General features: G+C 62.2%; 67 protein-coding genes and 1 tRNA gene (1 of these 68 running past the window's edge). 33 read left to right on the top strand and 35 right to left on the bottom strand.

The window, feature by feature from the left end; genetic code table 11:
• A partial coding sequence (locus tag BN1143_RS11400; RefSeq protein WP_042050697.1) for a cation:proton antiporter domain-containing protein occupies nucleotides 1-1,035 on the bottom strand: 1,035 nt, incomplete at its 3' end.
• 56 nt (nucleotides 1,036-1,091) lie between these two features.
• Nucleotides 1,092-1,841, bottom strand: a complete 750-nt coding sequence (locus BN1143_RS11395; RefSeq protein WP_005302324.1) for an HAD-IIA family hydrolase — start codon at nucleotides 1,839-1,841, stop codon at nucleotides 1,092-1,094.
• Nucleotides 1,842-2,053: 212 nt separating this feature from the next.
• Between BN1143_RS11395 and BN1143_RS11390 the strand changes: the two genes are divergently transcribed.
• Complete coding sequence (locus tag BN1143_RS11390) at nucleotides 2,054-3,073, top strand: adenosine deaminase (RefSeq protein WP_042050696.1); 1,020 nt, start codon at nucleotides 2,054-2,056, stop codon at nucleotides 3,071-3,073.
• 80 nt (nucleotides 3,074-3,153) lie between these two features.
• On the opposite strand, the gene BN1143_RS11385 is transcribed toward BN1143_RS11390, so the two are convergent.
• The 3 genes from BN1143_RS11385 to BN1143_RS11375 all read right to left on the bottom strand — a co-directional run bounded on the left by BN1143_RS11385 (nucleotide 3,154) and on the right by BN1143_RS11375 (nucleotide 7,221).
• Entirely contained in the window at nucleotides 3,154-4,275 is a 1,122-nt protein-coding gene (locus BN1143_RS11385; protein ID WP_042050695.1) for an alkene reductase, read from the bottom strand.
• Between the two features lie 186 nt (nucleotides 4,276-4,461).
• Nucleotides 4,462-5,997: a TerC family protein gene (locus BN1143_RS11380; protein WP_042050694.1), complete on the bottom strand. Its 1,536-nt coding sequence runs from the start codon at nucleotides 5,995-5,997 to the stop codon at nucleotides 4,462-4,464.
• 297 nt (nucleotides 5,998-6,294) lie between these two features.
• A complete protein-coding gene (locus BN1143_RS11375) occupies nucleotides 6,295-7,221 on the bottom strand; it encodes a cation diffusion facilitator family transporter (protein WP_010633622.1) in 927 nt (308 codons plus the stop codon).
• 169 nt (nucleotides 7,222-7,390) lie between these two features.
• On the opposite strand from BN1143_RS11375, the gene ydiJ reads away from it, so the two are divergent.
• The 4 genes from ydiJ (at nucleotide 7,391) to BN1143_RS11355 (ending at nucleotide 13,613) form a co-directional block, all read left to right on the top strand.
• Nucleotides 7,391-10,447, top strand: coding sequence for a D-2-hydroxyglutarate dehydrogenase YdiJ (ydiJ, locus tag BN1143_RS11370; protein ID WP_042050693.1), 3,057 nt, complete (start codon nucleotides 7,391-7,393; stop codon nucleotides 10,445-10,447).
• A complete protein-coding gene (locus tag BN1143_RS11365; protein ID WP_042050692.1) occupies nucleotides 10,447-10,935 on the top strand; it encodes a hypothetical protein in 489 nt (162 codons plus the stop codon). The genes ydiJ and BN1143_RS11365 overlap by 1 nt, the downstream gene beginning before the upstream one ends.
• Before the next feature lie 140 nt (nucleotides 10,936-11,075).
• A complete protein-coding gene (locus BN1143_RS11360) occupies nucleotides 11,076-11,537 on the top strand; it encodes a hotdog fold thioesterase (RefSeq protein WP_042050691.1) in 462 nt (153 codons plus the stop codon).
• A gap of 180 nt (nucleotides 11,538-11,717) precedes the next feature.
• Nucleotides 11,718-13,613 carry a DEAD/DEAH box helicase gene (locus BN1143_RS11355; RefSeq protein WP_005302298.1) on the top strand — a complete coding sequence of 632 codons (1,896 nt, stop codon included), beginning with the start codon at nucleotides 11,718-11,720 and terminating at the stop codon, nucleotides 13,611-13,613.
• A 385-nt stretch (nucleotides 13,614-13,998) separates the two neighbouring features.
• Here BN1143_RS11355 and BN1143_RS11350 read toward each other — a convergent pair whose 3' ends face one another.
• Both BN1143_RS11350 and rnt read right to left on the bottom strand, forming a co-directional pair.
• A complete protein-coding gene (locus tag BN1143_RS11350; RefSeq protein ID WP_005302295.1) occupies nucleotides 13,999-15,321 on the bottom strand; it encodes a Na+/H+ antiporter family protein in 1,323 nt (440 codons plus the stop codon).
• Nucleotides 15,322-15,591: 270 nt separating this feature from the next.
• Nucleotides 15,592-16,251, bottom strand: a complete 660-nt coding sequence (gene rnt, locus BN1143_RS11345) for a ribonuclease T (protein ID WP_017764203.1) — start codon at nucleotides 16,249-16,251, stop codon at nucleotides 15,592-15,594.
• Between the two features lie 148 nt (nucleotides 16,252-16,399).
• Between rnt and BN1143_RS11340 the strand changes: the two genes are divergently transcribed.
• Nucleotides 16,400-18,373, top strand: coding sequence for a methyl-accepting chemotaxis protein (locus tag BN1143_RS11340; RefSeq protein WP_042050687.1), 1,974 nt, complete (start codon nucleotides 16,400-16,402; stop codon nucleotides 18,371-18,373).
• A 68-nt stretch (nucleotides 18,374-18,441) separates the two neighbouring features.
• Complete coding sequence (locus BN1143_RS11335) at nucleotides 18,442-19,317, top strand: flagellar protein MotY (protein WP_005302285.1); 876 nt, start codon at nucleotides 18,442-18,444, stop codon at nucleotides 19,315-19,317.
• A gap of 67 nt (nucleotides 19,318-19,384) precedes the next feature.
• On the opposite strand, the gene gloA is transcribed toward BN1143_RS11335, so the two are convergent.
• The 8 genes from gloA to rsxA form a co-directional block, all read right to left on the bottom strand.
• Nucleotides 19,385-19,798, bottom strand: a complete 414-nt coding sequence (gene gloA, locus BN1143_RS11330) for a lactoylglutathione lyase (protein ID WP_017764205.1) — start codon at nucleotides 19,796-19,798, stop codon at nucleotides 19,385-19,387.
• A 96-nt stretch (nucleotides 19,799-19,894) separates the two neighbouring features.
• Nucleotides 19,895-20,536, bottom strand: a complete 642-nt coding sequence (gene nth / locus BN1143_RS11325) for an endonuclease III (RefSeq protein ID WP_017778817.1) — start codon at nucleotides 20,534-20,536, stop codon at nucleotides 19,895-19,897.
• A 14-nt stretch (nucleotides 20,537-20,550) separates the two neighbouring features.
• Nucleotides 20,551-21,309 (bottom strand): electron transport complex subunit E, encoded by a 759-nt coding sequence (locus BN1143_RS11320; RefSeq protein WP_017764207.1) that lies wholly within the window; start codon nucleotides 21,307-21,309, stop codon nucleotides 20,551-20,553.
• Nucleotides 21,310-21,325: 16 nt separating this feature from the next.
• Complete coding sequence (gene rsxG / locus BN1143_RS11315) at nucleotides 21,326-21,958, bottom strand: electron transport complex subunit RsxG (RefSeq protein WP_042008975.1); 633 nt, start codon at nucleotides 21,956-21,958, stop codon at nucleotides 21,326-21,328.
• Nucleotides 21,959-21,992: 34 nt separating this feature from the next.
• Nucleotides 21,993-23,045: an electron transport complex subunit RsxD gene (gene rsxD, locus BN1143_RS11310; protein ID WP_005302270.1), complete on the bottom strand. Its 1,053-nt coding sequence runs from the start codon at nucleotides 23,043-23,045 to the stop codon at nucleotides 21,993-21,995.
• A gap of 3 nt (nucleotides 23,046-23,048) precedes the next feature.
• Nucleotides 23,049-25,739 (bottom strand): electron transport complex subunit RsxC, encoded by a 2,691-nt coding sequence (rsxC, locus tag BN1143_RS11305; protein WP_042050685.1) that lies wholly within the window; start codon nucleotides 25,737-25,739, stop codon nucleotides 23,049-23,051.
• A 2-nt stretch (nucleotides 25,740-25,741) separates the two neighbouring features.
• The gene (gene rsxB / locus BN1143_RS11300; RefSeq protein WP_005302265.1) at nucleotides 25,742-26,305 is read right to left on the bottom strand and encodes an electron transport complex subunit RsxB; all 564 of its coding nucleotides are present in this window, start codon (nucleotides 26,303-26,305) and stop codon (nucleotides 25,742-25,744) included.
• Between the two features lie 4 nt (nucleotides 26,306-26,309).
• Nucleotides 26,310-26,891: an electron transport complex subunit RsxA gene (gene rsxA / locus BN1143_RS11295; protein ID WP_005302262.1), complete on the bottom strand. Its 582-nt coding sequence runs from the start codon at nucleotides 26,889-26,891 to the stop codon at nucleotides 26,310-26,312.
• A gap of 112 nt (nucleotides 26,892-27,003) precedes the next feature.
• On the opposite strand from rsxA, the gene BN1143_RS11290 reads away from it, so the two are divergent.
• Nucleotides 27,004-27,900, top strand: coding sequence for a DMT family transporter (locus BN1143_RS11290; protein WP_042050683.1), 897 nt, complete (start codon nucleotides 27,004-27,006; stop codon nucleotides 27,898-27,900).
• A gap of 95 nt (nucleotides 27,901-27,995) precedes the next feature.
• Here BN1143_RS11290 and BN1143_RS22855 read toward each other — a convergent pair whose 3' ends face one another.
• Nucleotides 27,996-29,294 (bottom strand): methyl-accepting chemotaxis protein, encoded by a 1,299-nt coding sequence (locus tag BN1143_RS22855; protein ID WP_005302254.1) that lies wholly within the window; start codon nucleotides 29,292-29,294, stop codon nucleotides 27,996-27,998.
• Nucleotides 29,295-29,620: 326 nt separating this feature from the next.
• Here BN1143_RS22855 and fabV point away from each other — a divergent pair, with 326 nt between their 5' ends.
• From fabV to BN1143_RS11265, 3 genes are all read left to right on the top strand, one after another.
• Entirely contained in the window at nucleotides 29,621-30,814 is a 1,194-nt protein-coding gene (gene fabV, locus BN1143_RS11275) for an enoyl-ACP reductase FabV (protein ID WP_005302251.1), read from the top strand.
• Nucleotides 30,815-30,977: 163 nt separating this feature from the next.
• A complete protein-coding gene (locus BN1143_RS11270; protein WP_042050680.1) occupies nucleotides 30,978-32,453 on the top strand; it encodes a YfcC family protein in 1,476 nt (491 codons plus the stop codon).
• A gap of 430 nt (nucleotides 32,454-32,883) precedes the next feature.
• Nucleotides 32,884-34,515, top strand: coding sequence for a mechanosensitive ion channel family protein (locus BN1143_RS11265; protein WP_017764214.1), 1,632 nt, complete (start codon nucleotides 32,884-32,886; stop codon nucleotides 34,513-34,515).
• Between the two features lie 120 nt (nucleotides 34,516-34,635).
• Here BN1143_RS11265 and BN1143_RS11260 read toward each other — a convergent pair whose 3' ends face one another.
• Entirely contained in the window at nucleotides 34,636-35,850 is a 1,215-nt protein-coding gene (locus BN1143_RS11260) for a pyridoxal phosphate-dependent aminotransferase (RefSeq protein WP_005302243.1), read from the bottom strand.
• 380 nt (nucleotides 35,851-36,230) lie between these two features.
• On the opposite strand from BN1143_RS11260, the gene BN1143_RS11255 reads away from it, so the two are divergent.
• Entirely contained in the window at nucleotides 36,231-36,443 is a 213-nt protein-coding gene (locus BN1143_RS11255) for a DUF1653 domain-containing protein (protein ID WP_010633639.1), read from the top strand.
• A 57-nt stretch (nucleotides 36,444-36,500) separates the two neighbouring features.
• On the opposite strand, the gene BN1143_RS11250 is transcribed toward BN1143_RS11255, so the two are convergent.
• The 11 genes from BN1143_RS11250 to BN1143_RS11200 form a co-directional block, all read right to left on the bottom strand.
• A complete protein-coding gene (locus BN1143_RS11250; RefSeq protein ID WP_010633640.1) occupies nucleotides 36,501-36,764 on the bottom strand; it encodes a GrxA family glutaredoxin in 264 nt (87 codons plus the stop codon).
• Between the two features lie 142 nt (nucleotides 36,765-36,906).
• Nucleotides 36,907-38,343: a D-alanyl-D-alanine carboxypeptidase/D-alanyl-D-alanine endopeptidase gene (gene dacB, locus BN1143_RS11245; protein ID WP_042050678.1), complete on the bottom strand. Its 1,437-nt coding sequence runs from the start codon at nucleotides 38,341-38,343 to the stop codon at nucleotides 36,907-36,909.
• A gap of 124 nt (nucleotides 38,344-38,467) precedes the next feature.
• Nucleotides 38,468-40,228 carry a DNA repair helicase RadD gene (locus tag BN1143_RS11240; protein ID WP_042050677.1) on the bottom strand — a complete coding sequence of 587 codons (1,761 nt, stop codon included), beginning with the start codon at nucleotides 40,226-40,228 and terminating at the stop codon, nucleotides 38,468-38,470.
• 113 nt (nucleotides 40,229-40,341) lie between these two features.
• Complete coding sequence (locus tag BN1143_RS11235) at nucleotides 40,342-41,379, bottom strand: HlyD family secretion protein (protein ID WP_005302227.1); 1,038 nt, start codon at nucleotides 41,377-41,379, stop codon at nucleotides 40,342-40,344.
• A gap of 2 nt (nucleotides 41,380-41,381) precedes the next feature.
• Nucleotides 41,382-41,714 carry a DUF3302 domain-containing protein gene (locus BN1143_RS11230; protein WP_005302225.1) on the bottom strand — a complete coding sequence of 111 codons (333 nt, stop codon included), beginning with the start codon at nucleotides 41,712-41,714 and terminating at the stop codon, nucleotides 41,382-41,384.
• Between the two features lie 288 nt (nucleotides 41,715-42,002).
• Nucleotides 42,003-43,424 carry a carbon starvation CstA family protein gene (locus tag BN1143_RS11225; RefSeq protein ID WP_010633644.1) on the bottom strand — a complete coding sequence of 474 codons (1,422 nt, stop codon included), beginning with the start codon at nucleotides 43,422-43,424 and terminating at the stop codon, nucleotides 42,003-42,005.
• Nucleotides 43,425-43,564: 140 nt separating this feature from the next.
• The gene (gene btsR / locus BN1143_RS11220) at nucleotides 43,565-44,269 is read right to left on the bottom strand and encodes a two-component system response regulator BtsR (RefSeq protein WP_017778828.1); all 705 of its coding nucleotides are present in this window, start codon (nucleotides 44,267-44,269) and stop codon (nucleotides 43,565-43,567) included.
• A 52-nt stretch (nucleotides 44,270-44,321) separates the two neighbouring features.
• On the bottom strand, nucleotides 44,322-45,992 hold the full coding sequence (locus tag BN1143_RS11215; RefSeq protein WP_005302216.1) for a sensor histidine kinase: 1,671 nt from the start codon (nucleotides 45,990-45,992) through the stop codon (nucleotides 44,322-44,324).
• A 353-nt stretch (nucleotides 45,993-46,345) separates the two neighbouring features.
• Nucleotides 46,346-47,581 carry a cyclic di-GMP phosphodiesterase gene (locus BN1143_RS11210; RefSeq protein WP_042050674.1) on the bottom strand — a complete coding sequence of 412 codons (1,236 nt, stop codon included), beginning with the start codon at nucleotides 47,579-47,581 and terminating at the stop codon, nucleotides 46,346-46,348.
• 109 nt (nucleotides 47,582-47,690) lie between these two features.
• The gene (adhE, locus tag BN1143_RS11205) at nucleotides 47,691-50,354 is read right to left on the bottom strand and encodes a bifunctional acetaldehyde-CoA/alcohol dehydrogenase (protein WP_017784052.1); all 2,664 of its coding nucleotides are present in this window, start codon (nucleotides 50,352-50,354) and stop codon (nucleotides 47,691-47,693) included.
• A 295-nt stretch (nucleotides 50,355-50,649) separates the two neighbouring features.
• Nucleotides 50,650-51,282, bottom strand: a complete 633-nt coding sequence (locus BN1143_RS11200; protein ID WP_042050669.1) for a 2OG-Fe dioxygenase family protein — start codon at nucleotides 51,280-51,282, stop codon at nucleotides 50,650-50,652.
• Nucleotides 51,283-51,551: 269 nt separating this feature from the next.
• Here BN1143_RS11200 and BN1143_RS11195 point away from each other — a divergent pair, with 269 nt between their 5' ends.
• The 7 genes from BN1143_RS11195 (at nucleotide 51,552) to BN1143_RS11165 (ending at nucleotide 59,371) form a co-directional block, all read left to right on the top strand.
• Nucleotides 51,552-52,187, top strand: a complete 636-nt coding sequence (locus BN1143_RS11195) for a YchE family NAAT transporter (RefSeq protein ID WP_005302204.1) — start codon at nucleotides 51,552-51,554, stop codon at nucleotides 52,185-52,187.
• A gap of 279 nt (nucleotides 52,188-52,466) precedes the next feature.
• On the top strand, nucleotides 52,467-54,086 hold the full coding sequence (locus BN1143_RS11190) for an ABC transporter substrate-binding protein (RefSeq protein ID WP_017764221.1): 1,620 nt from the start codon (nucleotides 52,467-52,469) through the stop codon (nucleotides 54,084-54,086).
• A 97-nt stretch (nucleotides 54,087-54,183) separates the two neighbouring features.
• Complete coding sequence (gene oppB / locus BN1143_RS11185) at nucleotides 54,184-55,104, top strand: oligopeptide ABC transporter permease OppB (protein ID WP_005302198.1); 921 nt, start codon at nucleotides 54,184-54,186, stop codon at nucleotides 55,102-55,104.
• 14 nt (nucleotides 55,105-55,118) lie between these two features.
• Nucleotides 55,119-56,030, top strand: coding sequence for an oligopeptide ABC transporter permease OppC (gene oppC, locus BN1143_RS11180; RefSeq protein WP_005302192.1), 912 nt, complete (start codon nucleotides 55,119-55,121; stop codon nucleotides 56,028-56,030).
• A 118-nt stretch (nucleotides 56,031-56,148) separates the two neighbouring features.
• Nucleotides 56,149-57,129, top strand: a complete 981-nt coding sequence (oppD, locus tag BN1143_RS11175) for an ABC transporter ATP-binding protein (protein ID WP_017786762.1) — start codon at nucleotides 56,149-56,151, stop codon at nucleotides 57,127-57,129.
• A complete protein-coding gene (oppF, locus tag BN1143_RS11170) occupies nucleotides 57,130-58,125 on the top strand; it encodes a murein tripeptide/oligopeptide ABC transporter ATP binding protein OppF (protein WP_005302185.1) in 996 nt (331 codons plus the stop codon).
• Between the two features lie 301 nt (nucleotides 58,126-58,426).
• Nucleotides 58,427-59,371, top strand: coding sequence for a TerC family protein (locus tag BN1143_RS11165; protein WP_042050666.1), 945 nt, complete (start codon nucleotides 58,427-58,429; stop codon nucleotides 59,369-59,371).
• A 56-nt stretch (nucleotides 59,372-59,427) separates the two neighbouring features.
• Here BN1143_RS11165 and alr read toward each other — a convergent pair whose 3' ends face one another.
• On the bottom strand, nucleotides 59,428-60,654 hold the full coding sequence (gene alr / locus BN1143_RS11160; RefSeq protein WP_042050663.1) for an alanine racemase: 1,227 nt from the start codon (nucleotides 60,652-60,654) through the stop codon (nucleotides 59,428-59,430).
• Between the two features lie 189 nt (nucleotides 60,655-60,843).
• Here alr and BN1143_RS11155 point away from each other — a divergent pair, with 189 nt between their 5' ends.
• Nucleotides 60,844-61,290 carry a methyltransferase family protein gene (locus BN1143_RS11155; protein WP_042050661.1) on the top strand — a complete coding sequence of 149 codons (447 nt, stop codon included), beginning with the start codon at nucleotides 60,844-60,846 and terminating at the stop codon, nucleotides 61,288-61,290.
• A gap of 72 nt (nucleotides 61,291-61,362) precedes the next feature.
• Here BN1143_RS11155 and BN1143_RS11150 read toward each other — a convergent pair whose 3' ends face one another.
• From BN1143_RS11150 to BN1143_RS11135, 4 genes are all read right to left on the bottom strand, one after another.
• The gene (locus BN1143_RS11150) at nucleotides 61,363-62,622 is read right to left on the bottom strand and encodes a dicarboxylate/amino acid:cation symporter (RefSeq protein ID WP_042050658.1); all 1,260 of its coding nucleotides are present in this window, start codon (nucleotides 62,620-62,622) and stop codon (nucleotides 61,363-61,365) included.
• 205 nt (nucleotides 62,623-62,827) lie between these two features.
• Nucleotides 62,828-63,352, bottom strand: a complete 525-nt coding sequence (locus tag BN1143_RS11145) for a CC0125/CC1285 family lipoprotein (protein ID WP_082038523.1) — start codon at nucleotides 63,350-63,352, stop codon at nucleotides 62,828-62,830.
• A gap of 90 nt (nucleotides 63,353-63,442) precedes the next feature.
• A tRNA-Pro gene (locus tag BN1143_RS11140) sits at nucleotides 63,443-63,519 on the bottom strand.
• Between the two features lie 234 nt (nucleotides 63,520-63,753).
• Nucleotides 63,754-65,097, bottom strand: a complete 1,344-nt coding sequence (locus BN1143_RS11135; protein WP_017782966.1) for a dihydroorotase — start codon at nucleotides 65,095-65,097, stop codon at nucleotides 63,754-63,756.
• Between the two features lie 79 nt (nucleotides 65,098-65,176).
• On the opposite strand from BN1143_RS11135, the gene BN1143_RS11130 reads away from it, so the two are divergent.
• Nucleotides 65,177-66,061 carry a 6-carboxytetrahydropterin synthase gene (locus BN1143_RS11130; RefSeq protein ID WP_039214534.1) on the top strand — a complete coding sequence of 295 codons (885 nt, stop codon included), beginning with the start codon at nucleotides 65,177-65,179 and terminating at the stop codon, nucleotides 66,059-66,061.
• Between the two features lie 75 nt (nucleotides 66,062-66,136).
• Here the strand turns inward: BN1143_RS11130 and BN1143_RS11125 are convergent, their stop codons facing one another.
• The gene (locus tag BN1143_RS11125) at nucleotides 66,137-68,137 is read right to left on the bottom strand and encodes a methyl-accepting chemotaxis protein (RefSeq protein WP_231555555.1); all 2,001 of its coding nucleotides are present in this window, start codon (nucleotides 68,135-68,137) and stop codon (nucleotides 66,137-66,139) included.
• A gap of 262 nt (nucleotides 68,138-68,399) precedes the next feature.
• On the opposite strand from BN1143_RS11125, the gene hinT reads away from it, so the two are divergent.
• The 10 genes from hinT to BN1143_RS11075 all read left to right on the top strand — a co-directional run bounded on the left by hinT (nucleotide 68,400) and on the right by BN1143_RS11075 (nucleotide 78,495).
• On the top strand, nucleotides 68,400-68,750 hold the full coding sequence (gene hinT / locus BN1143_RS11120) for a purine nucleoside phosphoramidase (protein ID WP_010633658.1): 351 nt from the start codon (nucleotides 68,400-68,402) through the stop codon (nucleotides 68,748-68,750).
• Nucleotides 68,750-70,183, top strand: a complete 1,434-nt coding sequence (locus tag BN1143_RS11115) for a COG3014 family protein (protein WP_042050657.1) — start codon at nucleotides 68,750-68,752, stop codon at nucleotides 70,181-70,183. The genes hinT and BN1143_RS11115 overlap by 1 nt, the downstream gene beginning before the upstream one ends.
• A gap of 68 nt (nucleotides 70,184-70,251) precedes the next feature.
• Nucleotides 70,252-70,650 carry a YcfL family putative periplasmic lipoprotein gene (locus BN1143_RS11110; protein WP_042050656.1) on the top strand — a complete coding sequence of 133 codons (399 nt, stop codon included), beginning with the start codon at nucleotides 70,252-70,254 and terminating at the stop codon, nucleotides 70,648-70,650.
• Nucleotides 70,650-71,246, top strand: coding sequence for a penicillin-binding protein activator LpoB (gene lpoB, locus BN1143_RS11105; RefSeq protein ID WP_005302153.1), 597 nt, complete (start codon nucleotides 70,650-70,652; stop codon nucleotides 71,244-71,246). Before BN1143_RS11110 ends, lpoB begins: the two co-directional genes overlap by 1 nt.
• Nucleotides 71,236-72,090, top strand: a complete 855-nt coding sequence (locus BN1143_RS11100) for a phosphotransferase (protein WP_156141301.1) — start codon at nucleotides 71,236-71,238, stop codon at nucleotides 72,088-72,090. The genes lpoB and BN1143_RS11100 overlap by 11 nt, the downstream gene beginning before the upstream one ends.
• A gap of 62 nt (nucleotides 72,091-72,152) precedes the next feature.
• Complete coding sequence (locus tag BN1143_RS11095) at nucleotides 72,153-73,010, top strand: DUF6279 family lipoprotein (protein WP_042050654.1); 858 nt, start codon at nucleotides 72,153-72,155, stop codon at nucleotides 73,008-73,010.
• 67 nt (nucleotides 73,011-73,077) lie between these two features.
• Nucleotides 73,078-73,584: a hypothetical protein gene (locus tag BN1143_RS11090; RefSeq protein WP_082038522.1), complete on the top strand. Its 507-nt coding sequence runs from the start codon at nucleotides 73,078-73,080 to the stop codon at nucleotides 73,582-73,584.
• Between the two features lie 146 nt (nucleotides 73,585-73,730).
• Complete coding sequence (gene secD / locus BN1143_RS11085) at nucleotides 73,731-75,533, top strand: protein translocase subunit SecD (protein ID WP_042050651.1); 1,803 nt, start codon at nucleotides 73,731-73,733, stop codon at nucleotides 75,531-75,533.
• A gap of 112 nt (nucleotides 75,534-75,645) precedes the next feature.
• Entirely contained in the window at nucleotides 75,646-76,560 is a 915-nt protein-coding gene (secF, locus tag BN1143_RS11080; protein ID WP_005302136.1) for a protein translocase subunit SecF, read from the top strand.
• Between the two features lie 315 nt (nucleotides 76,561-76,875).
• Complete coding sequence (locus tag BN1143_RS11075) at nucleotides 76,876-78,495, top strand: methyl-accepting chemotaxis protein (protein WP_017784064.1); 1,620 nt, start codon at nucleotides 76,876-76,878, stop codon at nucleotides 78,493-78,495.
• A 49-nt stretch (nucleotides 78,496-78,544) separates the two neighbouring features.
• On the opposite strand, the gene BN1143_RS11070 is transcribed toward BN1143_RS11075, so the two are convergent.
• Nucleotides 78,545-79,147, bottom strand: a complete 603-nt coding sequence (locus tag BN1143_RS11070) for a DUF924 family protein (RefSeq protein ID WP_042050649.1) — start codon at nucleotides 79,145-79,147, stop codon at nucleotides 78,545-78,547.
• 204 nt (nucleotides 79,148-79,351) lie between these two features.
• Here BN1143_RS11070 and BN1143_RS11065 point away from each other — a divergent pair, with 204 nt between their 5' ends.
• Together BN1143_RS11065 and BN1143_RS11060 are read left to right on the top strand one after the other, a co-directional pair.
• Complete coding sequence (locus BN1143_RS11065) at nucleotides 79,352-80,269, top strand: DUF808 domain-containing protein (RefSeq protein ID WP_042050648.1); 918 nt, start codon at nucleotides 79,352-79,354, stop codon at nucleotides 80,267-80,269.
• 182 nt (nucleotides 80,270-80,451) lie between these two features.
• A protein-coding gene (locus tag BN1143_RS11060; protein ID WP_042050647.1) for a M3 family oligoendopeptidase crosses the window boundary here: on the top strand, nucleotides 80,452-81,983 show its 5' portion. 247 nt of this gene lie beyond the right edge of the window; only the first 1,532 of its 1,779 coding nucleotides appear in the window; its start codon is at nucleotides 80,452-80,454; the stop codon falls past the right edge of the window.

The raw sequence follows: 81,983 nt of genomic DNA, 5'->3' as shown, positions 1-81,983 counted from the left end.
GAAGCTGGCCGCCAGCGCCAGAGAGAGCGCAACCAGCCACTCGTGGGAGATCCAGCCCGCCTTGGCGGCGATGGCCGCGACGATGAGGCCGAACTCCGAGAAGTTGGTGAGCGCCAGGGTGGAGAGCAGGGCGGTGCGCACCCGCAGGTGGGCGCCGCTGTAGACCAGGTAGTAGAGCGCGCTCTTGAGCGGCAGGGCCAGCACCAGTGCCAGCGCCAGCAACATGGTGTCGTGGGTCGGCAGGCCGTTGAGGCCGATGGTGAGAAAGAAGCAGATGAGAAACAGGTCTTTGAGGTTGAACAGCGACTTGGCCAGCCCTGCAGAGGCGGGGTGGGAGGCGATCAGCATGCCGATGATGAGTGCCCCCAGATCCGGTTTGAGCCCCACCACCTCGAAGCCGGCGGCCCCCACCACCAGCGCCAGGAAGATCCCGAACAGCACCTGCAGCTCGCCGTGGCCGGCCCGCTCCAGCAGTTTCAGCAGCAAGGGGCGCAGCAGCGGCAGCCCCAGGATCCAGAGCGCCCAGATGCTGGGCCACTCGCCGCTGGAGACCGCCAGGAAGGCCACCGCGAACAGATCCTGCATCACCAGCACGCCGATGGCGAGACGGGCATAGAGGGCGTTCATGTCGCTGCGCTCTTCCAGCACCTTGACCGCAAATACGGTACTGGAGAAGGAGAGGGCGAAGCCCAGCAGCAGCGCCAGCTTCCAGTCCAGCGACATGGCCAGTGCCAGCCCGAGCCCCTTGCACACCAGCAGCACCACGGTAAACAGCAGGGTGGAGAGCAGCAGGTGCAAACTGGTGGTGCCCCAGACGTCACGCCGCATAAGGATCTTGACGTTGAGCTTGAGGCCGATGGTGAACAGCAGCAGGGTGACGCCGAGATCGGCCACTTCGCTGAGGGCCGGGGTGTTGTGATAGCCCATGGCGTTGAGGATGAAGCCGGCGGCCAGAAAGCCCAGCAGGGGCGGCAGGCCGATGAGGTTGACCAGCATGCCGCAGCCGAAGGCCACGGCGATAAGAATGGGTTCCATGTTGTTTCCTGCGAGGGCAGGGCCGGCCTGCCCTCTTCTCTATCCTGGGTAGCGGGTCAGACGATGTCGATGTCCACTACTGAGTCAAAGATGTGGTTCGGCCGAAATGGCATGCGGTCGATGTCGGCCACCTTGCTCACCCCGGAGAGCACCAGCACCGTCTCGAGGCCGGCCTGGAAGCCCGCCAGAATGTCGGTGCGCAGGTTGTCGCCGATGATGATGGTGTCGTCGGAGTGGGCCTCCATCCGGTTGAGCGCCGCGCGGATGATCCAGGCGCTCGGCTTGCCCACATAGAACGGCTTCTTGCCGGTCATCCGCTCGATGGGGGCGCACAGGGCGCCGCAGGCCGGGTGCATCATGGGGCCGTGGGTATCCGGGTTGGTGGCGATGAAGCGAGCTCCCTGATCGACGAACTTGGCCCCCAGCTGCATCATGGTCCAGTTGTAGTTGCGGGTCTCGCCCACCACCACGAAGTCGGGGTCGATGTCGGTGATGGTGAAGCCGGCCTTGTAGAGCTCGTGGGTCAGCGCCCCTTCGCCGATCACATAGGCCTTCTTGCCATCCTGGCGCTTGAGAAAGTCGGCGGTACCCATGGCGGAGGTGTAGAAGCACTCCTCCGGCACCTCGATCCCGGCGGAGCGGAAGCGGTTTTGCAGATCTTTCTGGGTTTGGGCCGGGTAGTTGGTCAGAAACAGCAGCTTGCTGCCCTGCTCCAGCAGGCGGTGGACGAAGCGGTCGGCGCCCGGCACCAGATCGTTGTTGTGCAGGATGACGCCGTCGATGTCGCAGATGACGCTTTTCTTCATGGGGACTCCTTGTGTAGGCGCAAGAGGCGGCGGAAAGTTGCGCCAACTCTCAAGATCTTCAAATAGTTATGTTGTTTTTGTGACGCCATTATAAGTCTGTTTGATGACAAGTCTCCCCCATAAACAGAGATAGGTGCACAATCAATTGCAGGGGAGGGAGCCGCTCTGCCACTGGCGGGTCCCGCTGTCTGTGCACTGATGGAGCCGTCATCATGGATAACTTTATTGCCGGTCTGCCCAAACTGGAGTTGCACCTCCATATCGAAGGCTCGCTCGAGCCGGAACTGATGTTTGCCCTGGGCCAGCGCAACGGCGTGGCCCTGCCCTGGCCAGACGTGGCCAGCGTGCGCGCCGCCTACGAGTTCGACTGCCTGCAATCCTTCCTCGATCTCTACTACCTGGGGGCCAGCGTACTGGTCACCGAGCAGGACTTCTTTGATCTAACCTGGGCCTATCTCGTGCGCTGCGCCGCCGACAAGGTGGTGCACGTGGAGATCTTCTTCGACCCCCAGACCCACACCGCTCGCGGCATTCCCTTTGCCACCGTGCTGGGCGGCATCGAGCGGGCATTGCAGGCAGGGGAGAAGGAATTTGGCATCAGCTGGCGGCTCATCATGAGCTTCTTGCGCCACCTGAGCGAAGAGGAGGCCTTCGCCACGTTGGCAGAGGCAGAGCCCTTCCTGTCGCGCATTCACGGCATCGGTCTCGACTCGGGGGAGCTGGGCAATCCGCCCGGCAAGTTTGCCCGGGTCTTTGCCCGCTGCCGCGAGCTGGGGTTGCCGGTGGTGGCCCACGCCGGCGAGGAGGGGCCGGCGGACTACATCTGGCAGGCCATCCGGGAGCTGGAGGTGCGGCGCATCGATCACGGGGTACGCTGCGTCGACGATCCCGAGCTGCTGCGCTATCTGGCCGATACCCGGCTGCCGCTCACCGTCTGTCCCCTCTCCAACACCCGCCTCAAGGTGTTTGACCAGATGGCCCACCACAACGTACTGAATTTGCTGGAGCAAGGGCTGTGCGTCACCATCAACTCGGACGACCCCGCCTATTTCGGCGGCTACATGAACGCCAACTTCCACGCTCTGGCCCATGAGCTGGGGGCCAGCATGAACCAGCTCTGCCGCTTGTCACTCAATGCCGTCGAGGCGAGCTGGCTGAGCCTGGCCGACAAGGCGCGGCTGACCCGGGAGATCAGAAGCTACGCCGCCTGCTACGGGGTCAGCCTCTACTGAGCGTTGGCTCGCATGAAAAGTAAAAACGGTGCGCCCACCAGTGATGGTGGGCGCGTTTTTTATGCCTGGGCGGGTTTGATTCAGGCCGAGTGGGGCTGGGCGGCCGCCTGATAGGTCGGGTAGTCGGTCAGGCCCTTCTCGCCACCGCCGAACAGGGTGGCCGGATCGTGAGGGGCCAGCGGATAGCCGTGGCGCAGCCGCTCGGGCAGGTCTGGGTTGGCCACGAAGGGGCGACCGAAGCCTATCATGTCGGCCCAGCCCGCCTCGAGCGCCGCCCGGGCGCGCTCGCCGTCATACTTGCCTGCGTAGATGAGGGTGTTGGGGAAGGCATCGCGCAGCCCCTGCTTGAAGCTCTCAGCCATCAGCGGGGCGTCGTCCCAGTCCGCCTCGGCAACGTGCAGGTAGACCACGTCGAGCCGGCCCAGCAGGCGGGCGGCGGCCAGGTAGGTCTCCTGCGGGTTGGCATCCACGGTGCCGTTCAAGGTGGTGAGCGGCGCGAGGCGCACCCCGACCCGGTCGGCCCCGATCTCGCTGCAGACCGCCTCTGTCACCTCCTTGAGGAAACGCAGCCGGTTCTCCAGCGAGCCGCCGTAGCCATCGGTGCGGGTATTGGACTCGGAGTCGAGGAACTGGTTGATGAGGTAGCCGTTGGCGGCGTGCAGCTCGATGCCGTCAAAGCCGGCCAGCATGGCGTTGCGGGCCGCCTGACGAAACTGCCCCACCACCTGGTCGATGTCGGCCTGGGTCATGGCGCGCGGGGTGACGGTCTCGACAAACCCGGGGGCGTCGCTGCCGTTGTCGACGAACACCTTGACCCCATTGGCCTGAATGGCGGAGGAGGAGATGGGCTGGGCACCGCCGAGGTTGTCAGGGTGAGTGACCCGGCCCACGTGCCAGAGCTGGGAGAACATGGTGCCGCCCTTGGCGTGCACGGCGTCGGTCACCAGCTTCCAGCCGGCCACTTGTTCGGCGCTGTGGATCCCCGGCGTCCAGGCGTAGCCCTTGCCCATGGGGTCAATCTGGGTGCCTTCGCTGATGATGAGACCGGCCCCTGCGCGCTGGGCGTAGTAGGTGGCCATCATGGCGTTGGCCACGTCACCGGGCTGGCTGGCGCGGGAGCGGGTCATGGGGGGCATGACGATGCGATTGTTGAGGTGCAGCTGGCCGAGGCGCAGGGGGCAGAACAGGTGATCGTGGTGCATGGTGAATTCCTCATGGTGATGATGGACTCACTCTAGTGCCGGCATCCCTTGCGAAAAAGAGGGGTAATTGCAGAAAAGAATTGCGCTGATGACAGCAATGGCGACATGAGAGAGGAGAAAGGGGGAGGATAAATAGAAAAGGGGACCGACAAGGTCCCCTTTTACAGCAGGGTTCACGAGATGGCGTCAGGCCGCCAGCGGCATGACGCGCACCCGCTCGATGCGCCGCTCGCTCACCTCGACTACCTCGAAGCAGAGCTGCTGCAGTTGCAGCTGCTGGCCCGGGGCGGGCAGGGTGCCGAAGTGGGAGAGCAGCATGCCGGCGAGAGTCACGTACTCGTCGCTCTCGCTCACCAGCCCTTCGTGTTCCAGCACCTGCTCCACGTGGTGGATGTTGGTGCTGCCATTGATGAGCCAGCCAGCCCCGTCGCGGATCATGTCCGGCGTTTCATCTTCATCGGGCAGCTCGCCGACGATGGCCTCCAGCAGGTCGTGGGTGGTCACCAGCCCCTGGATGATGCCGAACTCGTCGGCCACCAGGATGAGGCTGCCTTTGGCCTGGCGCAGCTCCGCCAGCAACCTGATCACGTTGATGGTCTGCGGCACGATAATGGGGTCGTTCTGTTTGGCCAGTGCGCTCAGGGACTGCCCCTCGTTGAGGGCAAACAGCAGGTCGCGCGCCTTGACCACCCCGATCACCTCGTCCAGATCGCCGTCACAGACCGGGAACAGGCTGTGGGGCTCCTGCTTCAGCAGGGCGCGGATCTCGTCATCGGTGTCGTTGACGTCGATCCAGGCCATTTCGGAGCGCGGGGTCATGATGGTACGGATGGAGCGATCGGCCAGCGACAGCACCCCGGTCACCATGTAGCGCTCCTCCTCGCCAAAGCTCACCGGCTCGGGGGCGGGGGCATCCAGGTCGTCGTCCGGTTTGTCCTGATACGCCTTGCTGCCCATCAGCTTGAAGATGGCGGCGGTGGTGCGCTCACGCAGGGGCAGCTTGGCCTCGTGGCGCTCGGCACTGCGCTGGGAGAGCTGGTTGAAGAATTCGATCAGCACCGAGAAGCCGATGGCCGCATAGAGGTAGCCCTTCGGAATATGGAAACCGAACCCTTCCGCCACCAGGCTGAAGCCGATCATCAAGAGGAAGCTCAGACAGAGCACCACCACTGTGGGATGGGCGTTGACGAAGCGGGTCAGCGGCTTGGAGGCGAGCACCATCACCACCATGGCGATGGTCACGGCCGCCATCATGACGCCGAGCTGTTCCACCATGCCGACGGCGGTGATGATGGAGTCCAGCGAGAAGATGGCATCCAGCACCAGGATCTGGGTGATCACCACGCCGAAGCTGGCGTAGACGCCGACCGGTCCCTCTTCGGGCGGCTTGGCCTCCAGCCGCTCGTGCAGCTCGGAGGTGGCCTTGAACAGCAGGAACAGGCCGCCCCCCATCAGGATCAGGTCCCGCCCGGAGAAGGGGTGATCCCAGATGTGCAGTATGGGGGTGGTCAGGGTGACCAGCCAGGACATGACGCTCAGGAGCCCCAGGCGCATCAACAGGGCCAGCGACAGGCCGATGATGCGGGCCTTGTCCCGCTGGGCGGGGGGCAGTTTTTTCACCAGGATGGCGATGAAGACCAGGTTGTCGATCCCGAGCACGATTTCCAGAACGATCAGGGTAAACAGACCGATCCAGATGTGGGGATCCAGCAGCAATTCCATGTAGTGACCTCAATAAAAACAGACAGAGCAAAGAGTGATCACGGCGCACGACGGCCGTAGTGACAGCAAGGCTATGACGTTATTCAGAGGCGCTGATTAAGCAGATAGAGATAGGTTTTGACGGGAAGAAACGAAGGGCAACTTCGGGGATTGTCCATGATGGGCAATAAAACCTCGGGTTAAAAGTGAGCCCTGATGATAGCGGTTGGCGCCGTTTTGGCAAGAGGGAAGCCATGAAGATGTGATGACAGGGGGAGGCGGCGGCTGGCCTCCCCCAAACGGCAGTTCAAGCGGCGGTTACAGCCAGCGCTTTTCGCGGGTGAAGCAGACCGACAGCCAGGCGTCTCCCAGGGTATCGCCGAGGCGGGACCAGAGCTCCTGGCGCAGGGCATCCTGGCGCTCAATGGGCCACTCCTGACCCGGGGCCACCAGAATGTTGAGTTCGAGATCGAAGCGGCGGCCGCTTTTCGCCAGATGGCTGTAGCACTCGACGCCATGGCGCAGGCGCAGGGCCTCGACTTCGTTTGCCACCAGCCGGGAGACGTCCCCCTTGGGAGCGATCTTCAACACTTCCCGCAGGTTGCGACCGAGCACCTTGATGGGGATGAGGGTGGCGCACAGGGCCAAGAGAGAGACCAGCAGCGGGTCTATGTAGCGGTTGTAGTGGCCGTAGCCGATGGCATCGAGGCCGATGGCGACCACGAAGCCGATGAGCAGGGTGGTGCTGAGCAGGGTGTCCACCAGCCATTCCTTGGAATCCACCCGCACCAGCTCGGAGTTGACCCGCTCGGCCACGTTGGCCTCGACCAGGTAGATGATGCCGCAGAAGAAGGTGGAGACGACGGCATAGATGAGGGCGTGGCCGAGATCGATCTCCCGTCCCCCTGCCAGCAGGGTGGTCAGGCCGTTGTAGAGCGCAGCCAGACAGAGCAGCAGAATGATGGTGCCGTTGATGACGTTGGCGATGGGTTCGAAGTGGGCGTAGCCGTATTGAAAACGGGCGTCGGAGGGGCGGGTGACCAGGTAGGCGGTGATGAGCCCGAGGCCCGTCATGCCCATGCTGAACAGGGTGAAGATGCCGTCGAGCATGATGGCGTTGGATCCGACGAAGAGGCCATAGCCGATTCCGAAGATGGCAAAGGTGATGCAACCAAACAGCGACAGGGTCAGTGCCTGTTTTTCGGTGCGGATAAGCGTACTGATAACATGGCTGTAGTGAGCCATAAAAGTCCTCCTTTCAAATGGTGAAGATTGCGCGCGCAAGCGGTTTTCTAGCTGATATACTGCCCGCTCACATGTGAGCGGACTGGTTCGGGGGCCCGCGAAGAGGCTGGCCCGAACGGTCGTTGTCGCCGGAATGCCGGCATCAAGCAAAGGATGGGAACAAGGATTCATGATCCCGAGACTCGATTACCAGGACAGTTTGTCACCTACAACCCTGCAGTTTCTTGAGTTGCTGGCGCGATCAGCATTTCGTGGTGATATCGAAAAGTCTTATGCAAGCCGGTTGGCGATGGCGACGGATAACAGCGTCTATCAGGTCGTACCTCAGGCGGTTCTCTATCCGCGCAGCGCGGACGATATTGCGGTGATGCTCAAGCTGGCCCAGGGGCCCGAGTACGCAGCCTTGAGTTTCTTCCCTCGCGGCGGCGGTACCGGCACCAATGGTCAATCCTTGGGCGGCGGCATTATCGTCGATCTCTCGCGCCATATGAACCAGATCATGGAAATTAATCTGGAAGAGGGTTGGGTGCGAGCCCAGGCCGGGGTGGTGAAGGACCAGCTCAACGCCTATTTGAAGCCTCATGGCTACTTCTTCTCGCCGGATCTCTCCACCTCCAACCGCGCCACCCTGGGGGGCATGGTCAACACCGACGCCTCCGGGCAGGGGTCGCTGGTGTACGGCAAGACCTCGGATCACGTGCTGGGTCTCAAGGCCGTGTTGGAAAACGGCGAGCTCATGGCCACCGAGCCGGTGACCGGTGAGCGACTGGCTGACAAGCTGGCGCTGGAGAGTCGTGAAGGGGAGATCTATCGCACCCTCTATCGCATAGGCCGCGAGCGGCGCGCCGACATCGAGGCTACCTTCCCCAAACTCAACCGCTTTCTGACCGGATACGATCTCAAGCACCTTTATATCCCGGAGAGCGACACCCTGGACGTGAGCCGGGTGCTGTGCGGCTCGGAAGGCTCCTTGGGCTTTATCACCGAAGCCAGGCTCAACATCACCCCCATCCCGCGCTACCGCACGCTCGTCAACGTCAAGTACGACAGCTTCCCCTCGGCCCTGCGCAACGCCCCCTTTATGGTGGAGGCCCACGCCCTGTCGGTGGAGACGGTGGACTCCCGGGTGCTGGGGCTGGCCCGCGCCGACATCATCTGGCACTCGGTGAAGGATCTCATCCAGGACGTACCCGGCAAGGATCTGCAGGGGCTCAACATCGTCGAGTTTGCCGACACCGACGAGGATGCGCACAAGGCCAAGGTGGCCGAGCTGTGCCGGCGCATCGACGGCCTGCTGGCGCGTGGTGAAGCCGGGGTCATCGGCTATCAGGTGTGCGACCACCTGCCGAGCATCGAGACCATCTACGGCATGCGCAAGAAGTCGGTAGGGCTGCTCGGCAACGCCGAGGGGCGCAAGAAGCCGGTGGCCTTCACCGAAGACACTGCCGTGCCGCCGGAATCCTTGGCCGATTTCATCATGGAGTTTCGTGCCCTGCTGGACGCCCATGGCCTCGACTACGGCATGTTCGGCCACGTCGATGCCGGGGTGCTGCACGTGCGCCCGGCGCTGGATCTGTGCGACCCCGAGCAGGAGGTGTTGCTGCGGCGCATCTCCGATCAGGTGGTGGCGCTCACCGCCAAATATGGCGGCCTGATGTGGGGGGAGCACGGCAAGGGCTTTCGCTCCGAATACAGCCCCGCCTTCTTCGGCGAGCTGTGGGAGGAGCTGCAACGGGTCAAGGGGGCGTTCGACCCGGCCAATCGCATCAACCCGGGCAAGATCTGCATGCCTTACGGCAGCGGTGCCGAGCTTGTCTCGGTGGATGGACCCAAGCGCGGCAAGTTTGACCGTCAGATCCCGCTGGCGGTGCGCACCAGCTATACTCGGGCGCTCGATTGCAACGGCAACGGTCTCTGTTTCACCTTCGAGACCGACTCCCCCATGTGCCCCTCGGTCAAGATCAGCCGCGATCGCCGCCACTCCCCCAAGGGGCGGGCCGGCCTGATGCGCGAATGGCTGCGCCAGCTGGCGGAGCAGGGTTTCGACCCTCTTGCCGAAGAGGTGGCGCTGCAAAGCGGCGGTCTGCGCTTCAAGCAGATTGTCGACAAGTTCCGCAATACGGTGGCCCGCGCCCGGGGCCAGTATGACTTCTCCCACGAGGTGATGGAGGCGATGGAGGGGTGCCTGGCGTGCAAGGCGTGCACCAGCCAGTGCCCCATCAAGGTGGATGTGCCCACCTTCCGAGCCCGCTTCATGCAGCTCTACCACAGCCGTTATCTGCGCGGCCCCAAGGATTACTTCGTCGGCACGGTGGAGAGCTACGCCCCCCTGCTGGCCAAGGCGCCGAAACTGGTCAACTTCTTCCTCGAGAAAGAGTGGGCCCAGAAGGCGACCGAGAAGAGCATCGGCATGGTGGACGTGCCGCTCTTGAGCGTACCGACCCTGGCCGAGGAGCTGCGCGACCATCGCGCCCGCTATTTCGATCTGCCGGGCCTGGAGGCCATGAGCCCAGAGCAGCGTCAAAAAGTGGTGCTCATCGTGCAGGATCCCTTCACCAGCTACTACGACGCCCCCGTGGTGCGTGACCTGGTGAAACTGGCCAGCAAGCTCGGCCTGCAGCCCTATCTGCTGCCGTTCAAGCCCAACGGCAAGCCCCAGCACGTGAAGGGTTTCCTGCGCGCCTTTGCCCGTACCGCGGCCAGCAGCGCCCAGTTCCTCAACAAGGTGGCGGCGCTTGGCATCCCCATGGTGGGGGTCGATCCCTCCCTGGTGCTCTGCTATCGGGATGAATACGTGAAGGCGCTCGGCCCCGCTCGCGGCGACTTCCAGGTGATGTTACCCCAGGAGTGGTTGCTCTCCCTGCCGGCCGAGGCGCTGCCGGTGCGGGAAGAGGCCGGCAGCGAACCTTGGTATCTGTTCGCTCACTGCACCGAGAAGACCGCCAAGCCCACCACCCACGGTGACTGGAGCACCCTGTTCCGCCGCTTCGGTGCCACCCTGCAACCGGTCTCGGTGGGCTGCTGCGGCATGGCCGGTACCTATGGCCACGACGCCAAACAGGTGGAGAACTCCAAAGGCATCTATGGTCTGAGCTGGGCCGAGCCCCTCGCGCGCCTGCCCAAGGAGCGCTGCCTGGCCACCGGTTATTCGTGCCGCAGCCAGGTCAAGCGGATGGAAGGGGAGAAGCTCAAGCACCCGTTGCAGGCCCTGCTGGAACTGCTCTGATGCTGACCCTGCCCAAGCGGTTTCGGGTGCCGCAAGCCTATCGGCACCCGCACTTCCTGCTGCTGCCGGTCAGCCCGGCCCAGGCGGTGGTGGAGTTCGTCGCCATGCTGCGCGAGCGCGAGCAGCTCCATCAGCTGTTTCGCCCGGATGATGTGTGGCCTTCCGCCAATTTCAGCTTGAGCCAGCACGAGGCCGATCTGGAGTGGCAGCGCTCCGAATTCCTGGCCAAGCGCTCCTTTGCCTATGGCCTCTGGAGCCCGGCGCGGGAACCCGAGTTCTGGGGCGGGGTTTACCTCTACCCCTCGGTGCTGCCGGAGGTGGCGGTGGAGCTCTTCTTCTGGAAGGTGGCCGAGGCGCCGCTCACCGATGTCGAACTGGAGGCCGAACTGCGCGCCTGGCTTGGCAAGGTGTGGCAATGGCCCGCGCCGAGCCTGCCTGGGCGGGACGTCCCCTGGGCCGAATGGCCCGGGGTGACCTACCCCTGGTGACAGAGTCTGGCCAGCCGGCCAGCCCTGAAGATGCCCCCTCAAGCGGGGCATCTTTTTTTTTATGCCTTTTTCGCCGACACTGCTGGTTTGCCGCTACGGCGCAGCGATAACCCATTGATCACAGAAGGAGTCAGCTTGTCATGAGTCAAGAGAACGCCCCTATCTGGCGCAAGCCCATGAGCCTTGAGGGGCTCAACGCCAGCTCCCGCAACACCCTGATGGCCCACCTCGACATCGTCTACACCGCCTTTGGTCCTGACTGGCTGGAGGCCACCATGCCGGTGGATCACCGCACCCATCAGCCGCTCGGCATGCTGCACGGCGGCGCCTCCGTGGTGCTGGCGGAGACGCTGGGTTCCTTGGCGGCCAACATGGCGGTCGGGGCGGACAGTTACTGCGTGGGGCTGGAGGTCAATGCCAACCACTTGAGGGCCAAGCGGGAAGGGGTGGTGACGGGGCGCTGCGTGCCGTTGCATCTGGGGGCGACCACTCAGGTGTGGCAGATAGAAATTCGCGATGAACGTGGTCGTTTATTGTGCACCAGCCGGTTGACCATGGCGGTGCTCAAGCACAAGCGGGACAAGGACTCTGGCGAAGCGTGATCCGCAATCACGCACCATGAGTGAAAAATAAGCAAGCCATAGTCGTCAGATCCCTCTATAATTGCCAACGTCTTGAGAGGCCTATCACATTTTTCAAGACAGCAGAACAAAGTGGCGCTATAATCGCCGCCTTTTTGCTATTCCGCGGTGTTAGCCGCCTGCCTTAATCTGGAAGAATCTATGTCTGATACCGAACAACTGCCCCTTTTTAGTGAGCTTGGACTGGCCGCGCCTGTACTGAAAGCGCTGCAGGACGTGGGCTATGAGCGCCCGTCCCCCATCCAGGCCGCAGCAATTCCCCACCTGATGGCGGGCCACGATCTGCTGGGGCAGGCGCAAACCGGTACAGGGAAGACCGCTGCTTTTGCCTTGCCTCTGTTGTCTCGTCTGGAAGCTGGTAACCGCAACACCCAGATCCTGGTGCTGGCGCCTACCCGCGAACTGGCCCTGCAGGTGGCTGAAGCGTGCCAACGCTATGCCCACCACATGCCTGATTTCCACGTGCTGCCCATCTACGGCGGCGCCTCCTACGAAACCCAGACCCGCGCCCTGCGTCGCGGTGCTCAGGTTGTCGTGGGTACTCCGGGCCGAGTGATGGACCTGATCCGTCGCAAGAACCTGGACCTCTCCGGTCTGAAAGCCCTGGTGCTGGACGAAGCGGACGAAATGCTGCGCATGGGCTTCATCGACGACGTGGACTGGATCATGGATCAGTGCCCGGCCGGTCGTCAGGTTGCCCTGTTCTCTGCCACCATGCCGGAGCAGATCCGTCGCGTGGCCCAGAAGCACCTGAAGCAGCCCAAAGAGATCAAGATCGCCTCCAAGACTGCTACCGCCACCACTATTCGCCAGCGCTACTGGCAGGTGACCGGTCTGCACAAACTGGACGCCATGACCCGTCTGCTGGAAGTGGAACCCTACGAAGCCCTGCTGGTGTTCGTGCGTACCAAGAACGCCGCCGAAGAGCTGGCCGGCAAGCTGGCTGCTCGTGGTCACGCCTGTGAAGCGCTGCACGGCGACATCCCGCAGAAGCTGCGTGAGCGTACCGTCGACAAGCTGCGTCAGGGCCAGCTGGACATCCTGATTGCCACCGACGTGGTTGCTCGTGGTCTGGACGTTGAGCGCATCACCCACGTAGTGAACTACGACATTCCGTACGACACCGAATCCTACGTTCACCGTATCGGCCGTACCGGCCGTGCCGGTCGCAAGGGCGAGGCCATCCTGTTCGTGGCACCGCGCGAGCGCCGCATGCTGCGCGCCATCGAGCACGCTACCCGTCAGGCCATCGAGCCGATGAAGATGCCGAGCACCGAGGACATCAACCAGCACCGTCTGGCCAAGTTCAAGGAGCGCATCCGCGAAACCATGATGGGTGAAGAGCTCGAGATCTACGTGAACCTGGTGAACGAGCTGATCGAAGAAGATTCAGCCGATCCGCTGGAGCTGGCTGCCGCTCTGGCCAAGCTGGTACAGGGTGATCAGCCGCTGCTGCTGGATGACTCCATCCCGGATCCGCTGTTCAGCAACAACAACGATCGCGGTGGTTTCGAGCGTCGTGAGTTCAACGACCGCGGTGGTCGTGACTTCGGTGACCGTGGCGATCGTCCGGCCCGTCGCATGCCGTCTCTGGAGCCGCGTCCGCTCAAAGACAACCCGGACGTGGAGATGGAGCGTTACCGCGTAGACGTGGGTGCCCATCACGGCGTCAAGCCGGGCCAGATCGTGGGCGCCATCGCCAACGAAGCGAACATCGAGAGCCGTTTCATCGGCAACATCGACATCGCTGACGACTTCTCCACCGTGGATCTGCCCAAGGGCATCAGCCCTGACGTGCTGGAAGTGATCAAGAAGGCCCGTGTCTGCCAGCGTCCGCTGCAGATCAGCCGCTACACCGAGGTGCCGGCCGGTGGCAACACCAGCAGCCGTCCGCCGCGCGGTGATCGTCCGTTCCGTGGCGACCGTCCTTTCAACAAGGATCGCCGTCCGCAGGGTGACCGTCCCTTCAACAAGGATCGTCGTGAAGGCGGTTTCGACAAGGGTCGCAAGTTCGGTGGCAAGCGCCGCGACAGCTAAGCCCTGATGGTTATCTAAAAAGGCCGCTCATCGAGCGGCCTTTTTGTTGCCTGAGGTTTACCAATGCTGTGCTGGTGGGGCTCACCCATTGAGTGCCGTTGATATCGCCGACAGGCTGCCCGGCATCGGCATCGGCATCGGCATCGGCATCGGCTGCAAGGTGCAGGATGGTAACTAAGGTTGCCAGCCCAGGAGCCGCCTTGTGCCGTTGCGAGCAGAACCTGCGCGAAGGGGAGAGCGAACAGAACAAGAGAGGGCCGACAGCGCAGCCAGGAAGGAAAAGTACCTCGCCTGTCCGCTCGTATATTCCGGCGTATACAGGCACGAGGCAACAAAAGGCGACCCGTAGGTCGCCTTTTTGTTGTCTTGTCTCTTGCTGCCCGGCTTAGAGCACCATGGCGGCAATCCAGCCGAAGAGGATGAGCGGGATGTTGTAGTGGATGAAGGTCGGCACCACGCTGTCCCAGATATGGTCGTGCTGGCCGTCGGCGTTGAGGCCCGAGGTGGGGCCCAGGGTCGAATCCGAGGCGGGCGAGCCCGCGTCCCCCAGCGCGCCGGCTGCCCCCACCAGGGCGATGGTGGCCATGGGCGAGAAGCCGAGCTGGATGCACAGCGGCACATAGATGGTGGCGATGATGGGCACGGTGGAGAAGGAGGAGCCGATCCCCATGGTGATGAGCAGGCCCACCAGCAGCATCAGGAGGGCGGCCAGCCCCTTGTGGCCGGTCATCATGCCGGCTACGGACTGCACCAGGCTGTCGACCCCGTGGGTCTCCTTCATCACGGCGGCAAAGCCGGCGGCGGAGATCATGATGAAACCGATGAGGGACATCATGCGCACGCCCTGGGTGAAAGCATCCTGACTCTCGCGAAACTTGATGACACCGCCACAGGTGAAGATGACGAAACCCGCCAGGGCCCCCAGCACTATGCTGTTGGTCATCAGTTGCAGCCCCAGCGCCACGGCGATGGCCAGCAGGGCCACCCAGATGTGACTGAGGTTGAGCTCGACCGTTTCCGGCTCGGCGGCCAGGATCTTCTCCAGATCGTACTGGCGCGGTTTGCGGTAGCTGAAGAAGACGGCGATGAGCAGGCCGCAGAACATGCCCAGCACCGGGATGGCCATCGCCATCGGCAGTTGGCTGAGCTCGACCGGCACGCCGTTGTCGATCAGGTTCTTGGCCAGGATGTTGTTGAGGAAGATGCCGCCAAAGCCTACCGGCAGCAGCATGTAGGTCGCGGTCAGGCCGAAGGTGATGACGCAGGCCACCTGACGACGGTCGATCTGCATCTGGGCCATGACGTGCAGCAGCGGCGGGATCAGGATGGGAATGAAGGCGATATGGACCGGGATCAGGTTCTGGGAAGAGACGGAGACCGCGAGCACGGAGGCGAGCAGCAGGCTCTTGACCCAGAGAATGCGGGTGCTGCTGGCATCCTTGCCGAGCTGGCTGATCACCTTGCGGGCCAGCAGATCGGTGATGCCGGAGCGGGAGATGGCGACGGCGAAGGCACCCAGCATGGCGTAGGAGAGGGCGATCTCGGCGCCGCCACCCAGGCCACCGGTAAAGGTGGAGAGCGTCTGCTCAAGGGTGAGCCCCCCGATCAGGCCGCCCGCGATGGCGCCGATGGCGAGGGAGACCACCACATTGATCCGCAGCAGGCTGAGCACCAGCATCAGCGCCACTGCGATAACAACAGGATTCATTTGATTTCCTTATGGTTTGTGTTGCTGTCTGTCGTGTGAAAGGCAGTTAGTTTGCGAAAAATGTGACAAATGTCGAGTAAAAAATCAGGCTGATGGCCTATCTGCAGCATTCACGGCGCTCTGCTGCCGACAACGGGGTCGGAGGCGTGAAAAAAGGCGCTGGATGGCACTTTATTATCTATTCTGGTCAAACCAGATCAGGAATAAACCAGCAGAGGCAAACCGTGCAAAGAAAAGCGGCTGCCGTGGCAGCCTGCTTGAGAGCGGGGTTTATTCGCCCGCATCGTCACTCTCGTTGTCCGGGTGAGCGGGTGGCCAGCCACCCAGGCTCTTCCAGCGGTTGACGATGTGGCAGAACAGCTCTGTGGTGCGTTCGGTGTCATAGAGGGCGGAGTGTGCCTCTTTGTTGTCGAACGGGATGCGGGCACTCTGGCACGCCTTGGCCAGCACAGTCTGACCCAGGGCCAGGCCGGAGAGTGCCGCAGTATCGAACGTGGCAAACGGATGGAACGGATTGCGCTTGAGGCCGGCCCGCTCGGCGGCGGCCATCACGAAGCCGTGATCGAAGGTAGCGTTGTGGGCCACTATGATGGCGCGGCCGCAATCCTGCTCCTTCATCCCCTTGCGAATGCCCTTGAAGATCTCGGTCAGCGCCTCTTTCTCGCTGACGGCGCCACGCAGGGGATTGAAGGGGTCGATGCCGGTGAAGTCGAGCGCCGCCTTTTCCAGGTTGGCGCCCTCGAACGGTTCGACATGAAAATGGAAGATCTGATCGGGCACGAGCCAGCCCTGCTCGTCCATCTTGAGGGTATGGGCAGCGATCTCCAGCAAAGCGTCGGTTCTGGCATTGAACCCAGCGGTTTCAACATCGATGACGACGGGGTAAAAGCCACGAAAACGGCCCTTGAGGGTGTGAACTGCGTCGGTCATGGTATCTCGGTCGGCGTGAAATGAGGCGGCATTATGGCAAAAAAGCGGGCTCTTGTCCCATCTCCGCCGCCCCGCAGGCGCTAGCCGATTCTATTATCGACACGCGAGCTTATAATTGACCACTCAATCAATGGAATGGAGAGCGAGGATGAAGAAGCTGGGATTGGCGCACAAGATGTTGCTGGTTGTCTGCCTGCCACTGCTGGCCCTGCTGTTTTTCTCCGGCCGGTACGTGTACGAGCGCTATCGGGTCGAACAGGAGATGAGCCAGGCCCAGGCCGCACTGGATGTGGTTCGGGAAGCGGCGCAACTGGCCCACGAGCTGCAAAAAGAGCGCGGCATGTCGGCCGGCTTCCTCGGCTCCGGCGGCAACAAGTTCCGCGATGCCCTGCCGGCCCAGCGCAAGGTGGTGGATGGCCTGTTGCAGCGTTTTGCACAAGATCCGGCCCTGTTGGCGCTCAGCGAGGTGCAGCAGGAGCTGGCCGGGCTGACGGCCATGCGCGAGCGGGTCAGTGCGCTGGGGGTGGAGGTGGCGGAGCAGGTCGGCGTCTACAGCCGGATCATCTCCCGCCTGCTGGCGGTGGTGGATCAGATCAGCATCCACAGCCGGGATGCCACCATAGCGCTGCAGACCAACGCCTATGCCGCCTTCTTGCAGAGCAAGGAGCGGATGGGGCTGGAGCGGGCGACTTTAAGCAACGTGTTCGGCCGAGACAGCTTCACGCCAGCGCTGCTGCAGCAGTTCATCTCGCTGCTGGCGGCCCAGAATACCTATCTTGAGCGCTTCCAGGCGGTGGCGAGCCCCACCCAGCGCCAGCTGCTGGCCGACAGCCTGGCCTCGCCCGTGGTAGCCAAGGTGGCCGCCATGGAGAAACTGGCGCTCGACAAGGCGGCCAGCGGTGGTTTCGGGGTGGATGCCGAAGCCTGGTTTGCCTTGAGTACCGACAAGATAGGCCTGCTCAAACAGAGTGAGGATCGCCTCTATCAACAGCTGTCCGAGCGGGTCGACCAGATGCGGGCCCAGAGTGCCAGCGACTTCTGGTGGGCTGCCATCGGGGTCTTGCTGTGCGTGGCACTGACCACCTTCGTCTGCTGGCGGGTGGTGCGGGATCTGCACCTGGGCTTCACGGCGCTGCATCAGACCTTCAAGCGGCTGGTGAAGGAGAACGACCTGACGGTGCGGGTCAACTGGCAATCCGGTGATGAGCTGGGGGCGCTGGCGCGGGATCTGAACCACTTTCTCGAACACCTGGAAGGCTTGCTGCTGGCGGTGCGCCGCTCCTGCGAGGTGTTGACCCGCAGCGCCGCTGCCTCGGCCAACGTCATCACCGAGGTGAACGCCGGGGTGGCCAGGGGCTTTGGTCAGGTGGACCTGGTGGCGACCGCTGCCACCGAGATGGCCTCGACGGTGGCGGAGATCGCGCGCAACGCGACCCAGACCTCGTTGGCGACCCAGCAGGCCATCGGCCGGGCCCGGCAGGGGGACAAGGAGGTGGATCAGACCATAGACGCCATCCAGCTGGTGGCGGGTACCCTGAGCGATACCCAGCAACTGGTGGACAGCCTGCATCAGGATACCGAGTCGGTGGGGGAGGCCCTCAACCTCATCAAGCAGATCTCGGATCGCACCAACCTGCTGGCCCTCAACGCGGCCATCGAGGCGGCCCGTGCCGGCGAATCCGGTCGCGGCTTTGCGGTGGTGGCGGAAGAGGTGCGGGCGCTGGCATCGCGCACCCAGCAGGCCGCCGACGACATCGAGCGGATGCTGGCGCGTCTGCGCCAGGGGGCCAATCAGGCGGTGACTGCCATGCACCTGGGGACCGAGCAGGCGGGGCTGAGCGTGACCGAAGCCAAGCGGGCGGGCAGCGAGCTGACCGACATCGTCAACGAGGTGCGCAAGGTGAGCGACATGACGGCCCAGGTGGCCACCGCCACCGAGGAGCAGCGCTACGTCACCGACGATATCCAGCACAACGTGATGACCATCCGCGAGGTGTACGAGGCGCATCGCCAGCACTCGGAGACCCTGCAGCAGAACAGCGTTGAGCTGGATCAGCTGGCACGAGAGCTGGCAGGCCGCATCGCCAGCTTCAAGCTGATGGGCGGATCTTCACCCCATTGAGCGCTTTGACCTAAAGCTTGTCCTGCCCCTGCCGATACCTAACCAGAGATCGTGTGGAGGGCAGGCAGTTGAACGCTTGGGTATTGGGGTTGGTCAGCATATCAGTGAGTATGCAGTTGCAGGCGGGGGTCACCGAATTCGGTGCCGGCCTGGATCAATCCGTCTGGCGGTTGACCTCCGACACCCAGGTGGAGTGCCGGCTCGAGCATCCCATCCCCAGCTGGGGCACGGGGGCCTTCGTCAGCCGCGCTGGTCGCAAGATCAATCTGGATTTCGAGCTCAAGGGGCTGCGCCAGCAGGCCCAGACCCAGACGGTGAGTCTTGGCATCATGCCGCCCATCTGGCGCCCTGGTCTGGCCGGTCGGGAGATAAGCCAGCTGCGTTTTTACCAGCAGTTTGATGGCCTGGTGGAGGGGCAGACCGCCTGGACCATGCTGGACGAGCTGGAGGGGGGGCGCATGCCGACCTTCCAGTATCGCGACTGGTACCGCCAGAACCGGCCGGTGCGGGTCTCCCTCTCCTCGGTCAACTTCCGGGTCAAGTACCAGGCCTTCATGGACTGCGTGAACGGCCTGCTGCCCTACAGTTTCAACGACATCGCCTTCAGCGTGCTCACCTATGACAAGAACAGCGATCAGCTGTCGCTGGCCTCCAAGCGGCGGCTGGCGATGATCGGCGAGTACGTGAAGGTGGACAAGAGCATCGACGTGGTGGTGATCGACGCCTACAGCGACAGCTACGGCGGCCGCTGGCCGAACCAGAAGCTCTCGGAGAAGCGGGCCGATGCCATCAAGAAGGTGTTTGTGGATCTGGGCATCGATCCCGGCAAGATCTCGGTGGAAGGGCACGGCGAGAAGCAGCACGTCGCCTCCAACGAGACCGAGGGTGGCCGTGCCAAGAACCGGCGGGTGGTGATCAACATGGGCCGCAACGGCGCCATCTGAGCGATATCTTCGCCATAAAAAAGAGCGCCTCGGCGCTCTTTTTGGTTCTTTCGGGGACAAGCCTGGATCAGAAGCTCTCACCAAGGCCGCTGCCGGCATCTTTCTTGGCGATCAGTTCAATCTTGTAACCGTCCGGATCCTCGACGAAGGCGATGACGGTGGTACCGCCCTTGACCGGACCCGGTTCGCGGGTGATCTTGGCACCAGCGGCGCGCAGCGCCTCGCAGGTGGCATAGATGTCGTCCGCTTCCAGCGCGATGTGGCCGTAGGCCGAGCCCAGCTCGTACTCGCTCACGCCCCAGTTGTAGGTGAGCTCGATGACGGCCTCATCCTTCTCGTCGCCGTAGCCGACGAAAGCTAGGGTGTACTTGTATTCGCTGTTCTCGCTCTTGCGCAGCAGTTTCATGCCCAGCACACGGGTGTAGAAGTCGATGGAACGTTGCAGATCGCCGACGCGCAACATGGTATGCAGAATTCTCATTGCTCAATTCTCCGGGTTGGTGATTGGTACTGCCTTGAATCCATGGCCCTCGGCCTGGGTCCGCAGACGCCTGTGAGCCAGGCCTCGCCCTGCGGATCAGCTCTCGGGGTAGACTTTTTCTTTGTACTCACACAAATCTTCGATGATGCAGGAGCCACAGCGCGGCTTGCGGGCCAGACAGGTGTAGCGCCCGTGCAGGATCAGCCAGTGGTGCACATCCAGCTTGAACTCGGCCGGGACCACCTTGAGCAGCTTCTCCTCCACCTGATCGACGTTCTTGCCCACCGCAAAACCGGTGCGGTTGGAGACCCGGAAGATATGGGTATCGACGGCGATGGTGGGCCAGCCAAAGGCGGTGTTGAGCACCACGTTGGCAGTCTTGCGGCCGACCCCGGGCAGGGCCTCGAGGGCCTCGCGATTCTCCGGCACCTCGCCGCCGTGGCGCTCCAGCAGGATGGCGCAGGTCTTGATGACGTTCTCGGCCTTGGTGTTGAACAGGCCAATGGTCTTGATGTACTCCTTGAGCCCGTCCACCCCCAGATCCAGCATGGCCTGCGGGGTGTTGGCCACCGGATAGAGCTTGTCGGTGGCCTTGTTGACGCTCACGTCGGTGGCCTGGGCCGACAGCAGCACGGCGATCAGCAGCTCGAACGGCGTGGTGAAGTTGAGCTCTGTGGTGGGGTGGGGATTGTCGTCCCGCAGTCGCTCCAGGATCAGTCTGCGTTTCTGGTTGTTCATGGCTCCCTCTTGGCTCAGAGCTGGGTCGCGCGGGCACCCGCGGCCGGCACGCTGCAATGGGCCTTCTCGGCGCTTTGCTTGCGGCCCATCCAGTCGTTGATGGCGTTCTTGCCGGCGATCATCAGGCCGAGGCCGATGAAGCCGCCAGGGGGCAGGATCGCCAGCAGCAGGCTGGCGTCGGCATGGAACAGCTCGATGCGCAGGGACTTGGCCCACTCACCCAGCAGCAGGTCGGCACCGTCAAACAGGGTGCCCATGCCGATGATCTCGCGAAGCCCCCCCAGCACCAGCAGCACCAGGGTAAAGCCCAGTCCCATCATGAAGCCGTCGATGGCCGCCAGCAGCGGCGGGTTCTTGGAGGCATAGGCCTCGGCCCGGCCTATGATGACGCAGTTGGTGACGATGAGGGCGATGAAGATGCCGAGCGCCTGATAGAGGCCGTAGGTGTAGGCGTTCATCAACAGCTGCACGCTGGTCACCAGGGCCGCGATGATCATCACGTAGACCGGGATGCGGATATCCTTGGGCACCCAGTTGCGCACCAGGGAGATGGCGAGGTTGGAGCTGACCAGCACCGCCATGGTGGCAAGGCCGAGCCCCAGCGCATTGGTGAAGGTGGAGGAGACCGCCAGGGTGGGGCAGAGCCCCAGCACCTGCACCAGGGAGGGGTTGTTCTTCCACAGCCCCTGCAGCATCAGCTCCTTGAGCTCTTCACGGCGGCCATTGCTCTCGCTGATCGGGCTCTGCCCGTCAATCACATCAACTTGTTCCATAGCTTGTGCTCCGGCGTTAGGGGGTGGCGTCACAGGCGGGGGCGTCCCGCAGCAGCTCGGGGTGCTCCTGTTGCAGCAACAGCAGGTTCTTCACCGCCTTGACCACGGCCCTGGGGGTGATGGTGGCGCCGGTGAAGGCGTCGAACTCGCCGCCATCCTTCTTCACGGCCCAGCTGGATTCGTTGTTGCGGTTGAGGAACTTGCCGACGAAGCTGTTGATCCAGCCAGATTTTTTCAACTCTATCTTGTCGCCAAGACCGGGCGTCTCGTTGTGGGTCAACACCCGCACCGCGCTGACGGTGCCCTTAGCGTCGGTGCCGACGATCAGGCGAATGGCCCCACTGTAGCCGTCGGGGGCCACGGTTTCCAGCGCATAGCCGGTGGTGGTGCCCTGCAGGGTCGCGGTGTAGAGGGGCATCGGCTGATCGCTGCCCAGGTAGCGTTTGCTCTGCACCAGCTTGCAGCTGGCCACCAGATCGTTGTCATAGCTCCCCTCCGGCAGCAGGGCGGAGAGGGTGCGCAGCTTCTCCAGCTGCTGTTGATGGGCGATCCGGCCCTGGGTCAATTCGTTGGTCAGCACCACCAGGGCGGTACAGGCCAGGGCGAACATGGCCAGGGTGACGCCGTTTTTGCGCATGCTCTTTAACATTGCATCGTTCCTGAGAGTGAGGTGTGCGCGAGGGTCATTTTCGACGGGCTCCGTAGACTTTCGGGCGTGTCAGGCTGTCGATCAGCGGCACGCACAGGTTGGCCAGCAGCACGGCGAAGGCGAAGGCATCCGGGTAGCCGCCAAAACGGCGGATGAGGTAGACCAGCACCCCGATGAGCACGCCATAGACCAGGCGGCCGCGCGGTGTGGTGCTGGCACTCACCGGATCCGTGGCGATGAAGAAGGCCCCCAGCATGGTGGCGCCGCTGAACAGGTGGAACATGGGGGTGGCGGTGGCATCCGGCGTCACCAGATAACCCAGGGTGGCAGCCAGCAGCAGGGCGCCGAGGATGGCCCCCGGGATGCGCCAGTTGATCACCTTCTGTTGCAGCAGGAACAGACCGCCCAGCAGGTAGCCGAGGTTGACCCAGCTCCAGCCGATGCCGCCCCAGCCCTCGAACACCTTGTGGGTCATCACTTCGCCGGCGGTGAGGCCCTGGGTCAGCCCGGTTTTCAGGGTATCCAGCGGTGTGGCCATGGTCAGTCCGTCCACTCCCTGCTTGAGCTGGGCCATGCTGTAGCCATCCAGGCTGAAGCCGGTGAAGATCACCGAGGCCGCATCACCAAAGCCGATGTCGTAGGCGGCGATGCTCGACGGTGGCAGCCAGCTGGTCATCTGCACCGGGAAGGAGACCAGCAGCAGCACGTAGGCCACCATGGCAGGGTTGAACAGGTTCTGGCCCAGTCCGCCGTAGAGGTGCTTGGCGATGATGATGGCAAACGCGGTGCCCAGCACCAGCATCCACCAGGGCAGCAGCGGCGGTAGGGAGAGACCGATCAGCACGGCGGTGAGCGCCGCACTGCCATCCAGCAGGGCTGGCTTGACGGGGCGTTGGCGCAGGCGCAGCACCAGGGCTTCGGAGGCCAGCGCCGTGACCAGGGCCAGCAGGATCTGGATCAGGGTGCCCCAGCCAAAGAACCAGCTCTGCGCCAGAAAACCGGGCAGACAGGCCAGCATCACCAGCAACATCAGGGTTTGGGTCTGTCTGCGGTTATGGGCAAACGGCGCACTCGCGATATTGAACATGGATCAGTGGCTCTTGTCGGTCGATGGAGAAGGGGAGGCCTGGGCTGCCGCCTCGGCCGCCAGTTTGCGGGCCTTGGCACGGGCCACGGCGGCAGCGATGGCCGCCTTCTTGGGATCTGCGTCGGCAGCATCAGGCTGCGGGGCGGTAGCAGGGGCCGCCGCAACAGCCTCTTCACCCTCGCTCACGGCTGCGTCACCTTGCGCCTGGACGGCTTTCTTGGCCTTAGCGCGGGCGATGGCGGCGGCAATGGCCGCCTTTTTGGGATCCGCCTCGGCAGCATCAGGTTGCGGGGCGGTAGCAGGGGCGGCTGCAACGGCCTCTTCACCCTCGCTCACGGCGGTGTCGCCTTGCGCCTGAGCCGCGGCCTTCTTGGCCTTGGCGCGGGCGATGGCGGCGGCGATGGCTGCCTTCTTGGGATCCGCGTCGGCAGCGTCAGGTTGCGGGGCGGTAGCAGGGGCCGCCGCGACGGCCTCTTCACCCTCGCTCACGGCGGTGTCGCCTTGCGCCTGAGCCGCGGCCTTCTTGGCCTTGGCCCGAGCGATAGCTGCGGCGATGGCTGCCTTCTTGGGATCCGCGTCGGCAGCGTCAGGTTGCGAGACGGCTGCAGGGGCTGCCGCGACGGCCTCTTCATCCTCGGTTACGACAGTGTCACCTTGCGCCTGAGCAGCGGCCTTCTTGGCTTTGGCGCGGGCGATGGCGGCAGCAATGGCCGCCTTCTTGGGATCGTCCCCCGCGCCGGTCGGCTCGGCTGTTGCCGCACGGCTGCCAGCGTTTGGTTCGGTGGCATCAGCCTCGCTGCCAGCTTGCGCTTTCTTCGCCTTGGCACGGGCAATGGCTGCCGCGATGGCGGCCTTCTTGGGATCGCTCTGGGCAGCAGCACTGGTTGACGCTGTGGCATCCGCTGGGGTGGCCTGTGCCGCCTCGGCGTCACCGCTCTGGGCTGCCTTCTTGGCCTTGGCTCGCGCCAGTGCGGCGGCGATGGCCGCTTTTTTCGGATCCGCCTCTGTGGTGGCAGTGGCATCGCCCGGCATGGCTGGTGCCGTGTCGAGCGCCTTGGCGGCGCGGCGGGCTTCCGCCTCCCGCTTGCGGGCCTCACGGGCGGCGATCACCGCGCTGTTGTCGGGCACACCTTCGGCAGTGGCGGCAACGGCCGTGACGGGAGCCTCCTGCTTGGCCTTGAGACGGGCCAGGGCCGCGGCTACCGGATCTTCTCCGCCGGCCGCCGTCATGGCCTGGCGCCGCTGGGCAGCCGCCTCGGCATGGCGGGCTTCGCGGGCGGCTTTCTCCCGCTCGAAACGGGCCTGCTTGGCCTCGAAGCGCTGCTTGGCGCGCTCGGCCTTCTCGGCCTCGGCGCGGGCCTCGCGAATGTCATCCTTGGCAATCTTGTAGTACTGCACCAGCGGGATCTCGCTCGGGCAGACCCAGGCGCAGGCGCCGCATTCGATGCAGTCGAACAGGTTGAGCCCTTCGGCCTTGTCGTACTCCTTGGCCCGGCTGTACCAGTAGAGCTCCTGCGGTAGCAGGTTGGCCGGACAAGCGTCGGCACAGGCGCTGCAGCGAATGCAGGCCTGCTCCGGACCGGGCGGCGGCAGCTCGGCCCGGGTGGGGGAGAGCAGACAGTTGGTGGCCTTGACCACGGGGACCATGGCGTGGGGCAGGGTGAAGCCCATCATGGGCCCCCCCATGATCACCCGCTGATCCGCCTCGGGCTGCAGCTCGAAGCGCTGCAGCAGCCAGCGTACCGGCGTGCCCAGCAGCACCCAGGCGTTGCCCGGCTTCTTGAAGGCGTCGCCGGTGAGGGTGACGATGCGGGAGATGAGCGGTTCGCCGTCGATGATGGCGCGCTTGATGGCAAACACGGTGGCCACGTTGAGCACCATGATGCCCATGTCCACCGCGCGGCCCCCCTTGGGTACCTGACGACCGGTGAGCAGCTCTATGGTCTGCTTGGCGCCGCCCGAGGGGTACTTGGTGGGTACCGTCTTGACCAGTACGTCTTCGTCGGTGGCGTGACGGGTCAGCTCGCCGATGGCGGCTGGCTTGTTGTCTTCCACCCCGATCAGGGTCAGCTTGGGTTTGAGCAGGTGCTTGAGCACCCGGATGCCGTCCATGATTTCGTCGGCGTACTCCTGCATCAGCCGGTCATCGGTGGTGATGTAGGGTTCGCACTCCAGCCCGTTGACGATCAGGATCTCGGTCAGCTGACCGCGGCCATCAAGCTTGCTGTGGGTCGGGAACACGGCGCCGCCGAGGCCAGCGATACCGGCCTGCTGAATGCGCTCGAGCAGCTCGCCCCGCTCCAGATTCCAGTAGTCGGCTTGGCCCTTGCGCTCGCCCCAGGCATCTTCGCCATCCGGGGTGAGGGTGATGCAGAGATCGTCGAGACCGGAGGGGTGGGCCACCGTATGGTGGCCGATGGCGGTGATGGTGCCGGAGGTGGAGGCGTGCACCGGTACGATCCGCCCCTTGTCATGACGGGTGAGTGGCTGACCCTTCTTGACCCGGTCGCCGACCCGCACCAGCAGATCGCCGGCCGGGCCCGCGTGCTGGCGTACCGGAATGATGAGCTGGGGCGGCAGGCCCGCGTCCACCACCGGGGTGAGGCTGGACTGCTCCTTGTTCTCGGGAGGATGAATGCCGCCGTGAAAATCCCACAGGGTGCCGGCTTTGATGCGTTCGAGTAAGGACTGCATGGTTACTCCACTATCTTGACCGGAATGGTGACGTTGTTGAGATCCCACTTCCAGTTGTCGACCGTGGTGGGCACCGGGATCATCTCGATACAGTCGGTCGGGCAGGGATCGACGCAGAGATCGCAGCCGGTGCACTCGTCCTTGATCACGGTGTGCATCGCCTTGGTGGCACCGACGATGGCATCGACCGGGCAGGCCTGGATGCACTTGGTGCAGCCGATGCACTGATCTTCATGGATGAAGGCGACTTTCTTGACCGGTACGGCGGCTTCTGCGCCGCCCAGCGGCTGGGGTTCGACCCCCATCAGATCGGCAATCTTGCGCATGGTGGCATCGCCACCGGGCACGCACTTGTTGATCTGATCGCCGTTGGCCAGTGCCTCGGCGTAGGGTTTGCAGCCAGGGTAGCCGCACTGGCCGCACTGGGTTTGCGGCAGCAGGGCGTCGAGCTGATCGACGATGGGATCAGCTTCCACATGAAACTTGACGGCGGCAAAGCCCAGAATGATGCCGAAAGCCAGGGCCAGCAGAGCCAACACCAGAACGGCAAAAAGAATGTGAATCATAGCGCTATATCTTGATGAGGCCGGTAAAGCCCATAAAGGCCAGCGACATCAGGCCGGCGGTGATCATGGCGATGGAGACGCCGCGAAACGGGGTGGGAACATCGGCGGCCACCAGGCGCTCACGCATGGCGGCAAACAGGATCAGTACCAGCGAGAAGCCGGTGGCGGCACCAAAGCCGTAGATGATGCTCTGGATGAAGTTGTGGTGCTCGTTGATGCTGAGCAGCGCCACCCCCAGCACGGCACAGTTGGTGGTGATGAGCGGCAGGAAGATGCCAAGCAGACGGTAGAGGGTGGGGCTGCTCTTGCGGATAACCATCTCGGTAAACTGAACCACGACGGCGATCACAAGAATGAAGGCGAGCGTGCGCAGGTAGGCGATGTTCAGCGGGATCAGGATATAGTGTTCCATCAGATAGGAACAGGCGCTGGCCAGGGTCATCACAAAGGTGGTCGCCAACCCCATGCCGATGGCGGTTTCCAGCTTGCCGGAGACGCCCATGAAGGGGCACAGGCCAAGAAACTTCACCAGCACGAAGTTGTTGATCAGCACGGTGCCGACCAGTAAAAGCAGGTACTCAGTCATTGCAGGTTGGTTATCCGGTTTGAAGGCGGCGGTATTATCTGATTTTAGGTGCCTTTTAACAACCGCAAGGCCGCATGGTTATTATTCAAATAGCCAATTTCATGGAGGAAACGTGCGCCCTTTACCCATTTTTACCCTGACTCTGGCGATGCTGCTCTGGTCCAGCTCCTTCATCGCGCTCAAGCACGTGCTGGCGGTCTGGGGCTTCGGTCAGGTGCTCTTCATGCGCATGAGCGTGGCGGCCCTTTGCTGGCTGTGCTGCTACCGCTATCTCGGCAATTTTCGCTACCAGCCAGGGGATTGGCGCTGGCTGGCCTTGATGGGGGCACTGGAGCCCTGCCTCTATTTTCTGCTGGAGGTCAACGCCCTGCGCTACACCAGCGCCGGCCAGGCGGGCATGGTCTGCGCCCTGCTGCCGCTGGTGGTGGCCCTGGTCGCCTTTTTGCTGATCGGGGAGCGGGTGAGTCGCCGCCAGCTGCTCGGCTTTGCCGTGGCCATCTTCGGCATCGCCCTGCTCGGTTTTGGCAGCGGAGCCGATGAGTCTGCCCCCAACGCCCTGCTTGGCAACAGCCTGGAGATGGCGGCCATGTTCTGCGCCGCCACCTACTCGGTGGTGTTCAAGAAGCTCTGCAGCCGCTACAGCGTGCTGACCCTGACCGCCCTGCAGGCCTTCGTCGGCACCCTCTTTTTTGCCCCCTTCGCCTTCAGCGAGCCCTGGCCTGCAGACTGGGCCTGGCAGGACATGGTGGTCATCGTCTTTCTCGGTGCCTGCGTGACGCTCGGGGCCTACCTGCTCTACAACTGGTCGGTGACCCAGGTGAAGGTGACGCTGGCGGCAGCCTACGTCAATCTCATCCCGGTGTTTACCCTGCTGCTGGCCTACCTGCTGTTGGGGGAGACCCTCAATGCCCTGCAATGGGTGGCCTGCGGCGCCGTGCTGCTGGGCATCGCGCTGGGGCAACTGCCGGCCAGGCGCAAGGGGGCGCAGGCCGTCACCGCCGAGGGGTAACGGGCGGAGCACCCCATCGAATGCAGGCGGGTAACACAGGAGACAAAGCAAACAGGCGACGCACCGGCGTCGCCTGTCTGTTGTGGGCGAAATGGCTAGATTGAGAGCCCTTTGACCGTCTCCGAGACGGAGTTGGCGTCCTCGATGATCTCCTGAATGACGCCGGCGATGATGTCGGCCTGGGCCTGACCTGCCATCGCCTTGTCCGATACCACAGAGACGGTCTGGGTGATCCTGGAGGTGATGTCAGAGTTAAGCCGGATGACGGAGACGATCTCGCCGGTGGAGGTGGAGGTTCTGGCCGCCAGCTGGCGCACTTCATCGGCCACCACCGCAAATCCGCGCCCCTGCTCGCCGGCGCGGGCCGCCTCGATGGCGGCGTTGAGCGCCAGCAGGTTGGTCTGATCCGCGATGCTGCTGATGGTGGAGATGATGGACTCTATGCTTCTCGACTGCTGGTTGAGGTTCTCTATCTGCCGGGTGACCTCGCTGACCGAACTGTTGATGTGGGCCGAGGTTTCCAGCACCTTGTCGATCACCTCCCGTCCTTTGGCGGCGCTCGAAACGGTCTCACCGGCGATGGCGCAGGCTTTCTGGGCCGCCTCGCGCACCGAGATGGATTTCTCCACCCGCTCGCTGATGTCGCTCGCCAGCTTGATGATCTTCACCACCTTGCGCTCGTGGTTGAAGATGGGGTTGTAGGTGGCCTCCAGCCAGATCTTCTCGCCGTGGCGGCCGCGGCGCATGAAGAGCCCGGACTGGATGGCGCCGGATCCGAGATCCCGCCAGAAGTTGGGATTCTGCTGATAAAACTCCTCGTCACAGAACATGCGGTGGGGCTGACCCACCACCTCGTCCAGCCGGTAGCCAAAACAGTGCAGGAAGTTCTGGTTGGCGGTGATGACGGTGCCATCGGGCTGGAAGTCGATGACGGCCAGTGACTTGTCCAGTGCCGTCAGCAGCGCCTGGGTGCGCTCCAGGGTGGATTGTTGCTCGCTGACGTTGGAGGCGACCTTGGCCACCTTGCTCACCTTGCCATCGAGGAGGATCGGGAAGTAACTGGCTTCGAGCCAGACCGCCTTGCCCGATTTGGCCTGACGAATGAAGCGGCCGCTGCGCGACTCTCCCCGCCGCAGCTCCTGCCATAGCTGCTCGTATTCCCGGGTGTTGACATCGTCGGGGAAGCAGAGAGAGCTGTGGTGCTTGCCGATCACCTCCTCCCGGCCGTAGCCCACGATGGCGAGAAAGCGATCGTTGACGAAGGTGATGACCCCCTCCGGGGTGAATTCGATATAGGGCAGCCGTGACTGGATGGCCTGCTCAAAGGCGCCGAGTGCTGCGATCTTTGCCGCTTGTTCACTCTTGTCGTGATTTCCCGTGCGATTCCAAAACATGGCGGAGCTCCTTGTTAAGACCCTTGTGAGGCTCTTCATGACAATAACCGACCGTCTGAATACTAGTACAGGTTCTTTGGCCATCGCCTTGGCCATTGGGGGGAACTGCTTGTTTTGTCGTTATTTATTGTTCCATGCGGGGGAGCGGCAACAGGGGGGAATGGGGCAAGTCCGCCTGAGGGCGTGACGGTAGGAGGGGCGGCGGCGGTTTTTGTCCCTCCATTTGCTCATTTTCCCTGCGATTCAACACATCAGAGCACCTTATCGCGGCAAGATGAGGTATCTTATGCCCCGATTTCATCCATCAAACGGATAAGAGACAACACATGATCATCAAACCCAAGGTTCGCGGCTTTATCTGCACCACCACTCACCCGGTCGGTTGCGAAGCCAATGTTCGTCGTCAGATTGCCTATACCCAGGCCAAGGGCACCATCGAGAATGGCCCCAAGAAGGTGCTGGTGATCGGCGCCTCCACAGGTTATGGCCTGGCGTCTCGCATTGCCGCCGCCTTCGGCTCCGGCGCCGCCACCCTCGGCGTCTTCTTTGAAAAAGCGGGCAGCGAAACCAAGACCGGTACCGCCGGCTGGTACAACTCCGCCGCCTTCGACAAGGCCGCCAAAGAGGCAGGTCTGTACGCGAAAAGCGTCAACGGCGATGCCTTTTCCAACGAATGCCGCGCCAAGGTGATCGAGCTCATCAAGCAGGATCTGGGTCAGATTGACCTGGTGGTCTACTCCCTGGCCTCGCCGGTGCGCAAGATGCCGGAAACCGGTGAAGTGGTGCGCTCCGCCCTCAAACCCATCGGCGAGGTCTACACCACCACCGCCATCGACACCAACAAGGATCAGATCATCACCGCCACCGTCGAGCCGGCGAATGAGGAAGAGATCCAGAACACCATCACCGTCATGGGCGGTCAGGATTGGGAGCTGTGGATGGCTGCCCTGCGCGATGCGGGCGTGCTGGCCGACGGCGCCAAGTCCGTGGCCTACTCCTACATCGGTACCGATCTGACTTGGCCCATCTACTGGCATGGCACCCTGGGCCGCGCCAAGGAAGATCTGGACCGCGCCGCCGCCGCCATCCGTGGCGATCTGGCCGCCAAGGGCGGCACCGCCCACGTGGCCGTGCTGAAATCCGTGGTGACCCAGGCATCAAGCGCCATTCCTGTGATGCCGCTCTACATCTCCATGGCCTTCAAGATCATGAAGGAGAAGGGCATTCACGAGGGCTGCATGGAGCAGGTGGATCGCATGATGCGCACCCGTCTGTACGGCGCCGATCTGGCGCTGGACGAGCAGGCCCGCATCCGCATGGATGACTGGGAGCTGCGCGAAGACGTACAGCAGACCTGCCGCGACCTGTGGCCGTCCATCACCAGCGAAAACCTCTCCGAGCTGACCGATTACACCGGCTACAAGCAGGAGTTCCTGCGCCTGTTCGGTTTCGGGCTGGACGAGGTGGATTACGACGCGGACGTGAATCCGGACGTGCAGTTCGACGTGGTCGAACTCTGAGTCTGACCCAAGTGAAAACGGGGCCCTGCGGGGCCCTGTTTTTTTGGCAAAAATCCCGCCAGGTTGCGAAATTTTATTATCCGCGATCACCTTTTTCCCATATCAAACCCGCTAGTCTGGCGGTGATCGGATCACATGACGGCATTGCCGAGGTACGGAAGCTATGACCACTCCAAATGATGCGCCCAAGAAGCGCCAACTCCCCACGGTTTACACCCTGCTTTTCATCATCATCGCCCTGATGGCGGCCCTCACCTGGGTGCTGCCGGCGGGCAAATACAACTATGTGACCGCCAAGAGCCAGCAGCCGGTGGCGGCGGCGGCCGTGGCCGATTACAGCGGCGACGAGCGGCTGTTACCGGTGCCAGGCAGCTACACCGAGCTCCCCTCCCAGCCACAGGGGCTATTCGATGTGCTCAAGGCACCCATTCAGGGCTTTCACAAGGCGGCGGACGTGGCGCTGTTCGTGCTCATCATCGGCGGCTTTCTGGCGGTGACCATGCAGAGCGGGGCGCTGGATGCTGGGGTGGGGGCCATCGTCCGTGCCTTTGCCGGGCGCGAGCGGCTGCTCATTCCGGTGCTCATCGCCCTGTTTGCCCTCGGCGGCTCCACCTTCGGCATGGCGGAGGAGACGGTGGCCTTCTGGGCGCTGATCGTGCCGGTGATGATGGCGGCGGGCTTCGATCGCATGGTGGCGGCGGGGATCATCCTGCTCGGCTCCGGGGTCGGGGTGCTCGCCTCCACCGTCAACCCGTTTGCCACCGGCATCGCCTCCGGTTTTGCCGGCATCCCCATCGGTGAGGGGATTGGCCTGCGGGTCGTGCAATGGCTGCTGCTGGTGATCTTCGCCTCCTGGTTCGTGATGCGCTACGCCAAGCAGGTGCAGCAGGATAAGTCCCGCTCCGTGCTGGCCGACATCGCCTATGACGACGAGTTCTCCCAGATGAAGAGCGGCAACCTCGCCTTCAGCGGCAAGCAGAAGCTCACCATGCTGGTCTTCTTCGGCACCTTCTTGCTGATGATCTATGCGGTGGTGCCCTGGTCCGATCTGGGCATCGACCTGCTGCCCACCCTGGGCTGGTGGTTCGACGAGCTCTCCACCCTCTTCTTCAGCGCCTCCATCCTGATTGCGCTGATCAACCGGATGCCGGAGTCCAACTATGTGGCAACCTTCCTCAACGGGGCGCGGGATCTCATCGGGGTGGCGCTGGTGGTGGCGGTGGCGCGCGGCATCTATGTGGTGATGGAGCACGGCGTCATCATCGACACTATCTTGCACTGGGCCGAGGGGCTGGTGAGCGGGCTGTCATCATCGGTGTTCATCCTGATGGCCTATCTGGTACACATCATTCTAAGCTTCTTCATCCCCTCCACCTCGGGGCTGGCGACTGTCTCCATGCCGCTGATGGGGCCGCTGGCTGACTTCTCCGGCATATCGCGGGATCTGGTGATCACCGCCTATCAGTCCGCCTCCGGCTGGATCAACCTGTTCGCCCCCACCGCCGCCCACCTGGTGGCGGGGCTGGCGCTCGCCAGGATCCCCTACGATCGCTTCGTGCGCTGGGTGTTGCCCTTCATCATAGGGGTGGCCCTCATCACCATGGCGGTGCTGGTGTCCGGGGCCCTGCTGCAGGGGTGATAAGCAGACCACCGTCTCGATGAAACAGGGCCGCTCAGCCAGGGTTGAGCGGCCCTGTTGTTTACTCATGTCGCGCAGAGCAGAGAGAGGCAGCCGCTGGCTCGCCACCTTGACGCGCGATGGATCAGGAAGAGGATGCCATGGCATTCATTTTTATGCGTGCCTCTGGCAGCATACCAATATGAGTCCTGACTGAGGCGCCAGACAGGCGAAGTGAGCACAGTGGCAGAATGCGATGTCGCCCCTTTCGCCGCCGCGACGGCAGTGCTATTACTGCTGGTGATCTTTGTTATGACTCGATTTTTTGCAAGCGAGGGCGATGAGCCCTATGTGTCATGGATGACGCCAGGAGAGGGATAGGGGGCCGTTGCCCCGTCCGTTGCCGAACGTGGTCATCATGATGAAACCTGACGGTCACGAGGGAGAGGTTATGGGGCACAGAGGGATCATCAGGCTGGCAGGGATGCTGCTGGCCCTGCTCATGGTCGATAGCGGGTGGGCGGCGGAGCCGAGACTGGAGCCGACCGAGCAGGAGCAGGCCCAGACCCTGACCCTGTTTCACGAACCCATAGTGATGCTGCAGGCGAAGTTTGGTCGCCTGGACGGGGCGGCCCGGGTGCGGATCGTCAAGGAGCGGGTAAGGCAACTGCAGCCCGAGGATCTGACCCATCCGGTGACCGTGGTCAGCTCGACCCGCCTCGGTCAGGAGGCCAGAGAGTTCAGACTCAATGACAAGCACCTGCTGGTGTTGTTGGAAAAAGATCTGGAGTGGCTCGATGAGCTGACCCTGGATCAGGCCGCAGAGCGGGTGCGGCTGCGGCTGGAAAATGTGCGGGTCAAGGTGCTGGAGCTGCACTCCAACACCTACCTGCTCAAGGCGGCGGGCAAGACGCTGCTGGTGACCCTGCTGTTTCTGATGGTGGTGCAGCTGCTGCGACGGGGGCACCAGCGGGCACGTCGCTGGTTCGCCAACAACCTGCTGCAACAGAAGGGGCTGATCCCCCATCAATGGCGCCAGGTGCTCGGCAACCTGGAGATCCGCGTCATCGGCGTGTTCACCTGGCTGGTGATCCTGCTGCTCACCTATGGCTGGCTCACCTATGTGCTGGGGCTGTTCCCGCATACCCGGATCTGGAGCGATCAGCTGGGCTCCTCCCTGCTGGAGCTGTGCAGCAACATCCTGGGCGGGATCGTCGCCGCCATGCCGGGGCTGGCGACCGTGCTGGTCATCTTCGTGCTGACCAAGCTGTTCATCCGCATGCTGGCGGTCATCTTCGCGCGCATCGAGCGCGGCCATTTCCGGGTGCAGGGGCTGCACTCCGAGACGATAGGGGCGACCCGCCGTCTGCTCTCGGTGGTGATCTGGCTGTTTGCCCTGACCGTCGCCTATCCCTATCTGCCGGGGGCGGATTCGGACGCCTTCAAGGGGGTGAGTGTCTTCTTCGGTCTGATGGTGACCCTGGGCTCGGCCGGGATCATGAACCATGCCATGAGCGGCCTGGTGCTGATCTACTCGCGGGCCCTGCGGCCGGGGGATCTGGTGCAGATAGGGGAGGTGGAGGGGGTCGTCACCGAGCTGAGCGCCCTCTCGACCAAGCTGGTGACGCGCCACGATCACGAGGTGACCCTGCCCAACGCCGTGGTGGTGGGGGGCAAGGTGACCAACCTGAGCCGACTGGCAAGCGACAAGGGCATTGCCCTGCTCACCAAGGTCACCATCGGCTATGACACTCCCTGGCGTCAGGTGCACGCCATGCTGGAGCTGGCGGCCAGGCGCTGCCAGCTGATCAATCAGGAGCAGGCCCCGCTGGTGCGCCAGCTCAATCTGCAGGACTGGTACGTGGAGTACGAGCTGCAGGTGCGGATGAAAGAGGGGCTGTTGCCCGGTCCGGTCAGAACCGAGCTGCACGGCCACATCCAGGATGTGTTCAACGAGTTCGGGGTGCAGATCATGTCCCCCAATTTCGTGGCTCAGCCGGAGCAGGCCGTGCTGGTGCCCCGCGAGCAGTGGTATCAGGCTCCTGCCGTGCCGCCTGCCGAAGTGGCCACCGGGGAGAAATAGTCCACAACGCGGGCCTTGCGACGGGACTCTCTCGCCATAAAAAAATCCGAAGCGGTGCAGACCGCTTCGGATTTTTTTATGGTCGGCCTGCCGCTGGCCAGGGCAGACGCCGTGTTGCGGTTACTGCTTGTAGCCCTTGAGGAAGCGGGCGAGGCGGCCGATGGCCTCTTCCAGCTCCTCTTCGCGGGGCAGGAACACCAGTCGGAAGTGATCCGGCGCCGGCCAGTTGAAGCCGGTGCCCTGCACCAGCAAGAGCTTCTCCTGCTGCAGCAGGTCGAACACCATCTTCTGGTCGTCGCGAATGTCGTACACCTTGGGATCGAGGCGCGGGAACATGTAGAGCGCCCCCTTGGGCTTGACGCAGGAGACCCCGGGGATCTCGTTCAAAAGCTCCCAGGCCTTGTCACGCTGGCGGCGCAGGCGCCCGCCCGGCAGGATCAGCTCGTTGATGCTCTGGTAGCCGCCAAGGGCGGTCTGGATGGCGTGCTGCATCGGCACGTTGGCACACAGGCGCATGGAGGCCAGCATCTCCAGCCCCTCGATATAGCCTTTGGCACGGCCCTTGGGCCCGGTGATGACCATCCAGCCCTGGCGGAAGCCGCAGGCGCGGTAGGCCTTGGAGAGGCCGTTGAAGGTCACCACCATCACATCGTCGCACAGGGTGCAGACGCTGGTGTGGGAGATGTCGTCGTAGAGGATCTTGTCGTAAATTTCGTCGGCGAAGATGATGAGGTTGTGCTGGCGCGCGATCTCGATCACCTCCAGCAAAAACTCGCTGCCGTAGACGGCGCCGGTCGGGTTGTTGGGGTTGATCAGCACCAGGCCGCGGGTGCGCGGGGTGATGCGGGCGCGGATGTCGTCGAGATCCGGATACCAGTCGGCCCCTTCGTCGCAGCGGTAGTGCACCGCATGGCCGCCGGAGAGGGTCACTGCCGCGGTCCAGAGCGGGTAGTCAGGGGAGGGCACCAGCATCTCGTCGCCGTTGTTGAGCAGCGCCTGCATCGCCATCACGATGAGCTCGCTGGCGCCGTTGCCGATGTAGATGTCGTCGATGTCGACCTTGCGCATTCCCTTCTGCTGGTAGTACTGCATCACCGCCTTGCGGGCGGAGAAGAGCCCCTTGGAGTCGCAGTAGCCCTGGCTCTGGGGCATGTTGAGGATCACATCCTTGATGATCTCTTCCGGCGCTTCGAAGCCGAACGGAGCCGGGTTGCCGATGTTGAGCTTGATGATGCGGTGGCCTTCGTCTTCGAGACGGCGAGCTTCTTTATGCACCGGGCCGCGGATGTCATAGCAGACATCGTCGAGCTTGTGCGACTTGTCGATTGTGAACATGGTGACTGTGATTCCTTCCCCATGGGGACGCGTTGGCGAAAAAGGCGGTTTTTAGTATCAAATTTCTTTTCCCCTATTCTTCACAGAATTGAATGCTAGAACAATCCTCTTTTTAGTAGAATTCCCTGATTTTTAGCCCTGAAACAGGGTTGCCAAAACGTTAAATTCAGCACGATCGTTTGTGTGAACCAAGGTTATCCAGTGAAAGATGAGGGGCTCATTAACAAAGCTACCCGACTGTGTTGAAATATTCACGCTCGCTGGCACGATTAGCTTGCGTGAAAAATGCCGTTCTTTTTGCCCACGGCGGCCAAAAACAGGAGCTGACGCGTGCTGTCAGGTTTGTCCGGGCCCCGTACCCACACCATGGAGAAGTCATCATGCAAGCCCCCGCCGCCGGTCGTTATCGTCACTTCAAGGGTGGTTATTATCAGGTGCTGACCCTGGCCTTGCACACCGAGACCGGGGAGCAGCTGGTGGTCTATCAATCGGAGCAGGATGGCGCCGTCTATGCCCGTCCCGTGGTCATGTTCATGGAGTGGATCGAGCATCAGGGTCAGGTGGTGAGCCGCTTCAGCCCGGTGGCGGAGTGACGCCGGGGAACGACCATGAAAAAAGGCGCCTGATGGCGCCTTTTTTACAACGTGAACTTACTGGTAGAGACCCAGGTTCTCTTTGGCATAGGCTTCGAAATCGGTGCAGCCACCGATGTGCTGCTCGTCCAGGAAGATTTGCGGCACGGTATTGACCGGCTTGCCGGCGCTCTTGGCCAGATCTTCCTTGGTGATGCCCTCGGCGTGGATGTCCACGTAGCGGAATTTGAAATCGTCACGCTGTTCGACCAGTTGCTCGGCAATCTGCTTGGCACGGACACAATAGGGGCAACCGGGACGACCAAAAATTACTGCAAACATGTTCTCTCTCCATTCATTTGAGGCTGGGCACAGGATAGCCCCGCCTCGTGACTAGTCATAGTGGAAATTGTCGATACGGCCGTTCGCCATCTTCGATAAGGCGCACTGCGCCGGCCGTCATCGTCACTCATCTCGCAGCGGATCAACCCTCATCGGCGATCTGGATCGGCTGCTGCTGGTAGATGCTCTCCAGCACCCCTTTCTCGAACACGGTCCAGGGCCAGGGGGCCTTGCTGGCGCGGTAACGCTCGTGGGTGGCCGGATCCTGCGACAGGCCGCGCTGGAACATCACGAACGCCTTGCGCTGGCCGCCGGCGGTGTCGATGAAGCCCACCAGGTTGGAGGTGCCGGTGATGGTGCCGGTCTTGGCGTGCACCTTGTTCTTCATCATGGGGGCGGTGACGCTGCGCCGCCAGGCCAGGGTGCCGTCCACCTGGGAGCTTGGCAGCAGCTTGATGAGACCGAGTTCGGCGTCATTTTTCTGGATGAAGTTCAGCACCGACAGCATCTGGCGGGCGCTGATGAGGTTGTGGGCGGAGAGGCCCGAGCCGTCGGCCAGGGTGGCGTTGCCCAGATCGATGCCGTTCTTGGTCAGGATGGCGCGCACCGCCATGGTGCCGCTGCGATAGCTGCCCGGCTTGTTGTAGTAGTGGCGGCCGACGGTCTTGAGGAAGGTATCGGCGTAGAGGTTGTCCGATTTCTTCAGCATTTTGGCCAGCATCACCGGCAGGGAGACCGAGTAGTGGGTCCCCAGGGTCTCGGCATTGTCCGGCGACTTGTGGGTAACACGCAGCAGGCCGTCATGCTTGATGCCGGCCCGGTCCATGGCCCAGCGGATGTTGTCCCAGCCCCAGGCTTCCACGTCATGGATGGCGAAACGCAGCCCCTGCGGATCCTTGTTCGGGGTGATGCAGCCCTTGAGCTCGTAGAAGTTGCCCTTGGCCATGTCCACTTCCAGTGCGCAGAACTGGCGTGCCATGTCGGCGTAGCTCATCACTTCGACGTTGTCGGCACCGACCCCGATGGGGACCCCGGTGGCCACGTTGCCCACCGCCGGCTTGCCGATCTGGGTGGCGGTGATGGTGGCGTAGGCGCAGTTCTTGTCGATGATGACCGAGGAGACGGGCGCGGCGAAGCAGAGGGTCTGATCCCCCCAGGACCAGCCGTTGCCGCGCTCGTAGCCGTTGTAGGCGCCGGTGTTGACGTAGACGTTGCTCTTGATCTGGTTGACCCCGAGCTGCTTGAACAAGGCCAGCAGATCCATCCGTGACAGGGTGGGGTCGCCGACGAAGTTGATCCAGATATCACCGTTGATGACATTGCCCTGCTTGGCGCCAGGCTGGGCCTGGATGTCGGTGGCGAAGCGGAAGTCGGCGCCGAGCTCGAGACGGGCCGCCAGCGCGGTGAGCACCTTCATGGTGGAGGCGGGGGCAATCATCTGATCCGCATGGCGGGCAAACTCGATGCCGTTGTTGCCCTGCACCACGATGGCGTACTGGCCCCCCTGGGGGGGCGTCAGCGGGGCGGCCTGGGCCGCCAGGGAAAAGAGAGCACAAAAACCAATCAACAGCCGCTGCATAACATCCTCTAACGTGACGAAGGGGCCCGGCAGTGGGCCGGCCCTGATAACTCAAACCTTGTTGTACCCGCCGATGCCGGAACGGCCGTGGCAAAGCAATTCATACGCCTTATGCCGGTCGCCATCACGCCAGTGAATTGGCGGTGCGATAGCGACCCTCATAATCAAAAATCTTCTCTTTTATCTGCCAGAAGCGCCCTGACTTGCGGGCGATGACAAAATCGGGGTGGCGAAACTGATGTTCCACCGCCAGCACGCTCGCCAGGGTGGCAAATTCGGGCTCCAGCCCCGGGGCGGGCCAATGATGACGCACAAAGTGCTGTTGAAACAAGCGCCGTGCGCCTGCCGAGTGAAATCCGAAGTACTCATTGAGGGTGAGACCATCCTCGTCGTGATAGACAACCTCCAGCCGCTCCCCCTGTTTGCCGCGCCCGGCCGTCAAGGTCAGCCCTGCGCAGCGGATCACCATGCAGTCCTTGAGATTGAGTGCCTCCTTGAGCTTGTCGTCAGGGTCCACCAGCAGTTGATCGCAGCTCTGGCAGCGGCGGGCGGCGATGTCGTTTTCACTGCCGCAGGCGGGGCAGATCTTGGCGCGAAAGCGGTAGTCGCACTCCTCGCGGTTGCCCTCGTCATCTTCAAACAGCCCCTGACAGCGGCGGCCGTAGTGCTCGATCACCTTGCCATCCTCGTCGGTCTTGCCCCAGAAGGTGTTGGCAAAGCCGCAGGCGGGGCAGGGCACCTGCACCGGCTCGGTGCCGGCATGGGGTCTGGGCTCCCCCACTTCGGGAGCGAACAGGTTGAAGTTGTTGCCGGCGTAGTCGAGCACCAGACAATCAGTCTTGCCGGGCGACAGGCGCAGGCCCCTGCCCACGATCTGCTGGTAGAGCGAGACCGACTCGGTGGGGCGCAGCATCACGATGAGGTCGACGTGGGGGGCGTCGAAGCCGGTGGTGAGCACCGCCACGTTGACCAGGAATTTGAGCTCGCGCGCCTTGAAGGCGCTGATAAGGGCATCGCGCTCCGGCCCCGGGGTGTCACCTGTGATGAGGGCCGCCTGCTCCCCTCTGGCACCCAGCAGGCCGTGAATTTCCCGGGCATGCTCGACGGTGGCGGCGAAGATCATCACCCCCTGCCGCTCGCGGGCATACTCCAGTACCTGGCTCAGGATATGGGGGGTGACCCGCTCCTGACGCTTGAGCTCGCCGTTGAGATCCGCCTCGCTGAAGAGGCCATTCTCCCGCGGTACCAGCCGGCTGAAGTCGTAGTGGACGATGGGGGCATCCACCATGCGCGGCGGCGTCAGATAGCCATTTTTGACCATGAAGCGCAGCGGCAGCTCGAACACGCAGTCGCCGAACAGCCGCTCGCCGTGGCTCTTGACCATGCCGTGGTAGTGGCGCCGGTAGATCCAGCCCAGACCGAGCCGATAGGGGGTGGCGGTGAGGCCGAGGATCTTGAGGGCCTGATTGGCGGCCTTGAGGTGGCCTAACACCTGATGGTACTGGCTGTCATCATCGAGCGAGACCCGGTGGCACTCGTCGATGATGAGCAGCGAAAAAGCGCCGTCGAAGGCGTCCAGATTGCGCGCCACCGACTGCACCGAGCCGAACACCACCTGGGCGCTGGCCTCCTTGCGATTGAGCCCGGCGGCGAAAATGTCGGCCTGGAGGCCCCAAGCCTCGTACTTGGCGTGGTTCTGCTCCACCAGCTCCTTGACGTGGGCCAGCACCAGCACCCGGCCGCGCGCCTTGCGGGCCAGCTCGGCGATCACCAGACTCTTGCCGGCCCCGGTGGGCAGCACCACCACGGCGGGATCTGGGTGCTTGCGAAAGTGGCTGATGACGGCGTTGACGGCGTCGGTCTGGTAGGGTCTGAGAACGAACATGCAGGCTGGGTACATCGACGAGGGGCGGAGCAGGGTGGCGCCATTATAGGGAACTTGGCGCCAAAAAACAGCGGGCCGGCATGGTGCCGGCCCGCTGGCTGCGTCGTTGCGGCTTAGTGGAAGGGGAAGATGTAGTTCATCCAGCTGGCCATGCGCAGCAGTACCTTGCGCATGATGGCCACGTGATGGAAATGCTTGGTGTAGATGGCAGCCTGACCGCTGGAGCCGGCTATCACCTGATACTCCTGCCAGCGTGGGTCGGTGATCTTGATGCGCACCGGCAGGCGGCCGGGGATCACCGCCGAGCTCTGGTCGATCAGCGCGGCATTGGCCTGCACGTTACCGGAGGCGATGGCGGGGATCACCGCTTCTACTTCACCCTTGAAGATCTTGCCGGGGATGCCGTCGATGACTACTTCGGCCTCGTCCCCCACCGCCAGGCGCTGCATGCTGTTTTGCCAGAACCAGCCGACGTAGGCGTTGTCGTCCTCGTGGATGAAGGTCATCACAGGGCGATACATGAAGGGAGTGGCGATCATGCCCGGGCGCAGGGCCAGCTGTACCACATGGCCGTCGCTCGGGGCATAGACCACGGTCTGGTCGAGCTGATACTTGGCTTCGCGCAGTTGGGCCCGTACATCGTCCAGGGTGGCTTGTTGCTGATCGAGCTGGGCGACCAGATCGTCGACATTGGCCTGGGTCACGTCCAGATCGCGCTGCTTGCCGATGCCGCGGCGCATCAGCTCGGCGGCGCGATCCCGGTCGAGCTTGGCCGAGCGCATGCGCGCCTCGATGGATTTGAGGTGCTCCTCGTTGGAGCTGACCCTGGCCTCCAGGCTCGCGGCGCGCTGGCGGAACGGCTCGTCGTCGATACGAAACAGCACGTCACCCTTCTTCACCTTCTGGTCCGGCTTGACCGCGACCTCGCTGACCCGGCCCTTGACCAAGGGAACGATGGGGGTGGAGACGTAGTAGTTGCGCGCCATCTCGGAGTAGGGGTGGTTGTAGTTCATCAGCATGATGAGGGTGCCGATGAGCAGCACGCCGCCGAGCACGGCGGTGGGCACGGTCCACTTGTTGAGCGGGATGCGGAAGATTTTGAAGACAGCTACACAGATGGCGGTGTAGGTGAGTACCAGCAAGAGATCCATGATCACTCCTTCTCTTGGGTCAGCTGATCGAGGCGGCTGCGCAGGGCGGCGACCTCATCCTTGAGCTCGGCGAGATGCTTCTCGTCGCGCTCGATACGCTGGGTAAAGCCCCAGCCCCGATCCTCCCGGTAGAGGGTCGCCCAGATCCAGAGGAAGGGCCACAGCACGTGCAGGGTAAACAGGCTGACCCAGCCGGCCACGTGAATGGCATCCTGATGGGGATGCTGACGATGCTTGGCTATTTCATAGGGAATGTCGTGAATGACGATGACCCCGTAAAAGATGACCAAACCCACAAAAAAAAGCAGACCAAGAGCAAAATAATCGAGTGTCATTTATGCCTCCACCGGCGTGACGCACAGCATTGTCATTGGAGCCCGGGTTCTGCAACACAACCAGCAACCGGGTTTCCATCCTGTTGGGCCCGAAATCTTAAGCAATCTTGTTGTACTGAAGCTTAAGTGGCTTCGAAATCGTCAAGATAGATGACGGTATTATTGGGGCGAGTCCATAAAGTCGTATCCATGACAAGGACTTACGCAGGGAGTATGGCATCAGTGAGGGGAAATTAGCAGCAAAAAAAGGAGCCTTTATGGCTCCTTTTCTGACATGTTTGGCGTGGATCAGCTTTCGCTGGCCTTGCCGATCAGGGCGGGTCTGAACTTCATCAGGAAGGCGACGGTCACCACCAGGGTGCTGGCCAGACCGATGAGGGTGGAGACGCCCATCTCCAGTCCGAACCCGATGGGGGCGTTGGCCAGATAGGTGAACACCACGGCGGTCATGAACATGGCCGGCAGGGTGCAGACCCAGTGCAGCTTGCCCTCTTTGGCGAGGTAGGCGGCGGCGGCCCACAGCATCATCACGGCGGTGGTCTGGTTGGCCCAGCCGAAGTAGCGCCAGATCACCCCGAATTCGGCCTTGGAGATGATGAAACCGAGGATGAACATGGGGATGGCGATCAGCAGTCGCTTGGCCATCGGCTTCTGGGTCAGGTTCAGGAAGTCCGCCACGATGAGGCGGGCGCTGCGAAACGCGGTATCACCGGAGGTGATGGGCAGGATCACCACGCCCAGGATGGCCAGGATGCCACCGACGGTGCCGAGCAGGCTGGTGGAGACCTCGTGCACCACGGCAGAGGGGCCGCCGCTTGCCAGGGTGGCGTTGAGCGCTTCTGTGCTGTCGTAGAAGGAGAGCCCCAGGGTGCACCAGATGAGGGCGATGATCCCTTCACCGATCATGGCCCCGTAGAAGATGAAGCGGCCGGATTTCTCGTTCTGCATGCAGCGCGCCATCAGCGGGGACTGGGTGGCGTGAAAGCCGGACACGGCGCCGCAGGCGATGGTGATGAACAGCAGCGGCCAGAGCGGCAGCTCGGTCGGGTGCAGGTTGGAGAAGTCCATCCCGGTGTTGTAGAAGCCTTTGCCGGAGACGATGAGGCCGATGATGAGGCCGACCGACATGAACACCAGCAGGGCGCCGAAGATGGGGTAGAAGCGGCCGATGATCTTGTCGATGGGGACTATGGTCGCCAGGATGTAGTAGGCGAAGATGGCCACAATCCAGTAGACCAGGTCGGTGGAGGTGAGGTTGGCCAAGAGGCCCGCCGGGCTCAGCACGAACACTACGCCCACCAGCATCAACAGCACCACGGCAAACAGGTTCATGAAGTGCTTGGCGGCGGTGCCCAGGTGCTCACCGACCACGGTCGGCACAGAGGCACCCTTGGCGCGTACCGACAGCATGCCGGAGAAGTAGTCGTGAACCGCGCCGGCGAAGATGCAGCCAAACACGATCCACAGCATGGCGACCGGGCCGTAGAGGGCACCCAGGATGGGGCCGAAGATGGGGCCGACGCCGGCGATGTTGAGCAGCTGCACCAGGTAGACCTTCTTGTCCGACATGGGGACATAGTCCACCCCGTCCGCCATGGTGATGGCGGGGGTTTTCAGCTCGGGTTTTGGCCCGAATATCCGCTCGATGAATTTGCCGTATACGAAGTAGCCGGCTATTAACAAGCCGACACAGAGGAAGAACCAGATCATTGCTACGCTCCTGCTTTGTTATTTTTTGGTGTGCGCGGCCAGTGTAGGGGCTTGCACTGTTAACGGCAGGTAAAAAGGGGCGAGCGGCCGTATGGCGACCCGAGCGGTTGGCGCTCGTGATCCGGCTCACACCGCGCGGCTCACTCCAGCCCGAGCTGCTCCTTCAACTCCTTCAGGTAGCGGCGGCTGACCGGTACCTGGGCACCGCTCGGGGTCACTATCTCCGCCAGCTGATTCTCCAGCAGCCGGATTTCGAAGATGGCGGTCGGGGCCACCAGATACTGGCGGTGGCAGCGCAGCAGCGGGGTCTTCTCTTCCAGTGATTTGAGGGTGAGCTGGGTGTGAAACAGCTCGCCCTGGCTGGCGACGTGCACGCCGCCGAGATCGGAGAAAGCGTACTCCACCTGTTCGATGGGCAGCAGCCGCACCCGGTTATGCAGGTAGCCCGGAATGTGGCGAATGGCGGGGGCGATCGCCGTCATGGGCTGCGGGCTGAGATCCTGTCTCAGCCGTGCCAGCGTCTTGGCGAGGCGGGCCGGCTCCACCGGCTTGAGCAGGTAGTCGAAGGCGTTCTCCTCGAACGCCTGGATGGCGTAGTCGTCAAACGCGGTGACGAACACGATGCGGGGCAGGGGATCGAGCATGGCCACCAGCTCCATGCCGCTCAGCTTTGGCATCTGGATGTCGAGAAACACCACGTCGGGTCTGAGCCGCTGAATGAGCAGCAGCGCCTCGATGGCGTTGGCGGCCGTCCCCAGCAGCTCGATATCGGGCTCGGCGGCCAGCTGCTGCATCAGCTCCTCGCGGGCATACGGCTCGTCATCGACGATGAGGGTGCGGATCATGGGGTTCTCCTGCATGGCTGGGGGGCAAAACTGGCGTGGTGTGACGGCCGGATCATGGCGCCTCCCTGGGCAGGGTGACGGAAACCCGGGTCCAGCAGTCGGGCTCGCAGCTGACGCTCAGGCCGTAGCGGTTGCCAAAAGCGCTCTTGAGGCGCCGATCCACCAGGGTCATGCCGAGCCCGTCACCGGCCGGTTTCTCCTGCCAGGTGCCGGCATTGTCTTCGACGTGAATGGTAACCCGATCCGCCGTCTGCTCGGTGTAGAGGCGAATGCGCCCCTGCTCCAGCAGGGTGGAGATGCCGTGCTTGATGGCATTTTCAATCAGTGGCTGCAGGGTGAAGCTCGGCAGCTTGAGGCCGGCGAGGTCGGGTGGAATGTCGTTTTGCACCGTCAGCCGGTCGCCAAAGCGGGCCAGCTCGATCTCCAGATAGGATTGGCAGTGCTCCTGCTCCTCCTGCAGGGTGGCCAGCCCGCTCTGGCGCTTGAGGTTCTTGCGAAAGAACAGGGAGAGGTGGAGCAGCAGCTGGCGCGCCCGCTCGGGCTCGCGCCGGGTGATGGCACTGATGGTGTTGAGGGTGTTGAACAGAAAATGGGGGTTGATCTGGGCCTGCACCAGCTTGAGTTCGGACTGAACCAGCAGTCGCTGCTGCTGCTCCAGCCGGCCGGTCAGCAGCTGCTGGGAGAGCAGGTTGGCGATCCCTTCCCCCAGGGTGTGGTTGATCTTGAGAAACAGCCGCTTCTTGGGTTCATAGAGCTTGATGGTGCCGATCACCCCCTCGTCGCCGTGCAGCGGGATCACCAGCACAGAGCCGAGCTGGCACTGAGGCGAGATGCTGCAGCGGTAGGGCTGGCTGTTGCCGTCGGCAAACAGCACCTTGTTCTGGGCGATGGCCTGCATGGTGATGGCGGAGGTGATGGGGGTACCCGGCTTGTGGTGATCCTCGCCGATGCCGATGAAGGCGAGGATCTTGTCGGTATCCGTGATGGCGACCGCTCCGACCCCGGTCTCCTCCTGCACTATCTGGGCGATGCGGGTGCTGGCCTCGGGGGTAAACCCCTGGCTCATGATCCCCACGGTGCGGTTGGCGATGGTGAGCGCCTTGGCGGAGAAGACCCGGGAGAACTTCTCGTACATTCGCTGCTGGTCGCGGATCATGCTGATGAAGAGGGCCGCACCGCAGGAGTTGGCGAGGATCATGGGGGTGGCGATGGTGCGCACCAGCAGCAGGGACTTGTCGAACGGGCTGGCTACCAGCAGGATGATCACCATCTGCATGATCTCGGCGTAGAGGGTGGTGAAGAAGGCAATGCGCGGTTCGAACAGCGCATCCATCTTGCCTGCCCGCATCAGTCGCCAGTGCACCAGCCCGCCCAGCAAGCCTTCGCAGGTGGTGGAGATGGCGCAGGCGAGATCGGTGAATCCCCCCAGGGTATAACGGTGTATCCCGCCGGTCAGTCCCACCAGAAATCCCACCAGCGGGCCTCCCAGCAGCCCCCCCAGCACGGCGCCCACGGCGCGGGTATTGGCGATGGCATCGTCGATATCCAGTCCCACATAGGTACCCAGAATACAGAAGCAGGAGAAGATGAGGTAAATCAGCACCTTGTGGGGCAGCCTGACCGAATAGTTGGTCAGTGGGCGCAGCAGCGGACTCTTGGAAAAGAGGTAGGCGATGACCAGACTGACGCTCATCTGTTGAAGCAGGGAGAGGACCAACTGCATAAAAAACGTTCCTCAGAGTCCGTGCCGAAAAAAGCGGCAGTCTTGAATAAATGTGATCAGGATCTTGTTCTGTGGGCCATTCTGGCCAGAACGCCGGCGAAGTGTGCCAGAAACGCGGAATAAAACCATATCAAATCAGCATGTTAAATTGATATTTGTGTAATTGCCCAAGGATTGATATTGCTGAATTGAGCATGAATGTATCCGTTGGATACGCCACACGGAGGTGGCATGCTCCGCCCGACCAGCAGGTCGGGCGTTTTTTATCCAGGGGACGCGGCAAACTATTTTGAGGGTAATCGGGCAATTATTCAGGTTTGTCCAATGAGTTATCCCCAGCTTCTGGGGATAACTCAGAATGCAAAATAGTAACAGAAGCGTCGGGTCAGGTTGAAAAACAGCCGCTGCCCTTCGTCCAGATCTTCCTGCTTGAGAAAGGATTTGATGGTGCGCTCATCCTCCCGCAGGTCGACCATGGCCACCCCTTCCGGTCGTTGTGCCTTGATGTAGGGCAACACCTTGGGCTTGAGGGGCATGGTGGGTTCGGTGGAGAGCACCAGGGCCACCGAGTCGTCGGAGAGCTGCACCAGCGAGCCCGGCGGATAGACCCCCAGTACCTTGATCAGCAGCTTGACCAGATCCTGGTCGAATTTCTTTTGTGACAGCTTGTAGAGCTGGCTGATGGCCTGGCTCGGCGCCGCCGGTGTCGCGCTGTTGCGCGGGTGCAGCAGCTCGTCATAGTAATCCACCAACCCGATGATCCGTGCCAGCGGCGGGATCTCCCCCCCCTTGATGCCAAGGGGAAAGCCACTGCCGTCGAGCCGCTCGTGATGCAGGTGGGCCACCTGACGGATCTTGGGCTCGAAGGCCTGCAACTGGGTCAGCATCTCCAGTCCGTACTGGGGGTGCATCTTGAGGAAGTTCTGCTCCGACTTGTTGAGTTCCCCCCGCTTCTGGGTGATCTGGGTCGGGATCTTCAGCTCGCCAATGTCGTGCACCAACCCGGCCAGCCCGGTCTCCTCGATCTCGATGGGAGTCATGCCCAGCTCCCGTGCCATCAACATGGCGATGAAGGCCACGTTCAGGCTGTGCTGCAGCAGGATGTCGGTATGGGGGCTGCGAATGAGGTGCAGCCCGAGGGGGCCCTCGTGGGCGCTGATGCGGGCGGCGGCGTTGCGCACTATCTGCGCCGTGTTGGCGAGCCCTTCGTCCGGCTTGAGGTTGAGGGCGCCCAAGGCATCGCGCAGCTCGGACATGGACTGGCCGAAGGCCTTGTCGGCGGCGCGCAGGGAACGGCGAAATGCCTTTTCGTCAAACGGGGGAGGGCCGCTATCCTCCGGCTCTTCGACAACGGAGAGATCGGGGCCTGGGCTCGGAATATCGCCACGCAACAGGGGCTCGAGAGGGAGGTCGCTCTTGTCGGGGTCGACCATCAGCAGATTGAGGTCAAGGTGGCGGATGATGTCGAGTTGCTGTTGATCCTTGATCTTGAAGGCATTGAACATAAAAGGGTGATTGGTCCATCCCGTGGGAAGATGGATATAGTGACCGACCCGCAACTGTTCTATGGATGCCTGTATCAGCGCCATACGCTCGCTCGCATTTCATGAATGCCTATGAACAAGCTAGCAAAATTAAGCAGATAGACAAACAAAAAAGCCCGCGCATGTGCGCGGGCTCTCGAGTCGGCTCAGCTTATCAGGCTTTGGACTTCTTCTTGCCTTCTACTTTGGCATCAACCTTGGCGGCAGCCTGGGCCTCCTCGGTGAACGGACGGCCGTAGTAGGTGTCCAGCAGGATGGCTTTCAGCTCGCTGATCAGCGGGTAGCGCGGGTTGGCGCCGGTGCACTGGTCATCGAAGGCTTCCACGGCCAGCTGGTCAACCTTGGCCAGGAAGTCGGCCTCGGCGACGCCAGCTTCACGGATGGAGGCTGGGATACCCAGGGTTGCCTTCAGCTCGTCCAGCCATACCAGCAGCTTCTCGATCTTGGCGGCGGTACGGTCACCGGCGGCAGTCAGACCCAGGTGGTCGGCCACTTCGGCGTAGCGACGACGAGCCTGCGGACGGTCGTACTGGGAGAACGCGGTCTGCTTGGTCGGGTTGTCGTTCGCGTTGTAGCGGATGACGTTGCTGATCAGCAGGGCGTTGGCCAGGCCGTGCGGGATGTGGAACTCGGCACCCAGCTTGTGGGCCATGGAGTGGCACACACCCAGGAAGGCGTTGGCGAACGCGATACCGGCGATGGTGGCCGCGTTGTGTACCTTCTCACGAGCGATCGGGTCGTTGGCACCGTTCAGGTAGCTGGAGGGCAGGTAGTCCTTCAGCAGTTTCAGGGCTTGCAGTGCCTGACCGTCGGAGTACTCGTTGGCCAGCACGGAAACATAGGCTTCCATGGCGTGGGTCACGGCATCGATACCACCGAAGGCGCACAGGGACTTGGGCATGCCCATCACCAGGTTGGCGTCGACGATGGCCATGTTCGGGGTCAGCTCGTAGTCGGCCAGCGGGTATTTCACGCCGGTGGCGTCGTCGGTCACGACCGCAAACGGGGTCACTTCAGAACCTGTACCGGACGTGGTGGTGATGCAGACCAGTTCGGCCTTCACGCCCATTTTCGGGAACTTGTAGATACGCTTGCGGATGTCCATGAAGCGCATGGCCAGATCTTCGAACGCGGTGTTCGGGTGCTCGTACATCACCCACATGATCTTGGCCGCATCCATCGGTGAACCACCGCCCAGGGCGACGATCACGTCCGGCTTGAAGGAGTTGGCCATTTCGGCACCCTTGCGCACTACGGACAGGGTCGGGTCGGCTTCGACTTCGTAGAATACTTCCACTTCCATCTTCAGGCCCTTGAGCAGACGAACCACTTCGTCGGCGTAGCCGTTGTTGAACAGGAAGCGGTCGGTCACGATCATGGCGCGTTTCTTACCTTCCAGGTCGCCCAGGGCGATCGGCAGGGAGCCACGACGGAAGTAGATGGATTTCGGAAGTTTGTGCCACAGCATGTTTTCTGCCCGTTTTGCGACTGTCTTCTTGTTGATCAGGTGCTTGGGACCCACGTTTTCGGAGATGGAGTTGCCACCCCAGGAGCCGCAGCCCAGCGTCAGAGACGGTGCCATCGCGAAGTTGTACAGGTCACCGATACCACCCTGGGTAGTCGGGGTGTTGATCAGAATACGGGCAGTCTTCATCTTGTCGCCGAAATACTTGATGCGGTCGGCGTTGCGATCCTGGTCGGTATAGAGACCGGAGGTGTGGCCGATACCACCCAGGTTGACCATGTCGCAGGCCATCTCGACGGCTTCTTCGAAGTTCTTGGCACGGAACAGACCTAGGGTCGGGGAGAGCTTCTCGTGAGCGAACTCTTCCTCTTCACAGATCTTCACGCCTTCACCGATCAGGATCTTGGTGTTGGCAGGCACGGTGACGCCAGACATTTCAGCGATCTTGACCGCAGGCTGACCCACGATGTTGGCGTTCATGGCGCCGTTGATCAGGATGACCTTGCGGACCTTGTCGGCTTCTTCCTTGGACAGCACATAACCATTGTGGGTGGCGAAACGCTCTTTCACCTGGTCGTAGACGGAGTCGACCACGATGGCGGCTTGCTCGGAGGCACAGACCACGCCGTTGTCGAAGGTCTTGGACATCAGGATGGAGGCGACGGCACGCTTCACATCGGCGGTTTCGTCGATGACGACCGGTACGTTACCGGCACCTACGCCGATGGCGGGTTTTCCGGAGGAGTAGGCGGCCTTCACCATGCCCGGGCCACCGGTGGCCAGGATCAGGTTGATGTCGTTGTGCTTCATCAGGGCGTTGGAGAGCTCAACAGAGGGTTGGTCAATCCAGCCGATGATGTCTTTCGGGGCACCGGCGGCAATGGCTGCATCCAGTACCAGCTTGGCTGCGGTATTGGTGGAGTTCTTGGCACGGGGGTGCGGGGAGAAGATGATGGCGTTGCGGGTCTTCAGAGAGATCAGAGACTTGAAGATCGCGGTGGAGGTCGGGTTGGTGGTCGGTACGATACCGCAGATGATGCCTACCGGCTCGGCGATGGTGATGGTACCCATCTCGTCATCTTCGCTGAGGATGCCGCAGGTCTTCTCTTCTTTGTACTTGTTGTAGATGTATTCGGAGGCGAAGTGGTTCTTGATAACCTTGTCTTCGATGATGCCCATACCGGACTCTTCCACGGCCATCTGGGCCAGGGGGATACGGGCGTTGTTGGCGGCCAGGGCGGCGGCACGGAAGATCTTGTCTACCTGCTCTTGCGAGAAGCTGGCGAATTCACGCTGCGCTTCTTTGACGCGGGCAACCAGTGCATCCAGTTCAGCCAAATTGGTTACTGCCATGTTTATCTCCTGATGATTTGAAAACTGTTTAGTAAGACCTTGGCAATGCCCGGCAATTATAGATGCCCTGTCAAGAACAGAATCACCACAACGGGGTATTTACATGCCTTACTAAATCGCTTTCTGAGTCGATTATAGAGCGGGGCTGACTCAGAAAAACTTGATCTGGATCATGTGTAACAAAAGAACAAAAGAAATTTTGTTTCACAATACATGTTTGCCAGATGTTGCGCAGTTGTTTAGTGAGCCAGAGGCGGGATGAATGGTGCGTGAACAGGGGCTCACGCGCCATTTTTCAAGCAGTTAGCACGATCACATCCCAATGTCCCCGGTCCGTGCCCAGGGGCAGAATGGGGGCGGCATTGTGATAGAAACGGCGATCATCCAGGATCAGATACTCACCGACGTTTAATTGTTGTTGGAAAAATGGTTGTTCTTTTAATCCATGATAGAGCTGCAAGGCGCCGCCGCTGACCCCTTCACTGCCACAGAAGAAGACCCCGATGAAGTCAAAGCCATCCTGGTGCACCCCCTCCGGCGCGGGGGGGACGCTCTCTCCTTCACCGGTGACGATGCGCATCTGGTGAATGCCGATGGCCTGACCGTCTTCCAGCCGGGTGTGGCGGGCGAACAGTTTCAGCAGCTGTATAAAGGAGGGGTGAGTGACGAAGGCAGGCTCCAGCTCGGCATAGGTTCTGGGCACATCCCCCAGAAACTTGTTGATGGCGGCCGCCTGAAAGAAGACGCCGTTGTCGAGAGGCTGAAAGCGGGAGCCCTCCTTCTCTACCCGGCCGTAGCGGCGCTGGCGAAAGCTACCCTGAATGTAGGGATCAACCGGCAGTCGCCCGAAGAAGCCCTGCAATGGGGTCAGGGTGCCTGCGGGCAGTGTATCCAGGTGCCACTGCAACTTGATGTCCGTATCAATCATCACGAAATCCTTGTTTGCTGAGATGAAATGTTGCGGCCAAACTCCATGGCCGGATAAAACTCGAAGCGATTTTATCAGAGTGTTAAATCGCGACAATCTTTATTAACAACTCAATCTGTCGAATTTTGTCGATGCATTAGAGGAACTAACTGAAAAGCCACGGAAAGGGTGAGATTATTTGATTGGTGAAGGTTTCGGGCATGATGTAAATTTACGCTCGGTTTATCGGGGTGGCCCACAGGGCCTCGTACTACTTCTGGATGGCGCCTATGGCAGCGATTGACGTCTCTTTATATCTGAAGTTTTTCATCGGTTTGTTTGCGATCATCAACCCGCTCGGTTTGCTGCCGGTGTTCGTCAGCCTGACCAGCCATCAGACGCCGGAAGAGCGGATGAAGACCAACACCACCGCCAACATTGCGGTGATGATCATCCTGCTGGTCTCCATGTCCATGGGGCAACTGATCCTGGACGGGTTCGGCATCTCGCTGGCCTCCTTTCGCATCGCCGGCGGCTCGCTCATCACCCTGATCGCCTGGTCCATGCTGCAGGGCAAGCTGGGGGAGGTGAAGCACAACAAACAGGAGAAAGGGGAACTGGCCGCGCGGGAATCTGTCGCTGTGGTGCCGCTGGCGCTGCCGTTGATGGCGGGCCCCGGTGCCATCTCCTCTTCCATCGTATACGCCAGCCAGAGCACCTGGTCCCAGATGCTGGGCATGTCGCTGGTGGTGATGGTGTTTGCCTTCTGCTCCTGGCTGATATTCCGCGCCGCCCCCCTGCTGTTCAAGGTGATGGGTAACACCGGCATCAACGTGGTGACCCGGATCATGGGTCTCATCATGATGTCGCTGGGTATCGAGATCATGGTGGCGGGGATCAAGGGGGTCTTCCCCGGATTGATGTGATTCAGGTCTGTTTTGTTGGAGCCGGTCCTTGTGACCGGCTTTTTATTGTTTCTTTTTTGTTGGTCATTTCCTAGAATCGAGCGGGTTTGTATAAAAAACGTCCATCACGGGATATTTAAATTCTGAATAATTGGTCAAAAGCTGCTTTTTTGACCATGAAGTCCAGTCCTGCCTGACGATATCTATTGCATTATCAGAAATGTCAGGGAATTATGCTGGCAGCGGGGTACTTATCTCGTTGATGGAAAAATGCATGGAATGTTCTTGTGGAGTATGGAAATGACTCATAAAAAAACAATGATTAATACCCTATTGGTGGCAGCTCTGTTTGGCGGTGTCAACGCGGCACAAGCCGCCGATGTGCCCGCAGGTACCAAGCTGGCTGAGGTTCAGCAGCTGGTGAAAGGCAACGGCTCCGAGCCCGCAACTCTCGACCCGCATAAAACCGAAGGAACGGTTGAATCCAATATTCTGCGTGACCTGTTCGAAGGTCTCGTCTCCTCCGGCCCCAAGGGTGAAGTGCTCCCCGCCATGGCCGAGTCCTGGGAAACCAAGGACAACAAACACTTCGTCTTCCACCTGCGTAAAAACGCCAAGTGGTCCAACGGGGATCCGGTCACTGCCCACGACTTCGAATATGCCTTCAAACGGGCCGTCGATCCGAAAACCGCCTCTCCCTACTCCTGGTATCTGGAGATCCCGACCATCGTCAACGCCTCCGACATCATTGCTGGCAAAAAGCCGTCAGATACGCTGGGCGTGAAGGCGGTGGACGACTACACCTTCGAGGTGCAGCTGGAGAAGGCGGTGCCTTACTTTGTCAGCATGCTCTCCCATACCACCACCTACCCGGTGCCGAAGAAGGTGATCGAGAAGTTCGGTGACAAGTGGACCCAGCCCGGCAACATGGTATCCAACGGCGCCTATGTGCTGAAGGATTGGGTGGTCAACGAGCGCGTCGACGTCGAGCGCAACAAAAACTACTGGAACGACGCCAAGACCGTCATCAACAAGGTGACCTATCTGCCGATCCAGTCCACCAACGCCGAGCTGAACCGTTACCTGGCTGGCGAAGTGGATCTCACCTACAACATGCCCATCGAGCGTTTCAAGCAGATGAAGAAGGATCTGCCGAACGAGGTGAAGGTGAGCGGCTACGTTGGTACCTACTACTACCAGTACAACTTCAAGAAGAAGCCGTTTGATGACGTGCGGGTGCGTACCGCGCTCTCCTATGCCATCGACCGCAACGTGATCGCCGACAAGGTGATGGGCAAGGGGGAAACTCCGGGCTACACCCTGGTCCCTGATTTCGTGGATGGCTTCAAGCCGGTGGCGCCGGCCTGGTCCAAGCTGACCCAGGCAGAGCGCGATGCCAAGGCGAAAGAGCTGCTGACCGAAGCCGGTTTCGGCCCGGGCAAGCCGCTCAAGTTCGAGCTGCTCTACAACACCGACGACAACCACAAGAAGGTGGCGGTTGCCGTGGCCTCCATGTGGAAGAAGCTGGGCGTGCAGGTAAGCCTGGTCAACCAGGAGTGGAAAACCTATCTGGAGACCAAGAAACAGGGTCAGTTTGACGTGGGCCGTGCCGGCTGGATCGCCGACTACAACGAAGCCTCCTCCATGCTGGATCTGATGCAGACCACCCACGGCAACAACGACGGCAAATACTCCAACCTGGCGTTCGACAAGTTGATGAACGAGTCGCGCAACCAGGTGGATGCCGAGGCGCGCAACAAGCTCTACGTCCAGGCTGAAGAGATCCTGGCCAAGGACATGCCGATCGCCCCCATCTATCAGTACGTGACTTCCCGTATGGTCAAGCCCTACGTGGGCGGCTATCCGGCCAACCCGCTGGACAACCTGTACAGCAAAGACATGTACATCATCGCCCACTGATTTTCGTTACAAGTCGCATAACAAGCAGGGCCCGCCAGACGGCGGGCCTTTATTACAACCGCGACCCTTTGGAAGCAGTACAGGACAGGAATTGTCTATGTTGAAATTCATTTTTAAACGTCTACTGGAAGCGATCCCGACTCTGCTGGTCTTGATCACCGTCTCCTTCTTCATGATGCGTTTCGCGCCGGGTAACCCCTTCAGCAGCGAACGCACCCTGCCACCCGAAGTGATGGCTAACATCGAAGCCAAATATGGCCTCGACAAGCCGATCGGGGTGCAATATCTCACCTATCTGGGCAACCTGGTGCAGGGGGATCTCGGTCCTTCCTTCAAGTACAAGGACTTCACCGTCAATGATCTGGTGAGCCAGGCACTGCCGGTTTCCGCCAAGATAGGCTCCTTCGCCTTTCTGTTTGCGGTGACGCTGGGGGTCACCTTCGGCACCATTGCCGCCCTCAAACAGAATACTGTCATCGACTACCTGTTGATGTCGTCGGCCATGGCCGGGGTGGTGATCCCGGGCTTTGTGCTGGCGCCTCTGCTGGTGCTGTTCTTTAGTATCCATCTGGGCTGGTTCCCGGCCGGTGGCTGGCAGGGGGGGGGCGTGCAGTTCATGGTGCTGCCGGTGTTCGGCATGATGATGTATTACATCTCCGCCATCTCGCGGATCATGCGGGGCAGCATGATCGAGACCATGAACTCCAACTTCATCCGTACCGCCCGCGCCAAGGGACTGCCGCTGCGCCACATCATCCTGAAACACGCGCTGCGTCCGGCCATGCTGCCGGTGGTCTCCTACCTGGGCCCGGCCTTCGTCGGCATCATCACCGGCTCCGTGGTGATCGAGACCATCTTCGGCCTGCCGGGGATTGGCCAGCTGTTCGTCAACGGTGCCCTCAACCGTGATTACTCCATGGTGCTCGGTCTGACCATTCTGGTCGGTGCCCTCACCATCACCTTTAACGCCGTGGTCGATATTCTCTATGCCTTTATCGATCCCAAGATCCGTTACTAAGCCGGGAGTACATCATGGTTGTCACAACTGAAAAACGCGAAGCCATCGAGGCGTTCGCCCAGAAAGTGGAAGTGGTGGAAGGACGCTCCCTGTGGAAGGATGCCCGTCGCCGTTTCCTGCGCAACAAGGCGGCCCTCACCAGCCTTATCATTCTCTCCATCATCGGCTTGGCGGTAATAGTGGGGCCCCATCTGTCCCAGTACACCTTTGACGATCCTGACTGGGGCGCCATGCAGACCGGCCCTGACATGGAGACCGGCCACTGGTTCGGCACCGACAGCCTGGGGCGCGATCTGTTCGTGCGCACCCTGCTTGGCGGGCGCATCTCGCTGATGGTCGGCATCATGGGGGCCATGGTGGCCGTCATCATCGGCACCCTGTATGGCGCGGCATCCGGTTTCATCGGCGGTCGGGTCGACAGCCTGATGATGCGGGTCCTTGAGATCCTCAACGCCTTCCCCTTCATGTTCTTCGTGATCATGCTGGTGACCTTCTTCGGCCGCAACCTGGCGCTCATCTTCATCGCCATTGGTGCGGTGAGCTGGCTCGACATGGCGCGGATCGTCCGCGGCCAGACCCTGAGTCTCAAGAGCAAGGAGTTCATCGAGGCGGCCCATGTCTGCGGCGTCTCCAAGTGGAAGATCATCACCCGCCATATCGTGCCGAACGTGCTGGGGATAGTGGCGGTCTACGCCACCCTGCTGGTGCCAGGCATGATCATGTTCGAATCCTTCCTGAGCTTCCTGGGGCTGGGCGTACAAGAGCCCATGACCAGCTGGGGTGCCCTGCTGGATGAAGGCTCCAAGTCGATGGAAGTGGCCATCTGGCAACTCCTGTTCCCCGCCGGTTTCATGGTGGTGACCCTGTTTTGCTTCAACTTCCTCGGGGATGGTCTGCGTGACGCCCTCGATCCGAAGGATCGCTGAGAAAGCGGCGAAAGAGCGTTGGAACAACGCGCCGAAGGGCCGCACAGTGCGGCTCAATCGGGCGGACAGCGCATCGGATCGACAGGAAAACGTCACGAAAGATCGATAAGGAGTTTTTATGAAGTTACTGGATGTAAAAGATCTGCGGGTCGAGTTCAAGACCCCGGACGGCAATGTGGTGGCGGTCAACGACCTCAACTTCTCTCTCTCTGCCGGCGAGACCCTGGGTATCGTCGGGGAATCCGGTTCGGGCAAGTCCCAGACCGCGTTCGCCATCATGGGGCTGCTGGCCAAGAACGGCATCATCACAGGGTCAGCCAAGTTTCAGGGCGACGAGATCCTCAACCTGCCGGAGCACAAGCTCAACAAGATCCGCTCCGAGAAGATCGCCATGATCTTCCAGGACCCCATGACCTCGCTCAACCCCTACATGAAGGTGAAGGATCAGCTGATGGAAGTGCTGATGCTGCACAAGGGGGTCAGCAAGGCCGAGGCGTTCGAGGAGTCGGTGCGCATGCTGGATGCGGTGAAGATCCCCGAGGCGCGCAAGCGGATGGGGATGTATCCGCACGAGTTCTCCGGCGGCATGCGCCAGCGGGTGATGATCGCCATGGCGCTGTTGTGCCGGCCGCAACTGCTCATCGCCGACGAGCCGACCACGGCGCTGGACGTGACGGTACAGGCCCAGATCATGACCCTGATGAACGAGCTCAAGCGCGAGTTCAACACTGCTATCATAATGATCACCCATGACCTGGGCGTGGTGGCCGGCATTTGCGACAAGGTGCTGGTGATGTACGCCGGCCGTACCATGGAGTACGGCCGGGTCAACGACATCTTCTATCGCCCGAGCCACCCCTATACCGAAGGCTTGCTGCGCGCCATTCCCCGCCTCGATACCGAAGGGGAAGTGCTGCCCACCATCCCGGGCAATCCGCCCAACCTGCTGCGTCTGCCCACCGGCTGCCCCTTCCAGGAGCGCTGCCACCGGGTGAGCGAGATTTGCGGCCGGCAATCCCCAGTTCTGACGCCGTTCAACGACGGCCGGGAGCGGGCCTGCCACTGGGTATCGGATGCCATCATCAAGGGAGTGAACTAAATGGGGACTGACAAGAAACTGCTGCTGGAAGTGTCTGACCTCAAGGTCCACTTCAGCATCAAGAGTGACAAAGCCTGGCCCTGGGCCAAACCCTCCGCCCTGAAGGCGGTGGACGGGGTGACTCTGCGCCTTTACGAAGGGGAGACCCTGGGCGTGGTGGGGGAGTCGGGTTGCGGCAAATCCACCTTTGCCCGGGCGCTGATCGGCCTGGTGCCGGCTACCGACGGCAAGGTGGTGTGGCTTGGCAACGATCTGACCAAGCTTGACCAGAAGGCGCTGCGCGAGAAGCGCAAGGAGATCCAGATGATCTTCCAGGATCCGCTGGCCTCCCTCAACCCGCGCATGACCATAGGTGACATCATCGCCGAGCCCCTCATCACCTTCTACCCGGCCCTGCCGAAGGAGGAGGTGAAGGAGAAGGTGCGCGCCATGATGAGCAAGGTGGGGCTGTTGCCCAACCTGGTCAACCGCTACCCCCACGAGTTCTCCGGCGGTCAGTGCCAGCGCATCGGCATCGCCCGGGCGCTGATCCTGGAGCCCAAGATGATCATCTGTGACGAGCCGGTGTCGGCGCTGGATGTGTCGATCCAGGCCCAGGTGGTGAACCTGCTCAAGTCCATTCAGAAGGAGATGGGGCTGTCGCTCATCTTCATCGCCCACGACCTGTCGGTGGTCAAGCACATCTCGGATCGGGTGCTGGTGATGTATCTGGGCAATGCGGTGGAGCTGGGGACCGGCAAGGAGATCTTCGCCAACCCCTTGCACCCCTATACCAAGGCGCTGATGTCGGCGGTGCCCATTCCGGATCCGGATCTGGAGCGCAGCAAGACCATCCAGATCCTGGAAGGGGAGCTGCCATCGCCGATGAATCCTCCCTCAGGCTGCGTGTTTCGTACCCGCTGCCCGGTGGCCGGTCCGGAGTGCGCCAAGACCCGGCCCCAGCTTGAGGGCAACTTTGACCATGCGGTCTCCTGCCTCAAGGCCGACCCGCTCTGATGGATGAGTCGCGACGAAAAAACGGGGCGCCCAGGTGGCGCCCCATTTTTTTGCGAGGGAGATGAAGATGCCCCTTGGCGTTCGCTTTTGCCGCTGTTACTATCCGCCGCACAAGGGGAGTAACTTCTCGCCGGTTTGTCGTCATTACGGTGCACCCATATCCTGCAGTGCACCCGGCAGCCGGGCAGTCGATGAAAATCGGCTGTAAGTGAGACCTTGCCGAGAGGCAAGGTGTATCTGCTCCAGACGCGAACCCACTGCCTCCCGGCCGTGGGTTTGTCGTTTTTGGGAGAAGTGAAAAATGGGTGAATGGTGGATGTGGACCGGTTTCTTCAGCATAGTGCTGGTCCTGTTATGGATTGATATCCGCTTTGTCGGTGGCGGCAAGGCACACAAGGTGTCCCTCAAAGAGGCAGGCATCTGGTCCCTCATCTGGATCAGCGTGGCGCTCCTCTTCAACCTGGCCATCTGGCTCTGGCTGGATCACAGCGCAGGCCGTGAAATTGCCAACCAGAAGGGGCTGGAGTTCCTCACCGGCTACCTCATCGAGAAGGCGCTGGCGGTGGACAACGTCTTCGTCTGGTTGATGCTGTTCGGCTACTTTGCCATTCCGGCCGAGCTGCAGCGCCGGGTGCTGCTGTACGGGGTACTGGGGGCCATCGTGATGCGGGCCGGCATGGTGTTCGCCGGCAGCTGGCTCATCGAGCAGTTCCACTGGATCCTCTATCTGTTCGGCGCCTTCCTGCTGCTGACCGGGATCAAGATGCTGTGGGCGGCCGACAAGGAGCCTGATCTGGCCAACAACCCGCTGCTGGGCTGGATGCGGCGTCGCTTCAAGGTGACGGAGACCCTGGAGGGGGAGAATTTTTTCGTCTGGCGCGATGGGGTACGTTACGCCACGCCGCTGCTGCTCATTCTGGTGCTGGTGGAGGTGAGCGATCTCATCTTCGCGGTGGACAGCATCCCGGCCATCTTCGCGGTGACCACGGATCCCTTCATCGTGCTGACCTCCAACATCTTCGCCATCATGGGTCTGCGTGCCATGTACTTCCTGCTGGCTGGCGTGGCCGAGCGCTTCGCCCTGCTGAAATACGGTCTGGCACTGATCCTGATGTTTATCGGGATCAAGATGCTGCTGCTGGATGTGTTCAAGATCCCCACCGGCATCGCGCTCGGGGTTGTAGCATTGATCCTGCTGGCCTCCATGGGGCTGAGCCTCTGGGTGACCCGCAAGAAAACGGCATAATTGGTAAACAAGCAAAAGGGCTCCCGCGGGAGCCCTTTTTTATGGCAAAGAGTGGCTTAGCGCTTGATCTTCTTGGGGTTGGTGTAACCCCAGATGGTGTACATGTCCGCCAAGAGGGCGCCGTTGTACTCCTCGAGATCGGCCTGTTTCACCTCGGCGTCACCCTGGCGGCCAAACAACACCACCTCGTCACCGGGTTTGACCCCCTTGAGGTCAGTCACGTCCACCATGATGGTGTTCATGGAGGTCTTGCCCACCACCGGCACCTTCTGACCCTGGATCAGCACATAGGCCTTGTTGCTCAGCGCCCGGCGATAGCCGTCGGAGTAGCCCAGCGGCAGGTTGGCGAGCCAGGAGTCGCGCTTGAGGGTGAAGGTGCGGTCATAACCGACGGTGTTGCCGGCCGGGTAGTGGTTGACGGAGGCGACCTGGGTCTTGAAGGCCATCACCCGCTTGTACTCGGTGTAGGAGGGGATGGAGTCACCGTACAGCAGGCCGCCCGGGCGCACCATGTCGAAGTAGGCGTCCGGCACTTCCAGGGTGGCGAAGGAGTTGGCGGCGTGGATGGTGATCTTGCTGCGATCCAGCTTGCCCGCCTCCAGCAGCCACTGGGAGTCCAGCTTGAACTGGGCCAGACCCATCTTGACGTCCTCTTTCTCCTCCACCGGGAAGTGGGTCATGATGCCGACCGGGGTGATCCCCTTGAGCTTGAGCATGGCCAGCGCGTCTTCCTTGGCGTCAGCCAGACGCAGATCGATGCCGTTGCGGCTCATGCCGGCGGAGTTCAGCGCGATATGCACCGGGATATTGGTGTGGTGGCGCTGGGCGATGTCGGCGATGCTCTGGGCACTCACCAGGCTGCCGATGAGCTCTTCCATCTTGTAGGGCAGGGCCTGTTCCACTTCGGCCGGGGTAGCGGCACGCACCCGCATCAGGCGGCCGGTGAAGCCCTTCTCGCGGGCCACGCGGGCCTCTTCATTGCTGGCGATACCGATGCAGGGAATGCCCGCCTTGACCACCGAAGGGACCAGCAGGTCGATGCCGTGGCCGTAGGCGTCCGCCTTCATGATGGCGCAGATCTTGGGTCCCTTGTCGCCGAGGCGATCCTTGAGGGTCTGGATGTTGTGCTCGAAGGCGCCGAGATCAACCTCCAGCCAGGCATTGCTGGCGGTCTGCACTTCGCCGTTGCGATGATCGCTGGCGAGCGGCAGATAGGGGGCTGCGACGGCCTGACCGGCCAGCAGGCCCAGGATCAGGGTGGCCAGCAGTGTCTTCTTGTGCATGGGGTGGTTCCTTTTTTATTGTTTGGGTTGAGGCGCATGACGGTCAGCGGCTGACCGTTTTCATGCAGATGGGATAAAGTGTAGCCAAGGCATTGTTATCATTATGAACTTTGTCAATTTTCCACGGCGCTTTCCCGCCGGGGAGTGTAACGCAAGGTGCCGATCGTGGCACCTTCCGGGAGCCAATAGATGATGAGTCTTGAGTGTCGGGTACCACCGCTGCTGCTGTTTGGCCTGATCGTGGCAGCCATGCTGGGATGGGGATCGGGTGACGTGAACGGTGGCTGGCCGCTGCCGGCCCTGTTGCTGGCCATGCTGGGCACTGTGTTTGGCCTGGGGGGCGTGCTGCGCTTTCGCCGCCAGGGCACCACGGTCACGCCGCTGCGCCCTGAGCAGGCCAGTGCACTGGTGACCGGGGGGATCTTTCGTGTCAGCCGCAATCCCATGTACCTGGGGTTGCTCTGCTGGACCATGGCGTTGGCCTGTTATCTGGGTGGGCTGCTGGTGTGGCTCGGTCCGCTGCTGCTGTGGGGCTGGCTCAGCCGCTGGCAGATAGTGCCGGAGGAGCGGGCGCTGCAGGGGCGCTTTGGTGAGGCCTATGCGAATTACTGCCAGCGGGTACGGCGCTGGTGCTAGGAACCGCACTGTTGCCATGAGGCACAAGAAAACGGCCCGCAGATGCGGGCCGTTTTGATGGGAGGGCGAGGATCACGCCTTGGCGGTATCCACCTCGCCGAGCGGTGCGGTTTCCCCCAGGCTGTCTTCGCTCTTGGCCACCACGCTGGCGGCGATGGCATTGCCTAGCACGTTGGTGGCGGAGCGGCCCATGTCGAGGAAGTGGTCGATGCCGAGCAGCAGCAGTATGCCCGCCTCCGGGATCTGGAACTGGTTGAGGGTGGCGGCAATGACCACCAGGGAGGCGCGTGGTACGCCGGCCATCCCCTTGGAGGTGACCATCAGCAGCAGCAGCATGGTGATCTGCTGGGCCATGGAGAGCTCGATGCCGTAGGCCTGGGCGATGAACATCACCGCGAAGGTGCAGTACATCATGGAGCCGTCCAGGTTGAAGGAGTAGCCCATGGGCAGCACGAAGCTGGCGATGCGCTTGTCACAACCGAACTTCTCCAGCCGATCCAGGGTCTTGGGATAGGCAGCCTCGGAGCTGGCGGTGGAGAAGGCCAGCAGGATGGGCTCGCGGATCAGGGCCAGCAGGGTCAGGATGCGGCGGCGGATGAACAGGCTGCCCATGGCGATCAGCAGCAGCCAGAGGCAACCCAGTGCCAGGTAGAACTGGGCCATGAAGGTGCCGTAGGTGGCCAGGATGCCGAGCCCTTCTTTGGCGACCATGGCGGCGATGGCGCCAAACACCGCAAACGGGGCGAAGTTCATCACGTAGCCGGTCACTTTGAGCATGATCTCGGCGCCGCTGGCCATCAGCTTCACCACTGGCTTGGCGGCGTCCCCCAGGGCGGCGGCAGCCAGTCCGAAGAAGAGGGAGAACACCACGATCTGCAGGATCTCGTTGGTGGCCATCGCCTCGACCACGCTTTTCGGGATGGCATGGGTGACGAAGTCCTTGAGGGAGATGGCGCCGGCGACCACGCCGGAGCTGGCAGTGTCATCGGGCAGGGAGAGGGAGAGCCCCACCCCTGGCTGCATCAGGTGGACCATGATCAACCCCAGCGTCAGCGACAGCAGGGAGGCGAGCATGAACCAGCCCAGGGTCTTGACGCCGATGCGACCCACGGTGCGGGTGTCGCCCATCTTGGCAATGCCGACCACCAGGGTGGTGAATACCAGAGGGGCGATGATCATCTTGATCAGGCGCAGGAAGATGTCGGTCAGCAGGGTAATGTCGTCGGCAAAGCCGGCGGCCTGGTCAGGAGCAAACATCCGATAGCCCTGACCGGTAAGGATGCCAACCAGCATTGCGATGAGGATGGCAGCCGTCAATTTGTTCATTTTCATGGGGTGGGTCCCAGTTTTGATGAGTGCAAAGCATTTCAAGTGGCAAGGGCGCCACTTCAGTCCGTTTTTGTGATCCGAGCCGTAGATTCCTGACAGCCGGTGTGCTTGCAGCATGCCTAATCCGGGGGGGTAAATCCAGCGCCTTGTAGCAGAATTTTATGTTGCGATTAGGTGTATGTGATATAGATCTTGCAATTCGCCTGTATTAATCGCTGTTTATTTTAATTTTCGCGAGATAATCGGCTTTCATGCTGCGGTCGTTCCTGGCGTGATGGGCGAGGGTGAAGACCAGCAGCGCCGAGATGCGGTGTTCCACGGTGCGCTGATCCAGAAAGGGGTCCGGCTCGTCGTCATCGAACCCGAACAGGGGGCGGCTCGGGGTCACTCTGACCGCATCTCGTTGCAGGGTCAACTCGTTGACCTCAAGCCACTGATAACCTTCGGCTTGCGCCATTTCGCCCGCCCGTTTCAGCACATACTTGCGGGCGGTTTCCCGGCTCACCAGATCGTTGCCGACAAACTCCAGCTGCCACTTGTCCGGCCCGAGCCGAGTCTGGGAGAAGCCGGTCTGGCCATTCCAGAACGAGGGTTCGCTGTGATAGGGGGTGGCACAGCCAACCAGCAGGGCAGTGCAGAGGCAGATCAGCAGCAGGGCGGGAACAGAGGGACGGGGAGAGGGCATCTCGATCACCGGTTGGCAGCAGAGGGCTTCACTACAGCACAAAGCCATGGAGGGCACAAACGGTTGGTCGTTTCCTGCGGTGGCGCGCCTGAAAGAAAAAAGGCCTTGTCGTTTGACAAGGCCTTTCTCGGGGAATGATGGTCGGCGTGAGAGGATTTGAACCTCCGACCCCTGACACCCCATGACAGTGCGCTACCTGACTGCGCTACACGCCGACGAAGTCAGTCTGAGCTGACGGGGGCTGAGTTTATGGAGATGGACCCGACCTGTCAACAAGGAAACCGCGGTGGCGGTGCGTTCGCCTGCTTTGCGAACAATCGGCGCTCAAAGTGCCGCCACTTGCCCAAAATCCGCTCATGACGGGGTTGAGAACCGCTTAAAGCAAGCAGGCCGCCCGGGTGGGCGGCCTGTGATGGCGCTGTGGTGACGGTGGCACCGATTGGGAGGGATCAGCGGTTGAAGGTGAGCCGCTTGCCCAGCACCTCGTTGGTGACCTGACCGTTTTGCCAGGCGATCTGGCCGTTGACCAGGGTCATCTCCACCGTGCTGTGGAAACGATAGCCGTTGAAGGGCGACCAGCCGCACAGGTAGAGCAGGTTGCTGTCGTTGACCACGTAGGGCTTGCCCAGATCCAGCAGCACCAGGTCGGCGAAGTAACCCTCGCGGATGTAGCCGCGATCCTGCACCTGGAAGCGCTCGGCTACCGCGTGGGAGGTCTTCTTGACGATGGTCTCCAGCGAGAATACCCCGTTGTGGTAGAGCTCCAGCAGGGCCAGCAGGGAGTGCTGCACCAGCGGCACGCCGGACGGCGCCTTGAAGTAGCTGTTCTGCTTCTCTTCCCAGGTGTGGGGGGCGTGGTCGGTGGCGATGATGTCGAGCACGTCATTGCGCACCGCATCCAGCAGGGCGTGCTGGTCGGCGGCGCTCTTCACCGCCGGGTTGCACTTGATCTGGCTGCCCAGGGTGTCGTAGTCCGCCTCGTTGAAGAACAGATGGTGAACGCACACCTCGGCGGTGATGTTCTTGTCCTTGAGATCCTTCAGATCCGGGGTGGCGGTAAAGAGCGACAGCTCTTTCGCCGTGGTCAGGTGCAGCACGTGCAGCTTGGCGCCGTACTGCTTGGCCAGGGAGACCGCCAGGCTGGAGGATTTGTAGCAGGCGTCGGCGCTGCGGATGCGGCCATGCTCGCGCATCGGCACATCTTCGCCCCACTTGGCGCGGGCTTCGTCTTCCAGCACCTTGATGGTGGGGGTGTCCTCGCAGTGGGTGACGATCATCACCGGACTCTCGCGGAAGATGGCGGCCAGGGTCTCCTGGTTGTCCACCAGCATGTTGCCGGTAGAGGCACCCATGAAGATCTTGATGCCGCAGGACTGCTTGGGATCGAGCTTCTTGATCTCTTCCAGGTTGTCGTTGGTGGCGCCGAGGTAGAAGCTGTAGTTGGCGGCGGAGGAGTTGGCGGCTATCTGGTATTTGGCTTCGAGGGCATCGAGGGTGGTGGTCTGGGGATTGACGTTGGGCATTTCCATGAAGCTGGTGGTGCCACCGGCCACGGCGGCCCGGGATTCACTGGCGATGGTCCCCTTGTGGGTCAGCCCCGGCTCCCGGAAATGGACCTGATCATCGATCATTCCTGGGATGAGGTGACGGCCCGCGGCATCGATCACCACTGCATCGGGGGCACTGATATCCGGGGCGATGCGGGCAATCCGTTCCCCCTCGATCAGCACGTCGGAGGCATAGATGCGGCCTTCGTTGACCAGGGTGGCATTCTTGATAAGCAATTTGTTCATGGGGGGTTCCAGTTCCTTTGCCGATAATCGCGGGTCATAATAGCGCAAACCGCCCTTTCTCTGTAGCAAGGCCTGACTGATGAAGTTATTTGTAAAAGATTTGACCGTGATCGACTCCAGCTACCTGTGCGAACGCCGCGGTATGGTGGGGGAGAGCTGGCTGGTGGACATCGAAATGAGCGGCGAGCTCAACGAGATGAGCATGTTGCTGGACTTCGGCCGGGTCAAGAAACTGATCAAGTCGATCATCGACGACGAAGTGGATCACAAGCTGCTGGTGCCGACCGAGTGCCCCCTGGTGCAGGTGGCCCAGCTGGACGGTGACGAGAGCACCGTCGATCTGCTGAGGCCCGGTCGCTCCATCCACCTGCGCTGCCCGAGCCAGGGCTTCGCCTTCATTCCGGCGCCCCAGGTGGACAAGGAGTCCGTCACCCGCTATCTGCTGGCGGTGCTGGCCAAGCGGTTGCCGGGCAACATCAAGGACTTGTCGCTGACCCTGCGCCAGGAGGCCATCGACGGCGCCTTCTACCACTACAGCCACGGCCTCAAGAAGCACGACGGCAACTGCCAGCGCATCGCCCACGGCCACCGCTCTCCCATCGAGATCCACGTGGACGGCGAGCGCGACCAGGAGCTTGAGCTCAACTGGGCCGAGCGCTGGGCCGACATCTATCTGGGGACCGACGAGGATCGGGTGGCCCTCGGCGAGCTCGCGTTGAGCGAGCAGGCCAAGGCCATCCTGCAAGAGGCCGGCGAACACTACGTCGGTTTCAAGTATGTGGCGCCGCAAGGGCTGTTCCAGCTGGCCATGCCGGCGGCGGAGGTGGAGATGATCGACACCGACACCACCATCGAGCTGCTGGCCCACTACATCGCCCGCGAGGTGAAGAAGAGCGTGGGCGACAAGTTCATCAAGATTGTCGCCTATGAAGGGGTGGGCAAGGGCGCCATCGCCTACGCCTGATCCCGCGCCGCTTGCCAGTAAAAAACAAGGCCCCGCATCTGCGGGGTCTTGTCGTTGCCGGGGTTGGCGTGGGCGTCAGGCGCTGAGCCTAAAGCGCTTGACCAGGCTCTCCTGCTGCTCGGCCAGCGAGTCGAGCTGCTGGCTGGTCTCGGCCACCCGCTCGATCCCCTGGTAGTTGAGATCCGAGATATCGGAGATGCGGTTGAGGTTGGTGGCGATGTCGGCGCTGGTGGCCTGCTGCTGCTCGGCGGCAGAGGCGATCTGGCTCGACATGTCGCTGATGAGCACCACTATGCCCTGCACCTCCTCCATGGCGTTGTTGGCGTGGGAGCTCTGATCCATGCAGCTGTCCATCTCGCGGGAGCACTCCTGCATCACGGTCACCGCCTTGGCGACCCCCTGCTGCAGGTTCTCGATCATGGTCTGGATCTCGCTGGTGGACTGGGCGGTGCGCCCGGCCAGGCTGCGCACCTCGTCGGCCACCACCGCAAAGCCGCGCCCCTGCTCGCCGGCCCGGGCCGCTTCGATGGCGGCATTGAGGGCCAGCAGGTTGGTCTGCTCGGCGATGCCGCGAATGACGTCGAGGATGTTGCCGATCTGGCCGCTCATGGCACTCACGTCGCCAATCACCTTGCCGGTCTGCTGCAGCTTGCCCGCCAGCTGATGGGTGGTGGTGATGTTGCCGGCCATCACCTTGCGGCCGGTCTCGGAGGCTTTCTCCACGTCCATCACCCGCTCCAGGGTCTGGTTGGCGGCCTGGGCCACCTCGCGTACCGAGGCCTCCATCTGGGTCATGGCGGCGGCGACCGAGGCGGTCTCCTGGCGCTGTTTCTCCAGATCAGCCCGCACCGATTCGGTGGTGTGGCGGTTGTCATGGGCGGCGTTGTTGAGCTGGTTGGAGGCCTGGGAGAGCTGGCTCAGCACCTCGCCCATCTGCTCGATCAGCAGGTTGACCTGGCTGCCGAGCCGGCCGAATTCGTTGTTGCTGCGAAAACCGATGCGCTGGGTCATGTCGCCCTGGGTCACCTCGGTCAGCACCCGCAGCAGCTCCTTGAGCGGACGGCGAATGGCCTTGCCGAGGGTGTAGGCCACCAGGATGGCGATGGTGATGGCGATGACCAGCGCCACCCCCTGGGTGAGGGTGCTCTGGGTCTGCACCTTGCCGGAGGCGCGGATGCTGTTGTTCATCAGCTGCTGGCTCTGGGCGGTGATCTGCTCGAGCTTGCTCTGGATGTTGACGATGAGCTTGCCGGCCTGCTTGCTCTGCTCGCGCATCCGCTCCTGCTGCTGCATCAGCGCCAGGTACTGGGCCAGCACGCCGTCGCTGGCGGTGGTGTCGCGCACGAAGCCGTGCACGTAGTGGCCCATGTTGTTGTCGAACTCCTTGAGCTCCCCCTGCAGATCCTTGATGGTGCTGTTGAAGCCCTCGATCTGCATCTTGTTGCGCTTGAGCGCCGCCTCGATGGGGGCGGGTATGCTCTGGTTGAGGGCATCCATGGTGGAGAGTTCAATGGCGGAGAGCTTGGTGGTCAGGGTCTCGGAGAGCATCTTGATGAAGCTGTCGTCGATGGTGATCATCATGTCTCCCAGGTTCTTCTTGAACTGGGGCAGGCTGACCTGGAACTGGCCCTTGGCCTGGTTCACCTTGTAGAGCCGGGTGAGCAGGGCCTGGTGTTCGGTGGGCAGGGTCTCGGTCAGCTGCAGGTAGTCCTTGACCAGCTGGTTGAGCGCGCCGAGCTCACTCTGCAGCTCCGGGTGTTCCGCCGCCTGTTGGGCGAGGGTGGCGAGGGTCTTGTCGACCTGCGCCTTGGCCTGCTGCAGCTCGGCCACTTCGGCCGGGATCTGCTTGAGATCCTGCTCGGTCAGCACGTCGGTGAGCCACTTGTTGGCGCTGAGCAGGCTGATCTGGGTCTGGCTGCTGGCGATCACCAGCGGCATGGTCTGCCGGGTGACCTGATCCAGCGCCTGATTGAGCTCGCTCTGGCTGCGGAAGGTGAGTACCGAGGTGGCCGCCATCACGGCCACCAGGATGGCAAAGCCAAGATAGACCCTCTGCAAGATGGAGAGGTCTGACATTGTTTGTTTCATTATTGTCCCGCTGTATATGCAAAAGTCCCTTGCCTGAATACCCCGTCCATTTGATACCCTGCTACCACTGTGGGCGAGCAACGTCGGCAGACGTCTTCCGGCTATCGGTATTTTTAACAATAACTGAAGAGAATGGGACAACGGCTGTGTCAAATATCGGCTTGTGTCACACTTGCCGGGCCTCGATGACGGGCGTTGGAACCGCTTGAGACAGGCATTGAATTTTCTTTTTCATATAAAGGAGTTATCCATGGCGCAAGAAACCATTTTCAGCAAAATCATCCGCAAAGAGATCCCCGCCGACATCCTTTATCAAGACGACCTGGTGACCGCCTTTCGCGACATCCAGCCCAAGGCCAAGACCCATATCCTGATCATCCCCAACGTGCTGATCCCCACCGTCAACGACGTGGAGCCGGATCACGAGCTGGCGCTGGGCCGGATGTTCACCGTGGCCCGCAAGCTGGCCAGCGAGGCGGGCATTGCGGAGGATGGCTATCGCCTCATCATGAACTGCAACCGCCACGGCGGGCAGGAGGTCTACCACATCCACCTGCATCTGGTCGGCGGCCAGCCGCTGGGACCCCTGCTCAGCCTGTGATGCCGCGCCTGCCGCTGGCCGGCCTGCTGCTGGCCGGTTCCCTGCTGGGGGGCTGTGCCTCCCACTGGCAAGACATGTTCGTCTCCTATTCCGATCAGATGGTGCCGCTGCGCAACCAGCTGCTGCTGGGCCATGCCGCCGAGGCGTTGCCCGAGGTGCGTGACTCCACGCCGGGGGACGATACCTATGTGCTGGACCGGCTCGAGCAGGGGCGCATCGCCTGGCTGGCGAGTCAGGATGCCGCCAGCAAGCAGGCCTTTGCCGCCGCCGACAGCCGGCTGGCGTGGGAAGACAATCAGGCCGAGTACCGGGTCAGCCAGGGGCTGGCCCAGGCGGGCAGCCTGCTTACCAATGACCAGACCATGGCCTACCGGGCGCCCGATTACGAGCGCACCATGCTGCACCACTATCTGGCTCTCAACTACTTGCAGCGCGGGGATGCCGAGGGCGCGCTGGTGGAGGTGCGCCGCGCCAACCAGGTGCAGGAGCAGGCCCTCAAACGGCGGGCCGACGAGGTGCGCAAGGCAAAGCAAAAGAGCGAAGAGGCCGAGGCGGATACCGCAACTGAAGGGGAGATGCGCCAGCTGATGTCGCGCGGCGCCCCCGAGCTCGACCGGCTGATCGGGCGGGTCAAGAACGGTTTTCAGAACGCCTACACCTTCTATTTCTCCGGCGTGCTCTATGAGGCGGCCGGCGATCTCAACGATGCCTGGGTCGACTATCAGCGTGGTTACCAGATAGCGCCGGACAACCGGAGCCTGCAGGATGCCTTGCTGCGCCTGGCTGTGCTGCGGGGCGCCGCGGACGAGATCCGCGAGACCGAGAAAAAGGTGGGCCGCAAGGCACCGCCCCTGGCCAAGGATCAGGGCCAGCTGGTGGTGCTGTTTGAAGATGGGTTGATCCCGGCACGGCGCGAGCTGTTCCTGCCGCTGCCCATCGCCACCTCCGGCGGCGATTTTCGCACCTTTACCGTCGCCATCCCCTATTACGATAATCGGGCCACCGACACAGGGCCGCTCACGGTCTCGGTGGGCAAGCGGGTCGAGCAGACCAGCGAGCTGGTCAGGCTGGAGGCGCTGGCGGCCAAAGATCTGCAGGAGCGGCTGCCCGGCATGCTGACCCGCCAGGCGCTGCGGCTGGTGGCCAAGGAGCAGGTGCGGCGCACCGCCGCCAAGGAGGGGGGCGATGTGGGCAACATTCTGGTCGGCATCTTCAATACCCTCTCGGAGCGGGCTGACACCCGCAGCTGGCTGACGCTGCCGGCCCAGGCAGCGAGCTGGCAGGGGATGCTGCCGGCGGGCGAGGTGAAGCTCACCTTGGGGGCGGGGGCAGCCCAGCGGCAATTGCCGCTCACCATTCACCAGGGACGCACCACCCTGGTGTGGGTGCAGCGGCTCGGTGCCGGGCTGACGACGCGGGTGATGCCGCTGTAACGGCGAACGATGGCAATACACATGAGTGACCGGTCGGGCCCCTCGGGGTCGCCGGCAAGGAGAGCAAGATGAAAGCACACGGGTTGGCTCTGGGCCTGGTTCTGCTGCTGGCAGGCTGCACCACCAATACCTCCGGCGTGGCGCTCTATGGAGCACCGGGCTCCGCACCAGTGGCGGAGCAGCATCAAAACGTCAATGTCACCCTGACCGAGCTCAGCCGGCGCGAACAAAACGGCCTGCTGCAGGTCAATGTGGCGGCGGCCAGCACCCAGCGCGGCGACAACAAGCTGCAATACCTGTTCTATTGGTATGATGAGGCGGGGCAGGAGGTCGCCAGCGATGGCCGCGGCTGGACGCCGCTCAAGCTGCACGGCTATCAGACCCGCACCCTCTCTGCCCTGGCGCCGAGCCCGGCCGCCCGGGGCTACCGGATTTACGTACGCGAAGTGATTGAGGAATCCTACTGATGAAAATGAATCATGCCCTGCTGATATTGACCGGCGCCCTGCTGCTGGGCGGCTGCTCCAGCACCACCGTCAGCTATGGCGATCCGACCGAAACCGAGACGGTGACCGTCGATTACGGTTCAAGCGATCTGCAGGCCATCGCCGACAAGATGGCGGATTCCATGCTGGCATCGCCGGCCACCAGCGAGATCACCGCCGGCGGCCGTCCGGTGATGTTCATGGACTCCATCCGCAACAAGACCTCCGAGCACATCGACACCGAGGCCATCACCGACACCATCCGCACCAAGCTGCTGCGCGCCGGCAAGTTCCGCTTCGTCGACATGAGCAAGGTGGCGGCGGTCAAACAGCAGCTCGAATACCAGCAGAGCAGCGGCATGGTGGATCCCGCCTCCATGGTGCGCCTGGGCAAGCAGACCGGCGCTCGCTACATGGTCTATGGCAACCTCGCCAGCATCGTCAAGGACAACGGCAAGGTGAAGGATGTCTACTACCAGATGACCATGAACCTGATGGATCTGCAAAACGGCGAACTGCTGTGGGCCGATCAGAAAGAGATCCGCAAGCAGGCCAAGAAGTCCACCTTTGGCTGGTAAGTCGAAAGAGTCCTCTCTGGCGGCCGCCGAGCGCGCCCTGCTGGCCCGCCTGCCGCCACCCTGGCGCTCGGGCCGGCTGGAGCCATTGGCCAGCGGCCTGACCAACTGCAACTATCGACTGCGCCTCCCCTCGGGGCGCAGTCACTTTTTGCGCCAGGGCCACCCCGATCCGGTGCGCCTTGGCATCGACCGGGCCACCGAATGGCAGCTCTATCAGGGGGCCGTGGGGCAGGGGCTGGCCTTGCCCTGCCATCACAGCGATCCCGCCACTGGCCTGATGCTGCTGGACTGGTGCGACGAGCCGAACTGGCTGGCGGCGCCGCCCCCGGCTGCGTTGCAGCCAGCGCTGCTGGCCGGGGTGCTGACGCGGCTGCACCGGTTGCCGGTGCCGAGAGTGGTGATGGCGGTGCGGGCCCACAGCGCCGGTTATCGTGGCCGGCTGGCCCGGGTGCCGACCTGGTTGCCTGCGCTGGAGCGGGGGCTGCTGGCCAGCCGCGAGCCCGCCGATTGCTGGCTCCCTTGCCATCATGATCTCAATCCGGCTAATTTGTTGGGGAGCCGGCCCTGGGTCATCGACTGGGAGTATGGCGCCGCCGGGCATCCCGGTTTCGAGGTGGCCAGCATCCAGCGCACCCACAACTGGCAGGAGGCCCAGCGCGAGGCGCTGGAGCAGGCCTACTGCGAGCGGGCTGGGGCGCAGGTCGGCCCACGCGGCTTTCAGAGCCGGGCCTTTTTGCCCTGGGTCGACTACATAGGGCTGCTGTGGGCGCTGCTGATGGCCGAGCAGCAACCGGGGCCCGACTATCAGGCGCTGATCGATCTCAACCGGCAGCGGCTGGAGTAGAGGGTCAGGCATTGTGAATCATCCGTATCGACAACCCTGTTTCATCAACATTGGAGCCCTGCATGGTGACCACCTTTTCCTGGCGCAAGCCCAGTAGCTGGAGTCTGCTGCTGCTCTGTCTGCTGCTGGCCGGATGCTCCACCCGGGTCGTCTATTACTGGCTCGACGTGGCCATCGTCTGGCAGCTGGACGACTACTTCTCGTTGGATCGCAGCCAGAAGCGCCTGCTGGACAACGAAGTGAAGGGGCTGATGGCTTGGCACCGCCAGCATGAGGTGCCGCGCTACGCCAAGGATCTCGATGCGCTGGCTAAGGCGGTGGCGAGCCCCATGACCCCGGCCCAGGTCTCCCGCCATCTGGATGCGGCCCAGCAGAGCCTGACCCGTACCCTGGAGGACACGGTGCCGCGGGCGGTGCGGCTGGCGCGCACCCTGACCGAGGCGCAGGTGGCCATGTTCATGAAGGACAGGCTCACCCGCCAGGCCGAGCGGGAAAAGGAGTTTGCCGACAAGCCCAGGGAGGAGATGCTCAAGGAGTTTCGCGACAAGATGAACGAGCGGCTGGTGTTCTGGATTGGCGAGGTGAAGCCGGCCCAGGCCCCGCTGGTGGCCCAGTGGGCCCAGTGGCAGTACGAGCTGCAGGCCCCCTGGCTTGAGTTTCAGACCGCCTGGACCAAGGAGCTGGATCGGCTGATGAAGCAGCGCCAGAGCCAGGACTTCGGCGCCCAGCTCACCGCCCTGCTGCAACAGGGGGATGGCCTGATGGATGGCCGCTTCACCGGCTACACCGATCAGTCGCGCCAGCGCACCGTCAATTGGCTGAGCGATCTCAGCCAGTCGCTGGACATCTCCCAGCGGGCCCACCTCTACAGCCTGCTCAAGGGTTATGCCCGCGATTTCAGGCAGATGTCTCAGGGGTAATGGTTGCGGCCAACCGGTGGGGAAGGGGGTTGGCGACCCCCTTCATCCTTGTTCCAACGGGCCCCCTGTGGTAGTTTTCCCTTTCTGTTATGCGGGAATTAACTTTTTGAACCTGATCGACAAAGTGAAACTGGCGCTGATGACCCTGCTCATCTCCCTCGCTCTGTTGTTCTCCACTCTCTCGGTGGAGGGGTTTTCCCTGCCCGTATCCCAGCATCACGTCCAACATGGTCAGTTGATGGATGACGCCGCGGCACCGTCCGACGCAGGCCAGGTGAGCCACAGTGCCAGCGACAGCGATGACGGCATCGTCAAGTTTGTCAGCTCCCACCAGAATCACCTGCTGCGGCTCGAGCACTCCCTGCGCAGCGATCATCAGCCCGGCAACGTGGTGTACGAGCTTGTCACCAGTTGGTCCCAGCAGGCGATCCTGCTGCTGCTGTGCGGCCTGCTGTTCTATACCGCCCTCTTCTATCGCAAGCACAGTTTCCGCGATCGGTTTGCCACCATCCATCGGCACCGGTTGCAGCGCCAGCACCTGCAATACCGTTTCTGTCAGAGTTACCTCGCCTGATCCCGATGGGGTCCGGTCCTTCATACCACCTCATCGCCGCCTGATGCCTGCTCACCGCGCGTGAACGGGTCACTGTCTCATTCCTGTTTTTTTGCGTGCCGCCAGCGTGGCGAGTGCGCCGCCTTCTCCTGACAGAGGCTGATTTCATGAGAAAAAAGAGTCGTATCACCCTGAACCGCATGAACATGTGGCAGTACGCCCTGCTGCTGCTCATGCTGCTCACCTTTACCTTTTACTCCCTGCCCACCTTCTTCGGTGAGCAGCCCTCCCTCGGTTTGCACGGCCAGACCAGCCTGACCGAGGCGCAGCGTACCCTGCTGGCCGACAACCGCATCGAGCCGCAGAAGCTGGTGCAGCAGGGCGAGCGGGTCGAGCTGGTGTTTGCCAGCCAGGCCGAGCAGCAGCGCGCCAAGCAGCTGCTGGAGCAGCAGGGCTATGACAGCTCGGCGCTGACCCTGGAGTTCTACTCCAACGCCCCGGGCTGGATCAGCCAGCTCGGCGCCGCCCCCATCAAGCTCGGGCTGGACTTGCGCGGCGGCTCCCAGCTGCTGATCGGGGTCGATCTGAGCTTCGTTATCGACAACCAGACCAAGAACCTGGTGGACATGCTGCGTACCCAGTTTCGCGAGGCGCGCCTGCGCGGCGCCAATGTGGCCCGGGTGAGCGAAGGGGAGGTGAGGGTGACCCTGCCTGAGGTGGCCGATCAGGCGCCCTGGCTCACCATCATCAAGGATTCCGCCGGCACCCGCCAGGATCAGTGGACCCTCAAGCGCAGCGGCAACGAGCTGCGGCTGGTGATGAGCGAGGCCGAGCGCACCCTGCTGGCCAACAACGCGGTGACCCAGAACCTGTCGATCCTGAAAAAGCGGATCAACGAGCTCGGCATCGTCGAGGCCTCGGTACAGCGCCAGGGCCAGGACGGCATCCGCATCGAGCTGCCGGGGGTGCACAATCCCAAGCAGGCGAAAGAGGTGATCGGGGCCACCGCCTCGCTGGCCTTCTACGAAGCCCAGGCCGACAGCCGCTTCTTCATGGCGGATCGCAGCGGCCAGGCGATTGGCTTGGCTCGCAAGCCGGTGCTGACCGGTGAGCACATCGTCGATGCCCGCGCCAACATGGGTGAGATGGGGCAACCCCAGGTCAACATCGTGCTCGACAGTCTGGGCGGCAGCAAGATGAACCAGTTCAGCCGCCAGCACGTGGGCAAGCCGATGGCCACCGTCTTCACCGAGTACAAGACCAACGCCCAGGGCAAGTTGCGGGCCCAGAGCGAGGTGATCAATGTCGCCACCATCCAGACCGCCCTTGGCAACCAGTTCCGCATCACCGGGATTGGCAGCGTACCGGAAGCCCAGGAGCTGGCCATGCTGCTGCGCGCCGGCGCCCTCACCGCGCCCCTCAAGATCCTGGAAGAGCGCAGCATAGGCCCGACCCTGGGTCTGCAGAACATAGAGGCGGGCTTCACCGCGCTGGCGTTTGGCATGGCGGGCATGATGCTGTTCATGATGGCCTGGTATCGCAAGTTCGGCTGGGTCGCCATCACGGCACTCATCGCCAACCTCTTGATGCAGGTGGGCATGCTGGCGGTGCTGCCGGGGGCCGTGCTGACCCTGCCGGGGATCGCCGGTCTGGTACTCACCGTCGGCATGGCGGTGGATACCCATGTGCTCATTTTTGAGCGGATCAAAGACCGGTTGCGGGAAGGGGGCTCGCTGGCCAACGCCATCGACTTTGGTTACCGCTCGGCGTTTCGCACCATCTTCGATGCCAACATCACTACCCTGATCTGCGCCGTGGTGCTCTATGCCATCGGCTCCGGGCCGCTGCAGGGCTTCTCCATCACCCTGATCCTGGGCCTTATCTCCAGCATGGTGACCGGCATCTGGGGCACGCGCGCCATCATCAACCCCCTGTGGGGCAAGAGCAGCGCCAAGCTGCTGAGGGTGTGACCATGACGGATCACCACCTGTGTCATCGCGCCGCGCGTTCGAGCCTGCTCCGCGCCCGCGCCATGGGCTTCCCTGCGGGAAGCCAGAGCCATCTGCTGTCGAGGGAAGAAGAATGCTGAGAATGATCATTGCCATGGGGCTGACCCGCTGGCGTTACATCGGCCTGTGGGCCTCCGTGCTGCTGACCGTGGCGAGCATCGCGGTGCTCGCCATCAACGGCCTCTCCCTCGGTCTCGACTTTACCGGGGGCATCCTGCTGGAGTTTCGCATCCAGACCCTGAAGGAGGCCCATGAGCTCAACGCCCTGTTGACGGCTCCCCTGGCGGGCGTAGTCGAGCTGCATGGCGCCGGCGTGCCCGGCGAGTGGCTGATAAAGCTGCCACCCCACGAGCTGCCCTGGCCGGCCGAGGAGCTGGCGGTGATGCTGGGCCAGCAGCTCAACCTGCCGGTGGAGCTGCTGCGCACCACCATCGTTGGCCCCCAGGTGGGCGCCGAGCTGTTCCAGCAGGGGATGCTGGCGGTGCTGGTGGCCTCCTTGGCCATCTCCGCCTACCTGGCGGTACGCTTCGAGTGGCGTCAGGCCATCGGCATCCTGGTGTCGGTGCTGCACGACGGTCTGGTGGCGCTGGGGCTGTTGGCGCTGTTCAACATCGAGTTCGATCTCAACGTCATCGCCGGCCTGATGGCGGTGATCGGCTACTCCCTCAACGACAGCATCGTCATCTCCGACCGCTTGCGGGACCTGCTCAGCTCGCGCACCCAGATGGGGATCCACGACTGCTCCGACGTGGCCATCAAGGCCACCTTCAGCCGTACCATGATCACTTCGGGTACCACTCTGTTCACGGTGGGGGCCCTGCTGCTGTTCGGCGGTGACGCCCTCTACGGTTTCTCCTTCACCCTGTTCGCCGGCATCCTGGTGGGCACCATCTCCTCCATTACGGTGGCCTCCACCGTGCAGGAGTTGCTGGGGCTCACGCCGCAGGCTTACCAGAAAAAAGAAGAGGAGCTGGCGGAGGCGGCGTGACCTTTATCGACGGCCACCAAACTGCGGGCCTGCCGGGTCATCCCGAGTGGATATAAGTAGCGAGAAGGAAGACGACATGTCTTCCTTCTTTTTTATTGGCTGGCCGGCACAGTCGTATCCTCGTAGCCGGGTCTTTTTCGCATTCACATTCAGCCAGCGAGGTTATTTTCGGGCCTGGATCTGACCATCGGCAGCGGGTGAAACGCGAGGGCTGACAGCAGTGACAGATGTGCAAGGAAGCGCACATTTTACGGGCCATCCGGAGGTTGCCCATCGTCTACACTGCAATGGAGTTTATTAACGGAGTATGCCTTTATGAACATTGCTCGCCGGCTTCAACTCATTGCCCTGCTGGTTATGCTGGCCCTGACCTTTCTCAGCTGGTTCAGCATCAATCGACTCTCTGCTGCCGACACTGATCTCGGTTATGTCACCGACAATACGGTGCCCAGCATCTCCCTCATCAAACAGGTACAAGCCGATTTTTACGCATTGCATGCCTTGATCCAGACCCATGTGCTCAATACCGACAACAGCAAGATGAATCAGATTGAGACGGGCATTGCAGATCTGCGTACTGAAATCCGCTCTCTGTTGCAAAAATACCAAGCAGAGATGCTCTCCAATGAAGAGGATCGGCAACTGACGACGGATGATCAGCGCATCATCGAGCAATATTATCAGGAGATAGAAAAGGTCCTGATATTGTCTCGCGATAATAAAAACACCGAGGCCAGAGACTTTATCGCCAGCAATGTCATGCCACTGTTCGAACAGTTTTCCAAGGCCATAGATAAGCATGTGAAATTCAACATTGATTTGGGGGCTGCAGTCAAACTGCAGGGTGAAAAGAACTACGACAATAGCCTCCAGACCATGCTGTTTATTTCTTGTGGTACCGGAATATTGACCCTGGTGCTGTTTATCTGGTTGTTCAGACAGGTCGCCAATCCACTGCGGCTGGCAATGGCGACGCTCTCCGATATTCAGCACAATTTGAACTTTACCTTGCGGGCCAAGGTGGCCCAGCAAGATGAGATTGGCCTGACCCTCTCGGCCGTTAACCGTCTGCTGGACACCTTGCAGCAAACCTTTACCGAGTTTTCAGTGGGCAGCCTGCAGATAAAGAGCACGGCCGAGTCGCTCTCCCAGGCGGCTCATCACCTTGCCTCGTCGGCGAGCCAGGCCAACGATGCCACCAGTCTCATTGCCGCCGGGGTGGAAGAGATGACGGTGAGCATCACGGATATTTCCCAGCGAACCCAGGAGGCCAGCCGCATCACCAATGAATCCGGCAAGCTCGCCAGCGATGGGGGGACCACGATAGACAGAACGGTGAAAGCCATCAACGAGATCGCAGAGGCCATTCGTCAGGCTTCCAGTGAAGTGTCGGCATTGGGTGATGGCATTTCCCGGATCGGTGGCGTGGTGAACGTGATCAGCGATGTGGCGGGGCAGACCAACTTGCTGGCGTTGAATGCGGCCATTGAAGCCGCGCGAGCGGGTGAACAGGGTCGAGGTTTTGCCGTGGTGGCTGACGAGGTGCGCAAACTGGCGGAGCGGACGGCCCAATCGACCAGGGAGATCTCGGAGACGGTGGAGGCGATTCAACAGGGCTCCCAGCTCACGGTGACCAAGATGGTTCAGGTGGAAGAGAAAGTGGCGCAGGGGGTGGCCATGGCCACTGAAAGCGGGGAGATCATTACCCAGATCCGTCATGCTTCCCATCGCGTCATGGATCAGGTCGGTGAGATCACCATCGCGATTCGCGAACAGAGCTCGGCGGCGGAGTCCATTGCCCATCAGGTGGAGCAGATTGCCCAGGTCGTCCAACAGACCAGCAGCACGGCGGAAGAGACATCGGCTGCGGCGGAAGAGTTGAATGTGACCACCGAGAATATTCACCAGCAGATCTCTCGTTATCGCATTCAGTGATCACTATGGGTGCCAGCTCCCCGCCACATGGCGGGGATTTTTTTATGGGTCAGAAACCTGACCCCGGTTGCAGCAGGAAGTCGGTCTCTTCCGCTGTGCTCGCGCGGCCCAGGATGGCGTTGCGGTGGGGGAAGCGGCCAAAACGCTCGACGATCACCTGATGGCGGCGGGCAAAGTCGGCAAAGCCGGCGAAGGTTTCCCGCGCCGGGCCGTCAGCCTGTTCAGCCGCCAGTCCCTCGAACAGGGTCACGCTTCTGGCCTGCTGCTCGCGGGATTCGGCGTGTTCCAGCGGCAGGTAGAAAAAGACCCGTTCCAGCGGTGGCAGCGCCAGATCCGCTCCCAGCGAGAGCCCCTTGAGGCAGAGATCCCGCGCCTTGGCATCCTGGGCAAAGGCGGCTGGGGTGCCGCGGTGGATGTTGCGCGGCAGCTGGTCCAGCAGCAGGATCAGGGCCAGCCGGCCCTCGGCCGCCTCGGCCCAGTGGGCGAGCTCGCCGGCGGCGGCTGCTGAGGCCTGGTCACCGAAGCGACTGGCGAGCAGGGCGTCGGTGTCGCTGTTTTTGCCCCACCAGAGGGGCGCTTGGCGTTTGGCGCGGGTGACGTCGTCACTCTCTTCGCCAAACCAGAATGTGAGCAGCGGTTGCCAGGGTTGCATGGAACACTCCTTGGGCCTGCGGGCACCGGATGAAACAAGGCCAAATGACCCTGATGTGGTTGCTGCCGAACGGGCGGCTTCTGGTTACACTGTGCCATCTTTTCCCGCAATAGGGATCCCCCTTCGGCCGGCATCGCTCTCGACATCGGCAGTTGCCGCCGGTGAACCGTGGGACCCTGACTACCCTGATGAGGATTTTCTGATATGGCCGGAACCAGTTTATTGGCCCTGCTCGACGATATTGCCAGCGTACTCGATGACGTAGCGTTGATGACCAAGGTGGCGGCGAAGAAGACCGCCGGGGTCCTGGGGGACGATCTGGCCCTCAACGCCGAACAGGTCTCCGGGGTGCGCGCCGAGCGGGAGCTGCCGGTGGTGTGGGCGGTGGCCAAGGGGTCGTTTCGCAACAAGCTCATTCTGGTGCCTGCCGCCATCGCTATCAGCGCCCTGGTGCCCTGGCTCATCACCCCGCTCCTGATGCTGGGGGGCGCCTACCTCTGTTTCGAGGGGGCCGAGAAGCTGGCCCACAAGTTTCTGCCCCATGAGGCGAGCGAGGGGGAGGCGAATACCGCACCCATTCCCGATGATTTGGTTGCCTTCGAGCAGCAGAAGGTGAAGGGGGCCATTCGCACCGATTTCATCCTCTCGGCCGAGATCATCGTCATCGCCCTCGGCACCGTGCAGGGAGCCAGCCTGGCACTGCAACTGTCGGTGGTGGCGGGCATTGCCGTATTGATGACGGTGGGGGTTTACGGCCTGGTGGGGCTCATCGTCAAGCTCGACGACATCGGCCTGCACCTGCTGCAAAAGCCCGATGGTGGCGCCCTGCGCCGGGCGGTGGGGCAGGGGCTGCTGGTGACGGCGCCACGGCTGATGCACCTGCTGGCGCTGGTCGGCACCATCGCCATGTTCATGGTGGGGGGCGGCATCCTGGTGCATGGTTGGCCTTTCGTGCACCACCTGATTGAAGGGACTGCCGCTGCCGTGGCCACCCTGCCTGCGGTCGGCGCCGCCCTCGCACTGGTGACGCCGACCCTGCTCAACGCCGTGGCCGGCGTGGTGGCCGGGCTGGTGCTGGTGCTGGCCATGACCCTGGTGAGCAAGCTCAAGCCCGCCAAATAGTGCCGGAGGCCTGACTGTCAGCGGGCATTTCCCGCGATAGCGGGTCATCCCGTCAGATACTGTCTCGTCTGTTGCCTCGGATGGGGGCTAGGCAAGGGCCGGCCTCCTTTCGTACTATCCGGTTGACACCCGCTCACAGAGGCGGGGTCAACCCATATGGATGCAAACAGACAAGGAACGTCATGAAACCACCCGTTTGGCAGGATGATCACATCTATGCCGCCCCCGACTGCCCGGCGATCGACGCCGACTTCCAGCGTGCCCGCGAGGCCATGAAGCGCCTGCAACCCCTGCTGGATGAACTGCCCAAGACCAACGACACCAATGCCTTGCGCCATCTGCTGCGGGCCATCCGGGCCTGCTGGCGCGAGGTACGCCTGCTGGAGTGGAACTGGCAGACCTACGGCTACAACCGGCTCAGCCGGGACGGGCGCGACGAGGCGGCCCGGCGGCTGCTCTCCCGCGGCCAGCAGTTGCAGGCAAGCCTGGCCCAGCTCTGCAAACCGGTGACCCTGTTCTGGGTGCGTGCCCCCGAGGAGCAGGTGCGTTCCCTGTTGCAGGATCCCGAGCTGTTCGAGCTCTCCTACGCCATTCGCCACGACCGGCGCCAGCGGGATCAGTGGTTGTCGCTCGAGAGCGAGCAGCTGATCGCGGGGCTGAGCGTGGACGGCCTGCAGGGGTGGGGGGATCTCTACGGTAGCCTGGTAGGAAGGCTCAGGCCGGTGGTGGAGGGGCAGCCCATGGGGCTGGCCCAGGTAGACAACCTGCTGGCCCACCCGCAGCGGTCTCGGCGCGCCGCGGCCTGGCACGCCATCCAGGCGGCTTGGGGGGCGGAGCAGGAGACGGTGGCCGCCATCCTCAACGCCATCAACGGCTGGCGCAACGAGCTGGCTCGCCAGCGCGGCAAGGAACACAAGTGGGATGCGCTCGATCTCTCCTGCCATCAGGGGCACCTGGAGCGGGCCACCCTGGAGACCCTGATGACGGCGGCCGGCGAGCACAAGGAGCTGGGGCGGCGCGCCCTGCGTGCCATGGCCTGCGCCCAGCAGATCAACGACTTCGCCCCCTGGGATCTCTATGCCCCGGCGCCTGTCGGGGCGAGCAGCCTCATCAGCTTCGAGCAGGCGCTGACCCTGGTGGCCGATGCCTTCGCCGGGTTTGATCCCGAGATGGGGGCGTTTGCCCGCATGATGGCGGCCAATGGCTGGATTGACGCCGCCCCGAGCGAACAGAGGCGCAGCGGCGCCTACAGCACCGAGTATGCCGAGCCGCCCGAGCCAAGGGTGTTTCTCACCTTCGAGGGGACCCTGGACAACGTCATCACGCTTGCTCATGAGTTGGGGCACGCCTGGCACAGCTGGCTGATGCGGGAGTTGCCGCTGGAGCAGCGTGACTACCCCAAGACGCTGGCGGAGACAGCTTCCCTGTTTGCCGAGGCGCTGGTGCGCGATGCCCTGCTGGCGGCCACCGACAACATGGAGCAGCGCCGGGCCATCGCCTGGCTGGATGGGGAGCGGGCCGCCAGCCTGCTGCTCGACGTGCCGGCCCGCTTTACCTTCGAGCGGGCCCTGGTGGCGGCGCGGGAGGAGGGCTACGTGGGGGCCGGCCAGCTGCGGCAGATGATGAAATCGGCGCAGCAGCAGTGGTATGGTGACACCCTGAGTCAATATGACGAGCTGTTCTGGGCCAGCAAGGGCCACTTCTCCATCGCCGA

It is taken from the genome of Aeromonas dhakensis (assembly GCF_000820305.1).
GTDB lineage: Bacteria > Pseudomonadota > Gammaproteobacteria > Enterobacterales > Aeromonadaceae > Aeromonas > Aeromonas dhakensis.
The sequence above is the reverse complement of the archived record's forward strand: the minus strand, read 5'-3'. Positions and strand labels throughout refer to the sequence as shown.

Bases quoted from the DNA above. Each gene is read 5' to 3' on its own strand.
- nth (WP_017778817.1), bottom strand. From the start codon at position 20,536: ATGAACAACCAGAAACGCAGACTGATCCTGGAGCGACTGCGGGACGAC.
- BN1143_RS11075 (WP_017784064.1), top strand. From the start codon at position 76,876: ATGAACATTGCTCGCCGGCTTCAACTCATTGCCCTGCTGGTTATGCTG.
- BN1143_RS11255 (WP_010633639.1), top strand. From the start codon at position 36,231: ATGCAAGCCCCCGCCGCCGGTCGTTATCGTCACTTCAAGGGTGGTTAT.
- rnt (WP_017764203.1), bottom strand. From the start codon at position 16,251: ATGACCGACGCAGTTCACACCCTCAAGGGCCGTTTTCGTGGCTTTTAC.
- BN1143_RS11390 (WP_042050696.1), top strand. From the start codon at position 2,054: ATGGATAACTTTATTGCCGGTCTGCCCAAACTGGAGTTGCACCTCCAT.
- fabV (WP_005302251.1), top strand. From the start codon at position 29,621: ATGATCATCAAACCCAAGGTTCGCGGCTTTATCTGCACCACCACTCAC.
- BN1143_RS11235 (WP_005302227.1), bottom strand. From the start codon at position 41,379: ATGGATCTCTTGCTGGTACTCACCTACACCGCCATCTGTGTAGCTGTC.
- rsxD (WP_005302270.1), bottom strand. From the start codon at position 23,045: ATGTTCAATATCGCGAGTGCGCCGTTTGCCCATAACCGCAGACAGACC.
- BN1143_RS11380 (WP_042050694.1), bottom strand. From the start codon at position 5,997: ATGGAATTGCTGCTGGATCCCCACATCTGGATCGGTCTGTTTACCCTG.
- rsxC (WP_042050685.1), bottom strand. From the start codon at position 25,739: ATGCAGTCCTTACTCGAACGCATCAAAGCCGGCACCCTGTGGGATTTT.
- BN1143_RS11095 (WP_042050654.1), top strand. From the start codon at position 72,153: ATGGTGACCACCTTTTCCTGGCGCAAGCCCAGTAGCTGGAGTCTGCTG.
- BN1143_RS11320 (WP_017764207.1), bottom strand. From the start codon at position 21,309: ATGGAACAAGTTGATGTGATTGACGGGCAGAGCCCGATCAGCGAGAGC.
- BN1143_RS11250 (WP_010633640.1), bottom strand. From the start codon at position 36,764: ATGTTTGCAGTAATTTTTGGTCGTCCCGGTTGCCCCTATTGTGTCCGT.
- BN1143_RS11195 (WP_005302204.1), top strand. From the start codon at position 51,552: ATGGCAGCGATTGACGTCTCTTTATATCTGAAGTTTTTCATCGGTTTG.
- BN1143_RS11150 (WP_042050658.1), bottom strand. From the start codon at position 62,622: ATGAAAATGAACAAATTGACGGCTGCCATCCTCATCGCAATGCTGGTT.
- rsxB (WP_005302265.1), bottom strand. From the start codon at position 26,305: ATGATTCACATTCTTTTTGCCGTTCTGGTGTTGGCTCTGCTGGCCCTG.
- BN1143_RS11395 (WP_005302324.1), bottom strand. From the start codon at position 1,841: ATGAAGAAAAGCGTCATCTGCGACATCGACGGCGTCATCCTGCACAAC.
- hinT (WP_010633658.1), top strand. From the start codon at position 68,400: ATGGCGCAAGAAACCATTTTCAGCAAAATCATCCGCAAAGAGATCCCC.
- BN1143_RS11225 (WP_010633644.1), bottom strand. From the start codon at position 43,424: ATGATCTGGTTCTTCCTCTGTGTCGGCTTGTTAATAGCCGGCTACTTC.
- oppF (WP_005302185.1), top strand. From the start codon at position 57,130: ATGGGGACTGACAAGAAACTGCTGCTGGAAGTGTCTGACCTCAAGGTC.
- BN1143_RS11210 (WP_042050674.1), bottom strand. From the start codon at position 47,581: ATGGCGCTGATACAGGCATCCATAGAACAGTTGCGGGTCGGTCACTAT.
- BN1143_RS11215 (WP_005302216.1), bottom strand. From the start codon at position 45,992: ATGCAGTTGGTCCTCTCCCTGCTTCAACAGATGAGCGTCAGTCTGGTC.
- BN1143_RS11125 (WP_231555555.1), bottom strand. From the start codon at position 68,137: ATGTCAGACCTCTCCATCTTGCAGAGGGTCTATCTTGGCTTTGCCATC.
- BN1143_RS11155 (WP_042050661.1), top strand. From the start codon at position 60,844: ATGATGAGTCTTGAGTGTCGGGTACCACCGCTGCTGCTGTTTGGCCTG.
- secD (WP_042050651.1), top strand. From the start codon at position 73,731: ATGAGAAAAAAGAGTCGTATCACCCTGAACCGCATGAACATGTGGCAG.
- oppB (WP_005302198.1), top strand. From the start codon at position 54,184: ATGTTGAAATTCATTTTTAAACGTCTACTGGAAGCGATCCCGACTCTG.
- BN1143_RS11375 (WP_010633622.1), bottom strand. From the start codon at position 7,221: ATGGCTCACTACAGCCATGTTATCAGTACGCTTATCCGCACCGAAAAA.
- BN1143_RS11130 (WP_039214534.1), top strand. From the start codon at position 65,177: ATGAAGTTATTTGTAAAAGATTTGACCGTGATCGACTCCAGCTACCTG.
- BN1143_RS11115 (WP_042050657.1), top strand. From the start codon at position 68,750: ATGCCGCGCCTGCCGCTGGCCGGCCTGCTGCTGGCCGGTTCCCTGCTG.
- secF (WP_005302136.1), top strand. From the start codon at position 75,646: ATGCTGAGAATGATCATTGCCATGGGGCTGACCCGCTGGCGTTACATC.
- BN1143_RS11230 (WP_005302225.1), bottom strand. From the start codon at position 41,714: ATGACACTCGATTATTTTGCTCTTGGTCTGCTTTTTTTTGTGGGTTTG.
- BN1143_RS11145 (WP_082038523.1), bottom strand. From the start codon at position 63,352: ATGGCTTTGTGCTGTAGTGAAGCCCTCTGCTGCCAACCGGTGATCGAG.
- BN1143_RS11065 (WP_042050648.1), top strand. From the start codon at position 79,352: ATGGCCGGAACCAGTTTATTGGCCCTGCTCGACGATATTGCCAGCGTA.
- oppC (WP_005302192.1), top strand. From the start codon at position 55,119: ATGGTTGTCACAACTGAAAAACGCGAAGCCATCGAGGCGTTCGCCCAG.
- BN1143_RS11350 (WP_005302295.1), bottom strand. From the start codon at position 15,321: ATGAATCCTGTTGTTATCGCAGTGGCGCTGATGCTGGTGCTCAGCCTG.
- BN1143_RS11385 (WP_042050695.1), bottom strand. From the start codon at position 4,275: ATGCACCACGATCACCTGTTCTGCCCCCTGCGCCTCGGCCAGCTGCAC.
- BN1143_RS11365 (WP_042050692.1), top strand. From the start codon at position 10,447: ATGCTGACCCTGCCCAAGCGGTTTCGGGTGCCGCAAGCCTATCGGCAC.
- dacB (WP_042050678.1), bottom strand. From the start codon at position 38,343: ATGCAGCGGCTGTTGATTGGTTTTTGTGCTCTCTTTTCCCTGGCGGCC.
- btsR (WP_017778828.1), bottom strand. From the start codon at position 44,269: ATGATCCGCACCCTCATCGTCGATGACGAGCCGTATGCCCGCGAGGAG.
- lpoB (WP_005302153.1), top strand. From the start codon at position 70,650: ATGAAAATGAATCATGCCCTGCTGATATTGACCGGCGCCCTGCTGCTG.
- BN1143_RS11355 (WP_005302298.1), top strand. From the start codon at position 11,718: ATGTCTGATACCGAACAACTGCCCCTTTTTAGTGAGCTTGGACTGGCC.
- BN1143_RS22855 (WP_005302254.1), bottom strand. From the start codon at position 29,294: ATGTTTTGGAATCGCACGGGAAATCACGACAAGAGTGAACAAGCGGCA.
- ydiJ (WP_042050693.1), top strand. From the start codon at position 7,391: ATGATCCCGAGACTCGATTACCAGGACAGTTTGTCACCTACAACCCTG.
- BN1143_RS11070 (WP_042050649.1), bottom strand. From the start codon at position 79,147: ATGCAACCCTGGCAACCGCTGCTCACATTCTGGTTTGGCGAAGAGAGT.
- BN1143_RS11270 (WP_042050680.1), top strand. From the start codon at position 30,978: ATGACCACTCCAAATGATGCGCCCAAGAAGCGCCAACTCCCCACGGTT.
- BN1143_RS11260 (WP_005302243.1), bottom strand. From the start codon at position 35,850: ATGTTCACAATCGACAAGTCGCACAAGCTCGACGATGTCTGCTATGAC.
- BN1143_RS11165 (WP_042050666.1), top strand. From the start codon at position 58,427: ATGGGTGAATGGTGGATGTGGACCGGTTTCTTCAGCATAGTGCTGGTC.
- rsxA (WP_005302262.1), bottom strand. From the start codon at position 26,891: ATGACTGAGTACCTGCTTTTACTGGTCGGCACCGTGCTGATCAACAAC.
- adhE (WP_017784052.1), bottom strand. From the start codon at position 50,354: ATGGCAGTAACCAATTTGGCTGAACTGGATGCACTGGTTGCCCGCGTC.
- BN1143_RS11240 (WP_042050677.1), bottom strand. From the start codon at position 40,228: ATGTTCGTTCTCAGACCCTACCAGACCGACGCCGTCAACGCCGTCATC.
- BN1143_RS11360 (WP_042050691.1), top strand. From the start codon at position 11,076: ATGAGTCAAGAGAACGCCCCTATCTGGCGCAAGCCCATGAGCCTTGAG.
- gloA (WP_017764205.1), bottom strand. From the start codon at position 19,798: ATGAGAATTCTGCATACCATGTTGCGCGTCGGCGATCTGCAACGTTCC.
- oppD (WP_017786762.1), top strand. From the start codon at position 56,149: ATGAAGTTACTGGATGTAAAAGATCTGCGGGTCGAGTTCAAGACCCCG.
- BN1143_RS11340 (WP_042050687.1), top strand. From the start codon at position 16,400: ATGAAGAAGCTGGGATTGGCGCACAAGATGTTGCTGGTTGTCTGCCTG.
- BN1143_RS11200 (WP_042050669.1), bottom strand. From the start codon at position 51,282: ATGATTGATACGGACATCAAGTTGCAGTGGCACCTGGATACACTGCCC.
- BN1143_RS11190 (WP_017764221.1), top strand. From the start codon at position 52,467: ATGACTCATAAAAAAACAATGATTAATACCCTATTGGTGGCAGCTCTG.
- BN1143_RS11265 (WP_017764214.1), top strand. From the start codon at position 32,884: ATGGGGCACAGAGGGATCATCAGGCTGGCAGGGATGCTGCTGGCCCTG.
- BN1143_RS11135 (WP_017782966.1), bottom strand. From the start codon at position 65,097: ATGAACAAATTGCTTATCAAGAATGCCACCCTGGTCAACGAAGGCCGC.
- BN1143_RS11110 (WP_042050656.1), top strand. From the start codon at position 70,252: ATGAAAGCACACGGGTTGGCTCTGGGCCTGGTTCTGCTGCTGGCAGGC.
- alr (WP_042050663.1), bottom strand. From the start codon at position 60,654: ATGCACAAGAAGACACTGCTGGCCACCCTGATCCTGGGCCTGCTGGCC.
- rsxG (WP_042008975.1), bottom strand. From the start codon at position 21,958: ATGTTAAAGAGCATGCGCAAAAACGGCGTCACCCTGGCCATGTTCGCC.